The organism is Rhizomonospora bruguierae, assembly GCF_018397995.1.
Lineage (GTDB): Bacteria > Actinomycetota > Actinomycetes > Mycobacteriales > Micromonosporaceae > Rhizomonospora > Rhizomonospora bruguierae.
Genome location: NZ_BBQH01000010.1, coordinates 286,330 through 399,584 on the forward strand (window position 1 = coordinate 286,330; position 113,255 = coordinate 399,584).

The 113,255-nt window shown below is 74.1% G+C and carries 99 protein-coding genes and 1 pseudogene (2 of these 100 only partly in view); 41 read left to right on the forward strand and 59 right to left on the reverse strand.

Features of this window, described 5'->3' with window-relative positions:
* Both KJS59_RS01325 and lspA read right to left on the reverse strand, forming a co-directional pair.
* Window positions 1-61 carry the 5' end (the start) of a hypothetical protein gene (locus tag KJS59_RS01325; protein ID WP_213450341.1) on the reverse strand. 167 nt of this gene lie to the left of the window's left edge, so 61 of the gene's 228 nt are visible here — the first part of the coding sequence; it begins with the start codon at window positions 59-61; its stop codon lies beyond the left edge, outside the window.
* Window positions 62-851: 790 nt separating this feature from the next.
* Window positions 852-1,457 (reverse strand): signal peptidase II, encoded by a 606-nt coding sequence (gene lspA, locus KJS59_RS01330; RefSeq protein ID WP_249713770.1) that lies wholly within the window; start codon window positions 1,455-1,457, stop codon window positions 852-854.
* 207 nt (window positions 1,458-1,664) lie between these two features.
* Between lspA and KJS59_RS01335 the strand changes: the two genes are divergently transcribed.
* The 3 genes from KJS59_RS01335 to KJS59_RS01345 all read left to right on the forward strand — a co-directional run bounded on the left by KJS59_RS01335 (window position 1,665) and on the right by KJS59_RS01345 (window position 4,979).
* Window positions 1,665-2,615 (forward strand): aminotransferase class V-fold PLP-dependent enzyme, encoded by a 951-nt coding sequence (locus KJS59_RS01335; protein ID WP_213450343.1) that lies wholly within the window; start codon window positions 1,665-1,667, stop codon window positions 2,613-2,615.
* 123 nt (window positions 2,616-2,738) lie between these two features.
* Complete coding sequence (locus KJS59_RS01340; protein WP_213450344.1) at window positions 2,739-4,145, forward strand: pectate lyase; 1,407 nt, start codon at window positions 2,739-2,741, stop codon at window positions 4,143-4,145.
* Between the two features lie 99 nt (window positions 4,146-4,244).
* Entirely contained in the window at window positions 4,245-4,979 is a 735-nt protein-coding gene (locus tag KJS59_RS01345; protein ID WP_213450345.1) for a TIGR03089 family protein, read from the forward strand.
* Here the strand turns inward: KJS59_RS01345 and KJS59_RS01350 are convergent.
* Complete coding sequence (locus tag KJS59_RS01350) at window positions 4,963-5,622, reverse strand: GNAT family N-acetyltransferase (RefSeq protein ID WP_213450346.1); 660 nt, start codon at window positions 5,620-5,622, stop codon at window positions 4,963-4,965. The two genes, KJS59_RS01345 and KJS59_RS01350, sit on opposite strands and share 17 nt — an antisense overlap.
* 200 nt (window positions 5,623-5,822) lie before the next feature.
* On the opposite strand from KJS59_RS01350, the gene KJS59_RS01355 reads away from it, so the two are divergent.
* Window positions 5,823-7,661: an asparagine synthetase B family protein gene (locus KJS59_RS01355; protein WP_213450347.1), complete on the forward strand. Its 1,839-nt coding sequence runs from the start codon at window positions 5,823-5,825 to the stop codon at window positions 7,659-7,661.
* 8 nt (window positions 7,662-7,669) lie between these two features.
* Window positions 7,670-8,860, forward strand: a complete 1,191-nt coding sequence (gene dinB / locus KJS59_RS01360; RefSeq protein ID WP_213450348.1) for a DNA polymerase IV — start codon at window positions 7,670-7,672, stop codon at window positions 8,858-8,860.
* Between the two features lie 5 nt (window positions 8,861-8,865).
* Here the strand turns inward: dinB and KJS59_RS01365 are convergent, their stop codons facing one another.
* From KJS59_RS01365 to KJS59_RS01380, 4 genes are all read right to left on the reverse strand, one after another.
* Window positions 8,866-9,513 (reverse strand): carbonic anhydrase, encoded by a 648-nt coding sequence (locus KJS59_RS01365; protein WP_213450349.1) that lies wholly within the window; start codon window positions 9,511-9,513, stop codon window positions 8,866-8,868.
* Window positions 9,514-9,608: 95 nt separating this feature from the next.
* A complete protein-coding gene (locus KJS59_RS01370) occupies window positions 9,609-10,886 on the reverse strand; it encodes a L,D-transpeptidase (RefSeq protein ID WP_213450350.1) in 1,278 nt (425 codons plus the stop codon).
* 186 nt (window positions 10,887-11,072) lie between these two features.
* Window positions 11,073-11,690, reverse strand: a complete 618-nt coding sequence (locus tag KJS59_RS01375; protein ID WP_213450351.1) for a hypothetical protein — start codon at window positions 11,688-11,690, stop codon at window positions 11,073-11,075.
* Window positions 11,687-12,253 carry a TetR/AcrR family transcriptional regulator gene (locus KJS59_RS01380; protein WP_213450352.1) on the reverse strand — a complete coding sequence of 189 codons (567 nt, stop codon included), beginning with the start codon at window positions 12,251-12,253 and terminating at the stop codon, window positions 11,687-11,689. Before KJS59_RS01380 ends, KJS59_RS01375 begins: the two co-directional genes overlap by 4 nt.
* 328 nt (window positions 12,254-12,581) lie before the next feature.
* Between KJS59_RS01380 and KJS59_RS01385 the strand changes: the two genes are divergently transcribed.
* Complete coding sequence (locus tag KJS59_RS01385; protein WP_213450353.1) at window positions 12,582-13,877, forward strand: lysine N(6)-hydroxylase/L-ornithine N(5)-oxygenase family protein; 1,296 nt, start codon at window positions 12,582-12,584, stop codon at window positions 13,875-13,877.
* Entirely contained in the window at window positions 13,874-14,410 is a 537-nt protein-coding gene (locus tag KJS59_RS01390) for a GNAT family N-acetyltransferase (RefSeq protein ID WP_213450354.1), read from the forward strand. The genes KJS59_RS01385 and KJS59_RS01390 overlap by 4 nt, the downstream gene beginning before the upstream one ends.
* Before the next feature lie 18 nt (window positions 14,411-14,428).
* Here the strand turns inward: KJS59_RS01390 and KJS59_RS01395 are convergent, their stop codons facing one another.
* Together KJS59_RS01395 and KJS59_RS01400 are read right to left on the reverse strand one after the other, a co-directional pair.
* On the reverse strand, window positions 14,429-15,964 hold the full coding sequence (locus KJS59_RS01395) for an alkaline phosphatase D family protein (protein WP_213450355.1): 1,536 nt from the start codon (window positions 15,962-15,964) through the stop codon (window positions 14,429-14,431).
* A 123-nt stretch (window positions 15,965-16,087) separates the two neighbouring features.
* Window positions 16,088-16,417: a putative quinol monooxygenase gene (locus KJS59_RS01400; RefSeq protein WP_213450356.1), complete on the reverse strand. Its 330-nt coding sequence runs from the start codon at window positions 16,415-16,417 to the stop codon at window positions 16,088-16,090.
* Between the two features lie 33 nt (window positions 16,418-16,450).
* Here KJS59_RS01400 and fxlM point away from each other — a divergent pair, with 33 nt between their 5' ends.
* Entirely contained in the window at window positions 16,451-17,659 is a 1,209-nt protein-coding gene (fxlM, locus tag KJS59_RS01405) for a methyltransferase, FxLD system (protein ID WP_213450357.1), read from the forward strand.
* Here the strand turns inward: fxlM and KJS59_RS01410 are convergent.
* Window positions 17,646-18,116 (reverse strand): OsmC family protein, encoded by a 471-nt coding sequence (locus KJS59_RS01410; RefSeq protein ID WP_213450358.1) that lies wholly within the window; start codon window positions 18,114-18,116, stop codon window positions 17,646-17,648. The two genes, fxlM and KJS59_RS01410, sit on opposite strands and share 14 nt — an antisense overlap.
* Window positions 18,117-18,295: 179 nt before the next feature.
* Between KJS59_RS01410 and KJS59_RS01415 the strand changes: the two genes are divergently transcribed.
* Both KJS59_RS01415 and KJS59_RS01420 read left to right on the forward strand, forming a co-directional pair.
* Window positions 18,296-19,480, forward strand: coding sequence for an MFS transporter (locus tag KJS59_RS01415; RefSeq protein WP_213450359.1), 1,185 nt, complete (start codon window positions 18,296-18,298; stop codon window positions 19,478-19,480).
* Between the two features lie 13 nt (window positions 19,481-19,493).
* Window positions 19,494-19,880 carry a hypothetical protein gene (locus KJS59_RS01420; protein ID WP_213450360.1) on the forward strand — a complete coding sequence of 129 codons (387 nt, stop codon included), beginning with the start codon at window positions 19,494-19,496 and terminating at the stop codon, window positions 19,878-19,880.
* Here the strand turns inward: KJS59_RS01420 and KJS59_RS01425 are convergent.
* The 3 genes from KJS59_RS01425 to KJS59_RS01435 form a co-directional block, all read right to left on the reverse strand.
* Window positions 19,873-20,778 (reverse strand): mechanosensitive ion channel family protein, encoded by a 906-nt coding sequence (locus tag KJS59_RS01425; RefSeq protein ID WP_213450361.1) that lies wholly within the window; start codon window positions 20,776-20,778, stop codon window positions 19,873-19,875. The two genes, KJS59_RS01420 and KJS59_RS01425, sit on opposite strands and share 8 nt — an antisense overlap.
* An 84-nt stretch (window positions 20,779-20,862) precedes the next feature.
* Window positions 20,863-22,185 (reverse strand): AI-2E family transporter, encoded by a 1,323-nt coding sequence (locus KJS59_RS01430; protein ID WP_213450362.1) that lies wholly within the window; start codon window positions 22,183-22,185, stop codon window positions 20,863-20,865.
* Between the two features lie 117 nt (window positions 22,186-22,302).
* The gene (locus tag KJS59_RS01435) at window positions 22,303-22,935 is read right to left on the reverse strand and encodes a TetR/AcrR family transcriptional regulator (protein WP_213450363.1); all 633 of its coding nucleotides are present in this window, start codon (window positions 22,933-22,935) and stop codon (window positions 22,303-22,305) included.
* A 106-nt stretch (window positions 22,936-23,041) separates the two neighbouring features.
* On the opposite strand from KJS59_RS01435, the gene KJS59_RS01440 reads away from it, so the two are divergent.
* The 3 genes from KJS59_RS01440 (at window position 23,042) to KJS59_RS01450 (ending at window position 26,061) form a co-directional block, all read left to right on the forward strand.
* Window positions 23,042-23,533 carry a MarR family winged helix-turn-helix transcriptional regulator gene (locus tag KJS59_RS01440; protein ID WP_249713771.1) on the forward strand — a complete coding sequence of 164 codons (492 nt, stop codon included), beginning with the start codon at window positions 23,042-23,044 and terminating at the stop codon, window positions 23,531-23,533.
* Complete coding sequence (locus tag KJS59_RS01445; protein WP_213450364.1) at window positions 23,530-25,107, forward strand: MFS transporter; 1,578 nt, start codon at window positions 23,530-23,532, stop codon at window positions 25,105-25,107. Before KJS59_RS01440 ends, KJS59_RS01445 begins: the two co-directional genes overlap by 4 nt.
* 93 nt (window positions 25,108-25,200) lie before the next feature.
* On the forward strand, window positions 25,201-26,061 hold the full coding sequence (locus KJS59_RS01450) for a phosphatase PAP2 family protein (RefSeq protein WP_213450365.1): 861 nt from the start codon (window positions 25,201-25,203) through the stop codon (window positions 26,059-26,061).
* A 24-nt stretch (window positions 26,062-26,085) separates the two neighbouring features.
* Here the strand turns inward: KJS59_RS01450 and KJS59_RS01455 are convergent, their stop codons facing one another.
* Both KJS59_RS01455 and KJS59_RS01460 read right to left on the reverse strand, forming a co-directional pair.
* Window positions 26,086-27,669: an ABC transporter permease gene (locus KJS59_RS01455; protein WP_213450366.1), complete on the reverse strand. Its 1,584-nt coding sequence runs from the start codon at window positions 27,667-27,669 to the stop codon at window positions 26,086-26,088.
* On the reverse strand, window positions 27,666-28,562 hold the full coding sequence (locus KJS59_RS01460) for an ABC transporter ATP-binding protein (RefSeq protein ID WP_213450367.1): 897 nt from the start codon (window positions 28,560-28,562) through the stop codon (window positions 27,666-27,668). Before KJS59_RS01460 ends, KJS59_RS01455 begins: the two co-directional genes overlap by 4 nt.
* Before the next feature lie 87 nt (window positions 28,563-28,649).
* On the opposite strand from KJS59_RS01460, the gene KJS59_RS01465 reads away from it, so the two are divergent.
* The 4 genes from KJS59_RS01465 to KJS59_RS01480 all read left to right on the forward strand — a co-directional run bounded on the left by KJS59_RS01465 (window position 28,650) and on the right by KJS59_RS01480 (window position 32,172).
* Window positions 28,650-29,144, forward strand: a complete 495-nt coding sequence (locus tag KJS59_RS01465; RefSeq protein WP_213450368.1) for a GbsR/MarR family transcriptional regulator — start codon at window positions 28,650-28,652, stop codon at window positions 29,142-29,144.
* Between the two features lie 96 nt (window positions 29,145-29,240).
* A complete protein-coding gene (locus KJS59_RS01470; protein WP_249713772.1) occupies window positions 29,241-29,909 on the forward strand; it encodes a GOLPH3/VPS74 family protein in 669 nt (222 codons plus the stop codon).
* Window positions 29,910-29,989: 80 nt separating this feature from the next.
* Window positions 29,990-31,582 carry an APC family permease gene (locus tag KJS59_RS01475; protein WP_213450369.1) on the forward strand — a complete coding sequence of 531 codons (1,593 nt, stop codon included), beginning with the start codon at window positions 29,990-29,992 and terminating at the stop codon, window positions 31,580-31,582.
* A complete protein-coding gene (locus tag KJS59_RS01480) occupies window positions 31,525-32,172 on the forward strand; it encodes a GNAT family N-acetyltransferase (protein WP_213450370.1) in 648 nt (215 codons plus the stop codon). The genes KJS59_RS01475 and KJS59_RS01480 overlap by 58 nt, the downstream gene beginning before the upstream one ends.
* A gap of 31 nt (window positions 32,173-32,203) precedes the next feature.
* Here the strand turns inward: KJS59_RS01480 and KJS59_RS01485 are convergent, their stop codons facing one another.
* Together KJS59_RS01485 and KJS59_RS01490 are read right to left on the reverse strand one after the other, a co-directional pair.
* Window positions 32,204-32,749 (reverse strand): hypothetical protein, encoded by a 546-nt coding sequence (locus tag KJS59_RS01485; protein ID WP_213450371.1) that lies wholly within the window; start codon window positions 32,747-32,749, stop codon window positions 32,204-32,206.
* A gap of 184 nt (window positions 32,750-32,933) precedes the next feature.
* Window positions 32,934-34,673 (reverse strand): ABC transporter substrate-binding protein, encoded by a 1,740-nt coding sequence (locus KJS59_RS01490; RefSeq protein WP_213450372.1) that lies wholly within the window; start codon window positions 34,671-34,673, stop codon window positions 32,934-32,936.
* Between the two features lie 284 nt (window positions 34,674-34,957).
* On the opposite strand from KJS59_RS01490, the gene KJS59_RS01495 reads away from it, so the two are divergent.
* The 3 genes from KJS59_RS01495 (at window position 34,958) to KJS59_RS01505 (ending at window position 40,199) form a co-directional block, all read left to right on the forward strand.
* Window positions 34,958-36,820 carry a M48 family metallopeptidase gene (locus KJS59_RS01495; RefSeq protein ID WP_213450373.1) on the forward strand — a complete coding sequence of 621 codons (1,863 nt, stop codon included), beginning with the start codon at window positions 34,958-34,960 and terminating at the stop codon, window positions 36,818-36,820.
* Window positions 36,821-36,901: 81 nt separating this feature from the next.
* Window positions 36,902-38,059 carry an aminotransferase gene (locus tag KJS59_RS01500; protein WP_213450374.1) on the forward strand — a complete coding sequence of 386 codons (1,158 nt, stop codon included), beginning with the start codon at window positions 36,902-36,904 and terminating at the stop codon, window positions 38,057-38,059.
* A gap of 244 nt (window positions 38,060-38,303) precedes the next feature.
* Complete coding sequence (locus tag KJS59_RS01505; RefSeq protein ID WP_249713773.1) at window positions 38,304-40,199, forward strand: adenylyl cyclase; 1,896 nt, start codon at window positions 38,304-38,306, stop codon at window positions 40,197-40,199.
* Window positions 40,200-40,532: 333 nt separating this feature from the next.
* On the opposite strand, the gene KJS59_RS01510 is transcribed toward KJS59_RS01505, so the two are convergent.
* Window positions 40,533-41,642, reverse strand: a complete 1,110-nt coding sequence (locus KJS59_RS01510; RefSeq protein ID WP_213450375.1) for a hypothetical protein — start codon at window positions 41,640-41,642, stop codon at window positions 40,533-40,535.
* A 226-nt stretch (window positions 41,643-41,868) separates the two neighbouring features.
* Here KJS59_RS01510 and KJS59_RS01515 point away from each other — a divergent pair, with 226 nt between their 5' ends.
* The 3 genes from KJS59_RS01515 to KJS59_RS01525 all read left to right on the forward strand — a co-directional run bounded on the left by KJS59_RS01515 (window position 41,869) and on the right by KJS59_RS01525 (window position 45,355).
* Window positions 41,869-42,966, forward strand: a complete 1,098-nt coding sequence (locus tag KJS59_RS01515) for a glycosyltransferase family 4 protein (RefSeq protein WP_213450376.1) — start codon at window positions 41,869-41,871, stop codon at window positions 42,964-42,966.
* A gap of 74 nt (window positions 42,967-43,040) precedes the next feature.
* A complete protein-coding gene (locus KJS59_RS01520; RefSeq protein ID WP_213450377.1) occupies window positions 43,041-44,114 on the forward strand; it encodes an FkbM family methyltransferase in 1,074 nt (357 codons plus the stop codon).
* A gap of 68 nt (window positions 44,115-44,182) precedes the next feature.
* Window positions 44,183-45,355: a peptidoglycan recognition protein family protein gene (locus KJS59_RS01525; RefSeq protein ID WP_213450378.1), complete on the forward strand. Its 1,173-nt coding sequence runs from the start codon at window positions 44,183-44,185 to the stop codon at window positions 45,353-45,355.
* A 39-nt stretch (window positions 45,356-45,394) separates the two neighbouring features.
* Here KJS59_RS01525 and KJS59_RS01530 read toward each other — a convergent pair whose 3' ends face one another.
* Window positions 45,395-46,375 carry a cellulose binding domain-containing protein gene (locus KJS59_RS01530; RefSeq protein ID WP_213450379.1) on the reverse strand — a complete coding sequence of 327 codons (981 nt, stop codon included), beginning with the start codon at window positions 46,373-46,375 and terminating at the stop codon, window positions 45,395-45,397.
* Window positions 46,376-46,599: 224 nt separating this feature from the next.
* Here KJS59_RS01530 and KJS59_RS01535 point away from each other — a divergent pair, with 224 nt between their 5' ends.
* Window positions 46,600-46,890, forward strand: a complete 291-nt coding sequence (locus KJS59_RS01535) for a hypothetical protein (protein WP_249713774.1) — start codon at window positions 46,600-46,602, stop codon at window positions 46,888-46,890.
* 21 nt (window positions 46,891-46,911) lie between these two features.
* On the opposite strand, the gene KJS59_RS01540 is transcribed toward KJS59_RS01535, so the two are convergent.
* Genes KJS59_RS01540 through KJS59_RS01560 form a run of 5 tightly spaced genes read right to left on the reverse strand, consistent with a single transcriptional unit; the run spans window position 46,912 to window position 53,454 of the window.
* A complete protein-coding gene (locus KJS59_RS01540) occupies window positions 46,912-47,694 on the reverse strand; it encodes a 2-keto-4-pentenoate hydratase (RefSeq protein ID WP_213450381.1) in 783 nt (260 codons plus the stop codon).
* Window positions 47,694-47,831, reverse strand: a complete 138-nt coding sequence (locus KJS59_RS01545) for a hypothetical protein (RefSeq protein WP_249713775.1) — start codon at window positions 47,829-47,831, stop codon at window positions 47,694-47,696. Before KJS59_RS01545 ends, KJS59_RS01540 begins: the two co-directional genes overlap by 1 nt.
* A 40-nt stretch (window positions 47,832-47,871) precedes the next feature.
* Window positions 47,872-48,993, reverse strand: a complete 1,122-nt coding sequence (locus KJS59_RS01550) for an acetate/propionate family kinase (RefSeq protein WP_213450382.1) — start codon at window positions 48,991-48,993, stop codon at window positions 47,872-47,874.
* The gene (pta, locus tag KJS59_RS01555; protein WP_213450383.1) at window positions 48,990-51,077 is read right to left on the reverse strand and encodes a phosphate acetyltransferase; all 2,088 of its coding nucleotides are present in this window, start codon (window positions 51,075-51,077) and stop codon (window positions 48,990-48,992) included. The genes KJS59_RS01550 and pta overlap by 4 nt, the downstream gene beginning before the upstream one ends.
* Window positions 51,070-53,454: a phosphoketolase family protein gene (locus tag KJS59_RS01560; RefSeq protein ID WP_213450475.1), complete on the reverse strand. Its 2,385-nt coding sequence runs from the start codon at window positions 53,452-53,454 to the stop codon at window positions 51,070-51,072. The genes pta and KJS59_RS01560 overlap by 8 nt, the downstream gene beginning before the upstream one ends.
* Before the next feature lie 233 nt (window positions 53,455-53,687).
* On the opposite strand from KJS59_RS01560, the gene KJS59_RS01565 reads away from it, so the two are divergent.
* Window positions 53,688-54,293 (forward strand): DoxX family membrane protein, encoded by a 606-nt coding sequence (locus KJS59_RS01565; RefSeq protein ID WP_213450384.1) that lies wholly within the window; start codon window positions 53,688-53,690, stop codon window positions 54,291-54,293.
* 112 nt (window positions 54,294-54,405) lie between these two features.
* Window positions 54,406-55,389: an Acg family FMN-binding oxidoreductase gene (locus KJS59_RS01570; RefSeq protein WP_213450385.1), complete on the forward strand. Its 984-nt coding sequence runs from the start codon at window positions 54,406-54,408 to the stop codon at window positions 55,387-55,389.
* A 16-nt stretch (window positions 55,390-55,405) separates the two neighbouring features.
* Here KJS59_RS01570 and KJS59_RS01575 read toward each other — a convergent pair whose 3' ends face one another.
* Both KJS59_RS01575 and KJS59_RS01580 read right to left on the reverse strand, forming a co-directional pair.
* Window positions 55,406-56,572, reverse strand: coding sequence for an acyltransferase family protein (locus KJS59_RS01575; protein ID WP_213450386.1), 1,167 nt, complete (start codon window positions 56,570-56,572; stop codon window positions 55,406-55,408).
* 125 nt (window positions 56,573-56,697) lie between these two features.
* Window positions 56,698-58,161 (reverse strand): MFS transporter, encoded by a 1,464-nt coding sequence (locus tag KJS59_RS01580; protein ID WP_213450387.1) that lies wholly within the window; start codon window positions 58,159-58,161, stop codon window positions 56,698-56,700.
* Between the two features lie 127 nt (window positions 58,162-58,288).
* Here KJS59_RS01580 and KJS59_RS01585 point away from each other — a divergent pair, with 127 nt between their 5' ends.
* The 3 genes from KJS59_RS01585 (at window position 58,289) to KJS59_RS01595 (ending at window position 59,696) form a co-directional block, all read left to right on the forward strand.
* Complete coding sequence (locus KJS59_RS01585; RefSeq protein ID WP_213450388.1) at window positions 58,289-59,113, forward strand: polysaccharide deacetylase family protein; 825 nt, start codon at window positions 58,289-58,291, stop codon at window positions 59,111-59,113.
* Between the two features lie 56 nt (window positions 59,114-59,169).
* Window positions 59,170-59,373, forward strand: a complete 204-nt coding sequence (locus KJS59_RS01590; protein WP_213450389.1) for a hypothetical protein — start codon at window positions 59,170-59,172, stop codon at window positions 59,371-59,373.
* Window positions 59,374-59,507: 134 nt separating this feature from the next.
* The gene (locus tag KJS59_RS01595; RefSeq protein ID WP_249713776.1) at window positions 59,508-59,696 is read left to right on the forward strand and encodes a potassium transporter TrkA; all 189 of its coding nucleotides are present in this window, start codon (window positions 59,508-59,510) and stop codon (window positions 59,694-59,696) included.
* A gap of 59 nt (window positions 59,697-59,755) precedes the next feature.
* Here KJS59_RS01595 and KJS59_RS01600 read toward each other — a convergent pair whose 3' ends face one another.
* Both KJS59_RS01600 and KJS59_RS01605 read right to left on the reverse strand, forming a co-directional pair.
* Window positions 59,756-60,151, reverse strand: coding sequence for a cupin domain-containing protein (locus KJS59_RS01600; protein WP_249713777.1), 396 nt, complete (start codon window positions 60,149-60,151; stop codon window positions 59,756-59,758).
* Between the two features lie 103 nt (window positions 60,152-60,254).
* Window positions 60,255-60,599: pseudogene (locus KJS59_RS01605) on the reverse strand (pyridoxal kinase); the annotation flags it as partial.
* A 154-nt stretch (window positions 60,600-60,753) separates the two neighbouring features.
* Between KJS59_RS01605 and KJS59_RS01610 the strand changes: the two are divergent.
* The 5 genes from KJS59_RS01610 (at window position 60,754) to KJS59_RS01630 (ending at window position 66,130) form a co-directional block, all read left to right on the forward strand.
* Window positions 60,754-61,092 carry an STAS domain-containing protein gene (locus tag KJS59_RS01610; RefSeq protein ID WP_213450391.1) on the forward strand — a complete coding sequence of 113 codons (339 nt, stop codon included), beginning with the start codon at window positions 60,754-60,756 and terminating at the stop codon, window positions 61,090-61,092.
* Between the two features lie 205 nt (window positions 61,093-61,297).
* On the forward strand, window positions 61,298-61,657 hold the full coding sequence (locus KJS59_RS01615) for a hypothetical protein (protein WP_213450392.1): 360 nt from the start codon (window positions 61,298-61,300) through the stop codon (window positions 61,655-61,657).
* A gap of 194 nt (window positions 61,658-61,851) precedes the next feature.
* Window positions 61,852-64,410 carry an FxSxx-COOH system tetratricopeptide repeat protein gene (gene fxsT / locus KJS59_RS01620; RefSeq protein ID WP_213450393.1) on the forward strand — a complete coding sequence of 853 codons (2,559 nt, stop codon included), beginning with the start codon at window positions 61,852-61,854 and terminating at the stop codon, window positions 64,408-64,410.
* 39 nt (window positions 64,411-64,449) lie between these two features.
* Window positions 64,450-65,031: an SDR family oxidoreductase gene (locus KJS59_RS01625; RefSeq protein ID WP_249713778.1), complete on the forward strand. Its 582-nt coding sequence runs from the start codon at window positions 64,450-64,452 to the stop codon at window positions 65,029-65,031.
* Window positions 65,032-65,197: 166 nt separating this feature from the next.
* On the forward strand, window positions 65,198-66,130 hold the full coding sequence (locus tag KJS59_RS01630) for a cation diffusion facilitator family transporter (protein ID WP_213450394.1): 933 nt from the start codon (window positions 65,198-65,200) through the stop codon (window positions 66,128-66,130).
* Window positions 66,131-66,193: 63 nt separating this feature from the next.
* Here the strand turns inward: KJS59_RS01630 and katG are convergent, their stop codons facing one another.
* The 6 genes from katG to KJS59_RS01660 form a co-directional block, all read right to left on the reverse strand.
* Entirely contained in the window at window positions 66,194-68,425 is a 2,232-nt protein-coding gene (gene katG, locus KJS59_RS01635; protein ID WP_213450395.1) for a catalase/peroxidase HPI, read from the reverse strand.
* Between the two features lie 188 nt (window positions 68,426-68,613).
* Window positions 68,614-71,433 carry an FtsX-like permease family protein gene (locus KJS59_RS01640; RefSeq protein ID WP_213450396.1) on the reverse strand — a complete coding sequence of 940 codons (2,820 nt, stop codon included), beginning with the start codon at window positions 71,431-71,433 and terminating at the stop codon, window positions 68,614-68,616.
* On the reverse strand, window positions 71,430-74,606 hold the full coding sequence (locus tag KJS59_RS01645) for an FtsX-like permease family protein (RefSeq protein ID WP_213450397.1): 3,177 nt from the start codon (window positions 74,604-74,606) through the stop codon (window positions 71,430-71,432). The genes KJS59_RS01640 and KJS59_RS01645 overlap by 4 nt, the downstream gene beginning before the upstream one ends.
* Window positions 74,600-75,310, reverse strand: coding sequence for an ABC transporter ATP-binding protein (locus tag KJS59_RS01650; RefSeq protein ID WP_213450398.1), 711 nt, complete (start codon window positions 75,308-75,310; stop codon window positions 74,600-74,602). The genes KJS59_RS01645 and KJS59_RS01650 overlap by 7 nt, the downstream gene beginning before the upstream one ends.
* Window positions 75,307-76,239 carry an ABC transporter ATP-binding protein gene (locus KJS59_RS01655; protein WP_213450399.1) on the reverse strand — a complete coding sequence of 311 codons (933 nt, stop codon included), beginning with the start codon at window positions 76,237-76,239 and terminating at the stop codon, window positions 75,307-75,309. The genes KJS59_RS01650 and KJS59_RS01655 overlap by 4 nt, the downstream gene beginning before the upstream one ends.
* Window positions 76,240-76,331: 92 nt before the next feature.
* On the reverse strand, window positions 76,332-76,943 hold the full coding sequence (locus tag KJS59_RS01660; RefSeq protein ID WP_213450400.1) for a carboxymuconolactone decarboxylase family protein: 612 nt from the start codon (window positions 76,941-76,943) through the stop codon (window positions 76,332-76,334).
* A gap of 405 nt (window positions 76,944-77,348) precedes the next feature.
* Between KJS59_RS01660 and KJS59_RS01665 the strand changes: the two genes are divergently transcribed.
* A complete protein-coding gene (locus KJS59_RS01665; protein WP_213450401.1) occupies window positions 77,349-77,942 on the forward strand; it encodes a hypothetical protein in 594 nt (197 codons plus the stop codon).
* Between the two features lie 68 nt (window positions 77,943-78,010).
* On the forward strand, window positions 78,011-78,598 hold the full coding sequence (locus KJS59_RS01670) for a TMEM175 family protein (RefSeq protein WP_213450402.1): 588 nt from the start codon (window positions 78,011-78,013) through the stop codon (window positions 78,596-78,598).
* Window positions 78,599-78,656: 58 nt separating this feature from the next.
* On the opposite strand, the gene KJS59_RS01675 is transcribed toward KJS59_RS01670, so the two are convergent.
* The 8 genes from KJS59_RS01675 to KJS59_RS01710 all read right to left on the reverse strand — a co-directional run bounded on the left by KJS59_RS01675 (window position 78,657) and on the right by KJS59_RS01710 (window position 87,423).
* Entirely contained in the window at window positions 78,657-79,877 is a 1,221-nt protein-coding gene (locus KJS59_RS01675; protein ID WP_249713779.1) for a CaiB/BaiF CoA transferase family protein, read from the reverse strand.
* Window positions 79,874-81,307, reverse strand: a complete 1,434-nt coding sequence (locus KJS59_RS01680) for an FAD-dependent oxidoreductase (protein WP_213450403.1) — start codon at window positions 81,305-81,307, stop codon at window positions 79,874-79,876. Before KJS59_RS01680 ends, KJS59_RS01675 begins: the two co-directional genes overlap by 4 nt.
* Window positions 81,304-82,638, reverse strand: coding sequence for an FAD-dependent oxidoreductase (locus KJS59_RS01685; RefSeq protein WP_213450404.1), 1,335 nt, complete (start codon window positions 82,636-82,638; stop codon window positions 81,304-81,306). The genes KJS59_RS01680 and KJS59_RS01685 overlap by 4 nt, the downstream gene beginning before the upstream one ends.
* 83 nt (window positions 82,639-82,721) lie before the next feature.
* On the reverse strand, window positions 82,722-83,843 hold the full coding sequence (locus KJS59_RS01690) for an ABC transporter substrate-binding protein (RefSeq protein WP_213450405.1): 1,122 nt from the start codon (window positions 83,841-83,843) through the stop codon (window positions 82,722-82,724).
* 39 nt (window positions 83,844-83,882) lie between these two features.
* Window positions 83,883-84,749 (reverse strand): ABC transporter permease, encoded by an 867-nt coding sequence (locus KJS59_RS01695; RefSeq protein WP_213450406.1) that lies wholly within the window; start codon window positions 84,747-84,749, stop codon window positions 83,883-83,885.
* Entirely contained in the window at window positions 84,746-85,711 is a 966-nt protein-coding gene (locus tag KJS59_RS01700) for a dihydrodipicolinate synthase family protein (RefSeq protein ID WP_213450407.1), read from the reverse strand. The genes KJS59_RS01695 and KJS59_RS01700 overlap by 4 nt, the downstream gene beginning before the upstream one ends.
* Window positions 85,708-86,562, reverse strand: coding sequence for an ABC transporter ATP-binding protein (locus KJS59_RS01705; protein ID WP_249713780.1), 855 nt, complete (start codon window positions 86,560-86,562; stop codon window positions 85,708-85,710). The genes KJS59_RS01700 and KJS59_RS01705 overlap by 4 nt, the downstream gene beginning before the upstream one ends.
* Window positions 86,563-86,565: 3 nt before the next feature.
* Window positions 86,566-87,423: an ABC transporter permease gene (locus tag KJS59_RS01710; RefSeq protein ID WP_213450408.1), complete on the reverse strand. Its 858-nt coding sequence runs from the start codon at window positions 87,421-87,423 to the stop codon at window positions 86,566-86,568.
* A gap of 238 nt (window positions 87,424-87,661) precedes the next feature.
* Between KJS59_RS01710 and KJS59_RS01715 the strand changes: the two genes are divergently transcribed.
* Window positions 87,662-88,444, forward strand: coding sequence for a citrate/2-methylcitrate synthase (locus tag KJS59_RS01715; protein ID WP_213450409.1), 783 nt, complete (start codon window positions 87,662-87,664; stop codon window positions 88,442-88,444).
* A gap of 16 nt (window positions 88,445-88,460) precedes the next feature.
* Window positions 88,461-89,276, forward strand: coding sequence for a GntR family transcriptional regulator (locus KJS59_RS01720; protein WP_213450410.1), 816 nt, complete (start codon window positions 88,461-88,463; stop codon window positions 89,274-89,276).
* An 83-nt stretch (window positions 89,277-89,359) separates the two neighbouring features.
* Here KJS59_RS01720 and KJS59_RS01725 read toward each other — a convergent pair whose 3' ends face one another.
* Genes KJS59_RS01725 through KJS59_RS01740 form a run of 4 tightly spaced genes read right to left on the reverse strand, consistent with a single transcriptional unit; the run spans window position 89,360 to window position 94,275 of the window.
* Complete coding sequence (locus KJS59_RS01725) at window positions 89,360-90,325, reverse strand: ABC transporter substrate-binding protein (RefSeq protein ID WP_213450411.1); 966 nt, start codon at window positions 90,323-90,325, stop codon at window positions 89,360-89,362.
* Window positions 90,326-90,373: 48 nt separating this feature from the next.
* Window positions 90,374-91,375, reverse strand: a complete 1,002-nt coding sequence (locus KJS59_RS01730) for an ABC transporter permease (RefSeq protein ID WP_213450412.1) — start codon at window positions 91,373-91,375, stop codon at window positions 90,374-90,376.
* 2 nt (window positions 91,376-91,377) lie between these two features.
* Window positions 91,378-92,967 carry a sugar ABC transporter ATP-binding protein gene (locus tag KJS59_RS01735; protein WP_213450413.1) on the reverse strand — a complete coding sequence of 530 codons (1,590 nt, stop codon included), beginning with the start codon at window positions 92,965-92,967 and terminating at the stop codon, window positions 91,378-91,380.
* Window positions 92,968-93,006: 39 nt separating this feature from the next.
* Complete coding sequence (locus tag KJS59_RS01740) at window positions 93,007-94,275, reverse strand: enolase C-terminal domain-like protein (protein ID WP_249713791.1); 1,269 nt, start codon at window positions 94,273-94,275, stop codon at window positions 93,007-93,009.
* Between the two features lie 189 nt (window positions 94,276-94,464).
* On the opposite strand from KJS59_RS01740, the gene KJS59_RS01745 reads away from it, so the two are divergent.
* Window positions 94,465-95,187, forward strand: a complete 723-nt coding sequence (locus KJS59_RS01745; RefSeq protein WP_213450415.1) for a FadR/GntR family transcriptional regulator — start codon at window positions 94,465-94,467, stop codon at window positions 95,185-95,187.
* Between the two features lie 216 nt (window positions 95,188-95,403).
* Here the strand turns inward: KJS59_RS01745 and KJS59_RS01750 are convergent, their stop codons facing one another.
* Together KJS59_RS01750 and KJS59_RS01755 are read right to left on the reverse strand one after the other, a co-directional pair.
* Complete coding sequence (locus tag KJS59_RS01750; protein WP_213450416.1) at window positions 95,404-96,084, reverse strand: hypothetical protein; 681 nt, start codon at window positions 96,082-96,084, stop codon at window positions 95,404-95,406.
* Window positions 96,081-96,449, reverse strand: coding sequence for a hypothetical protein (locus KJS59_RS01755; protein WP_213450417.1), 369 nt, complete (start codon window positions 96,447-96,449; stop codon window positions 96,081-96,083). The genes KJS59_RS01750 and KJS59_RS01755 overlap by 4 nt, the downstream gene beginning before the upstream one ends.
* Window positions 96,450-96,608: 159 nt before the next feature.
* On the opposite strand from KJS59_RS01755, the gene KJS59_RS01760 reads away from it, so the two are divergent.
* Together KJS59_RS01760 and KJS59_RS01765 are read left to right on the forward strand one after the other, a co-directional pair.
* On the forward strand, window positions 96,609-98,663 hold the full coding sequence (locus KJS59_RS01760) for a sensor histidine kinase (protein WP_213450418.1): 2,055 nt from the start codon (window positions 96,609-96,611) through the stop codon (window positions 98,661-98,663).
* The gene (locus KJS59_RS01765) at window positions 98,651-99,304 is read left to right on the forward strand and encodes a response regulator transcription factor (protein WP_213450419.1); all 654 of its coding nucleotides are present in this window, start codon (window positions 98,651-98,653) and stop codon (window positions 99,302-99,304) included. Before KJS59_RS01760 ends, KJS59_RS01765 begins: the two co-directional genes overlap by 13 nt.
* Window positions 99,305-99,388: 84 nt before the next feature.
* Here the strand turns inward: KJS59_RS01765 and KJS59_RS01770 are convergent, their stop codons facing one another.
* The 11 genes from KJS59_RS01770 to KJS59_RS01820 form a co-directional block, all read right to left on the reverse strand.
* Entirely contained in the window at window positions 99,389-100,984 is a 1,596-nt protein-coding gene (locus KJS59_RS01770) for a class I adenylate-forming enzyme family protein (protein WP_213450420.1), read from the reverse strand.
* Between the two features lie 34 nt (window positions 100,985-101,018).
* The gene (locus KJS59_RS01775) at window positions 101,019-101,561 is read right to left on the reverse strand and encodes an SRPBCC family protein (RefSeq protein WP_213450421.1); all 543 of its coding nucleotides are present in this window, start codon (window positions 101,559-101,561) and stop codon (window positions 101,019-101,021) included.
* A 55-nt stretch (window positions 101,562-101,616) separates the two neighbouring features.
* On the reverse strand, window positions 101,617-102,705 hold the full coding sequence (locus KJS59_RS01780; protein ID WP_213450422.1) for an NADPH:quinone reductase: 1,089 nt from the start codon (window positions 102,703-102,705) through the stop codon (window positions 101,617-101,619).
* Between the two features lie 234 nt (window positions 102,706-102,939).
* Window positions 102,940-103,326: a peptidase inhibitor family I36 protein gene (locus KJS59_RS01785; protein ID WP_213450423.1), complete on the reverse strand. Its 387-nt coding sequence runs from the start codon at window positions 103,324-103,326 to the stop codon at window positions 102,940-102,942.
* A gap of 594 nt (window positions 103,327-103,920) precedes the next feature.
* Complete coding sequence (locus KJS59_RS01790; RefSeq protein ID WP_213450424.1) at window positions 103,921-105,141, reverse strand: NAD(P)/FAD-dependent oxidoreductase; 1,221 nt, start codon at window positions 105,139-105,141, stop codon at window positions 103,921-103,923.
* Entirely contained in the window at window positions 105,138-106,571 is a 1,434-nt protein-coding gene (locus KJS59_RS01795) for an FAD-dependent oxidoreductase (RefSeq protein ID WP_213450425.1), read from the reverse strand. The genes KJS59_RS01790 and KJS59_RS01795 overlap by 4 nt, the downstream gene beginning before the upstream one ends.
* On the reverse strand, window positions 106,568-108,754 hold the full coding sequence (locus tag KJS59_RS01800; protein ID WP_376771106.1) for a molybdopterin oxidoreductase family protein: 2,187 nt from the start codon (window positions 108,752-108,754) through the stop codon (window positions 106,568-106,570). The genes KJS59_RS01795 and KJS59_RS01800 overlap by 4 nt, the downstream gene beginning before the upstream one ends.
* Window positions 108,639-110,036 (reverse strand): MFS transporter, encoded by a 1,398-nt coding sequence (locus KJS59_RS01805; RefSeq protein ID WP_213450427.1) that lies wholly within the window; start codon window positions 110,034-110,036, stop codon window positions 108,639-108,641. Before KJS59_RS01805 ends, KJS59_RS01800 begins: the two co-directional genes overlap by 116 nt.
* A gap of 47 nt (window positions 110,037-110,083) precedes the next feature.
* On the reverse strand, window positions 110,084-111,994 hold the full coding sequence (locus tag KJS59_RS01810; RefSeq protein ID WP_213450428.1) for an anthranilate synthase family protein: 1,911 nt from the start codon (window positions 111,992-111,994) through the stop codon (window positions 110,084-110,086).
* Window positions 111,991-112,680 carry an isochorismatase family protein gene (locus KJS59_RS01815; protein ID WP_213450429.1) on the reverse strand — a complete coding sequence of 230 codons (690 nt, stop codon included), beginning with the start codon at window positions 112,678-112,680 and terminating at the stop codon, window positions 111,991-111,993. The genes KJS59_RS01810 and KJS59_RS01815 overlap by 4 nt, the downstream gene beginning before the upstream one ends.
* Before the next feature lie 32 nt (window positions 112,681-112,712).
* Window positions 112,713-113,255, reverse strand: the 3' portion of a protein-coding gene (locus tag KJS59_RS01820; RefSeq protein ID WP_213450430.1) for a 2,3-dihydro-2,3-dihydroxybenzoate dehydrogenase. 228 nt of this gene lie beyond the right edge of the window; 543 of the gene's 771 nt are visible here — the last part of the coding sequence; the start codon falls outside the window, past its right edge — the gene reads right to left on this strand; the stop codon is at window positions 112,713-112,715.

Consider the following 113,255-nt stretch of genomic DNA (forward strand, 5'->3'; position numbering starts at 1 on the left):
GCCGACGCAGGCGCACCAGTTCGGCCTGCACCACGGCCGCCGCCCGCGCCCGCAACTCCACGCCCGCGGCCGACTCCTGAACAGCCCCGACCCCGAACGCCGCGCGCGACTCCGCGCCGGCAGCGGGGGCCCGGGCGCCCTCAACCCCGCGGGCCGCCCAGGGCGGCGGCTCCGCTCCAGCTGGCCAACATCCGGTGGCCCAGCCTCGATCGGCCGCAACCTCGGGCGCCGCCCAGGAACGTGGCTCCTCCCCTGCCGTCGGCCCCCGATCGGCCTGAAACGCACCGGCGGCGGCAGGGCCCGCGAACGGTGATGCGGCGCACGGGCCGCCGATCGGGGCGGGCAGCAACGCCGCCACCTCGTCAACCCCCGTCATCACATCCCCCTCCGCGCCGCGTCCGGGCGGCGTTACTAGAGGATCGTTTGTGGGGCGGGTCGCGGTCGTCGTGCGGAGGGCGACACTTGCGTGTACTTCTCTGGTGCCATAGGCGTAGGCGCCCCCAAGGCCGGTACGCCGCTCGGCGTACGTTGATCGCGCAACGCGTACCTTGATCACACACGGCGTAAGCGGAGCGTGGCGGCATGCGCGACCGCTCCCGTTCGGTCACGTCATCCTGCGAGATCTTGGTAAAGACACGCTGATTTCGGGGCAGATCCGTACCAAGATCCGCCGCCCGCACCCGCGGCCCGACCAGACAGGCCCGGCAATACAGGCCCGGCCGGATGGGCTCGGCGGTTGGTGTCGGGTGGCCGGCGGGCCGGCGGCGTTCGGCCTCGTTCGGCGGGTGGTCCGCCGCGGCCCAGCTAACCCGCAGTGCCCCCGCTGCGGCCCAGCTAACCCGCGGGTCCAGCTAGCCTGCGGTGTCCCGGTCCGATTCCCGGTCCGGTTCCTGTCGGGCGGGTGTCGGCGGCGGCTCGGGGCGGGTGCGGCGCCGCCCGTCCAGGCCGATATCGAACAGCGAGAGCAGCACGAGCCCGACCGCGCCCACGGTGATCGCGCTGTCCGCGATGTTGAACGCCGGGAAGTGCACGGCGTTCGGGCCGAAGACGGAGATGAAGTCGACCACCCGGCCGTCCAGGAAGCCCGGGCCCCGGAACGCGCGGTCCAGCAGGTTGCCGAGCGCGCCGCCGAGCAGCAGGCCCAGCACCACGGCCCAGAGCGGGGACCGCAGCCGCGGCGCCACCCTGATGATGACGAGGATGGCGCCGAGCGCGATGGTGGCGATCAGCACGGTCGCGCCGCTGGCGAGGCCGAACGCGATGCCGGAGTTGCGGATGAGGGACAGGTAGACCAGGCCACCGAGGATCCGCGGGGACTCGCCCGGGGTCAGGTGCGCCAGGGCCAGGTTCTTGGTCCACGCGTCCAGCGCGACGACGGCGAGGGCGGCGAGGGCGAGGGCCGTGACGCTGCGCCACCGCCGGGTGCGGTCTGTCTCGTCGGGCTGCGGGTCGTGCACCCGCCCAGTCTCCCAGACCCCGCACGGCCGGGTCGGGCGGGCCGCGTCGCACGATACGGTGACCGTGCCGCGATCGTCCACATCCGCCCCGCGGAGCACGCCCGCAACGAGGCACGCCGGCAACCCGAGCACGGCGACCCGAGCACACCCGCAACCCGAGCACATCGGTGACTGAGCACGTCAGCACCGAGCGCGAGGAGGCCCCTCATGACGTACGACGTGGCCGCCGTCCGGGCGCAGTTCCCGGCCCTCGCCGAGGGCGCCGCGCACTTCGACGCGCCGGGCGGGTCCCTGGTGCCGGAGCCGGTCGGCGCGGCCGTCGCGGGCACGCTCACGGCGGCGATCGCCAACCGGAACGAGTTCACCGCCGCGGAGCGGCACGCCGAGGCGGTGGTGCGGGAGTGCCGGTCCGCCCTGGCCGACCTGCTGGGCGCCGACCCGGCTGGTGTCGTCTTCGGCCGCAACATGACCCAACTGACCTACGACACCGCCCGGACCCTGGCGAAGGCGTGGGGCCCGGGCGACGAGGTGGTGGTCTCCCGGCTGGACCACGACGCCAACGTGCGCCCGTGGGTGCAGGCCGCCGCCGCGACCGGGGCGACGGTGCGGTGGGCCGACTTCGACCCGGAGACCGGCGAACTGGAGCCGGCGCGGGTCGCGGCCGCCGTGCTGTCCGACCGGACCCGGCTGGTGGCGGTGATGGCCGCGTCGAACCTGATCGGGACCCGGCCGGACATTCCGGCCATCGCCGACCTGGCCCATGCGGCCGGCGCCCTCCTGTACGTGGACGGGGTGCACTACGCGGCGCATGTGAGCGTGGACGTCGGCGCCCTCGGCGCGGACTTCTTCGTCTGCTCGCCGTACAAGGTTCTCGGTCCGCACTGCGGGGTGCTGGCCGCCCGGCCCGATCTGCTCGAGCGGCTGCGGCCGGACAAGCTGCTGCCCGCCACGGACGCGGTGCCCGAGCGGTACGAGCTGGGCACGCTGCCGTACGAGCTGATGGCCGGCTGCACCGCCGCGGGCTGGGCGCGGCCGGCGGCGTCCGCGTCGGCATCGCGCCCTACGTGGACGCCGCGGACGTGGCCCGCCTGCTCGACGCCCTCGCGGACCTGGTGGGCGGCGCCGACCGCTAGCCCGGTACCCGCCATCCATCGATAGTTGTCTTGACGTTCGGGTTCGGTCGGGGCTACCGTCACGCGAAAGGAATGCGCTTTCCTAAGGGTTCGGGGCGATCTCGTCCCCGCACCCCGCCACGCACCACTCCCCCGTCCGGAGGCATCCATGACCGCTGCGGCCCACCCCGGGGCCCGCCGCCCCGATTCCCCGCCCCGGCGCAGGCTGCGCCGCTGGCCGCTGCTCGCGGCCGCCGGCGCGGCCCTGCTCGCCAGCACCGTCGCCGTCACCCAGGTCGCATACGCGGCCACGCTGTTCACCGCCAATTTCGAAAGCGGGGCGAGCGGCTGGTCCAAGTCCGGCGGCACCTGGGCCGTCGTCAGCGACGGCTCGCAGGCGTACCGCCAGTCCAACGCCGGCAGCGAGAACGCCCGCGTGTTCAACGGCGACAGCGGCTGGACCAACTACACGGTGCAGGCCCGCGTGAAGCCGGTCAGCCTCGGCGGCAACGGCTTCGCGGCGGTGCTCGCCCGGGCCAAGACGTCCACCACGTTCTACCGGTTGGCGCTGCTCACCGGCAACCAGGTCCAGCTCCAGGCGGTCAACTCGGGCTCGGTGACCGTGCTCGGCAGCCTCAGCCGCACCGTCTCCGCCGGCACCTGGTACACGCTGGCGCTACAGGTCTCGGGCAGCACGATCCGGGGCACCGTCGATGGCACCCAGGTCGGCTCGGCCGGCAACAGCCTCATCGGCAACGGCCGGATCGGCCTGCAGACCGCGTACGCGAGCGCCTCCTTCGACGACGTGACCGTGAGCGACAGCGGCACGGCACCGCCGACCGGCGGGCCGACCACGCCACCCACCACGCCCACCACGCCGCCGACCAGCCCGGGCAACCCGCCGTCCGGCGCCTGGCCGACCCCGAGCGGCAGCGCGTCCGTCTCCGGCACCATCAGGGTCTCGGGCACGTTCGACGGCGGCATGAAGCGGTACTGCTGCATCGGCGACGGCGGGCAGAGCGAGAGCCAGGACCCGATGTTCGAACTCGCCGCCGGCGCCACCATCCAGAACGTCATCCTCGGCGCCCCGGCCGGCGACGGCATCCACTGCCTCGGCAACTGCACGATCCGCAACGTGTGGTGGGAGGACGTGGGCGAGGACGCGGCGACCTTCCTCGGCGGCAGCGACTACTACGTGATCGGCGGCGGCGCCCGGTCCGCCTCCGACAAGATCTTCCAGCACAACGGGCCGGGCACCGTCCACATCAGCGGGTTCTACGCCGAGAACGGCGGCAAGCTGTACCGGGCGTGCGGCAACTGTAGTTCCAGCTACCAGCGGCACGTGGTGGTCGACAACGTGACCGTCACGTCCGTGAAGGTGATCGCCGGCATCAACGTCAACTGGGGCGACACCGCCCGGTTCAGCCGGATCACGGTGCTCAACGACGCGTCCCACAAGACCGTGATCTGCGACAAGTACAACGGCGTACCGAAGGGCAGCGAGCCGACCCGGGTCGGCAGCGGTGCCGACGGGGTCAACTGCTTCTATAGCGCCTCCGACATCACCTGGCGGTGACGGCACAGCGGACGGCCCGGGCGGGCCCATGCCCGCCCGGGCCACCGCGGGCAACGGGTAGGCTCGCGGCGCTCATCGAGGCGGCTGAGGGGGAGTCAGATGGCGCTGCCCGCGACCACCGGCGCACGGCCGCTGCTGACCTACTACGACGACGCGACCGGCGAGCGGGCCGAACTGGCCTCCGCCGACCTGGCGCGCTGGTCCGCCCGCGCGGCCGCCCTGCTGCACGACGGCTACGGCCTCGGTCCGGGCAGCCGCGCGGCCGTGCTGCTGCCGCCGCACTGGCAGACCGCGGCGGCGCTGATGGGCGCGTGGGCGGTCGGCGTCGCCGTCTCGTTCCGGCCCACCGCGACGGCGGGGCTGCCGGCCCTCGGCCCCGGGCAGGACGAGCCGTTCGACGCCACCCTGGTCGCCCACGACCGGATCGGCACCTGGCTGGAGGACGTGCCGCGGGCCCACCACCGGTTCGTGTTCGGGCTGGCCCCCGGGGGCGCCGTGCTCGGTGAGGTGCCGGACGGCTACCTCGACTTCATGGCCGAGGTGGACCGCTACCCCGGCCCGCCGGCCGGGGCGGGACCGGTCAGTCACGACGCCCCGGCGAGCGTCGACGGCACCACGTACGCCGAGTGGGGCCGGCTCGCCGATGCCCTGGCCGAGCAGCTGGACCTGCGCGCGGGCGACCGCCTGCTGATCGACGCGGCGGAGCACGAGCACCCGGTGCGGTGGCTGCTCGCCCCGATGGCGGCGGGCGCCTCCGTGGTGCTGTGCGCGAACCTCGACCGGTCCCGGCTGCCGGGGCGGGTCGAGGCGGAGGCGGTCACCCGGGTTCTTTAGCGTCGGCACCCGCCGGGGCCCGGTCCCGGCCAGCCGCTCTCCTGGCCAGTCGCTCCGTCAAGCGGGCCCGGACCTCCGGCCACTCCGCGGCGACGATCGAGTACAGCGCCGAGTCGCGCAGGAGGCCGCCCTCGCCCGGCGCCCAGGAGCGGGACCAGTTCCGCAGGACGCCCTCGAACCGCGCGCCCACCCCCGCGATGGCGGCCCGGGATCGGCGGTTGCGGGCGTCGGTCTTCAGGTCGACCCGGGCCACGCCCCACTGCTCGAACGCGTGGCTGAACAGCAGCAGCTTGGCCTCCGTGTTGATGCCGGTGCCCTGCGCCGAGGCGGCCAGCCAGGTGAAGCCCACCTCGATCGCGGCGAGCCCGGTGCCGTCCGGCCAGGGCCGCGGATCCCAGTAGGCCGTGGCGCCGATCGCCCGCCCGGTCGCCGTCGACACCTGCGCGTACGGCGCCAGCCGCCCGACCGCCGCGCGGGCCAGTTGCGCGTCGATGTAGCCGCCGACCTCGGCCGCCGTCGGCACCCAGGTGAACGCGTACGCGGCGCGGTCCTCCTCGACCGCCACCGCCAGATCCGCCGCGTGCCCGTGCGCCAGCGGCTCCAGGCGCACCAGGTCGCCCTCCAGGACCGGTCCAGTCAGCAACTGGGCCTCCACTTCGCGGCTCGGGGTGCTCGGATCGCCGTAAGGCTACCGGCGCCGCCGCCCGCGTGGGGGGCACCTCCGGTCGCCATCGTCCATCCGCGACCCGGGGAGTTCCGGCCGTCCACGATGATTGATCGTTTCGCCGGCCGCGGCCGTACTGCCCGGCGGCGGCGTGCGCCGGAGGGGCGGGTGGAACGGTCGTGGGTGGGTTGCTCGGGGTGTTCGGCCCGGCGGCGGCGGGGTTCGGGGCGGCCAGCGCGGCCCCCACGGCCGCCGCGCTTTCGGCCGGCGTGCGCGGTGTGGGGTACGCGTTGGACGGTGAGCTGACGCACCGCGGCCGGTTCGCCGTGGCCTTCACCGGTGAGCTGTACAACCGGGATCCGCTGCGGGAGATCCTGCTCATCGAGCCCGGCCCGGTCTCGGACGCGGACCTGGTCGCGGCGGCGCACCGCCGGTGGGGCGCGGCGGCGCCGCAGTACCTGCGGGGGAACTTCGCCTACCTGGCGCGGGACAGTCGCACCGGCCGGCTCAGCGGGGCCCGGGACCGGTTCGGCACCCGCTCCCTGTGCTACGCCCAGGTCGCCGGCAACCTGCTGGTCGCCGCCGACTCCCGCTCCCTTGTGGACATCATGGGCGGCGCCCACGCCGTCGCCCCGGACGGGCTGGCGCGGTACCTGGGCACCGGATCCGTGCCCGAGCCCGGGACGATCCGGCGGGCGGTCTTCCGGCTGCCGGCGGGGAGCACGCTGGACTACGCGGCCGGCGAGCGGGTCCGGGTCGGGCGGTACTGGCGGCCGCACTTCGCCCCGGCGAGGGTCCCCTTCGACGCCGCCGCGGATGCCGTGCGCTCGGCCCTGCGCGAGAGCGTGGCGGTCCGGGTTGCGCGCGGCGAACCGGCCGGCGTGCTGCTGTCCGGCGGCCTCGCCTCGACCGGGTTGGCCGCGCTCGCGGCGCGGGTGGAGCCGGGCGTCCGCGCCTTCGCGGTGGGCTTCGAGGCGGGCGGCTTCGGCGCCGGCGACTTCGACGCCGCCCGGCGGGCCGCCGGCATGCTCGGCCTGCCCCTCACCGAGGTGTTCGTGACCCCGGGGGACGTGATCGCCGAGCTGCCCCGGATCCTCGGGCAGCTCGGCGAGCCGGTCGGGGATCCGGCGGCCGTCCCGCTCTGGTTCCTGGCGCGCGCCGCCGCCCGGCAGGTCGGCACCGTGCTCTCCGGCGTGGGGGCGGACGAACTGTTCGCCGGCCCCGGGTACCGCCGGGCCGCGTCGCTCGCCCCGCTGGCCGAGCCCGCCCTGGACGCGCTGCGGGCGGCGGGCCGCCGGCTGCTCCGCTCACCGGCCGCCGCCACGCACCCCGCCACCGAGCGGACCGCAGGCGCCGCCGACGGGTCGGCGGCGACCGCCGCGAACGGCCCGACCGCGGACGCGAGGGACGGGCCTACCGCGGGCACCGCCAATCGGCCGGCCGAAGGCGCCACGCACGAGCCGGCCGGCAACGGACCCGCTGCGGGCGCCGTCGCGCGGCCGGCACCGGACGCCGTGGCCGCGATGCAGGCGGCGGACCTGCTCACCCGGCTGCCCGGCGTCCTCGCTACCGCCGACCGGCTCGCGGCGGTGCACGGGCTGCGCCTGCGCACGCCCTTCCTCGACCCCGCGGTGGTGGCCGCCGCGACCCGGCTGCCCGAGCGGTACCGGCTGCTCCGGTACGGCCCGGGCCGGCGTGCCCTGCGCCGCGCGCTGCGCGACCTGGTGCCGGACCGCCTCCCCGCGCACCGCCGGCTCAGCGCCCTGGCCCCGATCGATCGGTGGCTGCGCGGCGAGGTCGGCGAGTGGGCGGAGACGGTGTTCGCCGGCTCGGCGGCCGGGGATGTCATCGACGTGGCGCACGTGCGCGCGCTGCTGCACGCGCACTGGGCCGGCAGCACCGACAACGCCGACCGGGTCTGGGTCGCGCTGACGTTCTGCGTGTGGCACGCCGCCTTCCTGGACCGCGGCCGGGATGCGGAGCCGGCGCGACCGGAAGCGGTCGAACACATGTTCTAATAGGGGGCGTGGGCAGCGAGGGGACCATCCTGCACGCCGACCTGGACGCGTTCTACGCGTCGGTCGAGCAGCGGGATGACCCGCGCCTGCGCGGGCGCCCGGTGATCGTCGGCGCGGGCGTGGTGCTGGCCGCCAGCTACGAGGCCAAGGCCCGGGGGGTGCGCACGGCGATGGGCGGCCGGCAGGCCCGGCTGCTCTGCCCGGAGGCGGTGGTCGTGCCGCCCCGGATGTCCGCGTACACCGCCGCCAGCCGGGCCGTGTTCGAGGTGTTCCGCGCCACCACCCCGGTCGTCGAGGGCCTGTCCATCGACGAGGCGTTCCTCGACGTGAGCGGCCTGCGCAGGATCGCCGGGCTGCCCTCGGCCATCGCCGCCGGCCTGCGCCGCGAGGTGCTGGCCCGGGTCGGCCTGCCGATCACGGTCGGCGTGGCCCGCACCAAGTTCCTCGCCAAGGTCGCCAGTGGCGTCGCCAAGCCGGACGGGCTGCTCGTCGTGCCGACCGACGCGGAACTGGCGTTCCTGCACCCGCTGCCGGTGGAGCGGCTGTGGGGCGTCGGGCGGGTCACCGGGGCCAAGCTGCGCGATCGGCGCATCCGCACGGTCGGGCAGGTCGCCGGGTTGGGCGAGGCCGCCCTCGTCTCGCTGCTCGGTGAGCACGCCGGCCGGCACCTGCACGCGCTGGCCCACAACCGCGACCCCCGCCCGGTCGTCACCGGCCGCCGCCGCGGCTCGGTCGGCGCGCAGCACGCCCTCGGCTTCCGCCGCCGCCACCCACCGAGGGAGCTGGACGCCGTGCTCTCCGGGCTGGTGGACCGGGTCGCCCGCCGGCTGCGTCGCGCCGGGCGCGCGGGCCGCACGGTGACGCTGCGCCTGCGGTTCGCGGACTTCACCCGGGCGACCCGCTCGCACACCCTGGCCCGCCCGACCGCGCACACCGAGACGATCCTGGCCGCCGCCCGCGACCTGCTGGCCGCCGCCCTGCCGCTGATCGACCGGCGCGGGGTCACCCTGGTCGGCGTCGCGGTGGGCAACCTCGACGACGGCGTCGAGCAGCTCGTCCTGCCCTTCGACCGGGCCAGCGGCGGGGGCCTGGACGCCGCGGTCGACGCGGTGCGGGAGCGGTTCGGCCACGCCGCCGTGACCCGGGCGGTCCAGCTCAACCGCCGCCAGCCCGTTGCCGTCCCGCTGCTGCCGGACTGAGGTGGTCAGACGCCGCGGCCGGCGACCTGGCGGACCGAACCCTCGCCGAGCCGGTACGCGAGCCCGGCGATGCCGAGCCGGCCCTCGGCCAACTGCTGCGCGATCACCACCGAGCGCTGCGCCAGCATGTCCACGGTGTACCTGATGTGCTCCCGCAGGGCGAGGTCCGGGTCGGCCAGCGCCTCGTCCCGCACCCCGACCAGGGCCGGCACCACCCGCTCGACCACGTCGCGCAGGTAGCCGCCGGGCACGGAGCCGCTGCGGATCGAGTCCAGCGCCGCGCCGATCGCGCCGCACGAGTCGTGGCCGAGCACCACCACCAGCGGCGCGTCCAGCACGGCCACCCCGTACTCGATGCTGCCCAGCACCTCGGGCCCGACCACGTGGCCGGCGGTGCGCACCACGAACAGGTCGCCCAGGCCCTGGTCAAAGATGATCTCGGCGGCGAGGCGCGAGTCGGCGCAGCCGAACAGCACCGCGAAGGGCCGCTGCGCCGGGGCGAGCGCGGCCCGCCGGTCCGCGTCCTGGTGCGGGTGCCTGCGCCGGCCGGTGATGAACCGCTCGTTTCCCTCGACCAGCAACCGCAGCGCGGTCGCCGGATCCGCCGGCCATTCGTCGTCCACCGCGGCCCGCGTACCCTCCGGCTCGCCCATCGCCACCCCCCACTCCCCGACCGTGCTCGATTATCGTCGCTGCCGGGCCGGACGGCCGGTCAGGTATCGCACTGCGATGCTCATCACTGCCACGGTCAGGACGGCGGGGTGGTGGGGGTGGGTTCCTGATCGCCCGCTTGCTGCCGGTCCAGGGCGCTGCCCTGGAGGACCTCGTCCCAGGAGAGGTTCCAGGCGGTGAAGCCGTTGCCCTGGTTCAGCTTGCGGCCGGTGCCCTTGACCACCACGGGGTCGCCGACCCGGACCCAGTTGTAGATCCACTGCCCGTCGGCGGTCGAGACGTTCACGCAGCCGTGCGAGACGTTGCGCTTGCCCTGGTCGGGCACGGACCACGGCGCCGCGTGGATGAACTGGCCGTCCCAGGTCAGGCGCTCGGCGAACTGGATGTCGGTGCGGTACCCGTCGGGCGAGTTGACCGGTGTGCCGTAGGTGGAGGAGTCGAAGACGGTCTTGGCCAGCCGCTCCATGATGACCATCGTGCCGGAGAACGACGGCTTGGCCGGGCGGCCGAGGCTCACCGGGAAGGTCTTGACGACCTGCCCGTCCTGCTTGGCGACGAGCTTCTTGGTGGCGTCGTCCACCTCGATCGAGCGGCGCACGGTATCGATCGCCGCGCGGATCGTGATGTCGGTGGCGCCGTAGCGCCCGTCCCCGATCGGCAGGCCGCCGAGGCCCAGCCGCACGTCCAGCCTGGTGCCGGGCTGCCAGTACTCCCGCGGCCGGTACTCGACCTGGATGTTGCTGTCCCAGTGCCAGGCGCCCTCCTGCGGCGGGTCGCTGCGCACGAACAGCCGCCGCTCCACGTCCGCCCGGTCCTTCGGCGCGACACCGCCGGACTTGAACTCCACCACGATCGGCATGGCCTGCCCGTACGTGGCGTCGTCGGCCATGTACACGTGCGCCTGGAGCCGGTTGCCCGGCCGCGACATGGTCGTGAACGTCGTCGTCCGGTCGACCGGGTCGCCGCCCTCGGGCTTCGCGGTGACCGTGACGGTGTACCGGGTGTCGTACTTCAGCGGCGAGGCCGGCACCCACGAGCTGCCGTCCTCGCGCATGGCGCCCTCGACCTCGGCGCCGCCGTCCGCCGCGAGCTTGAACCCGTCCACCGTGGTCCCCTCGCCGGGCCGGACCGACAGCTCGGCCGAGACCGGCACGCCGGTGGCGTTGTCGGCCGGGGTGACCTTGAGATTGACCTGCGGGGCCGGGGTCTGCCAGCTGCCGGCGCCGTCCCCGCCCCCGCTCGTGCAGCCCGCGAGCAGCAGAACCGCGGCGAGCGCGGCGGCGAACGCCCCGGTGAGCGCTCCGTGCGCCGTGCGGCCGCCCCGCCGCGTTCCCGTTGTCCGCGTTCCCGTCATCGCCGCGTCCACCCGCCTCCTCCTGCCCAGCCGGCCCGGATTCCACACCTTGGTTCCGCCCGTCGCGCCGGCCCGCGACGACGGCGGCGAAACGCACCCCCGGCGCGGGCCGCCCGACCCCGGTCCATCGGGATCGCCCGCACAACGGTAACCAAGGCGGTGGCCACCGGCCTCCTCGCCGCGGTTCTAGCCGGCGGGCGCGGTGGTGTGGGGCGCTCGCCACAGGCCCCAGGCGAGGCCGAGGCAGCCGGCGGCGACCAGGACGCCGTGCGCGATCCGCGCCGGCGCCGGCGTGAAGAACTGCGGCAGGTACAGCGCGAACCCGAGCGCGAACGCGATTGCGGCGGACCGCGACAGCGCCCCCGAGCGGACCACCGCGACCGCGGCCAGGACCGCGCCGACCCCCAGCGCCAGCAGGCCGATACCGAACGTGGTGGCGGCGACCGCGCCGAAGCGGACCGCGTCCACCGCGGGAAGCAGTTCCCCCGGCTGGCCGGCGATGGCGTGCAGGCCGAAGTCCTCGGCGCCGTAGTACGGGAGCGTGAGGCCGGCGCCGATCCACATCGTGACCGCCGCCGCGAGGGCCGGCGGGCGGCGGAGAGTCGCGGCGATCGCCAGCACCCCCAGCGGCACGAGGATGAAGCCGATCATCGCGAACAGGTGCGACGCGACCCAGGCACCGGAGGCCATCGCGGTGCGGGCACCCCGCTCGGTGGACTCGTCGGTCCACGGCCGGACCGCGGGGTAGAGCAGGAACAGCACACCGGCGGCGGCGAGCGCGGCGGCGCCGAGTCGGGCCCTCACGACCGCTCCGGCCGGGGCAGGCTCGCCACGTACATGGCGACGAGGCGGTGGTACGTCTCGTCCAGGTCCTCGGGCAGGCCGAAGCCGCCGGCGGCCTGGATCGTGGCGAAGCCGTGCACGACGGCGCGCAGGCACCGGGTGGCGTGCACGGCGTCCGTCTCGGTCATGCCGTAGCCGCGCAGGACGGCCAGGAAGACCCCGAGCAGCCGGCCTCCGGCGGCGGCCAGCTCCTTGTTGTGCAGGGGGTCGACGGGCATGGCCGCGTACCGGGCCGGGTGCTGCATGACGTAGGCGCGACATTCGTGCATGAGCGCGGTCACGGCGTCGTCGCCGGAGCGGCCCAGCGCGGCGGTGCCGAGCCGCCCGGTCAGCTCGTCCATGATCCGCACGCCGACCCCGACCCGCAGGTCCGCGAGGCTGCCGACGTGCTTGTACAGCGAGGGCGCGGCGACGCCGGTGCGCGCGGCGACCGCGGCGAGCGTGAGCGCCTCGGCGCCCCGCTCGTCGATCACCGCCAGCGCCGCGTCGACGACGGAGGAGGGGGACAGGCCGGCCCTAGGCATGGCCCGACCCGCGCTTGCTATCAGTCATAACCAAAAGGCTAATGTCATTAGCCATCCCTCGTCAAGGGCGGCCAACCCGGCCGGATCGGCGGCGATGGAATCCCCTGTTTGAGCGGGTTCGCGCGGTTCCCTTGACAACCATGATTTAGGTAAGGCTAGCCTTATCTCACATCGTACCGATCCCGGGGAGGCACATTGTCCACAGTGGTTCATCAGGCCGCGCGGGCGAACCCGCTGGACCGCGCCGACCGGGGCGCCCGCGCGCCGCTCGCCGCCCCAGGCACCGTGATGGTCGTCGCGCACGCCCATCGCCTGGTAGGAGGCAGCCTTGCCACCGTCTGAGCGGTCCGGGTCCACGCGGCCACCGCGCGGCCGCCCGTACGACTTCGTCGCCGTGGGGCTGGGCCCGTTCAACCTCGGGCTGGCCTGCCTGACCGAGCCGATCGGGGACCTGGACGGCGTGTTCCTGGAGCGCCGCGACGGCCACGACTGGCACCCCGGCATGCTGCTGGAGGGCAACACCCTCCAGGCGCCGTTCCTGGCCGACCTGGTGACGCTCGCCGACCCCACCTCGCCGTACTCGTTCCTCAACTACCTCAAGCACACCGGCCGGCTGTACCCGTTCTACCTCCGGGAGAGCTTCTTCCCGCTGCACGGCGAGTACGTGGACTACTGCCGCTGGGCGGCGAACCGCCTGACGTCCGTCCGGTTCGGACAGAATGTCGAGGCCGTCGAGCACGACGCGGGGGTCTACCTGGTACACACAAAGGACGTCACGTACCGGGCGCGGCGGCTGGTGCTCGGTACCGGCACGCCGCCCAACCTGCCCGAGCCGTGCCAACGGCTGGGCGGGGAGGTCGTGTACGGTTCCGGGTATCTGGCGGCCAGGGCTGCGCTGCGCGGCAAGCGGAGCATCACCGTGGTGGGCAGCGGGCAGAGCGCCGCCGAGATCTTCTACGACCTGCTCCAAGGCGCGCCGGAGGCCGGGTACGAGGTGGCCTGGGTGACCCGCTCCCCCTCGCCCGAACACCCGGACTACTTCCACGCGCTGCCGGCCGGCGTGCGCGACCGGCTCGGCACCGCGCAGAAGCAGTTGTCCGAGGAGATTGACGCCGACCTGGTCAACGCCATCTGCGGCCTGCTGTACCCGCAGAGCGTGGGCGGCCCGGTCCACGCCCGACTGATGACCAACACCGCGGTCGTCGGCACCCACCCGACCGGCGGCGGGTACACGTTGGACCTGCGCCACGAGGAGCACGGCGAGCGGTTCTCCCTGCACACCGAGGGCCTGGTGCTCGCGACCGGCTACCGGTACGAGGTACCGCCCTTCCTGGCGCCGATCGCCGACCGGATCGCCCGGGACGCCGAGGGCCGGTTCGCGGTCCGCCGCGACCACCGGGTCGACGGCGCCGGGCCGCCGATCTACGCGCAGAACGCCGAACCGTACCCGCCCGGCTTCGTCGCGCCCGACCTCGGCATGGGTGCCTACCGCAACTCCTGCGTCATCCGGGACATGCTCGGCCGCGAGCACTACCCGGTCGAGCGGTCGATCGCCTTCGGGGAGTTCGGCGCGCCCCGCATGCGGGAGCCCGATGCGCGGGAGCGGGAGGTGGTGCCGGCATGAACCGCGTCGTGTTCAGTCGCACGGACGAACTCGGCGAGTTCGCGCTGCGCCCGGTCGAGCCGGCCGACACGGCCCTGCTGCACGGCTGGCTCACCCACCCCAGGTCCGCGTACTGGCTGATGCTGGAGGCCACGCCGGAGGAGGTGGCCAAGGAGTGCGAGGGCTCGCTGCTCGGGCTGCACGGCGGCCGGCCGGCGTTCCTCGCGCAGCGGTACGACCCGCGCCCCGACCTCGGCCACCTCTACCCGGCCGAGGACGGCGACGTGGGCATGCACTTCCTGGTCGCGCCCGCCGGGACGCCGGTGCACGGGTTCACCCGCGCGGTCCTCGTCACCGTGATGGCGGCCCTGTTCGCGGACCCGGCGGCGCGACGCGTCGTCGTGGAGCCCGACGTGCGCAACACCGCGGTGCACCGGCTCAACGCGTACGTCGGCTTCCGGGTGCTCGGCCGGGTCCGGCTGCCGCACAAGGAGGCGCTGCTGAGCGTGTGCACGCGGGCCGACTTCGAGGCCGCGACCGAGGGGGCGCGATAACCGCCCCCTCGGGGCCAACTACCGGGCGGCGGGGAGGGTGCGTTGCCAGAGGGTGGCGCCGTCCAGGTCGTTCAGGCGGACGGTCAGCGCCCGGGAGTGCGCGTCGATGTCCACCTGGCCGAAGTGCTGGAAACCCTCCATCGGGGACGCGTTGGAGCGCGGCGGGGCGTGCACGAACACCGCCTCGGGGCCGAACGTCGCGTCCAGCGTGTTGGGGCCGAAGGCGCCCGCGTTCGCCGGTCCGGAGACGAACTCCCAGAACGGCGTGAACTCCCCGACCGCCGCCCGGGACGGGTCGTAGTGGTGCGCGGCCGTGTAGTGGACGTCCGCGGTGAGAAAGACGATGCCGGTGACCCCGGCCCGGTGCGCCGCGCGCAGGATCTCGGCGAACTCCAGTTCCCGGCCCAGCGGCGTGCCCGGGTCGCCCTGCGCGACGCCCTCCTGGGTGCCGGGGCCGTCCGGTACCACGAGGCCGAGCGGCAGGTCGTTGGCGATGATCTTCCAGGTGGCCCGGGAGGCGGCCAGCTCGCGGATCAGCCACGCCCGCTGCCGCGCGCCGAGCAGGCCGCGCCGCGGGTCGGCGTAGACGTTGGCGTCGTTCGGGTCCTTGTAGGTGCGCATGTCCAGGCGGAACACGTCCAGCAGCGGCCCGTAGGAGATCTTGCGGTAGATCGGGCCGGCGCTGATCGGCACCCACTCCAGGAACGCCTGCTTCGCGCGGGCGGCGAGCACGTCCACCCGCTTCTCGGTGTACCGGTCGTCCGCCAGGATCTGCCCGGGGTACCAGTTGTTGAGCACCTCGTGGTCGTCCCACTGGTTCAGCTGGGGCACCTCGGCGGCGAAGGCGCGCAGGTTCGCGTCCATCAGGTTGTACGCGTACTGGCCGCGGTACTCGGCGAGCGTCTCGGCCACCTTGCTCTTGGCCTCGGTGGTGAGGTTGCGCCAGATCCGGCCGTCGGGGAGGGTGGCGGTCTCGGGGATGGGGCCGTCGGCGTAGACGGTGTCACCGCTGCACAGGTAGAAGTCCGGCCGCACGTCCCGCATCGCCCGGAAGATGCGCATGCCGCCGACGTCGGGGTTGATGCCCCAGCCCTGCCCGCTGATGTCGCCGGTCCACACGAAACGGATCCCCTTGTGCTCGTGGGGGATCGACAGGCTGCCGGTGAGCGGCGCGCTGGTCAGCCCGTTGTCGCCGGCGACGCTGACCCGGTAGTACAGCCGATGCCCGGAGCCGCCCCGGACGGGTACCCGGAGCTTGCCGGTGAAGTCGGTGGCGGCCGTCATCACCGGGCCGCGCAGGCGGTGCGCGCCCTTGAAGTCGGGGCGGTGGCTCAGGTCGACGAGGAGGCGGCCGGGGCGGTCGGCCCGGGTCCAGAGGGTGGCGGCGCCGCCGAACGCGTCGCCGCTCTGCACGCCGTGGGTGAGCAGCGGCCGTCCACTGGGGACGAACGCCGCGGCACGGCCGGAGAACAGGGTCGAGGCGGTGGCGGCGCCGAACGCGGCCGCGGCCGAGGTGCCCAGGAGCCGGCGCCGGCTCCACTGTCCAGAGTTCATGCCCTGGGTTGTAGCGAGCCCCGGTGGCCGGCCGGTGAACGCCGGCCGAGGCGGGCCTGGCGCGTACCGGTCAGCCGATCATCCCTCGGCCGCTCAGCCCTTCGGCCGCTCAGCCTCGGCCGCTCAGCCCTTGGGCACCGCCATCTCGCCCAGTTCGGACCAGCCGTCCTGCGGGACCGTGACGCTCACGATGCGCGGGGTCTCCACCAGGTGCGGCGGCAGTTCCCGCTGGGCGCGCCTGAAGTGCTCGGACCCCACGTGCGCCGCGCCCGCGTCGCCGTCCCGAAACGCCTCGACCAGCACGTACTCGGTGGGGTCATCGACGCTGCGGGACCAGTCGAACCAGAGGCAGCCGGGCTCGGCGCGGGTGGCACGGGTGAACTCCCCGGCGATCTCGGGCCACCGGTCGGCGTCCTCCGGCCTGATCCGGAACTTCGCGGTGATGAAGATCATTCTCGTGATTCTAGTACCGGGCAGAATGGGCGCATGCCGGACCCAACCGTCCTGCGCGCCGGCCTGGTCGACGCGGTCCTGCGCGCGACCGGACCGATCGGCCCGCCGATCGTCGAGGCCCTGCGTACGGTCCCCCGCCACCTGTTCCTGCCCGAGGTACCGGTGGAAGACGCGTACCGGGACGACGCCATCGTCACCAAGCGGGACCCGCGGGGCCGGCCGATCAGTTCCTCCTCCCAGCCGACCATCATGGCGCTGATGCTCGACCAGTTGGCCCCCGCGCCCGGCCACCGGGTCCTGGAGATCGGCGCCGGCACCGGATACAACGCCGCCCTACTGGCGCACCTGGTGCGCCCCGGCGGCCGGGTGGTGAGCGTGGACATCGACGCGGACCTGGTCGAGCGGGCCGCGGCGGGGCTGGCGCGCACCGGGTACCCGGAGGCGGCGGTCGTGCGCGGGGACGGCGGCCTCGGCGTCCCGGAGCGGGCGCCCTACGACCGGGTCATCGCCACGGTCGGCGTCTGGGACCTGGCACCGGCCTGGCTGGCGCAGATCGCGCCCGGCGGTCGCCTGGTGGCCCCGCTGGACCTCGGCGGCATCCAGTGCTCGGTGGCGTTCGAGCGGTGCGGGGAGCACTGGCGCAGCCGATCGGTCGTCCCGTGTGGCTTCATGCGGCTGCGCGGCGCGTTCGCCGGACCCGAACGCACGCTGGTGCTCGACCCGGAGGCCCAACTCGCGGTCATGCTGCCCGGCGGCGGTGCCGCGGAGCCCGCCGCCCTGCGGGGCATGCTCGCCGCGCCGCCGGTCGTGCGGCTGCCCGCGCCGGCGACCGGCGCGTCCGACATGTTCGGCGGGCTGGGCCTGTGGCTGGGCGCGCGCGAGCGCCGGTACTGCCAGTTCAGCGAGGGCGGGGCCACCGGACCGATCCTGCCATCGGCCCCGGCGCAACTGCGGGACCTGCGGATGACCGTGGGCCTGTTCGACCGGGACGGCGTCGCGCTGCTCGGCGCCGAACCGCACGGCGCGACCGTGGCGTTCGGGTACGGCGCGGGCGGCGGCCGGCTCGCCGGGGATCTGGTCGGGCACATCCGGGCGTGGGAGGCAGCGGGCCGGCCCGGTGTCGCGGGCCTGCGCATCGACGCCTATCCCCGGGCGGCCCCGCCGCCGCCCCCGGACGGGGCGACCGTCATCGAGAAGGCGCACACCCGCCTGCTACTCAGCTGGCCCGTCAGCCGGCCGTGACCGTCGGCTCGTGCCGGACCGGGAAGGCCACCGACCTGGCGATGAAGCAGATCCCGTGGGCATCCCCGTGCAGCGCGGTCGCGCGCTCCACCATGCCCGCCTCGGCGACCGTGACGCGGGGGCGCAGCAGCACGTCGGTGAAGGCGCCGCCGCCGTCGCCGCTCTCCGCCATGGTGCCGACCGCCTCGTCCACGTAGCCGGTGACCACCACGCCGCCGCGGGCGCACAGGCTCAGGTACGACAGCATGTGGCACTGCGAGAGCGAGGCGACCAGCAACTGCTCGGGGTTCCAGCGGGCCGGGTCGCCCCGGAACGCGGGGTCGGCCGAGCCGAGCAGCGGCGCCGGCCCGGCGGCGGTGACCGAGTGGTCCCGGCCGTACGAGCGGTAGTTGACCGTGCCGCCGTCGCCGGCACCCGTCCATATGACGGTCAACGAGTACGTGTGGGATCGAGGCATGGCGACCATCGTAGTACCCTGCGACAGGTGAACCCCGTGGCGGCCGTCGCCTCGGCGTACGCCGCGTGGCGCACGCCGGACCTGCCGCTGTACGGCAACGACCACGAGCGCGCCGACTTCGCTCCCTGACCGGTACCGCGCCCGCTCGCCGTACCCGTCACCGCCGTCGTGGGAGCATCATGTCCGTCGATCGTCCGGCCCCGGTAGGGGTCCGCCCGGTGCTGCGCGCACCGCAGGTTCCGTGGGTGCTGGTGGCCAGCCTGGTGGGTCGGCTGCCGCTGGGCACCGCGCCGCTCGCGCTGCTGCTGTTCGCCCGGCAGAGCATGCCGATCTCGCTGGCCGGCGTGCTGGTCGGCGCGTACACCGCCGGCACCGCCCTGGGTCAGCCGCTGCTGGCCCGGGCGGCGGACCGCTGGCGGCAGCCGCCGGTGATGTGGGCGGCGGTGGCGCTGTCCACCGCCGGCCTGCTCGCCGTCACGGTCCGGCCGGGCCCGGCCGGCACCGTCGTCGCCGCGTTCGCCGCCGGCGCGGGCGCCCCGCCGTTCGAGGCATGCCTGCGGGTGCTCTGGACCGACCTGGTCGCCGACCGGCTGCGCCCGGCGGCGTACACACTGGACGTGGCGGTCCAGGAGCTGATCTTCATCGTCGGCCCGCTGGTCACGCTCGGCGCGGTGGCGCTGGCCGGCCCGCGCGGCGGGCTCGCGGCCACCGCGCTGGTCCAACTCGCCGGCACCGCCGCGTTCGCCGCCGCACCGGCCGTGCGGCGCTGGCGGGGCGAGGCGGCGCCGCGGCACTGGGCCGGCCCGCTGCGCGCCGGCCGGCTGCGCCTGCTGCTCGCCGCCACGCTGCTCATCGGCGCCGGCGTGGGCAGCACGACCGTCGCCGTCGCCGGGTTCGCGGAGGCGCACGGCACCCCCTCCTGGGCGGGCTGGCTGCTCGCAGCGCAGGCTCTCGGCGCGCTCATCGGTGGCCTGGTGTTCGCCGGGGCCGGCGGCCGGCTCCCCGCGGACTCCCCTGCGCTGCTGCCGGGGTTGGTAGCCGCGCTCGCCGCCGGGTACCTGCCGCTGCTGCTGCCGCTGCCGGTGCCGGCGATGGCGCTCGCCATGATCGTCAGTGGTCTGGCCCTGCCGCCGGTGCTCACCCGGGTGTTCATCACCACCGACGCGGTCGCGCCGGCCGGCACCGCGGCGGAGGCGTTCGCCTGGGTGGCCACCGCGTTCGCCGTGGGCAGCGCGCTCGGGGCCGCAACCGACGGCGCGATCCTGGACGCGCTGCACGCCGTCGTGGCCGGCTTCGCCCCCGCCCCGCTGGTGATCTTCGCCGCCGCCGCGCTGCTGTACCGCGACGCCCGCGCCCGCCGCTGACGGCACGCGCCGGGTGCCGTCGATCGCTGGCTACGGGGTCTCGGCGGGCGCGCTCTCGCTCGCCGTGGGCTCCGGCGCGGTCGTCGGCCCCGTGGTGGGCGTCGGCGGTGGCGGCTCCGGCGTGGGCGCCGGCGGGGGTGTGGTCGGTGCCGGCACGGTCGTCGCCGCCGGCGGCTCGGCCGGCCCGGTCGTGGCCGTGGTGGGCGGCTGGGTCGTGGGCGCCCTCGTCGGAGCCTGCCGGGTCGGCGCCGGCCGCCGCAGCAGCGGCTCGGTCGAGTTCCTCGCCACCGGGTCCGGCCGGACCAGGAGGTACAGCCCGAGCGTCAGCAGGAAGACGACCACGAGCACGAGCGTGGACGGGCGGACGCGTCCGCCGAACAGGGCGGGGCTCATCAGCTGATACCGGTGGGCTGGGCGACGTCGACGCCGGGCGACCCGGGCGCCTCCGGGTCGCTGAGATCCTCAGCCTTGAGCGCCTGGGCGACCCGGGCGCGCAGTTCCCGGCCGACCTCGAACTGCTTGCCGGGCAGGGTGCGGGCGACGACCCGGACGACCAGGGTGTCCAACTCGATCCGCTCCACGCCGAGCACCGTGGGCGCGTCCAGCAGCAGCGGGCCGAGGTAGTCGTCCTGGACGGCGGCGCGGCCCACCCGGCGCAGCGTGTCGCGGATCTCGTTGACGTCCGAGGCGCTGGGCACCGGCACGTCCACCACGGCCCGGGCCCACTCCCGGGACATGTTGGTGACCTGCACGATCTGCCCGTTGGGGACGATGACCACCTCGCCGTTGGCGCTGCGCAGCCGGGTGATCCGCAGCGTGACCTCCTCGACGGTGCCGCTGACGCCGCTCTCCTGCCCGAGCGCGGCGATCCGGATCACGTCGCCGAAGCCGTACTGCCGCTCGACGATGATGAACACCCCGGCGAGCAGGTCCTGGACGATCCGCTGGGCGCCGAAGCCGAGCGCGACGCCGATCACCGTGGCCGGCACCACCAGGCCGGCGAACGACACGCCGAGCCGCTGGAGGACCATCGCCCCGGTCACGCAGTAGATCAGCACGATGACGGCCCACATGATGACCTGCGCCAACGTGTGCCGGTGCTTGGACGACTCCGAGCGCACCAGGCCGTTGCGCCCGCCGAACGCGTCGATCCGCCGGGTCGTGCGCTGCCCCAGCCACCGGACCAGCCGGGCCAGCAGGATGGCGCCCGTGACCAGCAGCACGACCTCGAGGGCGCTGCCGCGTAGCCAGGTGGTTACGTCCGTTAACGGAGTAATCGCCGCATCCATCGTTCCCATGCTGCCACCAGAACCGGCGCATCGACCGCGCTCGGGCGCGATGCGTGAGGGCCGTCACCGGTCCGCGCCGCGGCGGCGGGCGGCTCAGCCGGTGAGCCAGTTCCGGCGCTCGCCGACCGAGCTGCTCTCCGGCGGTGGGTCGGTCGGGCCGGCGCGCTCCTCGGCCCGCTCGGTCCGCTCCTCCGCGCGGGCCTCGTCCTTCTTGCTGGCCCGGGTGCCGGGCGGCTTCCGGTCCGGCGTCGGCTCGCCCCCCGGGTGCTCGACCAGGTAGCGCACCGCCGTGTTGAAGACCGCCAGCAGCGGCACCGCCACGAGCCCCCCGACGATGCCGGCCACCACCACGCCCGTGGCGATCGCCAGCACCACCGCCAGCGGGTGCAGCGCCACCGCCCGTCCCATGATCAGCGGCTGGAGGACGTGGCCCTCCAGCTGTCCCACGGCGATCAGCAGGCCGATCACGGCCAACGCGCTGACCGGACCGTGCGTGACCAGGGCGATCAGCACGGCCAGCGCGCCGGACAGGATCGCGCCGATCACCGGGATGAACGCCCCCAGGAACACCAGCGCGGCCATCGGCAGCGCCAGCGGGATGCGCAGCAGCGCCAGGCCGATACCGACGCCGAGCGCGTCCACGAACGCCACCAGCACGGTGGCCCGCACGTACGAGACCAGGGTGAACCAGGCGTAGTGGCCGGCGCGGGCGACCGGCACCCGGGCCGGGCGGGGCAGCAGGCGGCACAGGAAGCGCCAGATGGTCGCGCCGTCCCGGAGGAAGAAGAACAGCGTGAACAGCACCAGCAGGAAGCCGGTCGCCAACTCGCCCACGGTGGTGGCGGTGTTGAGGGCGCCCGAGGTCAGGGCGCCCTGGCTGGCGCCGATCCGCTTCTGCAGGCTGTCGATCGCGTTGGTGAGGTGCGCCTGGGAGATATGCAGCGGCCCGCGCGCGAGCCACACGCGCACCTCGTCCAGACCCTGCCGCACCTGCGTCGACAGGCCGCTGACCTGCCCGATGACGGTCTGCGCGATCAGGGCGACGGCGCCGAACACCAGCAGCAGCGAGCCGACCAGCACCAGCCCGGCCGCCAGCGACCGCTGCACGCCGTGCCGGTTCAGCCAGGCGGCGAACGGCTGGAACAGCGCCGCCAGCAGCAGCGCGATCGCCACCGGGATGAGCACCACGCGCAGCAGTGAGATCAGCTTGAGCAGCACGTACGCCGTGAGGACGAAGAGGATCAGGCGCCACGACCAGGCGGCCGCCACCCGGACGCCGCGCGGGATCCCGCCGTCGATCGTCGACCCGGACTCCGCGGTCACGACCCGCAGCGGCTGGTCCTCGCCCGGGGCGGTGAACGGGGGCGGCTCCCCGCGCCGCGCGGCGCCGGACATGCGCGTCCGCGCCCTCTCCATCCAACTCACGGTGCACCCTTTCCTCGCGCGGTCGCGGGGGGTATACCCACGCCGCTCGCCCTCACCGCCGCCGCGGCGCGGCAGGGGGCTCGGGGCGGGTGCGCCGCCGGCGCCGGATTACCGCTCGGGGACGAGGTAGGCCAGGGCGGTGCTGACCAGGCCGGCCAGGGACTCCTCCGGGTGGTCGATCCAGTGTTGGGTGGCGGCGCGGAGGGTGGCCAGGAACGTGGCCGCGAGGACCCGGGCGCGCAGGGGCGCGGCCGGGGTGGCGGGGAGGCGGCCCAGCAGTTCGGCCGTGAGATCGCGTTCGATCGCGCCGAAGGCGGCCACCTGGTAGGCGGTCAGGGACGGGTGCCCGCTGATCAGGCGGCGGCGGGCGAGCCAGGCCGGGTCCGGCGGGCCGGCCTCGGCGGTGAGGGCCTCGCCGGCCCGGCGCAGGGCGGTCCACGGGGGATCGGTGCGCGGGCGGGCCCGGACCAGGTCGAGCAGGACCCGGATGCGGACCAGGTCCGCGTGCAGCAGGGCCTCCTCCTTGCTGGCGAAGTAGTTGGAGAAGGTGCGGCGGGAGACGTCGGCGGCGTCGGCGATGGCCTCGACGGTGAGGCGGTCGAGGCCGTGCTCGGCGGCGAGGCGCAGGGCCGCCTCGTGCAGCGCCTGGCGGGTCGCGGCCTTCTTCCGCTCCCGCAACCCGACCGGCACCTCGGCCACGGGGTGCTCCAGCGGGCCGACCTGCACCGTGCCAGCGTCCATCGGGCCAGCGTAGCCCGTCGCGTGATCCAGTTCTCAATGAGAAAACTTGCGCAGCGGGCAAGATCTCCCGATGCTTGTATGTGCCAAGCAATACGAGGAGGAGTCCGTGACCGGCAACGTGGAGATCCCCACCCGCCACGGGGAGCTGGGCGAGCGGCTGCGCGACCTCACGAAGGTCATCCGGCTGCTGCGCCAGCGCCGCGGCGACGACCGCCCGGCGGTACCGGTCGGGCTGCTGGGCACGCTGATGTACATCGACGCGTGCGGCACCGGCGTGCCCGGCTGCCACGCCAAGGACCTGGCCGCCGAGGCCGGCCTGGACCCCTCGACGGTCAGCCGGGCGGTCGCCTCGCTCGTGGCGCACGGCCTGGTCGAGCGGCAGGCCGACCCGGCGGACCGGCGGGCGAGCGTGCTGGCCCTGACCGGGGCCGGCCGGGCGGCGCTCACCGAGGCGCAGAACTGGTACGGCGGCGTGCTCGACCGGGCGCTCGCCGCCTGGCGGCCCGAGGAGCTGGATGTGTTGAGCGCCCTCCTCGGCCGCTTCATCACCGATCTGGAGAGAACCCTGACTACCGAGAACCTGGAGGCCGCGCGATGAGCGCACCGACCACCACGGCGTCATCGGCCGGCGTCACCGGCGCCGAGCCGATGACCCACCGGCAGACGCTGGAGGCGCTCAGCGGACTGCTGCTGGTGCTGTTCGTCGCCATGCTGAGCGGCACCGTCGTCGCCACGGCACTACCGAAAATCATCGGCTCGCTGGACGGCTCGCAGACCCAGTACACCTGGGTCGTGACCGCGACGCTGCTGGCAGCGACCGCGACCACGCCGATCTGGGGCAAGCTGGCGGACCTGTTCAGCAAGAAGGCCCTCGTGCAGATCGCCATCGTGGTCTTCGTGCTGGGCTCGGTGGTCTCCGGGCTGAGCCAGACCGCCGGACAGCTCATCGCCGCCCGGGCGTTCCAGGGCATCGGCGTCGGCGGGTTGCAGGCGCTGGTGCAGGTCGTGATCGCGGCGATGATCCCGCCACGGGAGCGTGGCCGCTACAACGGCTACCTGGGCGGGGTGATGGCGCTGGCGACCGTCGGCGGCCCGCTGCTGGGTGGCCTGATCGTGGACACCTCCTGGCTGGGCTGGCGCTGGTGCTTCTTCGTGGGCGTCCCGGTCGCCGTGCTGGCGCTGGTGGTGCTCCAGTTCACCCTGCACGTCCCGACGATCCGCCGGGAGAACGTCAAGATTGACTACCTGGGCGCCGCGCTGATCGCGGTCGGCGTCAGCCTGCTGCTGATCTGGGTGTCGTTCGTGGACGGTTCGTTCGGCTGGCTGTCCTGGCAGACGGCGGCGATGGTCGGCGGCTCGGTGCTGCTGCTGGCGATCGCGGTGCTCGTCGAGTCGCGGGCGGCGGAGCCGGTCGTGCCGCTGCGGATCGTGCGGGAGCGGACCACCGCGCTGGCGATCCTGGCCAGCCTCGCGGTCGGCATGGCGATGTTCGGCGGCGCGGTCTTCCTGGGCCAGTACTTCCAGATCGGACGCGGCTACAGCCCCACCGAGGCCGGTCTGCTGACCATCCCGATGATGGGCGGCGTGCTGATCTCCTCGATCGTGGCCGGCCGGCTGATCACCAAGCACGGGCGGGTCAAGCCGTACATCGTGACCGGGCTGGTGGTGCTGATCGTCGGGTTCGCGATGCTGAGCGTGATGGACCACGAGACGTCCCTGTACTACCTGGGTGTGGCGATGTTCGCGGTCGGCGTCGGCGTCGGCATGAGCATGCAGAACCTGGTGCTCGCCGTGCAGAACACGGTCCGGCTCAAGGACATCGGCGCGGCCAGTTCGTCGGTGGCGTTCTTCCGGTCGCTGGGCGGGGCGGTCGGGGTCTCGGTACTCGGCGCGGTGCTCGCCCGCCGGGTCACCGACCAGATCACGCACGGCCTGGCGACGGCGGGCATCCCGGCCGGGAGCTCGGGCAACGCCGGCGGCAGCCTGAACCTCAACGCGCTGCCGGAGGCCGTCCAGCACATCGTGCGGGCCGCCTACGGGGACGCGACCGGGCACATCTTCCTGATCTCGGCCGCCATCGCGGTGGTCGGGCTGGTCGCCGCGTTCGCCCTGCGGCCCGTTACCCTACGTACCAGCCTCGATCTTCCGGAGGCCACCGACCGGACACGTTGACGCCATCCGGTCACCCAGCACCGCCCGGTGCCCCCGCCGCGAGGCGGGGGCACCGGTGTCGTCACCGGCCTCGAGACGGGGGGGATCGAGGGTATGAGCTTGCTGCGGGAGCTGCCCGTCGGGGTGGACAGTGAGGCGGTCATCGGGCAGCGGCGGCGCCTGCCCTGGCCGGCGGTCCGGGAGGTGCTGCTCGTCGCGGCGCTGTTCCTGGCCTACAAGCTGGGGCGGCTGGTCGCGGACGGCAACGTCGCCGCGGCGATGGAGAACGCCCGGGTGGTCTGGAACCTGGAGCGCGTGCTGCACCTGCCCAGCGAGTACGTGGTCCAGCACGCGGTGCTCGGCAACCGGGCGCTGGTGCGCGCCGCCAACATCTACTACGCGTACGTGCACTTTCCGGTCACCGGCGCCTACCTGATCTGGATGTACCTGCGCCGCCCCACGTTCTACCGGTGGGCGCGCCGGACCATGGCCTGCCTGACCGCCGCCGCCCTGGCGCTGCACCTGCTGACCCCGCTGGCCCCGCCGCGGATGCTCACCGCGGTGGGCATGGTGGACACCGGCCGGCTCTACGGCCCGGCCGTCTACGGACCGCCCGATGTGGACCAGTTGGCCAACCAGTACGCGGCGATGCCCTCGCTGCACGTGGGCTGGGCGCTGGCGGTGGCGCTCACGCTGATCGTCGCGACCCGCGGCCGCTGGCGCTGGCTGTGGCTGCTGCACCCGCTGGTCACGCTGCTGGTCGTGGTCGTGACCGGCAACCACTACTGGCTCGACGCGATCGTGGTCACCATGCTGCTGGCCGCCGTCCTCCTGCTGCTGCCGCCCGCGCCCCGCGCGACGGAAACGCCGGCACCTGCCAAGCCGGCGCCGGAGACGGCGCATACGGAGCCGGTGACAGCCGAGAAGGCGGAAGCGACGCCGAAGGCGGCTCCCCTGATCCCGGCGCAGCGCTGAGATCGGGGGAGCCTCCCGGCCGGTTCAGCCGATGTCGCGGCGGCGGAAGCCCACCAGCCCGGCCGCGGCCAGCACCACGGCGACGGCGGTGAGCCACAGCACCGGCGTGGCGCTGAACTCGGCGCCGGGCAGCTTCGGCACGTGCGCGAACGGCGACGCGTCGACGATCCACCGGCTCAGGTTCAGCAGCGCGCCCAACTCCAGCAGGACCAGGCAGGCCACCAGGGCGACCCAGGTCAGCGGGGTCGCCTGCGGCACCAGGCCGAACAGCGCCACGCCGAGGCCGGCCAGCACCCAGGCCGCCGGCAGCTGGACCATGGCGGCGCCGAGCAGCCGGGGCACCTGACCGCCCACATCGGAGATCTGGGCGCCGTAGGCGAGCCCGCCGGCGGCACCCGCGGCGGCCAGTAGCAGCGCCGAGCCGACGACCGCGAAGACCAGGTGGCTGAGCGCCCACCGCACCCGCCCGGTGCGGGTGGCCAGCAGCGGCTCCAGCCGCCCGGCGCTCTCCTCGGCGCGCAGCCGCAGCGTGGCCTGCACGGTGTAGCAGGCCACGACCAGGCCGACGATGCCGAAGACGGCACCCAGGTACCCGTCGGTCACGCCCTTGCTGCCGCCCAGCCGGGCGAGCATGTCGGTCAGCTCCTGGTTCACCGCGATCTGGTCCGTCAGGGCGCTCGCGGCACCGCCCAGCGCGGCACCGGCCACCGCCATGCCGAACAGCCAGCCGGCGAGCAGGCCGCGGTGCAGGCGCCAGGCCAGCCCGAACGGGCTGCGCAGCCCCGCCGCGGCCATCGCCGGACCGGGGCGCTGGGCGAGCAGCGCGGCGCCGACGTCCCGCCGGCCGGCCAGCGTGTACGCGAGCGCCGCCAGCAGCGCGGCGAGCGCCACGGCCAGCCCGGCCACCCACCACCGCTCCCCCGCGTACGCGCGGATGTGGATCGCCCAGCCCAGCGGCGACAGCCAGCTCAACCAGGTGGGTCCGGTGTCGCCAACGGCGCGCAGCAGGTACGAGCCGGCCAGGACGGCGCCGGCGATGGCAATCGCGGTCCGGGCGTTCTCGGTGAGCTGGACGGCGACGGCGGCGATCGCCGCGAACGCCAGCCCGGTGACGCAGACGGCGAGGCCCAGGGCCAGCGAGCCGGTGGCCGGCAGCCCCGTGGCGAGCAGGAACAGCGCGGCCAGCGCCCCCGCGACCAGGTCCGCCAGGCCGGCGGTGACCAGGGCGGCGGTCAGCGGGGCGTGCCGGCCGACCACCCCGGCGCTGATCAGCTCCAGCCGGCCGGTCTCCTCCTCGGTGCGGGTGTGCCGCACCACGGTCAGCAGGCTCATCAGCCCGATCAGGATCAGCTCGGTCGACATGATCTTCCATGCCGTGAGACCGCCGAGCGAGACCCGGAACAGCGGGCCGCCGATCGCGACCAGGGCGGGGGTGGACAGGACCGCCCGGACCGAGTCCAGGTCCGCCTTGGTCGGGTAGAGCTGCTTGTACTGTGCGGCGGTCGCCATGGGCAGCAGGGCGATGGCCAGCACCCACACCGGCAGGCGGAGCCGGTCGAGCCGGAACGCCAGCCGGGTCAGGTGGCGCGTCCCGGTGAGCGCGCTCATGACCCGACCAACTCCTCCTCGTAGTGGCGCAGGAACAGCTCCTCCAGCGTGGGCGGCTGGCTGGTCAGGGACCGCACGCCGCAGCCGGTGAGCTGGCGCAGCACGTCACCCAGGTGCTCGTTGTCCACGTCGAAGCGGACCCGGGGCCCGTCCACCACCAGGTCGTGCAGGCCGGGCAGGGCGTCCAGCCCGGTCGGCGTGGCGGCCAGTTCGGCGGTGATCGACGTGCGGGTCAGGTGGCGCAGTTCGGCGAGGGTACCGGTGTCGACGGTGCGCCCGGCCCGGATGATGCTGACCCGGTCGCACAGCGCCTCCACCTCGGCCAGGATGTGGCTGGACAGCAGCACGGTGCGCCCGTTCTTCCGCTCCTCGGCGATGCAGGTGCGGAACACCTCCTCCATCAGCGGGTCCAGGCCGGACGTGGGCTCGTCGAGGATCAGCAGCTCGACGTCGGAGGCGAGGGCGGCGACGAGGGCGACCTTCTGCCGGTTGCCCTTGGAGTAGGTGCGCCCCTTCTTGGTGGGGTCGAGGTCGAAGCGTTCCAGCAGGGTGGCCCGGCGCCCGGCGTCCAGCCCGCCGCGCAGCCGCCCGAGCAGGTCGATCACCTCGCCGCCGGTGAGGCTGGGCCAGAGCGTGACTTCGCCGGGCACGTACGCGAGCCGGCGGTGCAGGTCGGCCGTGTCCCGCCACGGGTCGCCGCCGAGCAGCGTGGCCGTGCCCGCGTCGGCGCGCAGGAGCCCCAGGAGCACCCGGATCGTGGTGGACTTCCCGGCGCCGTTGGGGCCCAGGAAGCCGTGCACCTCGCCGGTGCGGACGGTCAGCTCGAGACCGTCCAGCGCGCGGGTCCGGCCGAAGGTCTTCACCAGGCCGGACACCGAGATGGCGTCAGTCATGGCGCCGACGGTACGCTTCTTCAGAAAGTTCTGAAAGTTGGGAACACACAAAATTAATGGTCAGATCAAGGCAGAAGGAGGTGCGCTGTGCCGCAGCGACCCGCCCCCACCAGCATCGACCGCGATCAGGCCGCGGTAACGCGGTTCATCGAGCGGTTTGCCCAGATGATGGTCGAGGCGGGCATGCCGCGCATCGCGTCCCGCATCTTCGTGGCCATCCTCGCCGCCGACTCCGGCCGGCTCACCGCCGCGGACCTGGCCGACCAGCTCAGGGCGAGCGCGGGGGCGATCTCCGGCGGGGTCCGCTACCTGATCCAGGTGCGGCTCATCACGCGCGAGCGCGAGCCCGGCTCCCGGCGCGACCACTACACGGTCGGCGATGACATCTGGTACCACAGCCTCAGTCAGCGGGACCAGATGCTCCGCACCTGGATCGAGGCCATGCGCGACGGCGCGGCCACCCTGGGCGGCGACACACCGGCCGGCGCCCGGTTCGCCGAGTCCGCGGAGTTCTACGAATTCATGCTCACCGAACTGGAGAGCATGCTGGAGCGCTGGCACCGGCACCGCGCCGGACGCTAGGCCGCCGACTCGTCCATGCAATTGCAGGGTGCAATCGCTGATACATACGCCAGGTGACGGATGTCTCGCTCTGCGCGCTGACCAGAATCAGATCTCGTGCATGCTGCCAAGACATCCATGCGCCTGGCCGACCAGCTCTACCTGATCGCGCACGAGGAGCGGACCGGGCGGTCGCGGGTGCACCCGCGGGCGGCCGGGCTGGGCCTGGCCGCGGGCCTCGTCGGGGAGCTGATGCTGCTCGGACGGGTCACGATGGACGGCGGCGAACTGCGGGTGGTCAGCCGGGAGCCCCCGGGCGACGCGCTCGCCCACCACGTGCTGGACCTGCTCGTGGCCCAGTGGCAGCACCGCGACCTGCGCACCTGGCTGGCGTTCCTGGCCCAGGACGCCATCGCCAAGGTCGGCGAACGGCTGCTGCGCGCCGGCGCCGTGGAGGCGGTGGTGCGCCGCCGGTTCATGGGCCCCACCCAGACGACGTACCTGCCGGTGAACGCGGACCAGCGCAACGCCGCCGTCTGGGCCGGCGTGCGCCTGGCGAACCTGCTCGTCGAGCAGGGCGGCGGGCTGGCGCCCGCGGAAGGTGTACTCGCCGGGCTGGTGCTGGCCACCGGGCTGACCCGGCACGTGCTGTGGGACTTCCCGCTGCACCGGCCGGGCCTGGCGAACCTGCACACCGCCGTCGAGTTCCTCCCCGCCGAACTGCGCGAGCTGGTGGAGCACACGCAGACCTCGGTCGGCGCCGTCCTCGCCGCCGGCCGCCGGTGAGCCCTCGGGGACGGCACGCCCCGAGCCGGCACAACCGCTTGTCCCGGGTCGATCCCCACGTTTGGAGGCAGGAGTTGGAGTTGGCGCGACCGGATACGGCCGGACCGGACATCGTGTCCCGGTCACTGGCGAGCAACCGGCTGGGCGTGCCGTCGGTGGTGTTCTTCGGGGTGGCCGGCGCCGCACCGCTGACCGTCGTCCTCGGCGCGATAACCACGATCTACGCCGTGCTCGGCAGCACCGCGGTGCCGCTGTCCTACCTGGTGGCCGCCGCGATCCTGTCCCTGTTCACCGTGGGCTTCGTGGCGATGAGCCGGCACATCGTCAACTCCGGCGCCTTCTACTCGTACATCAGTCACGGGCTCGGGCGGGTCGCCGGGGTGGGCGCCGCGTTCGTGGCCCTGCCGGCGTACTCGATGATGCAGATCGGCCTGTTCGGGCTGTTCGGCGTGGTCGCCTCGGGGGTCGCCGGCGCCGCCGGGTACCACCTGAGCTGGTTCGTCTGCGCGCTCGCGGCGTGGGCGCTGGTCGCGGTGCTGAACCTGCTCTGGGTGGACCTGTCCGGCAAGGTCCTCGCGGTGCTCCTGGTCTCCGAGATCACGATCGTGCTGATCTACGACGCGGTGATGATCGCCAACCCGGCGGGCGGCGCGGTGCGGGTGGACATGCTCGCGCCCACCGCGATGCTCTCCCCGCAGGCCGCCGCGATGCTGGTGCTCGCGATCGCCGGCTTCGTCGGCTTCGAGGCCACGGTGGTGCTCTCCGAGGAGACGAAGGACCCGAAGCGGACGGTCGCCCGGGCGACCCACTGGGCGGTGCTGATTCCCGGCCTGCTGTGCGGGGCGTCCGCGTGGGCGATGGCGGTCAACGCCGGCCCGGAGAACATCGTCGCGACCGCCCGGGAGCACGAGACCGACCTGGTCTTCGCGCTCGTCTCGCCGCACGTGCCGGCCATCCTCGTGCAGATCGGGTACGTGCTGTTCCTCACCAGCGTGTTCGCCGCGCTGCTGGCGTTCCACGCGGCCGTTGCCCGGTACCAGTTCGCGCTGGGCCGGGAGGGCATTCTGCCCTCGGCCTGGGGCCGCACCCAGCCCCGGACCGGCGCGCCGCTGCTCGGCTCGCTGACCCAGAGCGTGCTCGCCCTGGGCGTGCTGATCGCGTACGCGTCCAGCGACGCCGACCCGCTGGTCTACCTGTTCGCCTGGCTCACCGTGGTCGGCGGGCTCGGCGTGCTGATCCTCATGTGGGCCGCGTCCGCCGCGGTGGTGGCGTTCTTCGCCCGGCACCGCCGGCGGGAGAACGCCTGGCGCTCGACGGTCGCGCCCGCCATCGCGTTCCTGCTGCTCAGCGGCGTACTCGCCGCGACCGTCGTCGGCCTGGGCGACATGCTCCAGGTCGCACCGGACTCGCCGTTCCGGTGGCTGATCCCGCCCGCGTACGCCGGGGTGGCCCTGCTCGGCTTCGGCTGGGGCCTGGTCACCCGGCTCGCCCGCCCGGACGTCTACGCCTCGATCGGGCGCGGTGCCGGCGGCGGTGCCGGCGGTGCCCGCCCCGTCTCCCCCGCGCCGGCCGGCACGCCGGCACCGCTCCTGCCGCCCACCGAGGAGGAATTCCCATGCGCGACCCCATCCGGGACGATGCCGTCCGGGACCATGCCATCCAAGACCTGGTGATCCGGGACATCACCCCGCCGGACACCACCGACATCACCGGCCTGCTCGCCGAGGCGATGGGCGAGGGCCCGGTCGCCCGGTGGCTGATGCCGGACGCGCGGGTCCGCCGGGAGTCCGCGCCCGCCTACTTCGAGATCTTCGCCGAGCACGCCGTCCGGTACGGCGAGGTCTACACCTCGGTGGCGGCCGCGGGTGGCGAACTGTCCGGCGTGGCCCTGTGGTTCCCGATGACCGCGCCGGTGCCCCCGCCGCAGGACTACGACGCGCGGCTCAAGGACGCCGCCGGCGCGGCCTTCGACCGGGCGCGGGAACTGGACGCGGCGCTGGAGACGCACCACCCGATGGTGGCCCACCACTACCTGGCCTTCCTGGCGGTGCACCCGGACCGGCAGTGCCACGGGATCGGCAGCGCCCTGCTCAACCGGCACCACGACCGGCTCGACGCCGCCGGCCTGCCCGCCTACCTGGAGGCCAACGACCCGCGCAACCGCGAGTTGTACCTGCGCCACGGGTACCGCGACCGGGGCGTCATCCGGCTGCCCGACGGCGGACCGGAGATCTGGCCGATGTGGCGCGAGCCGGCGTCCTGACCGCCGGGCTCGGCCGGTGGCCCGGGGTGGCTCAGGCGGCTGGTTCCGGGAAGTCGTACAGCCAGTACGACTGCTGGTCCAGCCGCTCCATCCGGACCGGACCGGAGATCCGCCGCAGCAGTGCCCGGACGGACCGTGGCAGGTGCCGCACCTCGTCCGTGCGTGCGCAGACATCCAGCGCGGTGATCGAATCGCGGGTGGACGTCTGGTGCATCGCCCCGATCAGCTCCGGGAATGCGGTGACCGGCGCACCCTGCCGCACCGCCACGAACACCACGTACCAGATACGCCGCCGCGCGTAGTGCTCCGGCCACCGGCGCGCGAAGTACGCCGGCGAGATCAGCGGCACCGCCTCGAGATGGTTGGTGTATGTGGACAGCCCGCAGAGGCTGCCGTCGTCACCCAGGCACAGGTACTTCCGCACCCGCGCGTCGAGCATCACCTGGTCGAACTCGTCCCGGTACATCAGGTGCCGCTGGACGGCGAGGGCGTTCAGTTCCCTGAACGCCTCGTGGTACAGCTCCCACGCATCGTCGATGAGGGATTCGTGGACCTCGTCGACAATCTTGATGCTCATACCCCACCCCCGTCGCCGCGCCGGTGGCACCCGTGGCCGTAAGATACTCGCTGTTATTTACTCATGACAATGAGTTACATTTAGCAACTTGCATATGGCAATCCGGATCTTGGGCGACCATCGGCCACCCGATGCCGCGCCCCGCGTCCGGCGCCGGGTTCGGCGCCGGACGCGGGTGGGTGGATCAGGCCTTCACGAACAGGTTCGGGAAGAACGGCAGCCCCTTGGTCACGTCGGGCTCGGCGCCGCCGATCGCGGTACCGATGACGCAGGCCATCCGGGTGTAGTACAGCGGCAGGCCGATGTACATGCCCATGAGCTTCTGGTCCAGGTCAGCCCACTTCGCGGTCGCCTCCTCCGCGGGCAGATCGGCGATCGCGTTGATCTCGGCGTCCAGCGCCGGGTCGCTGAGCTGCCCCCAGGACTGGCCCTCGCCGATGCTCTGCGAACGGAACAGCACCGGGAACCAGCTGCCGCCGGACGGCCAGTCCGAGCACCAGCCGCGCGGGGCCTGGCCCGTGTTCACGTTGGCGCTGTAGTCACCGGTCTTGGCGCGCAACTCCGCGGTGGTCACACCGATCGCCCGGACGGTGAAGCCGGCCTCCTTCAGCGCCTGCTCCCGCACCTGGCTGACCTGCTGGGTCACCGGCTTGGTGTTGTCGTAGTACCAACTGACCTCGAAGCCGACCTTGCCGGCGTCCTCGAGCATCTTCTTGGCCGCGACGGGGTCGCCCTTGCCGGTGCCGGTCAGGTCCGCGATCGGGGTGTACTTCCGGTAGCCCGGCACGCTCGGCGGCATGATCGTGCTGGCCGGCTCGGCGACGAACTCGTTCAGGCCCTGCGCGGTCCAGGTCTGGTCGTACGGGTACGCCTTGGCGATCGCCTTGCGCACCTCCAGCGGGATCTTCGTGCTGTCCAACTGCCAGAAGTACGTGCACGGCTTGTCGCCCCGCAGCAACTGGGCCGACTTGTCGCCGGTCAACTGGGGCAGCAGCGACGCGTCGACGACGCCGTAGTTGAACGAGGCGGCGTCCGGGCCGTTGCTGTTGAGCACCTGCTGCTGGTTCTTGATGTCGTCGACGCCCCACTTGAACAGCCACGAGTCCGGGTACTGGTGCCGCACCGGGTCGGTGTTCGGGTCCCAGTTCGGGTTCCGCTTCAGCTTCAACTCGGTACCCGGGGTGTACGTGTCGAACGCGTACGGGCCGGTCGAGATCGGGTGGTTCTTGTACTCCTGCTTGGTGTCCTTCGCCTGCGGGATCGGCGTGAAGACCGAGAAGGACAGGTAGAACGGCAGGTCCGAGAAGGGCTTGCTGAGGTGGATCACCAGCGTGGTGGCGTCCGGGGTCTCCACGCCGGCGTAGCTGTCGCCGCTGGCGTACGGCCCCTTGTACTTGTCGCCGTCCTTGAACAGCGAGAGTTGGTACGCCGGGCCGTTGGCGTACACGTCGTGCGCGAACGAGCGCTTGATCGCGTAGGCCAGATCATCGACCTTGACCTCGCTGCCGTCCTCGTACCTGATCCCGGACCGCATCGTGAACGTCCAGGTCAGCTTGTCCTCGGAGACGGTACCCAGGTCCGTCAGGTCCGGCACCAGGATCGCCTTGCCGTCGCGCATCGCCCAGGTCGTGGGGGTGCGGAACAGCAGCCGACCGATCTCGTTGCCGTCGGTGTAGTAGATGTCGGTCGGGTCGAACGTGTTGGGGGTGGACTGCGAGTAGACGGTGATCGTCCCGCCCTTGCGCGCCCCCGGCACCTCCGCCGCCGGCCCCTTCGCGTTCGGGTCCATCACGGCCTGCTGGGCCGAGATCTCCCCGCTGTCCTTGCCGCCCTGCCCCTCGTTGGTGGTGGACGGGCTCCCGCAGCCGGCCACCGCGAGGGTTACCGCGGCGGCCGCCGCCACGGCCTGACTCCATCGCCTCACTTGTGGATACACCCCTTCTGAACGCCGTCGGTCAATATGGGTGGAGGTAACCTACGTGACGACGGTCGATGGTTGGCGGAGAGTTCCGGACCGTCGCCGTACCGTGATGGTGTAGTGACATAGGCACCGTGTCCGATCCTTCCGGCATCGCCCGGGCGGCCGCGGCGACGGCGGACGGATCGGTCTGTTCGCACGTAACCGGGCTTGCCCCACCGATCTTGGCTGGGTATCTTTCGACGGCCGCCCGGCGGTCGGGACGGATCTTCGGGGAGGAACGTCGCGTCATGTCCGCTGCCCTGCGCGCCGCAGTCACGGTCGCCATGCTGGTCGGCTTCTACGTGCTCGGCCTGGTCCAGCTCGCCGTCGCCGGCCTGCTGCTGTTCTGGATCTGGACGCACCTGCACGGCGCCGGCGCGGCCAAGCTGAGCTGGCTGCTGATCGTCGGCGTCGGCGCGGTGGTGGTCGGGCTCTGGCGGGCGATCCGCGCCACGCCGGGCGAGCCGGAAGGGCTGCCGGTCACCCCGGAGCAGGCACCCGAGTTGTGGCGGCTGGTGCACGACATGGCGGTCGAGGCGGGCACCCGGGCGCCGGACGAGATCCGACTGGTCGCCGAGGTCAACGCCGCGGTCACCGAGGACACCGAACTGCTCGGCCTGGTCGCCGGCCGGCGCCGGCTCTACCTGGGCGTGCCGCTGCTCCAGGCGTTCACCGTCGACCAGATGCGCTCGGTGATCGCGCACGAACTGGGCCACTACTCCGGCTCGCACACCCGGCTCGCCGCGGTCGCGTACCGGGGCCGGATGGCCATGGGCGAGACGCTCAGCCGGGTCGGCAAGTGGAACGTGTTCGGCTGGGTGTTCAAGGGGTACGGGCTGCTGTTCCTGCTGGTGAGCAACGCCGTCACCCGGCGGCAGGAGTTCGAGGCCGACCGGGCGTCGGTGCGGGTGGCCGGCGTCGAGGCGGCGACCTCGGCGATGCGCGAGATCCCCGTGGTCGCGACGGCCTGGGACTTCTACTTCGGGCGGTACGTGGCGTACGGCTGGGAGCTGGGGTACGCCCCGAACGACATCTTCGGCGGCTTCGCGCACCTCTACGCGGCCCGCACCCAGGAGCTTGCCGAACTGCGGGAGCGGGAGCCGGATGGCGAGACCTCCCGCTGGGACACCCACCCGTCCACGGCCGAGCGGATCGCGGCGATGCACGCCATGCCGCCGGTCGCGCACCCGGTCGACGGCCGGCCGGCCGCGACGCTGCTGCCGCGGCTCGGGGACGCGGGGCTGGCGCTGCAGCGGGAGGTGGTCGACTTCGGCTCGCGCACCATCCTGCCCTGGCCGGAGTTCACCGCCGCGTCGACGACCGCCCTGGTGCAGCACCGCGCCGACCGGGTGTTCCGCTCGGTGGCCCGCTGCGCCGGCGTCCCCGAGGCCGGGCTGGCCGACCTGTTCGCCCTGGTCGCCGCCGGCCGGCTGGGCGAGCTGACGGCGGAGTTCTTCCCACAGTCGGCCCGCGACGAGGCCGCCGCGAAGTTCGCCGATGTGATGGACGACCTGATCACGCTGGCCGCGGTGCGCTGCGGGGTGGCGTTCTGGCGGCACTCCTGGTCCGAGCCGGTCCGCGCGGTCGACCCGGCCGGCAACCCGGTCGACTACACCGAGATCGCCAAGCTGGCGGTGGCGCCGGAGACCCTGGAGGAGGCCCGGGCCCGCCTGACCCACCTGGGCATCCGGGTGGACGCGGCGCGGGTGGTCGAGGTCCAGGCGACCGCGACCGGCTCGGATGTGATCGGCGCGATGGCCAACGTCCGCCTCGACGGGCAGGAGAGCGACCTGATCCTGCTGAACCGGGGCTTCATCTTCGTGCCCGCACCGAAGAACACCGACGAGGGCGAGCAGCGGATCGCCACGCTGCTCGCCTCGAGCAGCCCGGTCGAACTGGCCCGCCTGCACCGGTTCGTGCCGTTCGAGGAGGTGGCCGCCGCCCGGGTGGTCAAGAACGTCCCGATCAACGTCGAACTGACCCTGCACGGCGGCGACACGCTGACGGTCAAGGAGCGGTGGTCCAGCGACACGGTCGGCAAGAGCCGGGACACCCTGGAGGCCATCCTGGACCGGATCAACGAGCGCACGCAGGCGCAGCAGGGGGCCTGAGCTGGGCCCTCCCGGAACCCCGGCCGGGCGACCCGGTCGCCCGGCCCACCGGCAGGCAGACGCACAGCGGGAAGGTCGGCGATGCGACTCCGCCCACGAACGCTCCGGCAGATCGACTCACCCATCGACACCGCGTACGCCCTGCTCGACCGGCGCCGTAACGGGCGACCGCTGCTCGACCTGGCGCAGGCGGCGCCGCAGTACCCACCGGCGCCCGAGGTGGTCGCGCACGTCGCAGCCGTGGCGCGGGATCCACGCGGCAGCTCCTATGTGGAGATCCCCGGCTTGCCGCGCCTGCGCGAGGCGTTCGCGGCGGAGATCGCCGACGCCTACCGGTGCCGGATGCGCCCCGGGCACATCGTCGTCACGGCCGGCTGCAACCAGGCGTTCTGCCTCGTGGCGTCGGCGCTGGCCGACCCCGGCGACGAGGTGATCCTGGCGCTGCCGTACTACTTCAACCACGACATGTGGCTGCGCCTGAACGGGATCGCCCCAGTGTACCTGGAGCCCGGCCCCGACCTGGCGCCCACGGCCGAGGCGGCGCAGGCTCTCGTCACCGCGCGGACCCGCGCGATCGTCCTGGTCACCCCGGGCAACCCGACCGGCGTGACCGTCGGCCCGGACGAACTGGCGCGGTTCGCGGCGGTCGCGCGGCGGCACGACATCGCGCTGGTGCTGGACGAGACCTACCGGTCGTTCCGCGACACCGAGGAGCCGGCGCACGACCTGTTCGCCGACCCGGACTGGGCGCGCACGGTCGTGAGCCTGCACAGCTTCTCCAAGGACCTGGCCATCCCCGGGTACCGGGTCGGCGCGATCGTCGCGTCGGAGCCGCTGAACCGCGAGGTGCTGAAGCTGCTGGACTGCGTGGCCACCTGCGCCCCGCGGATCGGCCAGGAGGCGGCGTGGGCGGGCCTGACCGGCGCCCGCGAGTGGCGGCGGGCGCGGGTCCGGGAGATGGCGGAGCGACGGGAGTGCTTCCTGGCCACGATGGCGGGGCGACCGGGCGGGTTCGAGGTGCTCTCCGCGGGCGGCTTCTTCGGCTGGCTGCGCCACCCGTTCGCCGGCCGGTCCACCGAGGACGTCGTGCGCGAACTCGCCCTCGCGTACGACACGCTCGTCCTGCCCGGTACGGCGTTCCTGCCGGACGACCGGGGCACCTTCCGGGTCAGCCTCAGCAACGCGGACCGCTCCGCCCTGACCGACTTCGCCGGCCGGCTGGCGGTCGCGGGCGCATAGCACGCCCGAGCACCCCGCTCCCGACCGTCGGCCGGCGGGAGGGGGCGCCGAATCCACCGGTGGTCAGGGCGCGGTCGGCGCGGTGGGCTTACAAAGGGGGTGGTGGCGCGCGCGTTGACACGGTAGAAACATCCCATCCACCTTCTTCTACACCTTGAACCAAGTAGCGACCGAGCGACGCGAGACAGAGAGCGCTCTCACCATCTGCCGCGCGGCCCGGCCGTCCAGCGGAAGGGACCTTCGCATGACAACCCACACGCACGGCGGCGGGTCCGCGCGGCTGCGTTCCGGCCGCCGGTTCGCGGCTCGGGCGTTGGCCGCCGGCCTCGTCGTGATCAGCGTCGGCGCCGCGACCGGTACCGCCGCCGCGGCTTCCCCACCACCCGGAGGCCCGCGGCACGGCGCGCAGAACCTCGGGGCCAACGTGACCGTCTTCGACCCCGGCATGCCGGTGAGCCAGATCCAGGCGGCCCTCGACGCGGCGCGCGCGGTCCAGGTCGACAACGAGATGGGCACGGACCGGTACGCCTTCCTGTTCAAACCCGGCACCTACGGCACCGTCGACCAACCGCTACAGATCAAGGTCGGGTACTACACGGAGATCGCCGGCCTGGGCGCCGCGCCGACCGATGTGGTCATCAACGGCAAGGTCGAGGTCTACAACCGCTGCCTCGCCGACGGCGGTACCGGCAACTGCCTGGCGCTGGTCAACTTCTGGCGGACGCTGTCCAACCTGTCGATCAACATCGACGCGAAGGGGCAGGACGACTGTCGGGGGTCGGCGAACTTCTGGGCCGTCTCGCAGGCGGTGTCGCTGCGCCGGCTCAACATCACCGGCGCGAACCTGTCCCTCATGGACTACTGCACCGCCGGTCCGCAGTACGCCAGCGGCGGCTTCATCGCCGACTCCCCCCTGCCGTTGGTGGTCAACGGATCGCAGCAGCAGTGGCTGACCCGCAACAGCGAGGTCGAGGGCTGGTCCAACGGCGTGTGGAACCAGGTCTTCTCCGGTGTGGTCGGCGCGCCGGACGAGGCCGGCTTCCCCGACCCGCCGTACACCACCCTCGCCGCCACCCCGGTGAGCCGGGAGAAGCCGTACCTGTTCGTGGACGCCCGGGGCGGGTACAACGTGCGCGTCCCGTCCGCCCGGAAGAACAGCAGCGGCGTCTCGTGGGGCGGCGGCCTGACCCCGGGCCACACCATCCCGCTGTCCGACTTCTACGTCGCGAAGCCCTCCGACTCGGTGACCACCATCAACGTGAACCTGGCGCAGGGCAGGAACCTGCTGCTCACGCCCGGCGTGTACGACATCGCCCGGAGCATCGAGGTACGCCGGGCGAACACGGTGGTCCTCGGCCTCGGGCACGCCACGCTGACCGCGGTCAACGGCGCGATCCCGCTCAACGTCGCCAGCGTCCCCGGCGTGATCGTCGCGGGGGTCACCATCGACGCGGGGGCGAAGGAGTCGCCGGTGCTGCTGCGGGTGGGCCGCGCGCACGGCCACGGGTTCAGCTCCTCCGACAACCCGACCACGCTCTGCGACGTGTACTTCCGGGTCGGCGGGCCGCACGTGGGCAAGGCGAACATCGCGCTGGAGGTCAACAGCGACAACGTGCTCATCGACCACACCTGGGTGTGGCGCGGCGACCACGGCGTGGAGGGCCTCACCGACACCCAGCGCTGGAGGACCAACATCGGCCGTTACGGCGCGGTCATCAACGGCGACAACGTGACCGCGACCGGCCTGTTCGTCGAGCACTTCCAGCGGTACAACACGGTCTGGAACGGCGACCGGGGCACGACCATCCTGTACCAGAACGAGTTGCCGTACGACCCGCCGACGCAGGCGGACTGGATGAACGGCAAGGTCAAGGGGTACGCCGGGTACCGGGTGGGCGACCAGGTCCGCAGCCACAAGCTGTACGGCGCGGGCGTGTACGTGTTCAACCAGAACAACCCGTCCATCCACACCGGGAACGGGTTCGAGGTGCCGCGCAGGCCGGGCGTGCGGCTGCACCACATCATGACCGTCAACCTGAGCGCCGGCACGATCGACCACGTCGTCAACGGCGTGGGCGACGCGGCCGACACCACGAAGGTCGGCGCGCCGGTGTTCGTGGCCGACTACCCCGCCCCGTAACCCCGTCCCGTTCCCCCGATGCCGGCGGGTCGGAGCCCTCCGCTCCGGCCCGCCGGCCCGTCCGGTAGTGGTACCGGCACAGGTGCGCGAACCCGGCCCGCTCGTACGGCCGTACCGCCCCGGCGTTGCCGCATTCGGCCCGGCGGATCCGGCCCGCCAGCCCCGCCCGCGTGGCGTCGGCGTGGGGCAGTACCGAGCCGGCCCACCGGGCGCCGCCCTCCGTGTGCCACAGCCACCACCCGTCGGCATACTCGGTGACCAGGAGGGGGAAGCGCGCGCCGCCCGCTCCTGGAGCCCTCGCACGAGGCCGGGCGCGGTCGCGGCTGCCCCTCCTCAGCCGAACGCCGGGGGCGGCGCCATCGGCGACGGCGGAGGCGGCGCGGGCGGCCGCGCCGAGGGCTGCTGCGCCGGGGGCGCGATACCGAGTTGCTGGGCGATCATCGGGGTGTTGACCGGCTCCACCCGGGCGCGCATGTCCGCGTACGCGGTGAGGGTCAGCGGGGCGATCAGGATCGCGAGCGCCCCGGCGATCAACGCGGAGAGCAGCGTCGTGACGACCTCGCCGACGACCACCCCGGTCGTGCCCGGCAGCGAAGCGCGGGCGCCCCCGTTGATGAACAGGCCGAACAGGGCGCCTACCAGGCTGGCGCCGATGGACAGCCCCAGGATCGTCGCCAGCCGGCCGACCGAGACGCCCAGGTCGCGGTGGAACAGGGAGAAGCAGCGGCCGAACGCGTTCCCCCGCTCGATCGCCACGGCCGCCGGCAGGACGAGGAACACGGCCGCCACGTAGAAGACCGGCAGGACGCAGAGGCAGACCCCGACCACGTAGAGCGGCACCGCGAGAAGCTGCCAACCGAGCAGCGGGAGGGCCCGCCGCACGGCCAGGCGCAGCGCGTCGCCGAGGCGGACCTCGCCCCGGACCGCGATGGAGACCCCGACGTACACGGCCGCGAGCGTCACCATCGCCGAGACCACGACGGCGACCAGCGCCGACAGCAGGCTCAGGCCGGCCAGCGCGAACACCGGCCCCAGGTCCGGGGACCGCGTCGCGTCGGCCCGGGCGAGGTCCCGGTTCAGATCCTCGGAGACCAGCGTCGTGTAGACCGCCACCGGCGTCTGCACCAGCAGGGCCAGCACGACCCCGACCGCCTGGAGCGTGGCCAGCGGCCGCCAGCCGCGCTTGGCGATCGCCACGCCCCGGCCCCACCAGCCGCTGTAGTTCGGGCTGATGAGCGGCTCGGTGAGCGGGTCCGACGGGGGCATGTCGCTACCGAAGGGGGCGGGCGGGTACGCACCGTACGGCGCGGGCGGGTAGGCGCTGTAGGGCGGGGGCGTGTAGCCGCCGTACGGGGCCCCGCCACCCGGTGGGCCGGGAGAAGCGCCGTACGGCGGCGGGTAGCCGCCGGGTGGGTGGGCGGAGTTCGGATCCCAGTTGGTCATCGTTTCCCTCTTACTCAGCTGGCCACGACCGGGATCAACATAGTGCGCACGCACCACCCCACGATGCCCCCGTTCCGACCGCTGAGGATTCGGCCGGCCCGGCGACCGGTTCACCGCCCGGCGCGAGCAGGCCAAGTGCGGCAACGGGCCGCGGCCCCATGCCCCTGACGGGTGCCGTCGGGCCAACCTCCCGTGGCGGGAAGCGGGCGGTGCGAGACTCGCCCGTGTGCGGGTCACTCACGTCGTCCCGATTCCGTTCGGGCCGGGTGGGATCCTCGGCGGGGGCGAGCGGTACCCGATCGAGTTGGCGCGGGCGCTGGCCCGGCACGTGGACTGCGAGCTGATCACCTTCGGGGACCGGCCCGCCGCGTGGCGGGAGCCGGGCGGGCTGCGGGTACGGGTGTTGCGGCGGTTCGGGCGGCTGCGGGGGCATCCGGTGCACCCGATCGCGCCGCAGTTGGCGTGGTGCCTGCGCGGGGCGGACATCGTCCACACCCACCACCTGCGCAGCGCGCCGTGCCGGGTCGCCACGGCCGTCGCCGCCGTGGCGGGGCAGCACCGGGTCACCACGGACCACGGGCTCGGCGGCGGCGGGTGGGGCGGGGCGCTGCCGGCGATGGTGGAGCGGTTCCTGACCGTGTCGCGCTTCTCGGCGGAGAACCTGGCGGCCCCGGCGGACCGGACCCGGGTGATCTACGGCGGGGTGGACCCGGGCCGCTTCCGCCCGGATTCCGGCGGGCGCGACCGGGACGGGGTGCTGTTCCTCGGCCGGCTGACCCCGCACAAGGGGGTGGACCGGCTGCTGCGGGCGCTGCCGGCGAACGCGTCCCTCACGGTGGCCGGGTCGTCCGGGCACGACCGGCGGCCCCCGGAGCGCGACTACCCCGATCTTCTGCGCCGGCTCGCGGCCGGGCGGCGGGTCCGGTTCACCGGCCCGGTCACGGACGCGGACCTGCCGGCGCTGTACCGGGGCGCGGCGGTGTTCGTCCTGCCGACGGTCGAGCGGACCTGCTACGGCCGGCCGGTGGCGGTCACCGAACTGCTCGGCCTGGCGGTGATCGAGGCCATGGCCAGCGGCACGCCGGTGGTGGCCAGCCGCACCGGCGGGCTGCCCGAGGTGGTCCGCCACGGCGAGACGGGGCTGCTGGTCACGCCGGGGGACGTGGACGAACTGCGCGACGCGGTCGCCCGGCTGCTGCGGGACCGCCGGCTGGCCCGCCGGATGGGCCGGGCGGCGCGCGCGGCGGTCCTGGCGCAGTTCACCTGGGACCGCACCGTGCACCGCTGCCTGTCCGCGTACGCCGAACTCACCGCCCGCGGCTGAAGACAGCGCGGCTGAAGACGGCGGGGGCGTGAAGCAGAGGCGGCATGAGGGCCAGGCGAGTGAAAGCAGGGCGGGTGAAGACGGTGGGGGCTGAGCCGGGACGGCCCGGGTACCAGCGCGACATGCTTGCCGGGCTCGAAGGGCGCAGGGCGCTGCGGGACCGGGCGACGCGGGCCGCTCACCTGGCGGGCCGGGCGCTGCTCAACGGCGCGGTCGGTCACCTGCCGCCCGCGGTCGCGGCACCGCTGCGACGGCCGGTCCCCGGCGGACCGATGCTGCGGGCCGTGCGGGGAGTGCTACGCCGCGGCGGGGTCCCCCGCGCGGTGCGGACGTTCACGCTGCCGGACAACCCGACGCTGCGGTTCGTCAATGTGGACTCGCTGGTGCTCCAGCAGTTGTACTGGTTCGGCGAGCGGGGCTGGGAGCCCGAACTGCTGCCGTGGTGGCGATACCTGTGCCGGCGCTCGGCCAGCATCCTCGAACTGGGCGCCAACGTGGGGTACTTCACCGTGCAGGGCGCCGCCGCCGCGCCCGGCGCCCGGTACACGGCGGTGGAACCGCACCCGTTCTCGGTGCGGGTGTGCCGGCAGAACCTGGCCCTCAACCGCATCGAGAGCGTGCGGGTGCTGGCGGCCGCGGCGACGGACGGCGACGGGGCGGGCCGGATCACGCTGAGCATCCCGTGGGAGCAGCTCGCCACCCCGACGGTGGCCTTTGTGGCCGGCGACTGCGAGCTGCCCGGCTCGATGGCCGACCGCCCCGGTACCGCGATCACCGTGCCGACCGCCGACGTGCGGACCCTGCTGGGCGGGGTGGACCTGCTGAAGCTGGACGTCGAGGGCCAGGAGCACGCGCTGCTGCGCGCGGGCTGGCGGCAGCTGCGGGAGTCCCGGCCGGCCATTGTGGTGGAACTGCTGCCCGGCACGCCGCAACTGCGCGGCGTGCTGAAGGACCTCTGCGACCAGCTCGGCTACCGCTGTTACGTGCCGGCACCGGACCGGCTCGTCCCGCTCGGGGCCGACCGGCTCGCGGCGGTGCAGGTGCAGCGGGAGTACGGCGTCAACGATGTGGTGCTCGCCGCCCGGCACGACCTGCCCACCCGCCCGGTCCCCCACGGCGGGGCCACCCCGGACCTACGCTGCGGGTAAGGTCGGTTCCCGGCACTACCCCTTATCGGGTGCGACCGCTGGGAGGATCTGTGGTTTCTCGTCGGACGATGCTGACCGTGACGGCCGGCGCGGCCGCGGGCGCGGTGGCGTCGATCGCCGCCGCGACACCGGGATCGGCGTTTCCGATCAACCCGGACCTGGCGACGCCGGCGACAGCGCCGCCGCGACCGCGGGTGCCCGGTACCAAGTCGGTCCGGCGCGGCGTGCGCGGCGGGCGGTTGCGGGTCGAGAGCGCCGACGTCAAGGTGAGTCACCTCGGCGTCGCCCCGGCGAAGGGGTCGGTCACGCAGGTCCGGGTGCGCACCGCGATCGGGTGGGGCCACTGGAAGACCGTGCACGGCTGCACCGCGGGCCGGGACGGCTACCCCGAGGCCGGCGGGGTGCTCCTCAACGCGACGGGCGTACTCGGGTACGAGGTCTGGGTGGCCGGCGCCGGGTCGGCCGCGGTCACCGAGATCGACGCGTCGAGCGCACCGCGCGCCGGCCTGGCCGCGACGGCGGCCCCGGCCAGCTCGATGCCACTGCCCGGCGGCGCCTCCTGCACCGTGCCGTACCTGTCCCGGGCCGCGTGGGGCGCGAACGAGTCGCTGCGGTTCAAGAACGGCGTCGAGAGCTTCCCGGCGGAGTACTACCCGGTGCAGACGGTGACCGTGCACCACCAGGGCGACGAGGGCAGCAGCTCGGACCCGGCCGCCACCGTGCGCGCCATCTACGAGTACCAGTGCGTCGGGCAGGACTGGGGCGACATCGGCTACCACCTGCTCATCGACGACGCCGGCCGGGTCTACGAGGGGCGCTGGTCCGGCTCGGACGGGCTGCCGATCTTCGGCGGCGCCCCCGGCCCCGACGGGCGGCCCCAGATGGTCACGGCCGCGCACGTTGACGGGTTCAACTCCGGCAACATCGGCATCTGCCTGCTCGGCGATTTCACCACCAAGCTGCCCACCACCGCCGCGCGGGATTCCCTGCTCCGGGTGCTCGCCTCGCTGTCGGTGCTCTGCCGGCTCGACCCGTGCGGCACCACGAACTTCGTCAACCCGGTCAGCGGCACCGAAAAGCCGGGGATCAAGACGATCCCCGGGCACCGCGACTGGGCGGCCACCGAGTGCCCCGGCAACAAGTTCTACCCGCAACTGCCGAGGCTCAGGAGCGAGGTGGCCTACCGGAGCACCCCGGCCCCGCAGCTGACACCGGTACCGCCGGTCCGCCGGCTCCCCTGAGTCGGCGGGCGCCGGGTTCACCGCTGGGGCGGCGGTCCGTCAGTGGACGAGTACCGCTGCCGGCGAGTACGTCCCGAGGGCGGTGAACGCCCGGACGCTGTAGGTGTGCAGGCCCGGTCCGGGCGCCGGCAGGGCGGCCTCGCCGGCGCCGACCCGGCTCACCGGCGTGCCGTCCACCGCCACCTCGTACCCGGCGATCGGCGCGTTGGCGTACGGGTTGGCCCAGAAGTTCGCATCCCAGGCGAGCCGGACCACGGACGCGTCGGCGGCCGCGACGCGCGGGTTGGCCGGGGCGGCGGGGGTCACGTCGGTCCAGGAGACGTTGCCGAGCGCCGCGTAGGCCAGGGGCGACCGGTTGCCGGCGGCGTCCACCGCCCGGATCGCCCAGATGAACAGCTTCGGCGGCAGGATGCCGCTGGTGATGAACAGGCGCGGCTCGGTGGCCGTGCCGTACGGCATCCCGGACTCGAGCACCTCGTACGTCACCGCGCCCCGGTCGTCGGTGGCGGCGTCCCACTCCAGCCACAGGCCCTCGTTCGTGACGGTCCGCGCGTTGGTGGGCGCGGTGGGCGGCACGGTGTCCACATCGGTGGGTGGCTGGCCGCCACAGGGCGCGCCGTTGAGCGTGCAGCGCAGGGGAAGCCCGGTGCCGGTGGCGTTGAAGCCGAAGGTCGCAGTCCCGCCCGGCGGCACGTTCCCGGCCCATGAGGCGTTGCGGAACGTGTAGTGGTCGCCCGTACGGGTGTATGTGGCGCCCCATACCGAGGACAGGCTCGCCCCGGCGGGCAGGTCGAACTCCACGCGCCAGGTGACCAGGGCCGTGCCGGCGCCGTTGCGGATCGCCACGCTGGCCACGTACCCGGTGGACCAGGCGGCGGCCCGGGTGATCGCGGCGGTGGCCTGCCCCTCGGCGGCCCGCGCCGGCGCGGGCGCGACGGCGGCGAGGGCCACCGCGGCGAGGGGTACGGCGGCGGCGAGGGCGAACGTGACGGGCAGGCGGCCGGTACCGAGTCGCTTCATATCGAGCAGCATAGATGAAATGGCGGCGGAGCGGTTCATCCGCGACCCGTTCAGCGAGGACCCGGACCGGCGGTGGCCAGCGGATCATCCCATCGCCCCCTTCTGCCCGCGGCACCCCACACGTGCCTCCCGCCACTTCCTTCCCGCCGGTAGGAGTAAACGATCACCCAATGTGGAGCCGGAAATGGCGGCATGCCCGGCGCGTGCGCGGGAACGATGCCGGGGTGGCGAGTTTCGCGGTCGCGGCCTCCAGCCGGGCCACCAGCGTGGGCGGCACATGGGTGCCGGCCGGCGCGGTCCACGCGTGGCCGCCGGGGCAGAACCAGACGCTGTGCGGCCTGCCACTGGCCAGCAGCGGCCTGCGCCCCTTCCCGCACGTGCGCTGGGAGTACCAGCGCAGCGACCGGTTGGGCGCGACGGACGAGGTCCGGCACGTCTGCCGGCGCTGCCTGGCCGCCAGCCTCTCCCACGCGGAACACGGCCGGGCGTGGACCCGCACCGCGCCCCGCCCCTGACGGACCGCGGGCCCGCCCGCCTCAGTGCACCGCGAGCGCGACCGTTCCCAGGGGCCCGAAGTCCGCGGCCACGCGGGTGCCCGGACGCAGCGGCGCCGGGGCGGTCATCGAACCGGTGAGGACCACGTCGCCGCGGCGCAGCAGGCGGCCGTGCCCGGCGAGCGCGTTCGCCAGCCACACCACCGCCAGGAGCGGATCACCCAGCACGGCGGACGCGCTGCCCCGCACCGGCTCGCCGTCGTCCACCCGCAGCTGGCACGTCGCCGTGCGCACCGCGTCGGCGTCGTAGGCCGCCGGGGCGCCGAGAACGGCCCCGCAGCCGGCGCCGTTGTCCGCGATCAGGTCCGGGGCGCACCGCGCCCAGCCCGCGATGCGGCTGTCGACCACCTCGAACGCCGGGGCCACGTGCCCGACCGCCGCCGCGGCCTCGGCCGCCGTCGCCTCCGGACCGGGCAGGTCCCGGCCGAGGACGAACGCGATCTCCGGTTCGACCATGGGCGCGAACAGGCCCGCGCCCTCGATCCGGGCGGGCGTCGCGTGCGCCGTCCCGGCGAACAGCCGACCGTAGATCGGCGCGTCGCCGCCCATCGCGGCGCGGGCGGCGGCCGTGGTCAGCCCCACCTTGTAGCCCGCGACCCGCTCCCCCGCCGCGACGCGCCGCTCCACGACGAGCCGCTGCACCTCGTACGCGGACGCCTCGTCCCACCCGGTCAGCCGCCGGGAGGGCGGCTCGATGCCGCCCCGCTCGGGGGCGGCCGCCAGCAGCTCCGCCGACAGCGAAGCCAGGGCGGACGCCGGCGGCATCACGACCCACCGCCGAAGTCGGGGACGATCCGGCAGCGGACCGTCTCCCGGACCCGCCAGCCGAGCCGCTCGTTGCCGGCGCGGGCCCGGCCCACGTCGGCGACTCCCAGCGTGACGAGGCTGATGCGTTGCTCCACGGACGCAGCCTATCCGCCGGGCGGCCCGCCACCCCGCGCGCTAGGCGAGGGCGTGGCGGGTCTGCTCGGCGATCTCGAACTCCTCGTCCGTGGGGATCACGCAGACGGTCACCGGCGAGCCGGGCGGGGAGATCACCGGCTCGGCGCGGGCGTTTCGGTCCGGGTCCACGGCGATGCCGAGGCCGGCCAGGCCGGCCAGGGCGGCCGCCCGGACCACCGGGGCGTTCTCGCCCACCCCGGCGGTGAACGCGATCGCGTCCAGCCGGCCGAGCAGCGCCAGGTACGCGCCGACGTACTGCTTGATGCGGGTGCAGTACACGTCGAAGGCGAGCGTCGCCGCGGCGTCCCCTTCGGACCGGCGACGCAGGACGGCGCGCATGTCGTTCTCGCCGGCCAGGCCGCGCAGGCCGCCGTCCCGGTTCAGCAGGTTGTCGATCTCGTCGATGGACATGCCGCCGACCCGGTGCAGGTGGAACACGACGGCGGGGTCGATGTCCCCGCTGCGGGTGCCCATGACCAGGCCCGGCAGCGGCGTCATCCCCATCGTCGTGGCGATGCTGCGCCCGCCGTGCACGGCGCACGCGCTGGCACCGTTGCCCAGGTGCAGCGTGATGACGTTGACCTCCGCCGGTGGGCGGCCCAGCAGGGTGGCGGCGCACCGGGACACGTACGCGTGGGAGGTGCCGTGGAAGCCGTACTTGCGCACCCGCAGCCGCCGCGCCACCTCGACGTCGATGGCGTAGGTGGCGGTGGCCTCGGGCATGGTGGCGTGGAACGCGGTGTCGAACACGGCCACCTGCGGCACGTTCGGCAGCAGCCGCCGGGCCACCTCGATGCCGGCCAGGTTCGCCGGGTTGTGCAGCGGCGCGAGCGGGATCAGCCGGCGGACCGCGTCGACCACCGCGTCGTCCACGACCGCCGGGGCGGAGAAGTCCGGGCCGCCGTGCACCACCCGGTGGCCGACCGCGGCCAGCCCCGTCAGATCCAGAGTGGACAGGACGGAGCCGAGCGCGGCACCGTGGTCGGCCGCGTCGCCGCCCGGCTCCCCGATCCGCTCGACCAGGCCGTGCGCGAGGGTGTCGGCGCCGTCGAACAGGCGGTACTTCAGCGACGACGACCCGCAGTTGAGGACGAGCACCGCGCCCGCCAGGCGGCCGCTCATCCGGCCGCCTGGATCGCGGTGATGGCCACGGTGTTGACGATGTCCTTGACCGTGGCGCCCCGGGACAGGTCGTTGACCGGGCGGCGCAGCCCCTGCATGACCGGGCCGACCGCCACCGCCCCGGCCGAGCGCTGCACCGCCTTGTACGTGTTGTTGCCCGTGTTCAGGTCGGGGAAGACGAACACCGTGGCCCGCCCGGCGACCGGGTTGCCGGGCAGCTTCGCGGCGCCCACCACCGGGTCGATCGCGGCGTCGTACTGGATCGGCCCGGCCACCGGCAGGTCCGGCCGGCGCTGGCGGACCAGCGCGGTGGCCGCGGCCACCTTCTCCACGTCGGCGCCGGCCCCCGAGGTGCCGGTGGAGTACGACAGCATCGCCACCCGGGGCTCCACGCCGAACCGGGCCGCGGTGTCGGCCGACGAGACGGCGATGTCCGCCAGCGCCTCCGCGTCCGGGTCCGGGTTGACCGCGCAGTCGCCGTAGACCAGCACCCGGTCCGGCAGCAGCATGAAGAACACGCTCGACGCCACCGAGACGCCCGGCACGGTCTTGATGATCTCGAACGCGGGGCGGATCGTCGCCGCGGTGGTGTGCGCGGCGCCGGAGACCATCCCGTCGGCGTACCCCGCGGCCACCATCAGCGTGCCGAAGTAGTTCACGTCCCGCACCACGTCGTACGCCAGGTCGAGGCCGACCCGCCGGTGCCGGCGCGCCTCGGCGTAGGCGGCGGCGAACTCCTCCCGCCACGGGCTGGTTTCCGGGTCGACCAGCCGGGCCGCGCCCACGTCCACGCCCAGCTCGCGGGCCCGGCGGGCGATCTCCCCCGGGTCGCCGAGCAGGGTCAGGTCGGCCACCCCGCGGCGCAGGATCGTCTCGGCCGCCCGCAGGATGCGCTCCTCGGTCCCCTCCGGCAGGACCAGGTGCCGCCGGTCCGCCCGGGCCCGGTCGATCAGGTCGTACTCGAACATGAGCGGCGTCACCCGGTCGGAGCGGGTCACCTCCAGCCGGCTGGACAACTCGTCGGTGTCCACCGCCGACTCGAACGCCCCCAGCGCGGCCTCCACCTTGCGCGGGGTGGCCACGCTCAACTGCCCCTCGATGCGGCTGGCGGCGGCGATCGTGTGGTAGCTGTCGGCGGCGGTGACCAGCATCGCCAGCCCGGTGTTGAGCCGCTCGATGACCCGCACCGCCCGCGGGTCCGGCCGCTCACCGAGGGTGATCACCAACCCGGAGAGCGCGACCTGCCCGGCCGCGTGCGCGGCGCTCGCGGCGATCAGCAGGTCCGCCCGGTCCCCCGGGGTGATCATGAGCGCGCCCTCGACCAGGTAGTCGAGCAGCACCGGCACGTGGGCGGCGCCGACCACGAAGTCCAGCACGTCCCGGTCGAGGGCGGCCGGGCCGCCGGTCAGCACGGTGGCGTCCAGGGCCTCGGCCACCTCGGTGACCGTCGGCGCGGAGACCGCCGGGACCTCCGGGATCGCGTACACCGGCACCGGCAGGCCGGCCGGCGGCTTCGTCTCCGGCTGGACCCGGTTGGCGACCACCGCGAGGACGGTGCTGCCGAGGTCCACCAGGGAGTGGTAGGCGCTGCGCACGGCGGCCTCGACCGACGCGGCCGGCTGGTCGAGGCCGTCCACCACCGGCACCACCACGCTGCCGAACTCGGTCGCCAGTCGGGCGTTGAAGGCCAGCTCGCGCGGCAGTTCGCGGGGCCGGTCGCCGTCGTCCGCGGCGAAGTCGCTGCCGGCCACCACGACGGCGGCGCAGCGGCGCTCCAGCGCCCGGTACCGCTCGACGATGCGGCCGATCAGCTCCTCCCGGCGCCCGTCCGCCACCAGGGCGACGGCCTCCTCCAGGGTCACCCCGTACGCGTCGGAGTACGGCGCGACCACCGGGTACCGGGTGGTCAGCAGCTCCAGCAGCGGGTCGGTGCGGTCGCCGGGGACCAGCGGGCGGAACACGCCGATGCGGGCCACCCGCCGGGACAGCAACTCGGTCAGGCCGAGCGCCACGGCGCCCTTGCCACCACCCCGGCCCAGGCCGGTGACGTAGACGCCGCGCGCCGGCGGACGCTCATCACCCACGGCGGGCCCAGTCCCCGAGCGACCAGTCGCGCACCTCGGGCATGTCCTCCAGGTGCTCCACCACGTACGCCTGGTGCTCGGCGAGCTTGGCCTCGCACCACGCCATCAGGTCGGCGGCGCCGGGGGGCAGCCGCCGCGCGTTGTTGATCGCGTCCATCACCAGGTGGTACCGCGAGGTCCGGTTGCGCACGGTCATGTCGAACGGGGTCGTGGTGGTGCCCTCCTCGATGAAGCCACGGACCCGGAACCGGTCGGCGTCCGGCCGGCCGTGCACGAGCTGGTGGATCGCGCCGGGGTAGCCGTGGAAGGCGAACACCACGTCGACGTTGGTGGTGAACAGTTCGGCGAACCGGACCGCGCTCATGCCGTGCGGGTGGTCCTTCGGCCGTTGCAGCGCCATCAGGTCCACCACGTTGACCACCCGGGCCCGCAGGCCGGGCAGCCGGTCGCGGAGAATGTTCGCCGCCGCCACCGTCTCCATCGTCACCACGTCCCCGGCGCAGGCCAGCACGATGTCCGGGTCGCTGGTGCCGTCGTCGGTGCCGGCCCACTGCCAGATGCCGGCGCCCCGGGTGCAGTGCTCGATCGCCTCGTCCATGGTCAGCCACTGCAACTGCGGCTGCTTGTCGATGACGATCAGGTTGATGTACGAGCGGGACCGCAGGCAGTGGTCGGCCACGGAGAGCAGGCAGTTCGCGTCCGGCGGCAGGTAGACCCGGGCGATGTCGCCGCGCTGGGTCAGCACGGTCTGGATCAGGCCGGGGCCCTGGTGCGAGAACCCGTTGTGGTCGTTGCGCCACGCCGTGGAGGTCAGCAGCACGTTCAGGCTGGGCACCCGGGCCCGCCACGGCAGCCGGGTCGCCTCCTGCAGCCACTTGCCGTGCTGCACCGTCTGCGAGGCGCTGACCATCGCGAACGCCTCGTAGGTGGCGAACATGCCGTGTCGGCCGGTGAGCGTGTACCCCTCCAGCCAGCCGTGGCAGTTGTGCTCGGAGAGCACCTCCATCACCCGGCCGTCCCGGCCGATCGCCACGTCGTGCGGGTACACCTGCTCCATGAACGCGCGGTCGGAGACCTCGAAGACCGCGCCGAGCCGGTTGCTGTTGGTCTCGTCCGGGCAGAACAGGCGGAACCGGTCGGGGTTGCGGGCGTAGACGTCGCGCAGCAACTCGCCGAGCTTGCGGGTGGACTCGGCGCGCAGCCGGGCCGGCTCGGGCACCTCCACCGCGTACTCGCGGAAGTCCGGCAGCTCCAGGTCGCGGGTGAGCCGGCCGCCGTTGGCGTGCGGGCTGGCGCTCATCCGCAGATCGCCGGCGGGGGCGAGATCACGCACCGGCGGGGTCGGCGCACCGTCCGCGTCGAACAGCTCCTCCGGCCGGTACGAGCGCAGCCACCGCTCCAGCAGCGCCATGTGCTCCGGGTTCTCCCGGACCCCGGACAGCGGGACCTGGTGGGCGCGCCACGTGCCGGTGATCCGCACGCCGTCGACCTCGTCCGGGCCGGTCCAGCCCTTGGGGGTGCGCAGCACGATCAGCGGCCAGCGCGGGCGGGTGCCGTCCCACTGCCCGGCCCGCGCCCGGTGCTGGATGCCCCGGATGGTGCCCCACGCCTGCGCCAGCGCCGCGGCGAACCGGTGGTGCATGCCGGGCAGGTCGTCGCCCTCGACCTCGATCAACTCGTAGCCGTGCCCCGCCAGCAGCGAGCGGACCTCCTCGCGGCTCTTGCGGGCCAGCACCGTCGGTCCGGCGATCTTCGCGCCGTTCAGGTGCAGGACCGGCAACACCGCGCCGTCGCGGACCGGGTTGAGGAACGACACGCCCTTCCAGGAGCCCTCCAGCGGGCCGGTCTCGGCCTCGCCGTCACCGACCACCGCCACCGCCAGGAGGTCGGGATTGTCCATCACCGCGCCGAACGCGTGGACCAGCACGTAGCCCAACTCACCGCCCTCGTGGATCGAACCGGGCGTGGTCACCGACACGTGACTGGGAATGCCGCCCGGGCTGGAGAACTGCCGGAACAGCCGCAGCAGCCCCGCCTCGTCCTGGCCGACCCGGGGATAGATCTCACTGTAGGTGCCCTCCAGGTAGCCGGCCGCCACCAGAGCCGGCCCGCCGTGCCCCGGGCCGGCCAGGTAGATGGCCTCCTGCCCGGTGCGGCGGATCAGCCGGGACACGTGCGCGTAGACCAGCGCCAGCCCCGGGCTGGTACCCCAGTGGCCGAGCAGCCGCGGCTTGATGTGCTCGGGGCGCAGCGGCTCGCGCAGCAGCGGGTTCGCCCGGAGGTAGATCTGCCCGACGGTCAGATAGTTGTTCGCCCGCCACCAGGCGTCGATCTGGCGCAGTTCCTCCTCGCTCAGGCTCGCCAGTTCCCGAGCCAGCGGCTCAGGGTCGAGGTCGGTGGCGTGCTGGATGACTGTGGACACGGACGCTCCCTCCGGGCAGCCTCTTCGGCCCCACCATCCTATGAACGAACCGGGGCCCCGTCCCGGGGACGACCGCCCCTTCCGAGACGGGCCCTTGGTCCCATCGATCCCGGCGCTCCGGCCCGGGCGCCGCACCCGGCCACGGCGCGATCCTGATGGTGTCGGAAATCGAGGAAGCGGAGCCGGCCATGACCATCCAGAACAGCACCAGCGAGAGCAGCACCAGAACCCTGACCACCCCGCTCGAGCGGGCCGAGGTGCCCGGCGCGATGCTGACCAAGGCGGCGGCGAAGACGCTCGCCGTGCTCCGGATCGCGACCGGCTTCGTGTTCCTGTGGGCCTTCCTGGACAAGCTGTTCGGCCTCGGGTACTCGACCCCGTCCGCGCGGGCCTGGATCAACGGCGGGTCACCGACCAAGGGCTTCCTCTCCTCGGTCGAGGTCGGCCCGTTCCAGTCGGCGGCGCACGCGATCGCCGGCACCTGGTGGGCGAACGTCCTCTTCATGCTGGGCCTGGCGGCCATCGGGCTGGCCCTGATCAGCGGGATCGGCCTGCGGGTCGCGGCCGGGTCGGCCACCCTCATGATGGGCATGATGTGGCTCGCCGAGTTCCCGCTCGCCCAGCACACCAGCGCCGGCGCGCCCACCGGCTCGACCAACCCGCTGACCGACTACCACCTCGTGTACGCCATCGTCGCGATCGTCCTGGCCGCGGCGTACGCCGGGCACACCTGGGGCCTCGGCCGCCGGTGGGCGAAGCTGCCCTTCGTCCAGAAGCACCGCTGGCTGATCTGACCGGCACCCTCCATCGTGGCGAGCCGCACCGCGGCTCGCCACGCATGCTTTGCTGGTCCAGGAGCGGGTACCGGTCACCCGGGAGCAGCAGCAGGAAACGGAGCGACAAGACATGAGCGACCAGCAGGCGACGCCACGGCCCACCTCCGCCGCCCTGACGGAGGCGGCGGCGGTGGCCGGGTACGCGCCGTCGGTGCACAACACCCAGCCGTGGCGGTGGCGGATCCTGCCGGACGCGATGGAGCTGTACGCGGAGCGGTCCCGGCAGCTGTCGGCGGCCGACCCGGAGGGGCACCTGATGCTGGTCAGCTGCGGCGCGGCGCTGCACCACGCGGTGGTCGCGCTGGCCGCGGCGGGGCGCGCCGCCGAGGTGCGGCCGCTGCCCGACCCGGACCGGCCGGACCTGCTGGCCCGGGTCACCGCCGAGGCCCCGGCCGAGGTCACCGCCGAGGCGATGCGGCGCATGCAGGCGATCCGGCTGCGCCACACCGACCGCCGCCCGGTCAGCGACACGCCGGTACCGGAGGCGGCCGTGCAGGCGATCGTCGCCGCGACCACCGGGCTGGCCCGGCTGCACCTGCTGACCCGCGACCAGGTCCTCGAACTGGCCGCGGCGGCCAGCGCGGCGGCGGAGGCCGAGCAGGCGGATCCCCAGATGCAGGAGGAGTTGGCCTACTGGCGGGACCGCGCGCTGCCGCCCGAGGTGCTGCCCGAGCGGCCGGCGCAGACCACGGTGCCGGTGCGGGACTTCGGGGCGCCCGGCACGCTGCCGATCGGCCCCGGCCACGACCGCGCCGCCCGGTACGCGGTGCTGTACGGCGACGACGACGAGCCCCGGACGTGGCTGCTGGCCGGGCAGGCGCTCTCGGCGGCGTGGCTGGCCGCCACCCAGTTGGGCGTGTCGATGGTGCCGCTGTCCAGCGTCATCGAGGTCCCCGGCACCCGGCAGGCGCTGCGCCGCGCGCTGGCCGACCTCGGCTACCCGTATCTGGTGCTGCGGCTCGGCGTGGCCGACCCCGAGCGCCGCGGCCCCGCCCACCCGCCGCGCCTGCCGGTCGAACAGGTGATCGACACGTCGGCGGTCGCGGCCGGGTAGGCGGGCCGGGCGCCGGTCACCCGTTGCGCCACGCCGCGGCGTCCCCGCTCCACTTCGGAGTGCGCTCGCTGCGGCCCGGCGCCCGCCCGCGCGCGGCCAGCAGGTGGCCCAGGGCGAACGACCCGAGCACCCCACCGACGCTGACGACCAGCGCCTTCGCCTCCGCCGGCGCGGGCACCGGACGGGCCAGCAGCGCCAGGAGCACCAGTACGTGCCCCTGGACCACGTAGGCGGCGAACGCGTCCCGGGTCAGCGCCGGGAACCGCAGTGGCGCCGCGAGGTGCCGCTGCGCCGCGCCGAGTAGCCAGACCGCGAGGTTGACCGACAGCAGCCCCTCCGCCGCCGCGGTGGCGAGCGCGGCCGGGTTCCAGCCGCCGAGGAAGTGGTCGGTCGGCTCACCCAGGGCCGCGACGAGCAGCGCGAACCCGGCGATGGCCGCGGAGCCGACGAGGGCGGCCAGGCCGCAGGCGCGGCGCAGCCGGTCCGGCACCGGGTTCGCCAGCCAGCCGGCCCGGGCGGCGTGGACCCCGAGGGCGAACAGCGCGACGAACTGCGGCCACTGGCACAGGTGGAGCCCGAGCGGGCCGCTGGTGTTCAGCGGGAACCAGCCGCGGACCACGAACGAGCCCGCCGCGACGACGGCCGACAGGCCGAGCAGCCGCCCGATCGTGATCGGGGTGGGCGGGCCCGCCCCCGCGCCGGCGCGCCGACCGGGCACCGCGCGCAGCACCGCGTACCCGAGCGAAAAGACCAGCAGCACCTCGGCGAACCACAGGTGTACCGGGTCCAGCGCGGTGACCGTCGCCCACGGGGAGCGTGGGCGCCCGGTCAGGCGGTCCAGAATGTACTGCGCGGGCGGCCAGAGCAGCAGGGTGAACACGAGCAGGGGCAGGCCCAGCCGCCGCAGGCGCTCGCGGGCGTACCGGCCCGGCGCCCGGCGGTCGACGGAGGCGGGGGTGAGCAGCCCGGCGATGAGGAAGAACATGCCCATCGCGAACAGCGCGAACGGCCCGAGGATCCCCTCCAGGACGGCCGTGGTGACCGGCGACAGGGTCACCTCGCGCGCGTCCGTGTACGCCCACGCGCCCTGGAACGTCGAGTAGCCCGCCCAGGCGTGCCCGAAAATCACCCCCGCGACCAGCACGATCTTCAGCCGGTCCAGGTAAGGCAGGCGATCGTCCAATGCCGCCGCCCCCTTCCCCCTCGGCCTCCCCGGTGCACCGGCGGGATGGCCGAAGGGTATGCCGCTGACGGCGGCGCGTCTACATCAGACGAGCACCCCGCCGGCGGGCGGGTTCGAGGTGACGGTCACCTGTCCGGCTCCGCCCTACCCGCCCGGCGCAGGGCGCTGAACAGCGGCGGGGACTCCCAGGCCGGCTCCGCGCTCTCGTGCCAGCGCTCCAGGTCCGGCGCCTCCAGGCGGGGCCGCCCCGACAGGTACAGGAAGGAGCCGCCGAGGAACCCGGCGGCGGCCAGGCCCAGGCAGACGAGGATGCCCACCTCGATCCCCGACTCCTGGCCCAGCGACCCCGCGACGAAGGCGAGGATCGGGGAGACCAGGAACGCGGTGACGCCGCGCAGCAGTTCGATCAGCGCGAACACGCGTTGCAGCAGGCGGGAGCGCAGCGACAGGCCGGCGATGAACAGCGCCGGGGAGACGGACGCCCCGACGCCCAACCCGACCAGGCCCGTGGCCACCGCCAGCGTCGTCCCGGTGCCGGGCAGAGTGATCACCACCAGCAGCGCGGCCACCACGATCAGCAGCACGCCGATCCCGGCCAGGACCGGCAGATACCGGGTCCGGAGCAGGGCGCCGAACAGGACGGCGACCGCGCCGGCGGCGACGAACTCCGGCAGGAAGATGAGCGCGGCGGCGGTGGGCGTGCTCGCCCGGTGCAGGAAACTCAGCAGCAGGCCCATGACGCCGAAGGCGGCGGCGCTGGCGGCGAGCGCGACGAAGATCCCGGCGACCGGCACCGACGTGGCGAGCGCCTTGACGGGGATGAGCGGGTTCGGGAGCCGGTACTCGTAGATCACCAGGAACACGATCAGGGCGACCCCGACGACGAGCGGGACGAGCGCCAGCGGGCTGGCCGTCATGCGCGCCTGGAGGACACCGGCCCCGAAGAAGGCCGACACGCAGCCGACGAACGCCACGCCGAGCGCCACCACGTCCCACGGCGCGCTGCGGTCCTGCGCCGGCTCGTCCCGGAAGGTCAGCACCGAGAGCAGGAACGCCGCGCCGGCGATGGCCGCCACACCCCAGAACAGGGCCCGCCAGTGGCCGACGGCGGCCTGCAGCGCGCCGAGGCTGGGACCGGCGGCCACGGCGCCGAAGATGCACAGGTTCAGGATGCCGGCGCTGATCGGCATCTTCGCCGCCGGCCAGGCGGTGACCAGCGGCGGCACCGCGGCGATCAACATCAGGCTGGTCAGCAGCCCCTGGACGATGAAGGCGGCCGCGAACACCGGCGCGTTCGGCGCCCACGCCGCGAGTACCGACGCGGTGACGAACGCGGCCTCGTACCCGACGAGCAGGCGTCGCGGAGGGAAGCGCGAGGCGAACTGGATGGCCAGCACGGTGCCCACCGCGTAGGCGCCGGCCGACAGGCTGACGGCAACCTGCAATATCGACAGGGGTACGCCGAGGCTGGCCGAGATGGCCGGGCCCAGCGGGAGGATGGCCACCACGAGGATCAGGTAGGGAACCAGGGAACAGACGACAAGGGCCACCGCCCCCGGGTAGCTCTCGGCGAGCGGTCCGCGGCGCACCCGGGGCCGCTACCCGCACGCCCGGCGGGTAACCGGATGCACCGGCGCGGTGGCCGGGGATACACCCGCGCGGGTGTAGCGCCGCGCATCCGGCCGCTGCTCGCGCCTGGCTGGCTACCGTCCGTAGGTGCCCAAGAACGATGTAGCGGGCCGGCGGCCGGGCCGCGCGCTGCTGGTCGCGGCGCTCTTACCGCTGCTCGTGGCCGCCTGCCACGCGTCGCCCCGGGTGGACCGCGTGGGGTCCACGGCCGGTGGGGCGCAGCCGCGGGCCTCGGCCGCGGGCGCGGCCACCGGTACCCCCGCGGGCCGCGGCTACCTCGACCGCCTGCCCGCCTTCGGGACCGCCCCGCCGGCACACCCGGTCGCGCTGCCCGTGGGCGGCGGCGTGCCGTCGTTCTCCCGGGTGCCGACCGACCAGCCCGTGGCGTTCATCACCATCGACGACGGCTGGGTCAAGCACCCGCGGGCCGAGGAACTGCTGCGGGCGGCGCACGTGCCGGTGACCCTGTTCCTCACGATCGATGCGATCAAGGACGACCCGGGGTACTTCGCGCGGCTGCGGGACGCCGGTGCCGTCATCGAGTCGCACACCATGACCCACCCCCGGCTGGCCGGCCGGTCGTACGCGTTCCAGCGGAACGAGATCTGCGGCGCCACTGACCGGCTGGCCGACCTCTACGGCCGCCGGCCGACGCTGTTCCGCTCGCCGTTCGGCGAGCAGGACGCGACGACCCTGCGGGCGGTCCGCGACTGCGGGCTCAAGGCCGCGCTGACCTGGCGGGAATCGGCCTTCAACGGGCGGATGCACTACCAGGAGGGCCGGACGGTGCGGCCCGGCGACATCATCCTCATGCATTTCCGGGACCAGTTCGTCGACGACTTCATCGCCATCCTGCGCGCCGTCAAGAAGTCCGGGTTGACCCCCGCCGCGTTGGTGGACTACCTCCCCTGACGCCCGCCCGCCGCAGGGGTGAACGGTGGGGCTCGCGGAGCGCTATGGTGGCCCGCATGCGGGACCAGCGGACCATGAGCCGCATCGGCGAGCACACCGCGCTGCCGATGCTGGCCCTGCTGTCTGTGCTGGTCATCGTGCTTGCGGCCGGCCGCTCCATCGGGCTGTGCATCGTTTTCCGCCTGGCGCGGCGGGCGATCCCGGGCTGCGTGCCGGCGTGGTCGGCGGACCGCGCTCCGCCCGCGCCGTCGGCGGCCTGACGCCCCTCAGCCAACAGCCCCCACCGGCCACTCCCCGCCCGGCGACACCACGCCCGCGGGGCCGCCGGTTCCTCCGCCTGGAGTTTGTGATGGACCTCGAAACGACCCCGTTACCCGGCATCGGGGTTCGCTGCATGCTGACGACCGTGGACGGCCGCCGCGTGGGCGTGGTGACCCACCACGCCGACGGGCGCCGCGAACTGATCTTCGACGGCGGCTCGGACACCGATCCCGACGCGATGTGCAGCCTCACCCTCTCCCGCCGCGAGGCCCTCGCACTGGCCCGGCTGCTCGGCATGCTCGACGTCACCGAAACCCCGTGACCGCGGGTGCCGTGCCAGTGAGCGCCGGCACGGTACCCGTCACGGGCCGCCGGCCCCGATCAGGACCCGGCGACGACGGTGAGCAGGACCACCGAATCCTCCAGGGCGGCCAGCGAGTGCCGTTCGGACGGTATCGCCGCGTAACCGCCCTCGGCCAACTCCACGCTTTCCGTGCCGGCCGACAGCCTGACGCGTCCACACAGGACGTGCAGGCTGGCCTCGCCGGGGCTTTCGTGCTCGGCCAGTTCCCGCCCCGCCACGAGCGCGAGGACGGTCTGCCGCAGCGCCGCGCGCTGGCCGCCGCGGACCGAGTGGGCGGCGCGGCCGCTGCCGGACCGGCGCGCGAGGGCAAGCTGTTCGTCGGCGACGGCGGTCAGGGAGAGCGCGTCCATGGGCTGTCCTTTCGCCGGTACGCGCCCGTCGCCCGCCGGCGACCCGGCGATCCCGGACGTCACGCCCGCGAGTTTACACAACCCGCCCTGGTACAAAAGGCGATGCCCGCCACGCGTGGCGCGGGCAGCACGGCGGCTGGGCGCGACGCGGAGGGGGCGGCGGCGGTCAGCGGAGGCGGCGGGCGGTGAAGGTCGGCGGCGGCTTGGCGATCGCCCCCTGGGCGGCGACGATCTGAAGCTCCCGGGCGCCGGCCGCGAGCGTCGCTTCGAGGACCGCGAAGACCGTGCGGGTGGTGCGCTCCAGCGCCGCCGCGGGCGAGCCGGTGGCCAGCAGGTGGGCCAGGTACAGCGCGGCGGTTATCTCGCCGCCGCCGTTCGGGTTGATGGGCAGCAGTGGGGTGGTCACCGCCCAGGCGCCCTCGTCCGAGACGGCCACCACCTCCAGCGACCCGGTGGGCAGGTCGCCGTGCAGCACGCTGGTGACCAGCACGTGCCGCGGGCCTGTCCCACGCCTGGACCGAGAGGATCTTCACCGGCCCATCCTGGCACCACCCCACCCCACCGAGGCGCCCTGCCGCCTCGGGGCCACCCGGCGCTCGCCGGGGCGCGGGCACGCGCGATACTTGCCTCGACGCAACAAGATCGGGCGATCGGAGGCGGTGTCGATGGGGTTCAGCCAGGCCTTGACCCGATCGGGTGACGTGGCGCGCATCGCCATGTCCGGCGAGATCGACCTGCGCGTGCACGACCAGGTCCGCGCGGTCCTGGTTGAGGCGCTGGCGACCGCGCCGGCCCGGCTCGAACTGGACCTGGGCGGCCTGGACCTGATCGACTCGCGCGGCGTCGGGGTGCTCGTCGGCGTCCACCGCGCCGCGGTCGGCTGCACCGTGGAGATCACGCGCCTGCAGCCGCCGGTGGCCAGGGTGCTGCGGGATCTCGGCGTGTTCGATGTGCTCTGCCCCGGCGGGACCGATACCGGTCTACCGCCGGATCGTGATCTCTGAAGCACGCGTGCCGGCGAGCTGACCGCCGCCGGGGTCGACCAACACCGCGACCGACGATGCGCCGTGGGTGCTCCGCCGGTTGGGCCGTCCTTGGCGTCGTCCGGGCGCGGACATTGCCGGACGACATCTTCCCGACAGTCGGCGGCGCGTCTGGTTCCTACAATCCAGGCCGCCGGAGTCACTCCACGTGGGAAGGCCGTCCCTTATGCCACGTCGCCGTCGAGTCTGGGTCTGGACCGGACGGAGTGTCGCCACGCTGTGCGTCGCCGGCCTGGGCGGCTACCTGTACCTCGTCGGGCTGGACAAGGCCGACAAGGTGGCCAGTGCCATCGCCAGCCTGATCGCGGTGGCCGCGCTGGTCGCGCCGTACCTGCTGCCGGCACGCGGTCAACCCTCGGATCCGCGACCACGGCCGGGCGGCCCCGAAGGGGCCACCGCCATCCAGGTCACCGGCGATGTGCGGGTTCTGGCCAAGGGCACCAGCGCGGCCGCGGTCTCCATGCGGGACGTGACCGTTGGCGCGGTTCCCGTGGACCCTCCCCCGCCGGGGCGGTCCCGCGACTGACCGCGCCCGGTGACGCCGCTTCATCGTCGCCCCACCACCACGTACCGGCAGAGCCCGCCCGCGCGCCTGTCGCCGATGCCACCGACCACACCGCGCCGGCGGAATCGGGCGCGGGGTTGGTCATCACGGCGAGCGGCGGGTCCGTCGCCGCCCAACACATCGATCAGGTGCACTATTACCAGCCGGGGAGGGCGGTGTCCTGGCCGCAGCGGGTCGGCGACATCCCGGTCCTGGCGTCGGCGTTTCAACCCCGTACCGGCCTGCGCGCGCACATTGGGGCCGCCCGCGGCGATGGGGGCACGGTAGTGCTCACCCAGGTCCTTTCCGGCGGCGGCGGGGTGGGCAAGTCGCAGCTGGTCGCCTCCTACGCGGTGCGGGCCATCGCCGAGGGCACCGACCTGGTGGTGTGGGTCAACGCCGCCAGACCCGAGGCGATACCGGCCGCCTTCGCCCAAACCGCGGCCCGGGTGCAGGCGCCCGGGGCGGACGGCGGCGACGCCGAGGCCGACGCCAGGGCGTTGCTGGACTGGCTGGCCACCACGGACCGGTCGTGGCTGGTCGTGTTGGACGACCTGAGCGACGCCGCCCACGTCGGTGCCTGGTGGCCGGCCAGCCACACCGGCACCGGCTGGGTGCTGGCCACGACCCGCCGCCGGGACGCCGCGTTCTCCGGTGGCGGACGCTCCATGGTGGACGTCGACGTGTACAGCGCGGACGAGTCCGCCGGCTACCTCGCCGAGCGGCTGTCCGGCGCCGGCGCGGCCCACCTGCTCGATGCCGGCGTCGGGCCCCTCGCTGAGGAACTGGGGCGGCTGCCGCTGGCCCTGTCCCACGCCGCCGCCTACATGATCAATGAGAACATCGGCTGCACGGAGTACCTCGCCCTGGTCACCGACCGGCGATCACGACTCGATGCGGTGCTGCCGCCCAGCGCCGACGCCGACGGTTACCGCCGCCCCGTCGCGGTCACCCTGCTCCTCGCCGTCGACGCGGCCCAGGCGTGCGACCCCGCGGGCCTCGCCCTACCGGCGCTGCGGCTGGCCGCCGCGCTCGACCCCGCCGGCCACCCCGACACGCTGTGGACCGAGAGCGCTGTCACCACCTACCTGAGCGCCCACCGCACCACCGACAGCCCCGATCCACCACCCGTCACCGGTGCCGAGGCCCGCGCGGCGATGCGGCTCCTGCACCGCTACGGGCTGGCCACCCACGACCCGAGGCCCGGACCGCGTGCGGCACGCGTCCACGCCCTCACCGCCCGGGCGGCCCGCGAAGCCACCCCACCGGCGCAGTGGGCAGCCATCGCGCACGCTGCCGCGGACGCGCTGCTGGCCGCCTGGCCGGACCCGGACACCAGCCCGGACCTCGCCGACCTGGTCGCCGCGCTGAGAGCCAACACCGACACCCTCACCGCCCACGCCGGTGACCTGCTCTGGCAACCCGACGGGCAGCCACTGCTGTACCGGGCCGGCGACAGCCTCCTGGACGCCGGCCTGCACGATGCCGCCACCACCCACTGGCAGAAGCTGGTCGCGTCGGCCGAGCGGACCCTCGGCCCGGACCACCCCGCCACCTTGTCCGCCCGGGCCCGTCTCGCCAAGGCCCATCGGCAGGCCGACCGCCTCGCCGAGGCCATCACCATCCAGGAAGGGGTGGCCACCGACCGCGAACGCGTCCTCGGCATCGAACACCCGGACACGCTGAGGGCACGGGACAACCTGGCCACGTCCTACTGGCAGATCGGGCGCGTCGGCGAAGCAATCGCCCTGATGGAGCGAGTGGTCACCGACATGGAGCGGGTTCTCGGCCCCGAAGATACGGACACGCTGGCCGCCTGGACGAATCTCGCCCTCTCCTACGGGAAGGTGGGGCGTACGGCTGAGGCCATCGCCATCCAGGAGCGGGTGGTCACCGATGCCGAACGGATCGTCGGCCCGGACGACATCGACGCCTTGTTCGCCCGGGCCATTCTCGCCGCCTTCTATCGGGAGGTGGGGCGCACCGCCGAGGCCATTGTCATCGAGGAGCAGACGGTCGCCAGCGCCCAGCGGCTCCTCGGGCCCGAAAACCCGTCCACGCTGATTGCCCGGGCCAACCTCGCCGCCTCGTACGAGCAGGCCGGGCGCGTCGACGATGCCATCGCCGTGCAGGAGCGGGTGGCCGCGGACAGCGAACGCCTGTTCGGCCCCGAAAGTCCGAAGACGTTGAGCGACCGGTCGATCCTCGCCACCTTCTACCGGAATGTGGGCCGCACCGCCGAAGCCATCACGCTCTTCGAGCGGGTGGCCGCCGACCGGGAACGCCTGTTCGGCCCCGAACACCCGGAAACGCTGACCGCCCGGGGCAATCTGGCCTCCTCCTACCAGAAGGCGGGGCGCACCACGGAGGCGACCACCATCATGGAACGGTTGGTTACCGACATGGAGCGGATCCTCGGCCCGGAGCACCCTTACACGCTGACCTCGCGAGCCATCCTCGCCGCCTGCTATGAGCAGGCCGGGCGCGTCGACGAAGCCATCGCTGTTCAGGAACAGGTGGTCGCGGACCGGGAACGCATTCTTGGCACCGAACACCCGGAAACGGTGGCCGCCCGCAGCGATCTGGCCACCTCCTACCAGAACACGGGGCGCACCTCGGAGGCGATCACCATCATGGAGCGGGTGGTGGCCGACCGCGCGCGGATTCAGGGGGCCGAACACCCGGACGCGACGGCAGCGGCGGCCATCCTGCGCGAGTGGAGGCAGGATGTCTGATGAGGTCACGCCGCTACCGGTGGCGGCTAGCATCCGATTGTGCGGATTTTTCTCGCCGGGGCGACCGGGGTGATCGGTTCCCGGCTCACGCCGCTGCTGCTGCGGGCCGGGCACGAGGTGGCCGCGATGACGCGCACGCCCGCGAAGGCGGCGGGACTGGCGGCCACCGGCGCCCACCCCGTCGTCTGCGACGTGTACGACGCCGAGGCGGTGCGGAGCGCGGTCGTGGCGTTCCGGCCGGACGTGCTGATCCACCAGCTGACCGACCTGCCGGACAAGGCGGCGGACCTGCCCGCCCGGCGGGAGGCGAATGCCCGGATGCGCCGCGAGGGGACTGACAGCCTGCTCGCCGCGGCGCGGGCCGCGGGTGCGGCGCGGGTGCTCGCCCAGAGCGTCGCCTGGGAGTTGGCCGGGGAGGGCGGAGCGGCGAAGGAGTACCTGGAGCACCGCGTGCTGGACGCCGGCGGCGTGGTCCTGCGGTACGGCCAGTTCTACGGGCCGGGCACGTACCACGAGCGGCGGCCGCCCGAGCCGCCCCGGATCCAGGTGGACGAGGCCGCCCGGCGCACCGTCGACGCGCTGGACTCCCCGACCGGAATTCTCACCATCGCGGACGAGTAGGGGCGCCGCGTAAAGCCGCCCGGCCGGCACCGCGGAACCCACGCCGCCGGTGAGCCCCGGCCGCCACCCCGCGTCACCCTCGACTCTGCTGGCGCTACTCAACTCGCGCCGGATGGGTATCCCACCGCGCCAGGGGCGTCCGAGTCACGGAGCGAGCAGCAGACGCATGAACGACAGACCAGGCCATTCCCCCACCGGCGGGCACCACCCGCCGCCGTCACCGGCGCGCCGGCGGCCGCTGGCCACCGTGCTCGGCATCACCTGCGCGATCATGATTGCCGAGATCGCCGGGGCGCTGCTGTCCGGGTCGCTCGCCCTGCTGGCGGACGCGGGGCACGTGCTCACCGACGTCGCGGGCCTGAGCCTGGCCCTGGTCGCCGCGGTCCTGGCGGCCCGGCCCGCCACCGCCGCGTACACCTGGGGCTACCAGCGGGCCGAGGTGCTGGCGGGTGCCGCCCAGGCCGCCGTCCTGCTCACGGTCGGCGGGCTGATCCTCATCGAGGCCGTCCGGCGGCTGGTCGCGCCGCCGGGCGTCGTCACCGGGCCGATGATCCTGTTCGGGGCCGTCGGCCTGGTCGGCAACGCCGTGGCGGCCGCGGTGCTGTTCCGGTCCGGCGACCGGAACCTCAACACCCGCGCCGCGACCCTGGAGGTGCTCAACGACGCGCTCGGCTCGGTGGCCGTGCTGGTCGCCGCCGGCGTCATCGCCCTGACCGGCTGGACCCGGGCGGACGGGATCGCGTCGCTGCTGATCGGCCTGTTGATCCTGCCGCGCACGTGGCGGCTGCTGCGGGAGTCCGTGGACGTGCTGCTCGAGGCGACCCCCAAGGGCATCGACCTGGCCGCGGTGCGCGCGCACATCCGGGAGCTTCCGGGCGTGCGCGCCGTGCACGACCTGCACGCGTCCACGGTGGCCAGCGACCTGCCCGTGCTGACGGCCCACGTGGTCGTCGACGATTGCTGCTTCCGGGCGGGGCAGCTTCCCCGCCTGCTGGACCAGCTCCAGGACTGCCTCGCCGGGCACTTCGACGTGCGGCACTCCACGTTCCAGTTCGAGCCGGCCGGTCACGCGGACCACGAAGGGTCGTCGCACGCCTGAGGCGCCGGCCGGGAGCACCCGGCGTGCCGGGCCGGCCCGCGCGGGCCGGCCCGGACGTGCGGATCAGGCGAGGTCGAACCGGTCCAGGTTCATGACCTTGACCCAGGCCGCGACGAAGTCGCCCACGAACTTCTCCCGGGCGTCGTCACTGGCGTAGACCTCGGCGAGCGCGCGCAGCTCCGAGTCGGACCCGAAGACGAGGTCGACGCGGCTGCCGGTCCACCTCAGCTCGCCGGTGGCCCGGTCGCGACCCTCGAAGGCGGTCGCGTCCTCGGACACCGGCTTCCACTCGGTGCCCAGGTCGAGCAGGTTGACGAAGAAGTCGTTCGTCAGCGACCCGGGGGTGGTGGTGAGCACGCCCAGCGGCGAGCCCTGGTGGTTCGCACCCAGGACGCGCAGGCCGCCGACGAGGACGGTCATCTCCGGCGCGCTGAGGGTCAGCAGGTTCGCCCGGTCGAGCAGCAGGAACTCGGCCGGCAGCCGCTGGCCCTTGCCGACGTAGTTGCGGAACCCGTCCGCGGTCGGCTCGAGCGCGGCGAACGACTCGACGTCGGTCTCCTCCTGCGACGCGTCGGTGCGGCCCGGGGTGAACGGCACCTCGACGTCGAAGCCGGCGTTGCGGGCCGCCTGCTCGACGCCGACACCGCCGGCGAGCACGATCAGATCGGCGAGCGAGACCCGCTTGCCGCCGGTCTGGGCGGCGTTGAACGCCTCCTGGATGCCCGCCAGGGTGCCCAGCACCCGCGCCAGCTCGTCCGGCTGGTTGACCTCCCAGCCGATCTGCGGCTGGAGGCGGATGCGCGCCCCGTTGGCGCCGCCGCGCTTGTCGCTGCCGCGGAACGTCGACGCCGACGCCCACGCGCTGGAGACCAGCTCGGACACCGCCAGCCCGGAGGCGAGGATCCGGTCCTTGAGGGTGGCCACGTCCGCCGCGTCGACGAGGTCGTGGTCCACCGCCGGGATCGGGTCCTGCCAGAGCAGGGTCTCGGTCGGGACCTCCGGGCCGAGGTACCGGGCGACCGGGCCCATGTCGCGGTGGGTCAGCTTGAACCAGGCCCGGGCGAACGCGTCCGCGAACTGGTCCGGGTTCTCCAGGAAGCGCCGCGAGATCTGCTCGTAGATCGGGTCGGCCCGCAGCGCGATGTCGGAGGTGAGCATCCGCGGTTCGCGCCGCTTCGACGGGTCGTGCGCCTCGGGCACCATGTCGGCGCCCGCCCCGTGCTTGGGCCGCCACTGGTGCGCGCCGGCCGGCGACTTCATCAGTTCCCACTCGTAGGCGAACAGGATGTGGAAGAACTCGTTGTCCCACCGGGTCGGGTGGTAGGTCCAGGTGACCTCGATCCCGCTGCCGATGGTGTCGGCGCCCTTGCCGGTGCCGAAGCTGCTCTTCCAGCCCAGGCCCTGCTGCTCCAGCGGTGCCGCCTCGGGCTCCGGGCCGACGTGGTCGGCCGGGCCGGCTCCGTGGGTCTTGCCGAAGGTGTGGCCACCGGCGATGAGCGCGACGGTCTCCTCGTCGTTCATCGCCATCCGGCGGAACGTCTCGCGGATGTCCCGCGCCGAGGCGACCGGGTCCGGGTTGCCGTTCGGCCCCTCCGGGTTGACGTAGATCAGGCCCATCTGCACCGCGGCGAGCGGGTTCTCCAGCTCCCGGTCACCGGTGTAGCGGGCGTCGCCGAGCCAGGTGGTCTCGGGGCCCCAGTAGACGTCCTCCTCCGGCTCCCAGACGTCCTCCCGGCCGCCGGCGAAGCCGAAGGTCTTGAAGCCCATCGACTCCAGGGCGACGTTGCCGGCGAGGACCATGAGGTCGGCCCAGGACAGCTTCTGGCCGTACTTCTTCTTGACCGGCCAGAGCAGGCGGCGGGCCTTGTCCAGGTTCACGTTGTCCGGCCAGCTGTTCAGCGGCGCGAAGCGCTGCTGGCCGGCGCCGGCGCCGCCGCGGCCGTCGCTGATGCGGTAGGTGCCCGCGCTGTGCCAGGCCATCCGGATCATGAACGGGCCGTAGTTGCCGAAGTCGGCCGGCCACCAGTCCTGCGAGGTGGTCAGCACCTCCGCGATGTCGCGCTTCACCGCGGCCAGATCGAGGCTCTTGAACGCCTCGGCGTAGCTGAACCGCTCGCCGAGGGGGTTGGCCACCGCCGGGTTCTTGGCGAGGATCTTCATGTTGAGCCGGTTCGGCCACCAGCCGCGGTTGCCGCCACCCTCGGTCGGGTGCGCCGCGCGCCCGTGCACGACCGGGCAGCGGGACTCGCTGCCGGCCTGCGCGTCGTGGACGACCGCTTCGTGGTTCTCGGACATCGGGTTCCTTCCGACACTGAAGGGATCAAGGAATGTTGTCGCTGGAGGGGCCAGGGGAATCAGGACGTGACGGCGTGGTGCTTGCGTATCGGGTGGCACTCCAGGATCATGGCCACGCTCCGCAGTCTTGCTCGCTTTCTGGAACGAGTCAAGAATATCCGCCGAATGTCGCCCGGTGCCGGCGACGCTCACGGAAGTGACCGCCGTCCCAGGACGGCGTCGGGGAGTCCCTCGCCCGCGCGCAGCACCTCACCCGGTCGCCGCCCGCGCCGCAGCCGCGACTCGACCGGTACGACCACGGCGACCGCCGCCAGCAGCGCGACGGGCAGCAGGCCGAGGTGCCACCAGGGTGGCACCGGGGCGGGATCGGTGGCCTGCCCGGTGAGCAGTCGCAGGGCGAGCGGGCCGAGCGTCAGGTGCGCCAGGAGCAGCCCGAGCGCCGGGCCGGCCGCCGCGGCCAGCGCGACCGCCGGCAGCAACTCCCCCGCGGCGACCCAGCGGGCGTCACGCGGGCGCAGGCCGAGGGTTCGCAGGCGGGCCAGGGTCTGCCACCGCTCGGGCGCGGTGGCGGCCGCGCCGAGGGCGAGCCCGAGCAGACCCAGGGCGAGCAGGGCCACGGCCGAGACCAGGGCCAGGCGCAGCAGGCCGGCGGTCAGCGGCGCCGCCCGGCTGGCACGCAGCACGTCCGGGCGGAGCACGACGCGGGCCGCCGCGCCGTTCTCGGCGGCGGCCCGCGCCGCGCCCGGACCGGTCACCCACACCGTGTTGAAGGCCGGGAGCACACCGGCGGCGGTGGCGGCCGCGGCGTCCACGAGGACGACGTCAACCGCGCCGCCGACGGCGGGGGCGGTGCCGACGGCGGCGAGGTGGACGGGCGGCGCACCGGTGCGCAGCAACTCCAGCCGCATACCGGGGCGCAGGCTGCCGTCGTGCGAGCGCACCAGCGCCGGAAGGTCGCCGTCCGCGGTTGCCGTGAGCCGGTCGAGCTGCGGCGCGTCCGGTAGCGGCGTGGCGGCCAGCAGCCGCCGGTACTCGGCGGCGTCCACGATGACGAGGCGGGGGGCGACGTCCGTCGCCGCGGCGGCGATGCGCACGCCGTCGGTCAACTGCGCCGGCACCGCCTGCCGGACGCCCGGCGCGGCCGCGACCCGCCGGGCGAGCGCGGCCGTTGCGGGCACGCCGGCGGGGGCGACATCGAGGCGGGCGTCGGCACCGACAGCGCGCCAGGCGCCGTCCACCAGGCCCTGCCGGGCGGTCGAGTCGAGGGTGAGCGCAAAGCACGCCAGCGCGGTGGCGACCAGCATGACCAGCGGCGGAAGCACGCGCGCGGCGGTGGCCGCCGCCCGCGCGGCACCGAAGACCGCCAGCGGACGGCGCGAGCGCAGCGAGCGCCGCAGCGTCAGGCGCGTCCCGAAGGGCAGCAACCGCAGCAGGACGAGCGCACCGGCGAGAACCCCGAGGGTGGGCGCGCTCGCTTGCAGCCGCACGCCGCCGGCCTGGTCCGCGGCCGGGTCGCCCGCGACCGCCGGGAGGATGCCGCGCTGGTGCAGGGCGACGAGGGCGGCGACCGCGGCGATCACCACCCCGGCCTCGGCCGTGGCCCGGCGCAGCTGACCGGTGTGGCGGGCCCGGCGGCGCGGGGTCCGGTTGGCGGGGACGCGCCAGTCCCGCGTGGCGCGGGCGGCGGCGAGGACGCCGAACGCCGGACCGGCGACGGCGGCGGCCACGACGATGGGGAGCGCCCACCCCCAGGCGGCGCCCGGGGTGACGGCGCGGGCCACGACGAGCCCGGCGACCGCGGCCGGCAGCGCCACCGCGGCGGATTCGAGCAGCAACTCGACGCCGACGTCGGGCAAGGTCGCGCCCCGTTGCCGGGCGGCGACCAGCGCCGGGACGCGGCGGTGGACCAGCAGGTCGGCGGCGAGCAGCAGGATCAGGACCCCCGCCGCCACGATGGCGATCAGCAGCACGGACGCCTGCGCGGAAGCCGCGTCGACCCGCACGCGCACGTCCCGCAGCACGGCGTCGATCCGCGTCTCCCACCGCAGCGAGGTGTCGAGGGCGCCGGACGAGCCGGAGGCGGCCTTGAGCGCGACCACGGCCGCGCCGACCGCCCGGCCGGACTCCCAGGTGAGCGCGCCCGGCTCCGGGGCGAACCGGACGGTGCGCCGGAACTGCCCGTCGTCGAAGGCCAGGCGCGCGTCGGGCAGCGAGTCCGGCGACAGCAGGCCGGCGAGCCGGGTACTGCCCACGCCGTCCGCGCCCACGACGGGGTGCAGCAGCCACGGGGCGAGCCGCCAGGCGGGATCGGCGTCGTCGGTCGCCCGGAAGATGCCGCTGACCCGCACGTCCTTGACGGTGCGCCGGGCGTCCTGCACCGGGATCCGGTCGCCGGGGCGCAGGCGGAGGGCCTCGGCGTCCGCTTCGGACAGACCGACCTGCACCGGCCAGGGCGGCCCGTCGTACGGGGCCGGCGCGGCGGCGTCCGGCACGGCGGCCCGGGGCGGGCCACCCGCGATCCAGGTGACGTGCGGGCCGCTGCCGGGCCCGCGGTCGTCCGCGAAGTAGGCGAGTTGGAAGGTGCGCAGCACGCTGCCGTCGGTGACCTTGAGGATGTCGCTGGTGACGAGGGCGACCGGTGGCCGCAGCGCGGCGCGCAGGGCCGGGTCGAGCTCGTTGACGGCCCGGGCGCGGAGGTCGTCGAGGTCCTCGGCGAGGCGGGGCGCGCGGACCCGGCCACCGGTGGGCCCGTCGTCGGGCTCCCAGTTGCCCCTCGCCAGCACGTCGGCGTCGCCGCCGGCCCGGCGCACGGCGTCCCGCACGGCGTCGTCGGCGGCGGCCCGCAGCAGCGGTGGCGCGGCGCCGGCGAGCAGCGAGACGGCCGCGACGACGGCGGCGGCCAGCACCAGCGGTCCGGTGTCGGCCCGGGCCCGGCCGCGGATGCTGGGCCAGTGCGGGACCGGCGGCCGCCAGCGGCGCCGCGCCCGCCACCACCCGAGCCCCCTCATGAGGCGACCCGCAGGTGAGCGGCGTCCGCCCGGCGGGCCTGGACGGCGACCACCGCGGTCACCGCCAGCGTGCAGCCGGCCACCAGCGCGGCGAGCAGGGCGGCCTCAGCGGCCCACGGCCAGTGCGCCACCGCGCCCGGGACCGGGGCGGCGCCGGTGCCGGTGCGGACCAGCAGGGGCGCGACGAGGCGGGTGGCGAGCGCGCCGACCACGGCGCCGGTTGCGAGCAGGGGCAGCAGGACGCCGGCGTGCTGGCCGAGCAGCACGGCGCGGATCTCGCGCCGGGTCATGCCCAGGCCGCGCAGGCGCGCCACCTCGAGGGCGCGCAGGTGCAGGTCGCAGGTCACGTGCAGGACGATGCCGGCGAGCAGCAGCAGCGCCGAGGCCGGGACGAGCAGCCGCAGCGCGGCCGGCAGCCCGGCGCTCAGGGGACCGCCGGTGCGCCGGGCGGCCTCGCCGGCGCGCGTGGTGACGGCGCCGAGGTGGAGGGCGCCGGCGCGCTCGGCGGCGTCGGGCCGGGCCGGCTGGCCGACCCAGATGGCGTCCACGGGGAACGCCAGGTCGCCGTTGCCGACGAGGGCGCGGGACAGGGCGTCCACATCGACCAGAACGGCGGCGGCGCCGGGCGCGGAGGGGACGGTGGGCACCACCTCGGCGACGGTGACCGGCACCGGGGTGGCACCCACGGTCAGGCTCAGCCGGGCGCCGGGCCGGGCCCGCAACTCGTCGGCGAACCGGGCCGAGACGGCGACCGGCACCGGCCCGTCGACGGGGAACGCGGTGGCGACGAGGTCGCGGGCGGCCTCCGGGGGGCCGGTGAGCCGGACGGACGTGGTCATCCTGAGCTGAACGCCCGCGGGCGTGCCGGTGACCGCGACGGCCGGGTCGGTGAGGTGCGCGGGCGAGGGAGCGGCGGAGGTGGCGGTCCACGGCGATCCGGGCGGCGCGTCCCCGGCGCCCGGCACCGTCAGCGTGACGGCGACCCGGCTGCCGTTGGGGTCGGTCCCGGTCCCGTCGACGGCACCGGCCGGGCCGGTGAACGGGAGGGACACCGCCACCAGTCGCAGCCCCTCGGCCGGCGCGCACTCCGGCAGCCGGTGCGCCCGGCCGTCGAGCGGGACGGGCGAGCCGACGCAGGGGGTCCGCAGGCCGGTGGCGTCCTGCATCAGCAGGCGGGGCGTCACGGCGAGCAGGATCGCGCCGCTCGCCGTGCCGGTCAGGGTGAGCGCGGCGCCCGCCGGGACGGCGACACCGGTGGCGCGGGCGGGCGGCGAGAGGGCGGCGCCCACCCCGGCCCAGGTGCGCCCGCCGTCGAGCCGGCCGCGCAGCAGGTCACCGGCGCGGGCGGTGTCGACGGCGACCAGCCGGGTCGCCTCGCCCACGCTGCCGAGCCACTGCCCGACGGCGACGCCGCGGTTGACCACGGGGCTCACCGCTCCCCCGGTGGCCGCCGCGACGGCGGCACCCTGTCCGGCCACCGGCGGGGCGGTGAGGGTGACGGCGAGGTCGGTGCCGACGGACAGGTCGGCCTGGTCGTGCTGCGAGCGCTGCCAGGTGGCGTCGAAGGCGGTCCCGAACGTGCCGGCGGCGCAGGCCAGGCCGATGAGCAGGCCGGCGGCGACGGCCCGGGGCCGCCGGGCGGCCTCCACCACGGCGAGCGGGAGCACCAGGCCGCGGGCGCGGCGCGCCAGCCGGTCCGCACCGCGCAGCGCGGGCAGCACGAGGCGCAGCGCCAGCGCGGCACCCGCGGCGAGCAGCACCGCCGGCGCGAGCACGCGGATCGCGTCCACCTGGGAGCCGGAGGCGGTGGGCCCGGCGCGCAGTTGCCACCAGCCGGCGGCGGCGAACGCGACGAGGAGCAGGTCCGCCCCGGAGCGGGCGAGCAGGGCGGCCCGCGGGTGCCGGTCGCCGGCCCAGGCCGCGGGCCGCATCGCGCGGGCGACGAGCACCGCCGCGAGCGCGAACGCGCCACCGGCGACGGCGAGCACCTGACCGGTGGTGACCGCCGGCCCGGCGGTGAGCCCGGCGCCCGCCAGCGGCGGCAGGTGGGCCAGGCCGGCGTGCAGGGCGGACGAGGCGGGGACCGCGAGCGCGGCGGCGAGGACGGCCAGCGCGCCCGCCTCGACGGTGGTGGCGGCGGCGAACTGGCCGCGGCTGGTGCCCAGGGCGGCCAGCAGGGTCGCCTCGCCGGCGCGCACCCCGGCGGTGAGCCGGCCGGCGAGGGCGAGGGCGGTCGCGGCCAGCACGACGCCGAGGATCGAGACGGCCAGCACGGTGCCCGTGGTGACCCGCTGCTGCTCCCGGCTGGCCCGCAGGGTTGCCGGCAGCCGGGAGGCGATCCGCTCGATCCGCACCCGGTCGCCGAGGGCGGCCGCCAGGCGGTGGTCCGCGCCGGAAAGCGTCGTGGCGACGGCCGCCAGGGCGCGGCGGTCCGGGGCCGACAGGTCGGGGTGTGCGGTGATCTCCAGCCGGTCGATGGTGCAGCCGCCGGCCAGCAGGTCCGCGAGGTCCACGATGAACGGCCCGTAGGCGCGGACCGTGCGCAGCGAGTCCACGTCGCGGTAGCCGAGGTCGTACCCGGCGGCGGCGAGCGGGTCGCGGTCCCAGCCGGCGCCGGGCAGCGGGCGCACGACACCGACCACCGTCACGTCGACCGCCGGGGCGGCGTCGCCGGCCACCTCGGCGCCGATGTGGACGCGGTCGCCGGGCGCGAGCCCGAGCAGCCGCGCCGTGGGTTCGAGCAGCACCGCCTCCAGCGACACCGCGCCGGCCCTGGGCCACCGCCCGGCCGCCAGCAGGGCGCGGGCCGGCAGGTCCTCCACACCGGACAGGTAGGTCTCGGCCCCGGCACCCGCCGCCGGCAGCGACCGCATCTTGGCCGAGGCTCGCGCGGCCGTCGTCGCGGGGAACGGGGCGAGCGCCGAGGTAAGCACGGCACGGGTGTCCTCCGCGACGGACCGGGCGTGCGGGCTCCGGATGGTGACCGTGTAGGCGGTGACATCGACGTCGCCGGGCGTGGCGCGGCTCGCGGCCACCTCCAGCGCCCGCCCCCCGGTGCGGGTGACGAGCAGGGCGCAGGTGCCCAGCAGGGTGGCGCCCACCGTGACGACCATCAGCAGCGCCGCCAGCAGCGGCCACTGCGCGCGGGCCCGGCGGGCCAGCAGCCTCAGCACGCCGCCCCGACCCGCTCCCCGGCGGGCCCCTCGATCCGGCCGTCGCTGATCCGGATCACCCGGTCGGCCAGCGCCATCATCACCGCGTCGTGCGTGGACACCAGGGCCGTCACGCCCTCGGACTCCACCACCCCGCGCAGCAGCGCCATCACCGACATGCCCGTCTCGTGGTCCAACTGCCCGGTCGGCTCGTCGGCGATCAGCAGCCGGGGCGAGGCGGCCAGCGCCCGCGCGATCGCCACCCGCTGCTGCTGGCCGCCGGACAGCTCACCCGGGCGCTGCCGGGCGTGCTCGGCCAGCCCCACCAGCTCCAACAGCAACGCGACCCGCCGCTCGCGCTCCCGCGCCGGCACCCGGGTCAGCCGCAGCGGCGCGCCGACGTTCTCCGCCGCCGACAGCACCGGGATCAGGCCGAACGTCTGGAACACGTAGGCGACCCCGGCCCGCCGCAGCCGGGACAGGCCGTCCTCGTCGAGGGCGGTCACGTCGGTACCGTCGATGACGACCGTGCCCTCGTCCGGCCGGTCCAGGCCGCCGACGACGTTGAGCAGCGTCGTCTTGCCGGAGCCGGAGCGACCGACCAGGGCGACCATGGTGCCGGCGGCCACGTCGAACGACACGTCCCGCAGGGCGTGCACGGCGGTCGGCCCGGTGCCGAACCGCCGGTGCACGCCGCGCACCCGCAGCAGCGGGCCGCCGCTCACCCGGGCCGCCCGCGGTCGGGGCGGATCGTCACGTGGTCGGCCTCCAGCGCCAGCCGGACCCGCCGGGTCAGCGCCAGCGCCTCCCGGTAGTCGCGCGGCACCTGGACCCGCCCGGCGCGGTCCATCACGGCGTACTCCTCCGCGACCACGTGCGTCTCGCCCGCGTCGTTCGTGGCGGTGCGGCGCAGCACCTCGCTGCTGGTGCGCCCGTCCCGGATCGCCACCGTGCGCTCGACCTGGCCGCTGACCGCCGGGTCGTGGGTCACCACGACGACGGTCACGCCCAACCGGCGATTGACGTCCCGCAGCACCCCGAACACCTCCGCCGAGGTGGCGGTGTCCAACTCGCCGGTCGGCTCGTCGGCCAGCAGGACGCGGGGCTCGTTCGCCAGCGCCACCGCGATCGCGACGCGCATCTGCTGACCACCGGACAACTGCGCGGGGCGCCGACCGGCGCAGTCGGCGACGCCGAGGGACGCCAGCAATTCGGCCGTGCGGGCGCGGCGGGTACGGGCCGGCGTTCGGGCCGTCACCATCGGCAGGTCGACCATCTCCCGCGCGGTCAGGTAGGGCACCAGGTTGCTGGCGGTCTGCTGCCGGACGAACCCGACCGTGTGCCGCCGGTAGTGCACCCGCTCCGCGCGGGACATCGCCAGCAGGTCCCACCGGTCCACCCGCGCCCGCCCGGCGGTCGGCACGTCGAGCCCGGCGAGGATCGACAGCAACGTGGACTTGCCCGACCCGGACACCCCGACGACGGCGACCAGCTCGCCGCGCTCCACCACCAGGTCCAGCCCCTGCAGCGCCTGCACCTCGACCGACCCGGACTGGTAGATGCGCACCAGGCTCTCGCAGGCGATCAGCGCGTCCCGGCCGGACTCGGGCGCCCGCGGCGGCGGCACCGGAAGGGGCAGCGGCGTGGCCGACATCGCCCTCCTCCCCGCGCGGTCGCGTGGGCGTCGGGCCAGACTCTATATCCAGTCCCATCGGTCCAACAGCGGGCGAAGCGGCGGTTTGCGGCTCACCCGGTGCGCGGCGGCTGCTCCTCCTCGGCCGGGCGGCCGAAGGTGACCGCGGCGCGCAGCGGTGCCGGCACGGCGGCGCGCAGGGCGGCGTCGGGGCGCAGGCCGAGCGCGTCGTTCACCGTCGAGAACGCCACGCGCAGCGCCACGAACGCGGTCATCGTGAAGATCTGCGAGTCGGTGAAGCCGGCGTCCCGCAGCTCCCGCACGTCGGCGTCGGTCGTGCCGTTCGGGTCCCGCGCGACCTTGCGCGCCCATCCGGCCATGGCCCGCTCGCCGGGCGTCAGGCCGCCGTCGTCGCCCTCGACCACGCCGGCCGCGGTCCGCGCGTCGCTCGCGTCGGCCAGCCGTTGCCCCCAGGCCAGCGAGCAGTACGAGTCGCCGCGGGCGGAGGCGCAGGCGGTCACCAGGACCGCGCGCTGGCGCAGGCTGAGCTGGTCCGCGGTGCTCACCTGCCGCAGCAGGGCGGACAGCCCGACCAGGGCGGCCGGCTGGTACGCCCACAGCCGGGACACGTTCATGACGTAGCCCAGTTCTTCGATGTCCTCGTCGAACAACTGCTGGGCCTCAGCGCTCGGTTCGGGGACGCCGAGGAAGCCGATGGTGTCCATGCCTCTCCCCTGTGGTCGATGGTTCGTTCGCGCCACCAGCGTTCCGCACCGAGGACCGTTCCCTCATCCGTGGTTCGCACGGTCTTCGCACAGAGTCCGGGTGCGTGCGCCGGCCGTTCGGGCGACTCTCGGACGCACGCTGGATGGCCTCCGACCCGGGGCCCCGGAGTACGCTCCTATCGCCCGCGTAACGGATGTGGACGCTGGTGCGCTGTTAGTCATGACAGCCGGCGGGCGACATCGTTGGTCGCGTCCGGGAGGGCGCGGTTGGTCGCGTCCGGGAGGGCGCGAGCGGAGAGGACGGGTGTGGTAGCCCCCATCGGGGACGAGCAGAGGCTGGACCGGCCGCCTGCCGCAGCCGGCAGACCCGAGCACGGGCCGCCGGTCGGCGACGGGGGCGGGTGGGTGGCGCAGCAGGTCACCCGGCTCCTGCCCCGTCCCACCGGTAGGCACCGGTCCCCCGCGGCGATGCGGTGGTGGCCCCCGCCGATCTCCGCCACCTGGCTGCGGGAGTGGTGGATCGCCCTGGTGTCGGCCGCGGCGATCGTGATCACCATCCTGGTCGTCGCCGTGGCGCTGGCGAGCAGCGGGTCGCCGGCCACGACGACGACGGCCGGGTCCTCCCCGACCGAGGCGCCGGTGGCCACCACCGCCGACGACGAGGAGCCGGACGAGGAGACCCCGCCCCCGCCCGAGCCCACCGCGCGGAGCACCACCACGCCGCCACCGCCCCGCGCCACCGCGACCCGGCCCGTCGGGCCGCAGCTCACCGGCCGGCTCGCCCGCTTCGCCACCGGGGTCCAGCAGCAGGTCGCCGCGGGCAACCTGGCCGCCGACGCCGGGCGCGACCTGCTGCGACAGGTTTACGACCTGGCCGCGCGGTCGGACCGCGGCAACGGCAGGGGAAGGCTGCGCGAACTCGACCGCCGGCTCAACGAGCTGCGCCGGGAGGGGAAGCTGAACCGGGCGGGTTACGAGGCGCTCAGCGCGCTCACCTGACGGGGCCGGGCGGGCGATCCGCGCCCGATCGTGCCCGCTCCCCCACCCCCGCTGACTACGGTCGGGGGATGCCCACCAGACGCATGGAGGCGTTCAGCGACGCGGTCATCGCGATCCTGATCACCGTCATGGTGCTGGGGTTGCGCGTGCCGCACGGCACCACCTGGTCGGCGGTCGCGGACTCGGGGCCGGTCCTGCTGTCGTACGTGCTGAGCTTCGTCTACCTGGGCATCTACTGGAACAACCACCATCACATGCTCATGCTGACCGAGCGGGTGAACGGGCTGGTGCTCTGGGCCAACCTGCACCTGCTGTTCTGGCTGTCGCTCATCCCGTTCACCACCGGGTGGCTGGGCGAGAACCGGTTCGCCGCGACGCCCGCGGCCGCCTACGGCATCGTGCTGCTGGCCGCGGCGGTGGCGTACTTCGGGCTGCGGACCGCCATCATCCGCGAGCAGGGCGCGTCGTCCAAGCTCGCGAAGGCGTTCGGCCGCGACCTCAAGGGAAAGGCGTCGCCGCTGTTCTACCTGCTCGGGATCGTGCTGGCCGCCGTGAACCGGTGGCTCTCGCTGGCGGTCTACGTCGCGGTCGCCCTCTGGTGGCTGGTGCCGGACCGGCGGGTCGAGCGGGCGGTCGCCGGCGCCTCACAACCCTGATCCGCCCATCGCACCCCCCGCCGGCACCGCACCCACCGGCGCCCCGGGCCCAGCCGGATCAGCCGATCACGCCGCGCCGGGCCAGGTCGGAGATCTCCTCCGCCGAGAGTTCCAGCTCGCCGGCGAGAATCTCCCGGGTGTGCGAGCCGAACGCCCGACCCGAGTGGCGGATCCGGCCGGGGGTCCGGGAGAGGCGAAACAGCACGTTGGGCATCCGCGCCCGCCCGAACTCGTCGTCGGGGACGGGGGTGAAGATCTCCCGTTCCCGGCTGTGCGGGTCGTTCACGAGCTGCGCGATGTCGTAGACCGGCGAGCCGGCCACGCCTTCCCGCTCGAACGCGGCGACGACCTCGTCGAGCGTGCGCGCCCCGACCCACTCCTGGACGTACCCGTCGAGCAGGTCGGCGTGCGCGGCGCGCTGGTATCCCCGGGAGAACCAGGGCTCGTCGATGACCTCGGGGTGCCCGACCAGCCGCATCAGGCGTTCCGCGATCGAGGTGGCGCTGGAGGAGAGCGCGACCCACCGCCCGTCCTTCGTCAGGTAGGTGTTGCGCGGGGCGTTGCTCGTCGACCGGTTGCCGGAGCGCTTGTTGACGACGCCGAGCCGGTCGTAGCCGATCGACTCCGGGCCGAGCGTCGCCGTCATGGTCTCCAGAATGGACAGGTCGATGACCTGGCCCTCCCCGCCCCGCGCGTCGCGCGCGTACAGGGCGGTGAGTACCGCCGCGAACCCGCTGATCCCGGCGATCGAGTCGGCGAGGCCGAACGGCGGAAGCGTCGGCGGCCCGTCGGGTTGGCCGGTCAGGTGGGCGAAGCCGCTCATCGCTTCGATCAGCGTGCCGAACGCGGGCCGACGGGCGTACGGGCCGGTCTGCCCGAAGCCGGTCATCCGGAGCAGGATCAGGCCGGGGTTGGCGGCCCGCAACCGCTCCCAGCCGAGCCCGTACCGCTCCAGGGTGCCCGGCCGGAACCCCTCGATCAGCACGTCGAACCGCTCGACCAGGCGGAGCAGCAGCCCCGCCCCGGCCGGCTCGCCCAGGTCCAGGCCGAGGCAGCGCTTGTTGCTGCCGATCATCTTCCACCACAGCGAGTCGCCGTCCTCGCGGAGCCCGTGACTGCGCAGGGCGTCCCCGTGCGCCGGATGCTCGATCTTGACGACATCAGCGCCGAAGTCGCCGAGGAGCCTGCCCACGGTGGGCCCAGCGATCATGGTGGCCGCGTCGAGCACCCGGAGGCCGGCCAGCGGCCCGTCCGAAGTGGCCGGTGGCTCGCCGGTCACGCGGTTCCCCCCTCGCCGGCGGCCCGGGCGGCGATGGCGTGGGCGGCCGCCCGGCCGGACGTCAGCGCCCAGGTGAGGTGCAGGCCGTGGCCGAGCAGGAGCAGGCCACCCTGGCCCGCGGCGCCGGCGGCGAACAGTCCGGGTATCGGCGTCCCGTCGCCGGAGAGCACCCGCAGGTGGTCGTCGACCGCGAGGCTGCCCTCGGTCACGGTGACCACCGGCCGGGCGGGCCCGACCAGCACGTACGGCGGTTTCCACGACGGCCCGCCGGCCAGGTGCCCGGCGAGCCGCTCGGCGGGGACGCCGACCAGCGCGGCGACCGCCTCGACATCCCGCGCATCGCGCACCAGGTCGGGCCGGGCGGCGCGGTAGTCCGCGAGGCGGGCGAAGCCCATGGTCGGGGCGCTGGAGATCCGCCGGTCCGGGTACTCCCCGCCGGGCAGCCAGCGCGAGTCGAGCAGCAGATACGCGGTCCGGCTGGCGGTCGCCGCGACCCTGTCCACCGCCCCGGGTACGCGGATCAGTTCGCCGGTGTCCAGGATGAGCGCGGCGTCCTCGGCGGCCGGTGCCATGTACGCCCGCGGCATCGCCGCCCACCCCGAGGCGCGCACCTCGTCCGCGCCGCCGCCGGCCGGGCCGGGGATGACCCGGCCGGCCGCCTGGCCCGCGGTGAACAGCGCCGGGGACCACTCGTCCGCGGGCGGGCCGGTCCGGGCGACGAACCTCAACTGCGGCGCGAACGCGGTACCCATGTTCCGCCAGGCCGCGCCGACCGACCTGCCGAGGGCGAGGCCGTCACCGCGGCTGGTCGGGTTGACCGCCGGACTCGTCGCGGCCGCGGGCGTCAGGTACCGGGCCTTCAGGTCGTCGTTCGCGGCGAAGTCGCCGCAGGCCAGGACGGTCGCCACCCGGCCGCGCAGATCGACGCCGCCCGCGCGTACGCCCGCCACCCGGGCGCCGTGCCGAAGGAGGCGGGTGACGCGGGCGCCACAGGTGATCGTGACGCCGAGCTGGTGGGCCCGCCGCAGCAGCCACCAGATGAAGGACCGGCCGTCGGGCGCCGTCGCGTACAGGCGCGGGCGGCGGTGGGGATGCTCCGGGTACGGCCCGGTGAGGGGCACGCCGAGGGCGCGCAGCCAGCCGAGCGTCTCGCCACTGGTCCGGGCGAGCAGGTGGCGAAGGTCCGCGGGGACCAGGTGGGCCGCGTCGGCGGGCAGGAACCGGGCCGTGTCGGCGAGGAAGTCCTCGATCGAGTCGTCGCCGTCCGGCGGCGGAAGGCAGACGCAGATGGAGCCGACCGCGTGGGCCGTCGTGCCGCCGGGACGGTCGTTCTGCTCGACCACGTGGCACGCCAGGCCGGCCTCGGCGAGGCTGACCGCGGCCGCCAGGCCGGCGGCGCCGGCCCCGACCACCACCACGTCGGGGTTCATCGCGCGTCACCCCCGGACGCCACCGGCGACCGCCGGGCGGCGGCCGCGGCGGAGGCACCGGCCCGGCGCCCGCTGACCAGGGCCCAGGCGAGCCCGCCGGCGTAGGCGCCGTGGAACACCCCGCCCGCGTCCGCCCCGGCGGCGAAGAGCCCGGCCAGGTGCTCGCCGCCGGCGTCGACCAGCGCCCCGGACGGTTCGACGGCCAGCCCGCCGTACGGCAGCGTGATGGCCGCGACGCAGGCGACCGCGACGAACGGTGGCGTCCTCAGGGGACTGAGCGGTCGGCTGCGGTGCGGCATCAGCTCGGCGTTCGCGAGGGTCTGGGCGAGCGTGGTGCCGGGTATCTTCCACGCCTTCGCCATCGATTCGGTCAGGCCGACCAGCGAGTCCGCCGACAGCAGGATCTCGCCGCGCGGAACGCCGGCCCGATCGGCGATCCGTCCGATCAGGTCGATCGGGATCCGGTCGGCCCGGTCGCCGTCGCAGATCAGGTAGAAGGCGCCGCCGGGCTGGTACATCGCCGCCACGGCGTTCGTCTCCTCCACGACTCCGTCGGCCTCGTCGGTGAAGCGCCGCCCGTCCCGGTTGACCAGGATCGCGTCGGCCGCCGCGTTCAGCGTCGCCGCCTTGAACTCGGTCGGCTCCAGCAGGTCGGCATGCTTGGGCATGGTGTGCCCGTAGAAGTCCGCCATTCCCCGGCTGACCGTCCCGCCGGCCGCCAGTCCCATCCGCAGGCCGTCACCGGTGCAGGCCGGTGCGGAGCGCAGCATGAGGTGCCGGGCCTCGGGCCCCAGATACGAGCGGGTGAGTTCGGCGCCGCCCTGGAATCCGCCGGACGCCAGGACGACGGCTGTCGCATGCACCTCCCAGCCGGTGTCGTCGGCCAGGCGTACGCCGTGCGGGGTACGGGTGAGTGCGGTGACGCGGGACCGGTGGCGGATCTCGACGCCCAGGCCGCTCACCCGGTCAGCCAGCTCCTGGAGAAACGGCGTGCGGTCGCCGACGGCGCCGAGGCCCATCACCCGGCCCGTCCCGAGCCGGTCGGGTCGCTGCGCGGCCAGGGGAAGGCCGAGCCCGGCCAACCAGTCCAGGCCGGCCAGGAGGTCGGCGGCGAGCGCCGCCTGCAACCGGGCGTCGCCCAGCGGAACGCGGCGGCGCATCTCCGGCAGGTCGGTGAACGTCCAGATCCGGCCGGCCGACCAGCGGGCGGCCCCACCCACCCGGTCGGTCGCCTCCAGCAGCACGACCCGGGCGCCCGCCCCCGCGGCCGAAGCCGCGGCGCACAGCCCGGCCATCCCGCCGCCGACGACGATCACATCCGTCTGGTCCATGTGCCCTCCGATGTGCGGTGCGGGCGGCCCCACCGGCGTGCGGGGTGCGGGCGCCGGTGGGCCACCGCTATGGTTCGGCCGACTCAGTTACGCCAGTCGTATTCCTTGGCCATCTTCTCGATGGTCGCCCGGTCGAAGTCGTTGATCTCCTTGACCAGGTCGTTGGTGTAGAAGATCGAGGGGTCCTTGACCTTGTCGGCCGCGCCGGCGAACGCCACCTCGTTCGCCCACTCCTGCGGCCTGGTCTGGCCGGGCAGCAGGCTCGAGTCGGCCGGCAACTGGTTGGCCATCCGGTACTTCATGATCTTGACGAGGTTGGCCACCGCCTCCTCGCGTGGCTTGCCCTCGCCGGCCTCCGGGTGCCGGTCCAGGTAGATCGCCGCAGCCGCCTCCGGGTTCGCCAGGGCGAAGACGATGCCCTTGAGCGTGGCCCGCCCGAGCCCGACCACCATCGCCCGGTCGGACTCGATCGTGGACTTCTTGGTCTGCAGGTAGAACCCGCCGAGTTCCGACACACCCTCCGGCCGGGGCAGGACCCGGTAGGAGATGCCGGCCACGTCCCACTGGCCGCGGTAGGTGTCCCAGGTCAGCGCGGCGTCCACCTTGCTGTCCTGCACGGCGGTACCCATCGGCTCGCCGCCGCCGGTGACGGTGAGCTTGACCTTGTCCGGGTTCGCCCCCGCCAGCCGCAGCCACTCCCGCGCCACCAACTCGTCGGCGGTACCGAGGGCGGATATGCCCACGGATCTGCCCTCCAACTCGCGCAGCGACTGGATGGGTGAATCGGGCTTCACCGCGAAGTCCCACTTCATCGGGTACGCGTACTCGAAGAAGTTGACGCCGGGCAGGGCGCCGTTCTTGGCGTAGTTGCTCACCTGGAAGCTGGGTGTGCCGGTGGCGAACTGCGCCCGGTCGCGGTCCAGTTCGGCGGTGGCCTGCGCGTTGCCTCCGGCGTGCTTGAACGACACCGACAGCCCCTCCTCCTTGTAGAAGCCCAGGTTGACGCCGATCTCCTGGATCGCGAAGTGCGGTCCACCCGTGGTGGACCCGGTCGCGAAGACCACGTTCTTCAGGCTGCCGTCGCCGGCGCCCGAGCCGGTGTCGCCGCCCTGACTCTCGCTGAGGCAGCCGGTGACGGTGGACAGGGCGAGCGCGCCGGCCGCGACGACGATTAATCCGCGCCGGACGGAAACGGACTGGGGCATGGGAAACCTCCTGGACGGGCCGGACGCCCGCGCGGTGGACTATTCGGATGGGGCGAGGGTGGATTGCTGCGACCGTTCCGGCGCCCAGTAGATGAGGCGCCCGCGCAGCAGCCGGATGATGCCGTTGAGGACGACGCCGGTCATGGCGAGCAGGATGAGCGCGGCGAACATCGCGGCGGTGTTGCTGACCGCCTGGTACTGCTTGAGCAGGATGCCCATGCCCGCCTCGGCCGCGACGAACTCGCCGACGATCGCGCCGAGCAGCGCCTGGACCACCGCGATCTCCAGGCCCGCGAAGATCATGACGAGCGCGCCGGGCAGCCGCAGTTGCATGAGCGTCTGTAGTGGACCCGCGCGCAGCGCGGTGAACAGCCGCTCGTAGCCACGGTCTACAGTGGTTAGACCGGTGTAGGTGTTGACGAACATGGGAAAGAAGACCAGGAACGCGGCGAGCAGCGCCTTGGTCGTCAGCCCGAAACCGAACCAGATCATCAGCAGCGGGGCGATGGCCACCTTCGGCAGCCCCTGGAGCGCGAACACGTACGAGGACAGAAAGCCGTCGACAACCCGGCTCGAGGCGGCGAACACCCCGGCCAGGACCCCGAGCAGACCCCCGACCAGCAGGCCCAGGCCGGCCGCCCGGAAGGTGATGATCAGGTGGAAGACGAGGCTGACCCGGGAGTTGAGCGGGGCCGTGAGCCCCCGGTACAGGGCCTGGCCGACGTCCAGCGGCGCGGGCAGCAGGTACGGACGGATGTTGAAGATCTCGACCGCGACGTGCCAGAGGGCCACCAGCACGACCAGTCCGAGCAGGACGGTGATCGGGGGCCGCAGGCGTTCGGGCAGCCGCCGCCGGGCCCGGCCGGCGCGTGGCCGGGCGCTCGCGGCGGCGTTCACCGCACTCATGACGCCCCGACACCGACCGGAACGCCGGCACCCACCAGACCCGCCCGCTTCAGCGCCTCGGCGATCTGCCCGGTGCGCTCGGCGTCCGGGCCCACGGCCGGGGGACGGATCCGGTTGTTCGACAGCAGGCCCAACTGGACCAGCGCCTCCTTCGCCGCACCCACCGGGCTGATGTGCCCGGTCGGCTGTTGGTTCTCGTAGATCGCCTCGGTCAGCGGGAGGCAGCGCTGCTGGAACAGCCGGTGCGCCCCGGCCAGGTCGCCGGCCGCGGCCAGCTCGACCAGTTCGGCCCAGATCGGGGTGCCGACCGAACTGACCCCGATCAGCGCGCCGTCGGCGCCGTGCATCAGCATCGAGATCAGCGGCGGGCCGTCCGAGGCGGCCAGGATGTCGACCTTGCCGGCCAGTCGGTGGTGCAGCGCGACGTAGTCGGTGATGTCCCGGGTGCCGGCCTTGACCGCGCGCACCGCGGGCAGGTCGACCAACCGCTCCAGCACGTCCAGCGGGTACGCGATGCCGCTCGCCCGGTTGTACTGGAAGACGATCAGCGGCACGTCGACCGCGTCGGCGACCGCCCGGAAGTAGGTCAGCGCCGCCTCGGCGTGCCCGACCAGGGGGCGCAGGGGGCGGGCGTCGAACGGCGGGCAGACCAGCAGCGCGTCGGCGCCGGCGTCCACCGCCTCGCGGGCCGCGGTGGCCAGGGCCTTCGGCGTGCGCCCCTCGACGCCGGCGATCACGTGCTTGCCGGCCGGGGCGGCCGCCCGCGCCACCCGCACCACCTCGCGCCGCTCGGCCGCGTCGAGCATCATCAGCTCGCCCATGTGCCCGCTGACCACCACGCCGGACACGCCCCGCGGTGTGCTGCTGTACTCGATCACCCGGCGGAGCGCCTCGGCGTCGACGGTGTCCGATTCGGTGAACGGCACCACCGTGGCCGGGTAGAGCCCGGAGAACGTGGTCATCGCAGGTACTCCTTCTTGTCGGTCCGGCCGGGTTCGGCCGGGTGCTCCTTCAGCAGGTCGCGCACCTGCGCGACACGGTCCCGGAAGTCCGCGGTGTCCACGACCGACGGGGTGCGGGGCCGGTCGAGGTCGACCGTGATGGTCTTGACGATCCGGCCCGGCCGCGGCGACATCACCACGATCTGGTCGCTCAGCAGGACCGCCTCGGAGATGTCGTGGGTGACCAGCACCACGGCCTTCCGCTCGACCTCCCAGATCCGGGCGAGCTCCATGTTCATCCGCTCCCGGGTCATCGCGTCGAGGGCACCGAACGGCTCGTCCATCAGCAGCGTGCTCGGCCGCAGCAGCAACGACCGGGCGATCGCGGTGCGCTGTTGCATCCCGCCGGACAGCTCGTGCGGCAGGTACTTCTCGAACCCGGCCAGGCCGACCATCTCGATCAGCTCCTGGGCCCGCTCCCGCATCTCCGGCGAGAGCCGCTTGCCGATCTTCGCCGGTAGCAGCACGTTCTGCAGCACGTTCTTCCAGGGCAGCAGCACCGGGGACTGGAAGACGATGCCCACGTCGTCGCGCGGGCCGGTCGACTCCTGCCCCCCGATGCGGATGCTGCCCCGGCTTGCCCGCTCCAGCCCTGCCATGATCATGAGCAGGGTGGTCTTGCCGCAGCCGCTGGGGCCGACCACGCTGACGAAGCGCTCGCGCCCGACGGTCATCGAGACGCCGTCCAGGGCGGTGACGGTGCCGCGCTTGGACTCGAAGGTCCGGGTCACCTGCTCGCAGACCAGGGTCGGTTCCCCGGCGTCCGGAGGCGCCCCGGGCCGGCTGATGGTGGACTTCGCCGAGTTGACCACGACCTACCTCTTATCTGTGTGCGAGGGGATCCAGAAGATGACCCGTTTCCTGCTGGCCTTGAGGACCCGGTAGAGCACGAACGAGCTGATGGCCAGCAGGATGAACACGGCGAACGCACCGGCGGTGTCGTTGACGTACTGGAAGCGGATCAGGATGATGCCCAGCCCGTTCTGGCCGGCCAGGAACTCCGCCACCACGGCGCCCAACTGGGCCCGGACGATGCCCATCTCCAGGCCGGCGAAGACCGCCACCATGGCGGCCGGCAGCCGCAACTGGGACAGCATCTGCCAGCGACTGGCGCTCATGCCCCGGAACAGCCGCAGGTAGGTGTCGTCCACATTGACCAGGCCCGTGTAGGCGTTGACGAAGACCGGGAAGAACACCAGCAGCGCCGCCAGGGTGATCTTCGTGGGGTTGCCGAAGCCGAGCCAGACCATCAGCAGTGGCGTCAGTGCCACCTTCGGCATGCTCTGCAGGCCGAACACGTACGGGCGGACCACCTGGTTGACCACCCGGTTCATCGCGCACAGGCCGCCGAGCACGATTCCGGCGCCACTGCCGAGGGCGAACCCCGCGAGCGCCGCCGAGGTGGTGTGCCACAGGTGGGGCAGGTAGCTGTCGCGGTCGCTCGGGGCGACGGTCATGCCGTGCCACAGCGCCTTCGCCACGTCCATCGGAGCCGGCAGCATGTATCCGGGCACGCTGCCGAAGACCACCACGAGTTGCCAGAGCAGGACGAACACCACGGCTGCCGCGATCACGTAGCGGGGATCCCCGCGGCGGCGGGCCGAGCCGGCGGACCGCCGTACGGTCCGGCGGCGGGCCGCGGGGGCCGGCGCGGGGGCTTGCAGGGTCGTCACAGTGCTTCTCCCGTCGTGCCTACGCGGGGTGGATGACCGGGCTCGATACGCGGAGGTGAACAACGGGGCCGACGCCGCCGCCATCCGGTCCACCTATCAGTCAGTCCTATGGTTAACTAGATGAGCGGATGCTAGGCTCCGATCACACCGCCGTCAACAGCCCGAGCGGAACTCGCACCATCCGGTCCCTCGGAACCCCCGGCGGTACAGCAGCGACCCCGACGAGAGACGGGTGCCCATGTCCATACCCCAGCCCCCCTGGCACACCGCCCTGACCAGCACGGGGCCCGGCGGCGTATTCGTCCGCGGCCGGCCGGTCGCCGACCTGATGCGGGCCGGCAGCTTCGTCGCCACCCTGCTGCTGCTGTGGACCGGGCGCCGGCCGCCGGCCGCCGACGTCGAACTCGTCGAAACCTGCCTGATCGCCTGCGTGGATCACGGCGCGGTGACCCCGTCCGCACTGGCCACCCGGACCGCCGCCTCGACCGGCAACCGCCCCCTCCCCAGCGCGGCTACCGGGCTACTGGCCACCGGTCCGCTGCACGGGGCGGCCGTCACCGCCTGCGCCGAACTCCTGGCCGCCGCTCCCCCCACCGACCTCGACCGCTGGGCCGAGGAGACGGTGGACCGGGTCCGCCGGCGGGGCGGGCGGGTGCCCGGCCTCGGTCACCGCTGGCACCGCGAGGACCCCCGCACCGCCGTCATCGTCGACCTGCTGGCCGCGCAGAACCGGGGCCACGCGCCGGTCGCCGCGGCACAGGCGCTCGCTCGGGCCCTGTCCCGGCGGACCGGCAAGCACCAGTGCGTCAACGTGGACGGCGGGTTGGCGCTCGCGGTGGTCACGATCGGGTTGCCCGCCCCGTTCGGCGACTGCCTGTTCGGCCTGGCCCGGCTCGGTGGACTCAGCGCGCACGCCGTCGAGGAGTCCACCCGGCAACGCCCGATGCGGGTCATCGAACCGGAACTGGTCCGGTACGACGGGCCGGCGGTGCAGTCGGCCACCCCAGAGAAGGTCTGCTGAACCTACAATGGACATCGTGAATCGCCCACCCGGGGCCGACCTCGCGCGCGACAACCCAATGCCGCTGTATTACCAGATCGCGAACGTGCTCCGCAGCCGCATTGATACCGGAGAATGGGTAGTCGGCGACCGGCTCCCGTCCGAGGCGCAGTTGGCCGCCTCGTTCAAGGTCAGCGTCGTGACCATGCGCCAGGCACTCAGCCTGCTGGAGCAGCAGGGCCGGCTCAGCCGCCAGCAGGGCAAGGGAACCTTCGTCACGGCCACGGAGGAGCCCACCGACCGGGTGCGCATCACCGTTCCGCTGGAACTGGTCTCCGAGGCCGTCGCCGGCCTGGACGTGCGCGCGCTCGGGGTGACCGAGGTGGTCCCGCCGACCGACATCCGCACGACCCTCGGGCTGGAACCGGGCGAGCCGTGCGTGCAGGTGCGCCGGGTCCGCTCCGGCACCCGCGGGCCGATCACCTTCGCCACCTCCTACCTGCCGCGTTGGCTGGGCGAGGGGCTCACCATGGCAGACCTCCAGCAGTCGATGATGATCGACATCCTGGAGAAACGCGGCGTGCACTTCCACGGCGCGATCCAGACCATCGAGGCCGCCCTGGCCGAGCCGGACACCGCCGCCGTCCTCAGCGTGCCGGTCGGCGCGCCCATCCTGCTGGTGCGCCGGATCTACGAACTGGAGGACGGCCGGGTCGGGTACGTCGCGCTGAACCGCCACCCCAGCCACGAGATCCGGTACGAGCTGCGACTCAGCCGGGGCGAGGCGGACGGCGGCCGGTGGGCACTACCCGACCCGCGCGGCGAACCACGGCAGGACACCGGCACCGGCTGACGCCACCGCTTGCCGCCTCGCGCCGAGGGAGCCGGTGCGGGCCGGGCCGGTCGCTCGGCCGACCCGACCCGCACGCGCCCGGCTCACTTGTACAGCACGGCCTGGATCTCGGGCTTGTCGATGTTGGTCTTGTCGTACCAGTAGAAGCCCGTGTCGATGGTCTTCGGCAGGGACTTGCCGTTGATCGCGTCCACGGCGGCCTTGACGAGCGCGGCCCCCATGCCGACCGGGTTCTGGGTGATGGCCCCGGCCATGACGCCGTTGCTGATCGCGTCGATCTGGGCCTGCCCGGAGTCGAAGCCGACGACCGCGATGCCCTGCTTGCCGCTCTCCTCGATGCCCTTGACGACGCCGATGGCGGAGCCCTCGTTGGCGCCGTAGATGCCCTTGACGTCCGGGTTGGCGCGCAGGATCGACTTGGTGATGTCGGCGGACTTGGCCTGGTCGCCACCGCCGTACTGGACGGGCAGGATCTGGACCCCGGGCGCGTTGGCCGTCATCCAGTCGATGAAGCCGTCGCGCCGGTCGCGGCCGGTGACGCTGGTCTGGTCGTGCACGACCAGGGCCACCTTGCCCGCGCCGCCGATCAGCTCCGACATGTGCTTGGCCGCCTCGCCGGCGGCGGCCTTGTTGTCGGTCGCGGCCGTGGTGAGGGGGACCTCGCTGTCGACGCCCGAGTCGAAGGCGATCACGGGGATGTTGGCGGACCTGGCCTGCTGCATCAGCGGCGCGGCGGCCTTGCTGTCCAGGGCGGCGAAGCCAATCGCGTCGGGCTTCTTGGCCAGCGCGTTGGTGAGCATCGTCGTCTGGGCCTCGATGTCCGCCTCGGTGGCCGGGCCCTCGAAGGTGATGCGCACGCCCTGCCGGGCGGCCTCCTCCTCGGCCCCCTTCTTCACGGCCTGCCAGAACTGGTGCTGAAAGCCCTTGGAGACGATGGCGACGTACGGCTTCTTGGCGCCGCCGGAGTCGGAGCCGCCGGAGTCGCCGCACCCGGAGACGAGCAGCAGGGCGGCGGCCGCCAGGGCGGCGAGTGTGCGGGTTCTGGTCATCGTTCGGCGCTCCTTGCGTGGTGGCGGGGGTGGTGGGCGGTGGTGGGGTCAGGTCTCCTTCTTGCGCACCATGTCGGCGTAGACGGCCACGAGGATGACCAGGCCGAGGATGACGTTCTGCCACTCCTGCGGGATGGACATGATCTGCAGGCCGTTGTTGAGGACGGAGATGATCAGGGCGCCGATCATCGTGCCGATGATCGAGCCCTTGCCGCCGGCCAGCGACGTGCCGCCGATGACGACGGCGGCGATCGCCTGTAGTTCGTAGCCCATCCCGGTGGCCGGCTGCGCCGAGCCGAGCCGAGCCGAGATCAGCACGCCGGCCAGCCCGGTGAACAGGCCGGCGAGCGTATAGACGACCACCTTCCAGCGGCGGACGTTGATGCCCGACAGGGCGGTCGCGGCCTCGTTGCTGCCGATGGAGTACGTGTAGCGGCCGAGCAGGGTCCTGCTCAGCAGGAAACCGGCGAGCACGGCGGCGGCGAGGAGCACCACGACGGCGTTCGGGATGTTGAGCGCGGGGATGAGCTCGCCGGTGGAGATCTTGGTGTAGCCCGGGTGGTCGCTGAAGTAGATCGGGGTGCTCTTGGAGATCACCAGGGCGAGGCCCTGGGCCACCAGCATCATCGCGAGGGTCGCGATGAACGGCGGCAGCTTCAGCACGGCCACGTTGACGCCGTTGACCAGGCCGATCAGGCCGCCGAAGAGGACGGCGGCGGGCACGCCGAGCGCGACGGGCAGGCCGGCGTCGACGATGAACACGCCGGACATGACGGCGCACAGCGCCATGCCGGTGCCGATGGACAGGTCGATCCCGCCGGTGATGATGACGAAGGTGGTGCCCAGCGCGAGCGTTCCGATCACAACCGTGCTGAACAGGATGTTGATGACGTTGGAGTACGTGGGGAACGCCGAGTTGGCCAGCGCGAAGAACGTGAAGATCACGATCAGGCTGGCGAACGCCAGCAGTTGCTGGAGCCGGTTCTTGGCCGCGGTCAGCCAGTTCGGCCGGGCGGCCGTCTCCGTGCCGTCGGTGAGCGGGAACGCCATCGTCACACAGCCTTCGGTTCGGTCGGTCCGCGGTCGGGTGCGGCGTCCGGGCGCCGCGGGTCGGGGAGGCCGAGTTCGGCGGCGTCCGCCGGGTTCTCGTTCGGGCGCAGCGTGGCCAGGTGCATGACGCTCTCCTGCGAGGCGTCGCCGGCGGCGAGGATGCCGCTGACCCGTCCCTCGGTCATCACCGCGATCCGGTGCGACATGCGCAGCACCTCGGGCAGCTCGGAGCTGATCATGATGATCGACTTGCCCTGCCGCGCGAGGTCGTTGAGCAGCGCGTAGATCTCCTCCTTGGCGCCGACGTCGATGCCGCGGGTCGGCTCGTCGACGATCAGGACGTCGCAGTCCTTGACCAGCCACTTGGCGATGACGACCTTCTGCTGGTTGCCGCCGGAGAGGTACTTGGTCGGCTGCCGGACGGACGGGGTCCGGACGGCCAGCCGGCGGACCAGGTCCGTCGCGGTGCGGCGGGTGGCCGGCCGGTCGACCAGCCCCCAGCGGGTGAACCTCTCCCGCAGCGAGGACAGCGCGACGTTGTCGCTCACGTCGTGTTCAAGCAGCAGGCCCAGGTGCTTGCGGTCCTCCGACAGGTAGCCGATGCCCAGCCGGGCCGCCTCGGCCGGATTGTGGATCCTGACCGGCCGACCGTGCAGGCGGATCGTCCCGCCGGTCGTCCGGTCCGCGCCCACGATCGCGCGGGCCACCTCGGTGCGCCCGGCGCCCATCAGCCCCGCGAAGCCGAGGATCTCCCCCTTGCCGAGGGTGAAGCTGACGTCGCGCAGCAGCGGCCCGGTGCTCAGGCCCCGGACGTCGAGCACGACCTCCCGCCCCGGCCGGACGTCGACCGGCCGCGCGTCGCTGGTGAGCGCGCGGCCCACCATGAGCGTGATGATTTCCCTCGTGGTGGTGGCGGCCGTGGCGAGCGTGTCGACGTACCTGCCGTCCCGGATGACGGTGATGCGGTCGCTGATCGCCTTCAACTCGTCGAGCCGGTGGGAGATGTAGATGACCCCGGTGTCCGGGCGCACGAACCGGCGGATCAGGCCGTGCAGGGTCGCCACCTCGGCGTCGTTCAGCGCCGCCGTGGGCTCGTCCATGATGAACACCCGCGCGTCGTACGACAGCGCCTTGGCGATCTCGACCATCTGCTGGCTGGCGACGGTCAGGCCGCCGACCACGGCGCGGATGTCCAAGGGCAGCCCCAGCCGCGCCACCAGGTCGGCGGCGCGGCGGTTCAGCTCCCGCTCCGACAGCAGGGGGCCGCGGCGGGGCTCGCGGCCGATGAAGATGTTCTGCGCCACCGTGAGATGCGGCATCAGGTTGAACTCCTGATGGATGATGCTGATCCCGGCGTGCAGCGCGTGCCGGGGGTTCTGCGGCACGAACGGCTCGCCGTTCAGCCGGAAGGAGCCGGCGTCGGGCCGGTAGCCGCCGGACAACAGCTTCATCAGCGTCGACTTGCCGGCGCCGTTCTCGCCCACCAGCGCGAGCACCTCACCGGCGCGCAGGGTCAGGTGCATGTCGCTGAGGGCCCGCACGCCCGGGAATGCCTTGTGCACGCCCGCCACCTCGAGCAGGTGGTTGCTCATCGCGCGTCCCCTCCCTCTACCCGTGGCCCGCGGCGGATCTCACGCCTGCCCCGGGAACCGGTAACGCTCGACGGACTCCATCAGCATCTCGGCACCGGACCCGGGCACCGAGGGCGCGATGTACCGTCCATTGCGGACCTGTACCGGCGCCGCGAAGTGTTCGTGCAGGTGGTCGACGTACTCGATCATCCGGTCCTCGGCCGTGCCCGAGACCGCCACGAGGTCGAACATCGCCAGGTGCTGCACCATCTCGCACAGGCCGACGCCGCCCGCGTGCGGGCAGACCGGGACGCCGAACTTCGCGGCCAGCAACAGCATGGCGATGTTCTCGTTGACCCCGGACACGCGCGTCGCGTCGAGTTGCAGCACGCCGACCCCGCCGGCCTGGAGGAACTGTTTGGCCATGACCCGGTTCGCCATGTGCTCCCCCGTCGCCACCGGGATCGGGGCGATGGCGCGGGCGATGGCGGCGTGGCCCAGCACGTCGTCCGGGTTGGTCGGCTCCTCCACCCAGGCGACGCCGAACGGCGCGAGCGCCGCCACCCAGTCGACCGCCTCGGCCACCTCCCAGCGCTGGTTGGCGTCCACCGCGATGCGCACGTCCGGCCCGACGGTGTCGCGGGCGATCCGCAGGCGGCGCACGTCCTCCCGCCGGTCGGCGCCCACCTTCACCTTGATCTGGGTGAAACCGTCCGCGACCGCCTCGCGGCAGAGCCGGGCGAGCTTGCCGTCGTCGTAGCCGAGCCAGCCCGGGCTGGTGGTGTAGGCGGGGTAGCCGGCGCGGAGCAGCCACGCCTGCCGATCGGCCCGGTCCGGCTCGGCCGCCGCCAGGATCTTCAGCGCCTCGTCCCTGGTGAGGGCGTCGCTGAGGTACCGGAAATCGACCAGGTCGACGATCTCGGTCGGGGTCAGCCCCGCCAGCAGCCGCCACAGCGGCAGCCCGGCCCGCTTGGCCCTGAGGTCCCACAGGGCGTTGACGACGGCGCCGACGGCCATGTGCATCACCCCCTTCTCCGGGCCGAGCCAGCGCAACTGCGAGTCGTGCACCAGCCGGCGCCAGAACCCGCCGAGGTCGTCCAGCAGCGCCTCGGCGTCCTGGCCGACGACGTACGGCGCCAGGCTGCGGATCGCGGCGACCTGCACGTCGTTACCGCGACCGATCGTGAACACGAAGCCGTGGCCGGCGTGCCCGTCCCCGGCGTCGGTCCGCAGCCGCAGGTAGGCCGCCGAGTAGTCCGGGTCGGGGTTCATCGCGTCCGAGCCGTCGAGGAATCGGGAGGTCGGAAACCGGACGTCGTGCGTGTCCATCGCGATGACGCGGCTCACGGGTGGCTCCTCCCGCGGTGACGTGGTGATGCTGCCGGACGGTAGACATCGGATCTCTCTCATGTCAAGATGCCGATTCATCGCAGTTACATCGATAACCACGGCGCCGGATGGTCGAGACGTCCGAGGTCTGGTGGGAGGTGCCGTGCCGCAGCGGCCGAGGGCTGAACCATGGCGGTGACCGACGACGCGATCGCCGCGATCAAGAAGATGATCGTCGACGGCGACCTCGCGCCCGGCGACCGGCTCCCCCGGGAGGCCGACCTCGCCGAGCGGCTCGGCCTGTCCCGCAGTTCCCTGCGCGAGGCGGTGCGGGCGCTGGCCCTGATCAAGGTCCTCGACGTCCGGCACGGCGACGGGACGTACGTCACCGGGCTCGACCCGGCCACGCTCATGAACGCCCTCGGGTTCGTCGTGGACTTCCACCGCGACGACAGCGTGCTCCAGTTCCTCCAGGTGCGGCGGATCCTGGAGCCGGCCGCGACCGCCATGGCCACCGTGGCGATGTCCACCGTGGACATCGCCGGGCTGGCCGAGCACCTCGACACCCTGCCGCCGAGCCCGCGGATCGACGAACTCGTCGCCAACGACGTGGAGTTCCACGCCCGGATCGCGGCGGGCAGCGGGAACCCGCTGCTGTGCTCCCTGCTCGACAGCCTGTCCAGCCGTACCCAGCGGGCGCGCATGTGGCGCGGACTCAGCCAGGACACCGCGATCGAGCGCACGCTGCTGGAGCACCGCGCCATCCAGCGGGCCATGGCCGCCCGCGACCCGGAGACCGCCCGCTCGTGGGCCACGGTGCACATCGCCGGCCTCGAGGACTGGCTGCGCACCAAGGTCGCCGGCGGGCGGCCGCCCGACCCGCTTCCGGCCGCACCCGGGGAGGCCGGATGACGGACACCGGCCGACGGCGCGCGGCGCCACCGTCACGACGGACACCGGCCGCTGGAAGTCGGCGCCGCGCGGCGCCACCCGCACCGCGCCGGGATGAGCTCCAGCCCAAGCCGCCCGGCCGGGGAAACGTCCTCGCCCGGCCGCGCGTGCGGGTGCGGTGATCGCACGACGCTGCCCGGTGGGACGGCTCCACCGGGCAGCGGATGCGGGCCGCGGCTACCGGGAGCGAACGGTCTTCGCGGCCAGGGCGGCGAAGCCCACGGCCTGGATCACCGCGCCGGTGACCTCGAACCATTCGCTGCCGGCGATCAGCCCGGTCACGTGCAGCACCGCCCAGCAGCAGATGGCGGCGGCGGCCCAGCCGGGCACCGTGCGGGCGCGGAACAGCGCGATGCCCAGGAGCAGGGTGCCGAGCAGGTTGCCCGCGACGAACAGCAGGAACCACGGGATGGCCGCCGTGTTGGCGGCGTCGAGCACGGCCGCGTAGTCGTCGACCGGGCCACCCCGCTGAGCCATCGCCAGCACGATGTGGTCGCTCATGCCGACGCCGAAGTACGCGACGTACCCGCCGATCATGAGTGACCCGCCGATCAGGCCCAGCCGGCGCGCCCGGAGCCGGGTCAGCGCCATGGCGCCGATGGTCGCCGGGACGATCAGCAAGCAGCCGACCATCGCGGCGATGATCGCGCCCCGGGCCAGCGACGGGTGCGCCGCATACAGCGCAAGCGCTTCCTCGCTGGTCTGGTCGCCGCCGCCGGCCCGGGTCGCCCAGGCGTAGCAGGCGTTCGCCACGACGATCGCCCACGGGGCCAGCAGCATCGCCAGCGCGGTGCCCCCGCGGCGCAGGCCGTCGGCCGGCGGGGCGAGTTCCGCCTCGCGGTCCAGTACGGCGGTCACGACGCCACCGCCGGCTGCCGGCGCAGGGCCGGCCAGACCAGGATCAGCGCGACCGCCGTCAGGGCCAGGCCGAGGCCGATGAGCACGAGGTTCCCGGTGGAGATGTCGGAATCGCCGAACGCCGGCGCGGCGGCGAGCGCGGAGAGGATCCGGGTGACGATCACCGCCACCAGCCCGCCCCGCCGGCCCTGCCAGGCGAACCAGGCGCCGGCGAGGGTGACGGCGCCGAGCAGGGTGATGATCGCGGCCGCCGCGACCGGCGGCTGCCCCACCCCGCCCACGCCGAACAGCCAGGTGGCCAGGTCGGCCAGGCCCAGCAGGCCGGCGAGCGCGAGGCCCACGGTGAAGGTGCGGGTATGTGCCATGGTGCCCTCCGTCGGAGTGGATGTCGTGGTCAGAGTCTCGGCCGGGAGGTCGGGCGGGCACATCGGAGCGGGCCCGGATCTTTCGCCTCCGTGCCGGCACGGGGGCGTCTCCGTGCTGGCACGGTACTTCCGGCACCGCCGAACGCTTACTGTGGCGGCATGACGGCACGCGGCGAAACCGCCCTGCCCCGCGCCACGTGGGCGCCGGGGCTGCGCGTCGCCCTGCCGCGCCTGACCGCCTGGGGCATGGCGGCGCTCGCCGCGGCGCTGGTCGGCGCGGGCGCCTGGGTGCTCACCCTCGGTGCGGGCGCGGGCATGGTGGCGTACTTCGCCATCGGCTGCCTGCTCGCCGGCGCCTGCGTGGCCCTCGGCGTGCTGATCGCGGTGAAGCGCCCCGCCAACCCGGTCGGTGCGCTGCTCACGCTCGTCGGGCTGGTCGCGATCGCGATCGCGTTCAGCGACCTCTACCGGGACGCCGTGGCCCGCCGGCCGGGGACGCTGCCGGTCTGGCCGCTGCTGGTGACCGCGAGCCAGGGCGCCTGGATGCTGCACTACGTGCCGGCGTCGCTGCTCATGCTGGTCTTCCCGGACGGGCGCCTGCTGCCCGGGCGGCGCTGGCGCGTGGCGGCGGCCGGCGTCCTCGCGGTCCCCGCCGCGTTCATCCTGCTCGCGGGCCTCGACCCCACCCCATTCCCGGCGCCGTACGCGGAGGTCGGGCACGCCTTCGGCACACCGTCGCCGGGGCTGGCGCGGGTGCTGGGGCCGGTCAGCATGGCGCTGCTGCCGGGGCTCCTCGCGCTCCTGGTCGTCTGCGCGACGGCGATGGTCATCCGGTACCGCCGGGCCGCCACCGCGGTGGCCCGGGCGCAACTGAAGTGGTTCGCGCTGGGCGCGCTGTTCCTGCCCGGGACGCTGCTGCTCTGCTGGCTGAGTTACCTGCTGGTGGACGGGCCGGAGCTGATCCTCATCGGGCTGGCCGGCACGCTGATCGCCATCCCCGCGGCGACCGCGATCGCGATCCTGCGCCACGACCTGTACGACGTGGACCGGGCGTTGAGCGCGGCGGTCACCTACGGCGTGGTGACCGCCGGGCTGCTCGCCTTCTACACGGCCGCCACGTTCGTCGCCGGGCTGGTCGCCGGGCGGTCGTCGCCGGTGGCCGCCGCGGCGGCGACCGCGGTCAGCGCGCTCGCGCTGGCGCCGTTGCGCAGCCACGTGCAGCACCGGGTGGATCGCCGGCTCTACCCCGCCCGCCAGGCGGCGCTCGCGGCCATCGAGGATCTCCGGGCCCGGATCCACGCCGGCCAGGCCGCGCCGGAACGCCTCGAGGAGACGCTGCGGGCCGCGCTGCGCGACCCGGACCTGCGCATCGGGTACCACCTGCCCGGCACGGACGAGTTGCTCGGCGCGGCCGGCACACCGTTCGACTCCGCCGCGGAGGCCACCCCGATCCGGCTCGGCGGGCTGCGGATCGGCGTCCTGGTGCGGGGCCGCGCCGGCGGCTCGCCGGAACTGATGCGCGAGATCGCCGACGCCTGCGCCCTGCTCGTCGAGGTGGTGCGGCTGCGGCTGGAGGTGCGCCGCGCGCTGCTGGACGTGGAGGCGAGCCGGGCGCGGCTGCTGCGCGCCGGGTACGCCGAACGCCTGCGGCTCGAACGGGACCTGCACGACGGCGCCCAGCAGCGGCTGGTCTCGCTCGGCATGGCGCTGCGGCTGGCCCAGCGGCACCTGCCCGAGACCGACGTGGCGGGGCTGCTCGACCAGGCGGTCACCGAGCTGGGCACCGCGGTCGCGGAGCTGCGGCAGATCGCGCAGGGGCTGCGACCGTCCAGCCTGGACGGCGGGTTGCCCGAGGCGCTCGCGATGCTGGCGCGCAGCGTGCCGATCCCGGCGACGGTCGACGTCGACCCCGAACTGCACGCCGATCCGGTGGCCGAGGACGTCGCCACCACCGCCTACTACGTGGCCAGCGAGGCGGTCGCGAACATCGTGAAGCACGCCGCCGCCGGGAGCATCCACCTGAGCGCGTCCCGCCGGGACGGCCGGTTGACGGTGGCGGTGCGCGACGACGGGGTGGGCGGCGCGACCGTCCGGCCCGGGGCCGGGCTGGCCGGCCTCGCCGACCGGGTCTCCGCGGCCGGCGGCGCGCTCACCGTGACCAGCCGTCCCGGTCACGGGACCCTCGTACAGGCGGCGGTGCCGTGCGGATCGTGATCGGCGAGGACTCGGCCCTGTTCCGCGAGGGGCTGGCGCGGCTGCTGGCCGACGCCGGCCACGAGGTGGTCGGCAAGGCGACCGACGCGCCCGGCCTGCGGGCCGCCGTCGACGACACCCGGCCCGACCTGGCCCTCATCGACGTGCGGATGCCGCCCGACCACACCGACGACGGCGCCCGCGCGGCCCGCCGGATCCGGCGGGACCACCCCGGCCTGGGCATCGTCCTGCTCTCCCAGCACATCGAGACCCGGCACTCGGTGGACCTCGTCGCCAGCGGCCGGTTCGGGTACCTGTTGAAGGACCGGGTGCTCGACGTGGACGACTTCCTGGACGCCCTGCGGCGGGTGGCGGCCGGCGGCTCGGCCCTGGACCCCGAGGTGGTCACCCGGTTGATCGGCCACCGTCCGCCCTCCGACCCGCTGGCCACCCTCACGCCGCGGGAGCGGGACGTTCTGACGCTGATGGCCGAGGGCCGCACGAACATCGGGATCGCCCGCCGGCTCTGCCTCACCGACCGCACCGTCGAGGCGCACGTCGGGTCCATCATGGCCAAGCTCGGGTTGGGCGGCTCCGACGAGGATCACCGGCGGGTGCTGGCGGTCCTGGTCTACCTGCGCGGGGCCACCCACCGGCCGTAGGCGGCATCCGGCCCGGTCGGCGCATACACGCCGTGGCCCCCGGTCGGTCTCGACCGGGGGCCACGGGTGGGCGGAGGGGCGCGGTCAGCCGGCGGAGGAGGAGGTGACCACGGAGCCGTTGTTCCCGGCCGCCAGTATCCGGGCCAGTTCGAGCCGCTTGATCTTCGTGGTCGCGGTCTGCGGCAGGTCGGCGTGCCGCCACTGCACCGGTTCGGCCATCGCCGGCAGGCCCCGCACCGCCGAGCGCCACGCCTGGCGGTCCAGGGGGGTATCGCCCCTGGTGCACACGATCGGCACGGGCCGGCCCTCGGTGTTGGGGATGATGACGACCTCGACCAGATCCGGGATCCGCGCCAGCAGACGGTCCTCGATGGCCAGGGTGCTGCTGATGCCCGGGATCAGGTCCACCTCGCGGTCCAGCAGGTGCAGGCAGCCCCACCTCGTGCGGTACCCGACGTCGCCCATCCGCCACCAGCCGTCGTTGACCTGCTTCTGGTGGCGCTCGTGCTCGCCGAGGTAGGTGACGATCCGGCCGTCGCTGCGCACCTCGATGTAGCCCGGCGACTCCGGGGACGGCGGGTTTCCGTCCCGGCTGACCACGCGGACGCCGGTCATCCCCGGGAACGGCATGCCGACGCAGCGACCGTCGTCGGCCTCGGTGCCCCACTTCGGGTGGTAGGCGCGGCCGGCGATCGGGCCGACCTCGCTCTGCCCGTACATCTGGATGTACCGGGGCGACCGGCGCCGGGACGCGCTGAGCAGCCGGCGCACCGTGCGCGGGTGGATCGCGTCGAACGTGCTGCTGAAGTACTTGACATTGGCCAGCGGCTGGCGCGGGTCCTCGACCAGTTCCTCCCACCGCACGAACGCGTTGGGGTGGGCCTCGATCAGGCCGGGCGGCGCCTCGGCGAAGACCTCAGCGACCCTGCCTGGGTCGTCGTCGCGCAGGATGATCAGCGGGTGGCCCTGGAGGATCGTGATCGGCATCGCCGTGAACATCCGAGAGTGGACGAAGGACACGTGGATGGCGATCGGTTCCTTGCGGCTCACCAGCCGCGCCACCGTCGCCTGCGGACGGTACCGGGCCTCGAACGTCCGTCCGGTGTGGACGGCGAGCTTCGGGATGCCGGTGGTGCCCGAGGTATGGGTGATCAACGTCGGGTGCTCGGGCGGTATGGTGACCGCCGGCACCCGCGGGCCACCGGCGAGCGAGGCCAGTTCGACCGCGCGGTCGTGCCTGCCGGACGCCAGGATCACCCGCTTGGCCAGGTCGAAGACCGACGCCGGCAGATCATTCTCCAGCTTGGCCTGGTCGGTCAGCAGGTACGGCCGGTCCACCCGGCGGACCAGTTCGGCGACGGTGTCACCGTCCAGCTTCGGCGACAGCAGCACCGGCACGGCGCCGATCCGGGCGATCGAGCAGGCGAGGAGCGTGATGTCGAAGCCGTTGGCCTTGTGCACCACGATTCGGTCGCCGGGGCGGACCTGCGCCGCCCAGAGCCGCGCGGCCAGGTCGTCGACGAGGTCCGCGACCCGGGTCAGGGTCGCCCGCCGGCCCAGTTCGGGTGCCACGTCGAGCGTGTGATCGAGGATCACGGGGCTGGCCGGGTACCGGGCGGCGGCCCGCTCGAACAGCGTGCCCAGCCGGATCCCCCTGTTGGCAATGCGCTGTAGAAACATGGAAACCTCCCTCTTTCGACGCGGGCCGGCCGGCTCACTCCTTCTCGATGACCTCTTTGATGCGGTGCAGGGTCTCGGCCAGGTCGCCCTCGAGCTTGGCGGTCCAGTCGACGACGAAGCGCTTGCGGTCCGGCTCGTCGAGGTCCTTCACGATCTTGCGAATGCCCTCGGTCGCCGGGCCCATCCGGAAGTGGTGGGTGAGAACCGCACCCGCCTCGCGGGGTTCGATGTCGAAGCCCCAGACGCTCTGCTGGTTCTCGCCCGTGTGCGTGCGCATCGCCCACCGGAAGGTGCGGCCCGGTTCGGCCGCCACGATCTGGCACTCGGTGTACCAGACCCCGCGGATGAGCGGCGCCCACGCCACCACGTCGTCCGGGCGCAGGTTCTCGCCGCGGAAGACGGCCCCGACGGTCGCCGCCTCGCCGGCGATCCACTGACCGCCCCGGCACTCCGGGCTCCACTCCCCGCTGCGGGTCAGGTCGCTGACGACCGAGTAGACCCGCTCCGGGCTGGCCGAGACCTCGATCCGCGAACGGAGATCGAAGAGCGGAACGCTGTCCACAATCGATTCATTCATACCTGTAAATGTGCCAGTCCTCGCGGCCGTTCGTGACCGCCGCGGGGCAAATCTGTCAAGTCACCGCCCCACCGCCCGCGAGCGGGGCGGGCAGCACCGCGCCGCCTATCGCGGGCGGGGTCTGCGGCACCGCGCCGCCTACCGCGGGCGGGGTCTGCGACACCGCGCCGGCTACCGCGAGTACGACGCGGCTGCCGTGCAACTCTCCCGCTTCCGCCCGGCGGTGCGCCTCGGCGGCCTCGCTCAACGGCAGCCACGCCACCTTCCGGGGGCGCAGCCGGCCGGCCGCCAGCAACCGGTTGATCGTGCGGGCGGCGTCGGCCAACTCGGCGGTGGTCGCCTGCGAGATGGCGAACCCGTGGATCGAGCAGTCCTTGAGGTACAGCTCGCCGACGGGCAGCACCGGCCGGGTCCGCAGGCCGGCGAGCACCACGATCCGGCCCCGCTTGGCCAGCATCGGTACCGCCGCGGCGACATCGTTGCGCCCGGCGGCGTCGATGTACGCGTCCACCCCGCCGGGACTGTGTTCCAGGACGCGCCGCGCCCACTCCGGATCCCGGTAGTCCACGACCGCCGCCGCACCCAGCGACCGGCAGTACCCGGCGTCCCCGGCGGACGCGACGGCGACGACCCGGGCGCCCAGGTCCACGGCCAGCACGACCAGCGCGCTGCCCACGTTGCCACCGGCGCCCACGACCACAACGGTCTCGCCCGCCCGGACCCGCCCGTGCTGGTTCAGCGCCAGGTGGGCGGTCGCGGCCGGGTGGGCGACGGCGACGGCGTCCGCCTCGGGCACACCGGGCGGCAGGCGGTACAGGCGGTCGGCCGGTACCACGACCTTCTCCGCGGCGGCGCCCTGCCGTCCCGCATGACCCATGCTGTTGCACCAGACCCGTTCACCGACGCGGAACCCCGGCGCACCGGGGCCGGCGGCGCTGACCGTGCCGACGAGGTCCCGGCCGACGACAAACGGGAACGTGACCGGGGTCCGCCAGGCACCCGAGCGGACGAACGTGTCGACGTGGTTCACGGTGGTCACCGCGACGTCGACCAGCACGTCGGTGGGGCCCGCCGCCGGCGGCGCCAGCTCCCCGTACCGGATCGCGTCCGGCGGACCGAGTCGTTCGATGTAGGCAGCTCGCACAATGAGCAATTGTGCGGCGCCGGGAGGCCGGTGTCCGGCTCACCGCCGCGGCTGTGTCAGGTCCACGCCGTGCCCGGTCGGCGCCTCGCGGCCGCCTCCGATCGGGCGCCGCCCACCGCCGCACCCGATACGCGCCGCCCACAGCCGCACCCGATACGCGCCGCCCAATGCGCGCCACTCACGGCCGCGCCACTCACGGCGCCCCGGGCGGCGCGGCGGCCGCTTGCCGGGTGGTTACCGCACCCAGGCGCTGTCGGGCCGGAAGCCGCCGAAGTCGGGGACGCCGCCGCCGGCCGGCACCAGGAACGGGCCGCCGAGACAGCCGTCGTTGGCGAACAGCGCTGCCGCCGAGGAGCCGGTGTTCAACGCCGAGCGCGCCTGGCCACCCCAGCCGTGGTCCACCAGGCTGACGCACGTGCCGGACGGAACGAGCGACCTCAGCGTCAGCCGGGCGCCGCTGTAGCCGGCGCCGTCGAACAGGCACAGCGTGTTCGTGAACGGGCACTCGGCGGGGAGCGTGCCCGCCCCCGCCGCCCGTGCGGGCGCGGCCACGCCGAACACCGTGGTCGCGGCCAGGGCGACCGCCAGCAGGGCGGCCTTTCCGCTTCTGGTTACCGACATCTCGGGTACCTCCAGGGTGGTTGGTGACTGACCTTCATCGGTGGTGCGGGCCCGCGGTGCGCCCGGGCGACATGGCGGCTGGCGAGCACCTACCGCCGTTCGCGGGCCTGCCTCATACACATTGGACAGGCGGAGGACGGCGGGCCGGACCGGCGCCGGCAACCCGGAACGGAATCCGCTCCTGCGCGGGTGTGGGCCGTCCGTGTGCTCCGTTGGGCTGCGAACTGGAGCCCCGGCAACTCGTAGGGCGTGCGGACCGTTGCGGTGCCCGGATGTGGCATCCGACTTCTCCCCGTACAGGCGGGGAAGTCAGGCCGGCCATCAGCCGCGCGCGGCCGCGCCACTCCCCCGCGATATGCACCATCGACCGCCCCGGGTCGGGCGTGAACGCCGCCGCGCCGGCCACCCCGCGAGGCATCGATAGAGTGGCATATGTACGGGGTATCCACCACCCCCCGGCGGCCGAATTGATCAGCTACCGGGTTTCGGCCGGCAACCGGTGACAGCGGCCGAAGCGATCGGTATTCTCCGGGGCGTCAACGGGGAGCCGGCCGTCGCACGACGGGTAGCCACGGTGGAGCGAACCGACCGGCGCTACCGGCCGGATGCGGCACCGGCCAGCAGGCCGGGCGGCATGATGGTCAGCTCCCGGCCGAGCATGGCACGCAACGTCGGGTACGCCCGGGCGTCCCCGGCCAGGATCCCGCCGAGCAGGGTCCGGCCGTCGGCGGCCAGCACCAGCTTGGCGTACCTGCCCGCGGCCCGGTCGAGCTGCGCGAACTCCACGGCGCCCGGGGTGCGGGCGTGCGCGTCGCCGAAGCTGGCCACGTCCGCGCCCATCACCTTCAGCCGCACCGACGCGTCCGAGCCGGTGAAGGTCTTCCCGCCCCGGCCCAGCAGCTGCGCCGCCACGACCTCCGCCATCCGGTATCCGGGATTGACCAGGCCGTAGCAGCGCCCGTGGACCGCGGCGCAGTCGCCGATGGCCCAGATGTGCGGGTCGGCCGTGCGGCACCGGTCATCGACGGCGATCCCGCCACGCGGCGCGACCGTCAACCCGGCGGCCGTCGCCAACTCGTCCCGGGGGCGGACGCCCGCGGCGAAGACGATCAACCCCGCGGGCAGGGTCGCGCCGCCGGCGAAGGTGACGCCGCGCACCGCGCCACCCGGTCCGCCGTCGACGGACGCGACCGTGGTCGCGTGGTGTACCCGCACGCCGAGCCCGGCCACGAAGGCGGCCAGGACCCGGGCGGCGGCAGCGTCGAGCTGGGCCGCCATCAGCCGGTCCGACCGCTCCACCAGGTGGACGCGCATGCCGAGCGCGCGCAGCGCGGCGGCGGCCTCCAACCCGAGCACGCCGCCGCCGACCACGACCGCCGGCCGGCCCGGCCGCGCCGCCCGCCGCACCCGCTCGGCGTCGTCGAGGGTGCGGTAGGCGAAGCAACCGGGGCGGTCGTGCCCGGGTACGGGCGGCACGAACGGCCGGGCGCCCGTGGCGAACACGAGCGCGTCGTAGCCGACCCGCTCGCCGCCGGCCGCGTGCACCACCCGCCGCCCGGGTTTGACGCGCACGGCCGGGGTGCCGAGCATCAGACGTACCGCCGGGTCGTCCGGCACGGAGGGGGTCAGCAGCGCACTCCGCTCGGCGTCGCCGCCGGTCAGGTACGACGAGAGCAGGGTGCGGTCGTAGGCCGGGCGGGCCTCCTCGGCCAGCGCGACGACGCGCCAGTCGTTCCCGTGCTCCCCGGCGCGCAGTGCCTCGATGAGTCGCTTGCCGACCATTCCATGCCCGATGAGCACCAAGGTGCGGGTCATGGCGTCACTCCACTACCGACGGCCAGCAGGCGTCCGGTTTCGGTCGCCGGGCCACGGGCCGGCTCGGCACCCAGCCGCTCGCAGATCCGGTCGACCTCCGCGACGCACGTGCCGCACCCGGTGCCCGCCCGGGTGGCCTCGCCCAGCGCCGCGCGGTCCCGGCAGCCGCGCCGCCAGGCGGCCACGATGCCCGCCCTGGTGACGGTGTTGCAGAAACAGACGACGGCGTCGTCCGGCAGGTCACCGGTGCCCGTGCGGGGCGGCGTGCCGAGCAGCAGGGCGAGCCGGTCGGCGGGCAACGGCAGGTCCCGGTCGAACAGTTGGGTGGCGGCGGCGGTCGCCTGCGGCAGCCCGTACAGCACGCCCCGGACGATGCGCCCCGCGAGCACCTCCAGCGCGGCGTGCCGGCGACCCGCTGGATCCGTGAACGTCACCGTCTCGGCGCGCCCGTCGGCGGCCCGGGGGCGGGGCCGGTCCAGGGCCACCACGCTCAGCTCCGGGTCGCGCAGCCGGACGACCGCCGGCACCGGCTCGTACCGCCGCCGCCCGCCCGTCAGCAGCGCGGCCAGCGTCTCCGCCTGCGCCCAGGCGCGCGCCACACCGCCGCCCGACTCGCGGCCGTACCGCGCGCAGTCCCCGATGGCGTACACGTGGGGATCGTCCGTGCGCAGCCGGTCGTCGACCACGATCCCGCCGGCGACGGCCAGCCCGGCCGCCCGCGCGAGTTCGACGCGGGGCCGCGCACCGGCGCACAGCAGCAGGGTGTTGGCGGCGACCGTTTCGCCGTCGCGCAGCACCAGCAGGCCCTCGTCGTAGCGGACCGCCTCGCGCTCAAGCCGCACGTCGACGCCCCGGTCCGCCAGGTGCCGCGCCAGCAGCGTCCCGGCGGCGGCGTCCAGGTGCCGGTTCACCGGGTACGGATGGCGGTGCACGAGCGTCACGCGGTGCCCGGCCCGGCGCAGCGCCAGGGCGGCCTCCACCCCGAGGACGCCACCGCCGAGCACGCAGACCGGTCCCGGGCCGAGCGCCACGCAACTGTCGAGGGTGCGCAGCGGCCGGACCTGTGGACTCAGCCCGCCCCGCCAGCGGATTCCCGGAACGCGTGGGACGACGGCACGCGCGCCCGTGGCCAGAACGAGCGCGTCGTACCGGAACCGCCGCCCGTCGTCGAGGTGGACGGTGCGGGTGGCGCGGTCGATGCTCGTGACCGTGGCCGAGCGGTACGCTTCGACGCCCGCCGGCAGGTCCGGAAGCGTGACGGCCTCGGCGGGCAGCGCGCCGGCGAGCACCGACGCGAGCAGCATCCGGTTGTACGGCGGGCGCCGCTCGGCGCCGAGCATCACGACCGGGTCGCGGTGGCCACGCCGGTGCAGGCACTCGACGAACCGGTGGGCGGCGGGGCCGGCGCCGACGACGACCACCCGCGTCATGTCGGCCCCCGGTAGGCCCGCACCCGCACCGCGCACACCTTGAACTCCGGCATCCCGCTGACCGGGTCGAGCGCGGGGTTCGTGAGCAGGTTCGCGCGCCCGGCGCCCGGGAAGTGGAACGGCAGGAAGACGGTGTCCGCGCGCAGGGTCGGCACCACCCGGACCCGCGCCACGGCGGTACCGCGGGCCGAGCTGACCCGGGCCCAGTCGCCGTCGGCCAGGCCGGCGCCCGCGGCGGTGTCCGGGTGCATCTCCACGAACGGCTCGGGATCGGACCGGCGCAGTTCGGCCACCCGCCGGGTCTGCGCGCCGGACTGGTAGTGGCCGAGCACCCGCCCGGTGGTGGCGTAGAGGGGCCGGTCGCCACCCGCCTCCTCGGCCGGTGGCCGGTGGTCCACGTCGACGAAGCGGGCCCGCCCGTCCGGGTGGGTGAAGCGGTCGAGGAACAGCCGCGGCGTTCCCGGATGCCCGCCGGGCGTCTCCGGGCACGGCCAGTGCAGGGCCTCCCCCGCGTCGAGCCGCTCGTAGCTGATGCCGGAGTAGTCCGCCCGCCCGCCGCGCGAGGCGCGCCGCAACTCGTCGAAGACGTCGCGCGGGTCGGTCGGGTACCGCTCCGGCGGTTCGCCGAGGCGCACCGCGAGGTCGTGCAGCACCCGCAGGTCGCTGCGCACGCCGGGCGGCGGCGCCACGGCCCGCCGGCGCCGCAGCACCCGACCCTCCAGGTTGGTCATGGTGCCCTCCTCCTCGGCCCACTGCGTGACCGGCAGCACCACGTGCGCCAGGGTGGCCGTCTCGGACGGCACGAAGTCCGCGACCACCAGCAGGTCGAGCGCGGCCAGCCGGTCGGCGACGTGCCCGGCGCGGGGCGCGGAGACCGCGGGGTTGGTGCCGAACACCAGCAGCGCCCGTGGACCGCTTTCGGTGCCGAGCGCGTCGAGCAGTTCGTACGCGCCGCGTCCGGGGCCGGGCAGCGCCTCCGGTGGCACACCCCACACGCCGGCCACGTGTTCGCGCGCGCGAGGGTCCGTGATCATCCGGTACCCGGGTAGCTGGTCGGCCTTCTGGCCGTGTTCCCGGCCGCCCTGGCCGTTGCCCTGGCCGGTCAGGCACCCGTAGCCGCTGCCCTCGCGGCCGGGCAGTCCGAGCAGCAGCGCGAGGTTGATGAACGCCGCGACGGTGTCGACGCCCTTGCTGTGCTGCTCGGCGCCGCGCCCGGTGAGCAGGTACGCCCGGGTGGCGGCGCGCATCATCCGCACCGCCGCGCGCTGGTCGCGCACGGGCACGCCGGTGACGCGCTCGACCCGCTCCGGCCACCAGGTCAGCGCGCGCTTGGCGAACTGCTCGTAGCCCGCCGTCCGGGCGCGCAGGTAGGCGCGGTCCGTCAGGTCGTCGACGATCGCGATGTGCGCCAGGCCGAGGGCCAGCGCGAGGTCGGTGCCGGGTCGCGGTTGAAGGTGCAGCGCGGCCCGCTCGGCGGTGCGGCTCCGGCGGGGGTCGATGACGATCAGCTTCGGGGTCGCCAGGTGCCGCATCAACGGCGGCATCGTCTCGGCCACATTGGCCCCCGCCAGCATGACCACGTCGGCGCGGCCGAGGTCGGTGACCGGGAAGGGCAGCCCGCGGTCCACGCCGAAGGCCGCGTTGCCGGCCGCGGCCGCCGAGGACATGCAGAACCGTCCATTGTAGTCGATCTGGCTGGTGCCCAGCGCCACCCGGGCGAACTTGCCGAGCAGGTACGCCTTCTCGTTGGTCAGGCCGCCCCCGCCGAGGACGGCCACCGCGTCGGCGCCGTGCGTACGCCGGATGGCGCGCAGCCGGGACGCGACGGTGTCGAGCGCGGTGTCCCAGTCGGTGTCGACCTGGCGGCCGCCGGCGGCGCGGATCCGGGGCCGGCGCAGCCGATCGGGGACGGTCAGCACCTCTGCGGCGGTCCAGCCCTTGCGGCACAGACCACCCAGGTTGACCGGGAAGTCGTCGGCCTCGACCCGGACCGCGCCGTCCCGCAGGGCCAGGCGGGTGCCGCACTGGAGCGCGCAGTACGGGCAGTGGGTCGGCACCGATCGCGGCTCAGACATTCCGCACCGCTGCCCGGTCGGCGTGGAGGGTCGCCTCCGGGACGGCGAGCCGGCGCCGTGCCCGACCGCCGAGGTAGCCGAACCACGTGATGGCCAGGCACCCGGCATAGCCGGCGAGGAACGCCACGAAGGCGCGGGCGCCGCCGCCCGGCCCGCCGGCGTAGGCGGCACGGAAGGCGAGGTTGATGGCCACGCCGCCGAGCGCGCCGACCGCGCCGCCGATCCCGATGACCGCGCCGGTGAGCCGGCGGGCGCGGGCGAACTGCCCGCGGGCGTCCTCGCCGGCCAGCACCGCGCGCGCCGCCTCGGCGGCGAAGACCGCGGGGATCATCTTGTACACCGAACCGTTGCCGGCGCCGCTGAGCAGGAACAGCGCCACGAAGCCGGCGAGGAAGCCGGTGGCCGAGCCGGCCGCGGCGGCGACCAGCAGCCCCCCGGTGCCCAGTGCCATGCCGAGGAACGCCGCGAAGGTGACCCGCGCCCCGCCGTACCGGTCGGCCAGCCACCCGCCGACCGGTCGCGCCGCCGAGCCGAGCAGCGGGCCGACGAAGCCGGCCGAGGCCGCCGCCAGCGGTGCCCAGCCGAACTCGGTCTGCAGCACGATGCCCAGGGCGAACCCGTAGCCGATGAAGGAGCCGAACGAACCGACGTAGAGCGCGGAGATCCACCAGGTGTGCCCGGAGCGGCACGCCTCGGCCAGCGCGGGCCGTTCCCGGCGCCGCGGCACGATGTCGTCCATGTACCGGGCGGCGACGGCGGCCGCGACGAGGATGGCGGGCAGGTAGACGGCGGGCAGCAGGGCGGGGTGGGCCGTACCGGCCACCGCGATCACCGCGACGCCCACCAGTTGCACGGCCGCGACGCCCAGGTTGCCGCCGCCCGCGTTGAGGCCGAGCACCAGACCCTGGCGGTGCTGCGGAAAGAGCATGCCGACGTAGGTCATCGACGAGCCGAACGTGGCCCCGCCGACCCCGGCGCTGGCGGCGACCAGCAGGTACCCCCACAGCGGGGCGCCCGGCCGCTGCACCAGGTACCAGGCGCCGAGGGTCGGCACCGCCAGCAGCAGGCTGGCCAGCAGCGTCCAGGTGCGCCCGCCGAAGCGCGCCACCCCGGCGCTGTACGGCAGGCGCAGCAGCGCCCCCACGAGGGTCGGGGTGACGACGACGAGGAACTTGTCCGCCGGGTCCAGGGAGGCGCCCGACCGCGGGGTGAGGAACAGCACGAGCACCGACCACATCGTCCAGACGGAGAAGCCGAGGTGCTCCGAGAGGATCGACGCCGCCAGGTTCCGGCGGGCGACCCGCCGGCCGCGTTCGGCCCAGAAGCGCTGATCCTCGGGGTTCCAGTCGTCGATCCGCCGCGTCCGTCCCGACCACCGGGTCCGGGGCATGGTCCTTCCCCCTTCAGTCGACTGTGGATTGGCGTTCGCCGCCCGCACTAGGCGGCCGTTCCCACCCGCTCCGCCGCGGCCAGCACGCCGGCCATCAGGTCGCCCAGGATCCGTTCGCCGTCCACGGAGAGGACGGATTCGGCGTGGAACTGGATGGTGGCGAAGAACTCGCCCCGCAGCGCGTGCACCTCGCCGGTCCGGGCGTCCCGGCTCACCTCCACCGGTCCCACGCCGTCGATCTCCACCCGGTCGGCGTCGCCGATGGCCGCGAACGTGTTGTAGAACCCGACGCGCTCGGGCGCGCCGAACAGGTCGATCTCCCGCTGCACGCCCTGGTTCGGGATCTCCCGGCGGCGCAGCGCGAAGCCCAGTTGGGTGCAGAGCACCTGGTGGCTGAGGCAGACCGCGAGGAAGGGCCGCCGCCGGGCCAGCAGCGCCCGCGCGGCGGCGCGCAGCCGATCGATCTTGTGGTGGCCGTCGGCGCGCGGGTCGCCCGGCCCGGGGCCGAGCACGACGAGGTCGGGCCCGTCCAGGTCGTACGGCTGGTCGTAGCGCCGCACCGTCACCGACATGCCGAGGGCCCGCATCTGGTGGTCCATCATGGAGGTGAACGCGTCCTCGGCGTCGATCACCAGCACCCGGCGGCCGGCCAGCCGCGGCGCCGGCCGGGTGCGGGCGCCGATGTCGTTGAGCCAGAAGTCTGCGATGCCGTGGTTGCGGCGTTCCAGCGCCGCCCGCACCTGCGGGTGCCGGCCGAACCGGCCCGCGCCGCCGGCCTCCAGGGCGGCCAGCAGCCCGGCGGCCTTCGCCCGGGTCTCCGCCACCTCCGACACGGGGTCCGAGTGGCGCACCAGCGTCGCGCCCACCCCGATCCGCAGGTGCCCGCGGTGGTCGATGTCGGCGGTCCGGATGGCGATGGCCGAGTCGAGGACGTCGCCGCCGGTCGCGTCGCGCCCGATCAGCGCCACCACCCCGCCGTAGTAGCCCCGCCCCTCCGGCTCGTACCGCCGGATGACCCGGAAGGCGCTCTCCAGCGGGCTGCCGGTGACCGTGGGGGCGAACATGGTCTCCCGCAGCACCGTCCGGGGGTCGCGGCCGGTCCGGCCCTCGATGAGGTACTCGGTGTGCGCCAGCCGCGCCATCTCCTTCAGGTACGGCCCGCGCACCCGCCCGCCGTTGTCGCACACCCGGGCCATCATCTTCAGTTCCTCGTCGACAACCATGTACAGCTCGTCGGTCTCCTTGCGGTCGGCGAGGAAGTCCAGCAGCTCCGGCAGGGCGGGACCGGACGGCGGGTAGCGGTACGTACCGCTGATGGGGTTCATGACCGCCGTGCCGTCGCGGACGCTGATGTGCCGTTCCGGGGTGGCACCGACGAGCGTGCGATCCCCCGTGTGCACCAGGTAGGTCCAGTAGGCACCGGACTCCCGCTGCACGAGCCGACGGAAGAACGCCAGCGCGCTGGCCAGCGTGTACCCGTCGATGTCCGCCCGGTAGGTGCGCTTGATGACGAAGTTGGCGCCCTCGCCGGTGCCGATCTGAAGGTCGATGACCTCCCGGACCGTGGCGGCGTAGTCGTCGTCGGCCACGTCGAAGCGCCCGTTCGACAGCCGCGTCGGCACGTCCGGCAGCAGCCGCAGGGCGTCGCTCAACGGCAGGCTGCCCTGCTCCGTCACCGACAGGGCGACCAGCGGCGTGCCGTCGTCCACGCAGCTGAACCGGCGCTCGGCGATCTGGCGGTACGGGATGAGCACGAGCGCGTCGTGCCGGGGTTCGGCGCCCGGCGTGTGACCGGCCGGCGGCAGCGGAATCCCGGCCAGCGTGTCCGGGGTGGACACCTGCCCGACGACGACCTCCAGTTCGTCACGGGACGCCGCCTCCGGCCGGTACAGCAGCGCGAACGCCGACGGCGGCTGGGCGAGGACGCGGGCCAGCAGGCCGCTTCCGGCCGCGCTCATCGCAGCGCCCGCCGGCCGGCGGGCACGCCCGCACCGATCGGGTCGCCGGTCGGCCCCAACTGGTCGACGATCTGGGCCGTGCTGGCCACGAACGCGCACCGCAGCGCGGCGTACTCCAGCGCCATGCGGTGGAAGCGCTCGGAGAAGTCGGCGACCGCGTCGGCCACCAGGAACGGCTGGATGTCGTTGCTGAACGCGTCCACGGCGGTGGCCAGGACGCCGACGTGCGCGTAGACGCCGCACACGACGATCTGGTCGCGCCCGTCCCGCCGCATCCGGTCCAGCAGGTCCGAGCGGACGAAGGCGCTGTACCGCCACTTGGTGAACAGCCAGTCCGCCGGGCCGGGGCTGAGCTCGTCGATGATCTGCCGATCCACCGGGTCGACCCGCATGCCCGGTCCCCAGAAGTCCTTCAGCAGCCCGCGCTGCCGGTCGTCCATGTCCCCCGGTTGGGCCGTGTACCCCACCGGGATCTTGTGCGCGATGCACTCCGCCCGCAGGCGCCGGACGTTGCTCACCATCGCCCGGCCCGGTTCGACCGCGGGGATCGGCCGCAGGAAGTAGCGCTGCATGTCGTGCACGAGCAGGACCGCCCGGCGCGGATCGATCCGCCAGTCGGCCGTGTTGGCCGGCAGGCTGTCCGCGGTCGGCAGGGCGTACGGCGTGATCGTGGGAATTCCCGCCATGACCTTCCTCCTTGAACGGCGAGGGACGGCGGCTAGACGCCCAGGGCGGCGCCGCCGTCGACGGTGAGATCCTGCAGGGTGATGTGGCTGGCCCGGTCGGACAGCAGGAAGGCGACGGCGTCGGCGATGGCGGCCGGGGTGGCCACCTTGCCCAGCGGGATGCCCACCCGGTAGCTGTCGAGCCGGCCCTCGAGGGTTTCGCGGCGGTCGCCGTCGTCGCGCCACATCGAGCGCAGCATCGGCGTGTCGGTCGACCCCGGCGCGACCACGTTGCACCGGATCCCGTACCGGGCCACCTCCAGACCGAGGCACTTGGTGTACATGGCCGCGGCCGCCTTGGAGGCCGCGTACGCCGCCATCCGCATGCGCGGTACCCGCGCCGCGTTCGAGGCCACCGTGACGATGCCGCCGCGGCGGCGCGGGACCATCCGGTCCACGACCGCCCGGGAGACGTTGCGGACGCCGGTCACGTTGACCGCGAAGGTGTCCGACCAGTCCTCGTCGCTGAGCGCGCGCGCCTCGCCGAGCCGCAGGATCCCGGCGCAGTTGACCAGATAGTCGACCGGTCCGAGCCG

What these genes read in the sequence shown, in the direction of transcription:
- KJS59_RS01335 (WP_213450343.1), top strand. Translation starts at nt 1,665, where the DNA reads ATGACGTACGACGTGGCCGCCGTCCGGGCGCAGTTCCCGGCCCTCGCC.
- KJS59_RS01340 (WP_213450344.1), top strand. Translation starts at nt 2,739, where the DNA reads ATGACCGCTGCGGCCCACCCCGGGGCCCGCCGCCCCGATTCCCCGCCC.
- KJS59_RS01345 (WP_213450345.1), top strand. Translation starts at nt 4,245, where the DNA reads ATGGCGCTGCCCGCGACCACCGGCGCACGGCCGCTGCTGACCTACTAC.
- KJS59_RS01365 (WP_213450349.1), bottom strand. Translation starts at nt 9,513, where the DNA reads ATGGGCGAGCCGGAGGGTACGCGGGCCGCGGTGGACGACGAATGGCCG.
- KJS59_RS01370 (WP_213450350.1), bottom strand. Translation starts at nt 10,886, where the DNA reads ATGACGGGAACGCGGACAACGGGAACGCGGCGGGGCGGCCGCACGGCG.
- KJS59_RS01380 (WP_213450352.1), bottom strand. Translation starts at nt 12,253, where the DNA reads ATGCCTAGGGCCGGCCTGTCCCCCTCCTCCGTCGTCGACGCGGCGCTG.
- KJS59_RS01390 (WP_213450354.1), top strand. Translation starts at nt 13,874, where the DNA reads ATGAACCGCGTCGTGTTCAGTCGCACGGACGAACTCGGCGAGTTCGCG.
- KJS59_RS01395 (WP_213450355.1), bottom strand. Translation starts at nt 15,964, where the DNA reads ATGAACTCTGGACAGTGGAGCCGGCGCCGGCTCCTGGGCACCTCGGCC.
- KJS59_RS01400 (WP_213450356.1), bottom strand. Translation starts at nt 16,417, where the DNA reads ATGATCTTCATCACCGCGAAGTTCCGGATCAGGCCGGAGGACGCCGAC.
- fxlM (WP_213450357.1), top strand. Translation starts at nt 16,451, where the DNA reads ATGCCGGACCCAACCGTCCTGCGCGCCGGCCTGGTCGACGCGGTCCTG.
- KJS59_RS01410 (WP_213450358.1), bottom strand. Translation starts at nt 18,116, where the DNA reads ATGCCTCGATCCCACACGTACTCGTTGACCGTCATATGGACGGGTGCC.
- KJS59_RS01415 (WP_213450359.1), top strand. Translation starts at nt 18,296, where the DNA reads ATGTCCGTCGATCGTCCGGCCCCGGTAGGGGTCCGCCCGGTGCTGCGC.
- KJS59_RS01425 (WP_213450361.1), bottom strand. Translation starts at nt 20,778, where the DNA reads ATGGGAACGATGGATGCGGCGATTACTCCGTTAACGGACGTAACCACC.
- KJS59_RS01430 (WP_213450362.1), bottom strand. Translation starts at nt 22,185, where the DNA reads ATGGAGAGGGCGCGGACGCGCATGTCCGGCGCCGCGCGGCGCGGGGAG.
- KJS59_RS01435 (WP_213450363.1), bottom strand. Translation starts at nt 22,935, where the DNA reads ATGGACGCTGGCACGGTGCAGGTCGGCCCGCTGGAGCACCCCGTGGCC.
- KJS59_RS01445 (WP_213450364.1), top strand. Translation starts at nt 23,530, where the DNA reads ATGAGCGCACCGACCACCACGGCGTCATCGGCCGGCGTCACCGGCGCC.
- KJS59_RS01450 (WP_213450365.1), top strand. Translation starts at nt 25,201, where the DNA reads ATGAGCTTGCTGCGGGAGCTGCCCGTCGGGGTGGACAGTGAGGCGGTC.
- KJS59_RS01455 (WP_213450366.1), bottom strand. Translation starts at nt 27,669, where the DNA reads ATGAGCGCGCTCACCGGGACGCGCCACCTGACCCGGCTGGCGTTCCGG.
- KJS59_RS01460 (WP_213450367.1), bottom strand. Translation starts at nt 28,562, where the DNA reads ATGACTGACGCCATCTCGGTGTCCGGCCTGGTGAAGACCTTCGGCCGG.
- KJS59_RS01480 (WP_213450370.1), top strand. Translation starts at nt 31,525, where the DNA reads ATGCGCGACCCCATCCGGGACGATGCCGTCCGGGACCATGCCATCCAA.
- KJS59_RS01485 (WP_213450371.1), bottom strand. Translation starts at nt 32,749, where the DNA reads ATGAGCATCAAGATTGTCGACGAGGTCCACGAATCCCTCATCGACGAT.
- KJS59_RS01495 (WP_213450373.1), top strand. Translation starts at nt 34,958, where the DNA reads ATGTCCGCTGCCCTGCGCGCCGCAGTCACGGTCGCCATGCTGGTCGGC.
- KJS59_RS01500 (WP_213450374.1), top strand. Translation starts at nt 36,902, where the DNA reads ATGCGACTCCGCCCACGAACGCTCCGGCAGATCGACTCACCCATCGAC.
- KJS59_RS01505 (WP_249713773.1), top strand. Translation starts at nt 38,304, where the DNA reads ATGACAACCCACACGCACGGCGGCGGGTCCGCGCGGCTGCGTTCCGGC.
- KJS59_RS01510 (WP_213450375.1), bottom strand. Translation starts at nt 41,642, where the DNA reads ATGACCAACTGGGATCCGAACTCCGCCCACCCACCCGGCGGCTACCCG.
- KJS59_RS01525 (WP_213450378.1), top strand. Translation starts at nt 44,183, where the DNA reads ATGCTGACCGTGACGGCCGGCGCGGCCGCGGGCGCGGTGGCGTCGATC.
- KJS59_RS01530 (WP_213450379.1), bottom strand. Translation starts at nt 46,375, where the DNA reads ATGAAGCGACTCGGTACCGGCCGCCTGCCCGTCACGTTCGCCCTCGCC.
- KJS59_RS01540 (WP_213450381.1), bottom strand. Translation starts at nt 47,694, where the DNA reads ATGCCGCCGGCGTCCGCCCTGGCTTCGCTGTCGGCGGAGCTGCTGGCG.
- KJS59_RS01550 (WP_213450382.1), bottom strand. Translation starts at nt 48,993, where the DNA reads ATGAGCGGCCGCCTGGCGGGCGCGGTGCTCGTCCTCAACTGCGGGTCG.
- KJS59_RS01565 (WP_213450384.1), top strand. Translation starts at nt 53,688, where the DNA reads ATGACCATCCAGAACAGCACCAGCGAGAGCAGCACCAGAACCCTGACC.
- KJS59_RS01570 (WP_213450385.1), top strand. Translation starts at nt 54,406, where the DNA reads ATGAGCGACCAGCAGGCGACGCCACGGCCCACCTCCGCCGCCCTGACG.
- KJS59_RS01590 (WP_213450389.1), top strand. Translation starts at nt 59,170, where the DNA reads ATGCGGGACCAGCGGACCATGAGCCGCATCGGCGAGCACACCGCGCTG.
- KJS59_RS01595 (WP_249713776.1), top strand. Translation starts at nt 59,508, where the DNA reads ATGCTGACGACCGTGGACGGCCGCCGCGTGGGCGTGGTGACCCACCAC.
- KJS59_RS01610 (WP_213450391.1), top strand. Translation starts at nt 60,754, where the DNA reads ATGGGGTTCAGCCAGGCCTTGACCCGATCGGGTGACGTGGCGCGCATC.
- KJS59_RS01615 (WP_213450392.1), top strand. Translation starts at nt 61,298, where the DNA reads ATGCCACGTCGCCGTCGAGTCTGGGTCTGGACCGGACGGAGTGTCGCC.
- KJS59_RS01630 (WP_213450394.1), top strand. Translation starts at nt 65,198, where the DNA reads ATGAACGACAGACCAGGCCATTCCCCCACCGGCGGGCACCACCCGCCG.
- katG (WP_213450395.1), bottom strand. Translation starts at nt 68,425, where the DNA reads ATGTCCGAGAACCACGAAGCGGTCGTCCACGACGCGCAGGCCGGCAGC.
- KJS59_RS01640 (WP_213450396.1), bottom strand. Translation starts at nt 71,433, where the DNA reads ATGAGGGGGCTCGGGTGGTGGCGGGCGCGGCGCCGCTGGCGGCCGCCG.
- KJS59_RS01655 (WP_213450399.1), bottom strand. Translation starts at nt 76,239, where the DNA reads ATGTCGGCCACGCCGCTGCCCCTTCCGGTGCCGCCGCCGCGGGCGCCC.
- KJS59_RS01660 (WP_213450400.1), bottom strand. Translation starts at nt 76,943, where the DNA reads ATGGACACCATCGGCTTCCTCGGCGTCCCCGAACCGAGCGCTGAGGCC.
- KJS59_RS01670 (WP_213450402.1), top strand. Translation starts at nt 78,011, where the DNA reads ATGCCCACCAGACGCATGGAGGCGTTCAGCGACGCGGTCATCGCGATC.
- KJS59_RS01680 (WP_213450403.1), bottom strand. Translation starts at nt 81,307, where the DNA reads ATGAACCCCGACGTGGTGGTGGTCGGGGCCGGCGCCGCCGGCCTGGCG.
- KJS59_RS01685 (WP_213450404.1), bottom strand. Translation starts at nt 82,638, where the DNA reads ATGGACCAGACGGATGTGATCGTCGTCGGCGGCGGGATGGCCGGGCTG.
- KJS59_RS01690 (WP_213450405.1), bottom strand. Translation starts at nt 83,843, where the DNA reads ATGCCCCAGTCCGTTTCCGTCCGGCGCGGATTAATCGTCGTCGCGGCC.
- KJS59_RS01695 (WP_213450406.1), bottom strand. Translation starts at nt 84,749, where the DNA reads ATGAGTGCGGTGAACGCCGCCGCGAGCGCCCGGCCACGCGCCGGCCGG.
- KJS59_RS01700 (WP_213450407.1), bottom strand. Translation starts at nt 85,711, where the DNA reads ATGACCACGTTCTCCGGGCTCTACCCGGCCACGGTGGTGCCGTTCACC.
- KJS59_RS01715 (WP_213450409.1), top strand. Translation starts at nt 87,662, where the DNA reads ATGTCCATACCCCAGCCCCCCTGGCACACCGCCCTGACCAGCACGGGG.
- KJS59_RS01725 (WP_213450411.1), bottom strand. Translation starts at nt 90,325, where the DNA reads ATGACCAGAACCCGCACACTCGCCGCCCTGGCGGCCGCCGCCCTGCTG.
- KJS59_RS01730 (WP_213450412.1), bottom strand. Translation starts at nt 91,375, where the DNA reads ATGGCGTTCCCGCTCACCGACGGCACGGAGACGGCCGCCCGGCCGAAC.
- KJS59_RS01735 (WP_213450413.1), bottom strand. Translation starts at nt 92,967, where the DNA reads ATGAGCAACCACCTGCTCGAGGTGGCGGGCGTGCACAAGGCATTCCCG.
- KJS59_RS01740 (WP_249713791.1), bottom strand. Translation starts at nt 94,275, where the DNA reads ATGGACACGCACGACGTCCGGTTTCCGACCTCCCGATTCCTCGACGGC.
- KJS59_RS01745 (WP_213450415.1), top strand. Translation starts at nt 94,465, where the DNA reads ATGGCGGTGACCGACGACGCGATCGCCGCGATCAAGAAGATGATCGTC.
- KJS59_RS01755 (WP_213450417.1), bottom strand. Translation starts at nt 96,449, where the DNA reads ATGGCACATACCCGCACCTTCACCGTGGGCCTCGCGCTCGCCGGCCTG.
- KJS59_RS01760 (WP_213450418.1), top strand. Translation starts at nt 96,609, where the DNA reads ATGACGGCACGCGGCGAAACCGCCCTGCCCCGCGCCACGTGGGCGCCG.
- KJS59_RS01770 (WP_213450420.1), bottom strand. Translation starts at nt 100,984, where the DNA reads ATGTTTCTACAGCGCATTGCCAACAGGGGGATCCGGCTGGGCACGCTG.
- KJS59_RS01775 (WP_213450421.1), bottom strand. Translation starts at nt 101,561, where the DNA reads ATGAATGAATCGATTGTGGACAGCGTTCCGCTCTTCGATCTCCGTTCG.
- KJS59_RS01785 (WP_213450423.1), bottom strand. Translation starts at nt 103,326, where the DNA reads ATGTCGGTAACCAGAAGCGGAAAGGCCGCCCTGCTGGCGGTCGCCCTG.
- KJS59_RS01790 (WP_213450424.1), bottom strand. Translation starts at nt 105,141, where the DNA reads ATGACCCGCACCTTGGTGCTCATCGGGCATGGAATGGTCGGCAAGCGA.
- KJS59_RS01795 (WP_213450425.1), bottom strand. Translation starts at nt 106,571, where the DNA reads ATGACGCGGGTGGTCGTCGTCGGCGCCGGCCCCGCCGCCCACCGGTTC.
- KJS59_RS01800 (WP_376771106.1), bottom strand. Translation starts at nt 108,754, where the DNA reads ATGCCGGGTGCCTGGCCATCACGTGGTTCGGCTACCTCGGCGGTCGGG.
- KJS59_RS01805 (WP_213450427.1), bottom strand. Translation starts at nt 110,036, where the DNA reads ATGCCCCGGACCCGGTGGTCGGGACGGACGCGGCGGATCGACGACTGG.
- KJS59_RS01810 (WP_213450428.1), bottom strand. Translation starts at nt 111,994, where the DNA reads ATGAGCGCGGCCGGAAGCGGCCTGCTGGCCCGCGTCCTCGCCCAGCCG.
- KJS59_RS01815 (WP_213450429.1), bottom strand. Translation starts at nt 112,680, where the DNA reads ATGGCGGGAATTCCCACGATCACGCCGTACGCCCTGCCGACCGCGGAC.